91 protein-coding genes and 4 tRNA genes (2 of these 95 cut by a window edge) are annotated in these 115,343 nt (G+C 71.5%); 27 read left to right on the forward strand and 68 right to left on the reverse strand.

The annotated features are described in order from the left end of the window. The 5 genes from BX283_RS15805 to hrcA all read right to left on the reverse strand — a co-directional run. On the reverse strand, positions 1–53 hold the 5' portion of the coding sequence (locus BX283_RS15805) for a hypothetical protein (RefSeq protein WP_257582877.1). Its footprint begins 457 nt before the window's first position; only the first 53 of its 510 coding nucleotides appear in the window; its start codon is at positions 51–53; its stop codon lies off the left edge, out of view. A gap of 116 nt (positions 54–169) precedes the next feature. After that, positions 170–922 (reverse strand): 16S rRNA (uracil(1498)-N(3))-methyltransferase, encoded by a 753-nt coding sequence (locus BX283_RS15810; protein WP_101388256.1) that lies wholly within the window; start codon positions 920–922, stop codon positions 170–172. 10 nt (positions 923–932) lie between these two features. After that, positions 933–2,009: a nitronate monooxygenase gene (locus tag BX283_RS15815; RefSeq protein ID WP_101388257.1), complete on the reverse strand. Its 1,077-nt coding sequence runs from the start codon at positions 2,007–2,009 to the stop codon at positions 933–935. Positions 2,010–2,087: 78 nt separating this feature from the next. Then, a complete protein-coding gene (gene dnaJ / locus BX283_RS15820) occupies positions 2,088–3,224 on the reverse strand; it encodes a molecular chaperone DnaJ (RefSeq protein WP_067158864.1) in 1,137 nt (378 codons plus the stop codon). Beyond that, positions 3,225–4,241, reverse strand: coding sequence for a heat-inducible transcriptional repressor HrcA (gene hrcA, locus BX283_RS15825; protein WP_101388258.1), 1,017 nt, complete (start codon positions 4,239–4,241; stop codon positions 3,225–3,227). Between the two features lie 190 nt (positions 4,242–4,431). Between hrcA and BX283_RS15830 the strand changes: the two genes are divergently transcribed. Both BX283_RS15830 and BX283_RS15835 read left to right on the forward strand, forming a co-directional pair. Continuing rightward, positions 4,432–5,154, forward strand: a complete 723-nt coding sequence (locus BX283_RS15830; RefSeq protein ID WP_101388259.1) for an MBL fold metallo-hydrolase — start codon at positions 4,432–4,434, stop codon at positions 5,152–5,154. Between the two features lie 47 nt (positions 5,155–5,201). After that, entirely contained in the window at positions 5,202–6,020 is an 819-nt protein-coding gene (locus BX283_RS15835; RefSeq protein WP_101388260.1) for a DUF3097 domain-containing protein, read from the forward strand. 335 nt (positions 6,021–6,355) lie between these two features. Here the strand turns inward: BX283_RS15835 and hemW are convergent, their stop codons facing one another. Both hemW and BX283_RS15845 read right to left on the reverse strand, forming a co-directional pair. Beyond that, the gene (gene hemW / locus BX283_RS15840) at positions 6,356–7,588 is read right to left on the reverse strand and encodes a radical SAM family heme chaperone HemW (RefSeq protein ID WP_101388261.1); all 1,233 of its coding nucleotides are present in this window, start codon (positions 7,586–7,588) and stop codon (positions 6,356–6,358) included. Positions 7,589–7,620: 32 nt separating this feature from the next. After that, the gene (locus tag BX283_RS15845) at positions 7,621–9,540 is read right to left on the reverse strand and encodes an ATP-binding SpoIIE family protein phosphatase (protein ID WP_101388262.1); all 1,920 of its coding nucleotides are present in this window, start codon (positions 9,538–9,540) and stop codon (positions 7,621–7,623) included. Between the two features lie 179 nt (positions 9,541–9,719). Between BX283_RS15845 and BX283_RS15850 the strand changes: the two genes are divergently transcribed. Both BX283_RS15850 and BX283_RS15855 read left to right on the forward strand, forming a co-directional pair. After that, the gene (locus BX283_RS15850) at positions 9,720–13,787 is read left to right on the forward strand and encodes a HAMP domain-containing protein (RefSeq protein WP_257584305.1); all 4,068 of its coding nucleotides are present in this window, start codon (positions 9,720–9,722) and stop codon (positions 13,785–13,787) included. Positions 13,788–13,796: 9 nt separating this feature from the next. Beyond that, complete coding sequence (locus BX283_RS15855) at positions 13,797–14,378, forward strand: two-component system response regulator (RefSeq protein WP_101388264.1); 582 nt, start codon at positions 13,797–13,799, stop codon at positions 14,376–14,378. A gap of 150 nt (positions 14,379–14,528) precedes the next feature. Here BX283_RS15855 and BX283_RS15860 read toward each other — a convergent pair whose 3' ends face one another. After that, entirely contained in the window at positions 14,529–16,415 is a 1,887-nt protein-coding gene (locus tag BX283_RS15860) for a long-chain fatty acid--CoA ligase (protein ID WP_101388265.1), read from the reverse strand. A gap of 191 nt (positions 16,416–16,606) precedes the next feature. After that, positions 16,607–18,472 carry a translation elongation factor 4 gene (gene lepA / locus BX283_RS15865; protein ID WP_101388266.1) on the reverse strand — a complete coding sequence of 622 codons (1,866 nt, stop codon included), beginning with the start codon at positions 18,470–18,472 and terminating at the stop codon, positions 16,607–16,609. Between the two features lie 207 nt (positions 18,473–18,679). Between lepA and rpsT the strand changes: the two genes are divergently transcribed. Further along, on the forward strand, positions 18,680–18,949 hold the full coding sequence (gene rpsT / locus BX283_RS15870; RefSeq protein WP_101388267.1) for a 30S ribosomal protein S20: 270 nt from the start codon (positions 18,680–18,682) through the stop codon (positions 18,947–18,949). A gap of 595 nt (positions 18,950–19,544) precedes the next feature. Here the strand turns inward: rpsT and holA are convergent. Next, positions 19,545–20,531, reverse strand: coding sequence for a DNA polymerase III subunit delta (holA, locus tag BX283_RS15875; protein WP_101388268.1), 987 nt, complete (start codon positions 20,529–20,531; stop codon positions 19,545–19,547). A gap of 187 nt (positions 20,532–20,718) precedes the next feature. Here holA and BX283_RS15880 point away from each other — a divergent pair, with 187 nt between their 5' ends. After that, on the forward strand, positions 20,719–20,967 hold the full coding sequence (locus BX283_RS15880; protein ID WP_101388269.1) for a hypothetical protein: 249 nt from the start codon (positions 20,719–20,721) through the stop codon (positions 20,965–20,967). Positions 20,968–20,997: 30 nt separating this feature from the next. Here the strand turns inward: BX283_RS15880 and BX283_RS15885 are convergent, their stop codons facing one another. From BX283_RS15885 to leuS, 6 genes are all read right to left on the reverse strand, one after another. After that, a complete protein-coding gene (locus BX283_RS15885; protein ID WP_101388270.1) occupies positions 20,998–21,891 on the reverse strand; it encodes a YceI family protein in 894 nt (297 codons plus the stop codon). A gap of 391 nt (positions 21,892–22,282) precedes the next feature. Further along, a complete protein-coding gene (locus BX283_RS15890) occupies positions 22,283–24,862 on the reverse strand; it encodes a ComEC/Rec2 family competence protein (protein ID WP_101388271.1) in 2,580 nt (859 codons plus the stop codon). Further along, entirely contained in the window at positions 24,859–25,563 is a 705-nt protein-coding gene (locus BX283_RS42170) for a ComEA family DNA-binding protein (protein ID WP_306822804.1), read from the reverse strand. Before BX283_RS42170 ends, BX283_RS15890 begins: the two co-directional genes overlap by 4 nt. 578 nt (positions 25,564–26,141) lie before the next feature. Then, complete coding sequence (locus BX283_RS15900; protein ID WP_101388273.1) at positions 26,142–26,987, reverse strand: DegV family protein; 846 nt, start codon at positions 26,985–26,987, stop codon at positions 26,142–26,144. A gap of 162 nt (positions 26,988–27,149) precedes the next feature. Then, positions 27,150–27,872 carry a hypothetical protein gene (locus BX283_RS15905; RefSeq protein WP_101392369.1) on the reverse strand — a complete coding sequence of 241 codons (723 nt, stop codon included), beginning with the start codon at positions 27,870–27,872 and terminating at the stop codon, positions 27,150–27,152. 172 nt (positions 27,873–28,044) lie between these two features. Continuing rightward, the gene (gene leuS, locus BX283_RS15910; RefSeq protein ID WP_101388274.1) at positions 28,045–30,918 is read right to left on the reverse strand and encodes a leucine--tRNA ligase; all 2,874 of its coding nucleotides are present in this window, start codon (positions 30,916–30,918) and stop codon (positions 28,045–28,047) included. Between the two features lie 411 nt (positions 30,919–31,329). On the opposite strand from leuS, the gene BX283_RS15920 reads away from it, so the two are divergent. Then, positions 31,330–32,700: a hypothetical protein gene (locus BX283_RS15920; protein WP_257582888.1), complete on the forward strand. Its 1,371-nt coding sequence runs from the start codon at positions 31,330–31,332 to the stop codon at positions 32,698–32,700. Then, on the forward strand, positions 32,697–34,265 hold the full coding sequence (locus BX283_RS15925; RefSeq protein WP_101388275.1) for an NADH-quinone oxidoreductase subunit NuoF family protein: 1,569 nt from the start codon (positions 32,697–32,699) through the stop codon (positions 34,263–34,265). Before BX283_RS15920 ends, BX283_RS15925 begins: the two co-directional genes overlap by 4 nt. Positions 34,266–34,326: 61 nt before the next feature. On the opposite strand, the gene BX283_RS15930 is transcribed toward BX283_RS15925, so the two are convergent. Then, positions 34,327–34,399: transfer RNA gene (locus BX283_RS15930), tRNA-Ala, on the reverse strand. Between the two features lie 117 nt (positions 34,400–34,516). Between BX283_RS15930 and BX283_RS15935 the strand changes: the two genes are divergently transcribed. Next, positions 34,517–35,740 (forward strand): glycosyltransferase 87 family protein, encoded by a 1,224-nt coding sequence (locus BX283_RS15935; RefSeq protein ID WP_257582890.1) that lies wholly within the window; start codon positions 34,517–34,519, stop codon positions 35,738–35,740. On the opposite strand, the gene BX283_RS15940 is transcribed toward BX283_RS15935, so the two are convergent. The 3 genes from BX283_RS15940 to BX283_RS15945 form a co-directional block, all read right to left on the reverse strand. Continuing rightward, the gene (locus BX283_RS15940) at positions 35,709–35,942 is read right to left on the reverse strand and encodes a hypothetical protein (protein ID WP_067158879.1); all 234 of its coding nucleotides are present in this window, start codon (positions 35,940–35,942) and stop codon (positions 35,709–35,711) included. The two genes, BX283_RS15935 and BX283_RS15940, sit on opposite strands and share 32 nt — an antisense overlap. Position 35,943: 1 nt before the next feature. Beyond that, positions 35,944–36,105, reverse strand: coding sequence for a hypothetical protein (locus BX283_RS40630; RefSeq protein WP_180357167.1), 162 nt, complete (start codon positions 36,103–36,105; stop codon positions 35,944–35,946). Positions 36,106–36,177: 72 nt separating this feature from the next. Next, positions 36,178–37,539, reverse strand: coding sequence for an MFS transporter (locus tag BX283_RS15945; RefSeq protein ID WP_257584307.1), 1,362 nt, complete (start codon positions 37,537–37,539; stop codon positions 36,178–36,180). Between the two features lie 181 nt (positions 37,540–37,720). Between BX283_RS15945 and BX283_RS15950 the strand changes: the two genes are divergently transcribed. Then, positions 37,721–38,590 carry a helix-turn-helix transcriptional regulator gene (locus BX283_RS15950; RefSeq protein ID WP_101388277.1) on the forward strand — a complete coding sequence of 290 codons (870 nt, stop codon included), beginning with the start codon at positions 37,721–37,723 and terminating at the stop codon, positions 38,588–38,590. A 159-nt stretch (positions 38,591–38,749) separates the two neighbouring features. Here BX283_RS15950 and BX283_RS15955 read toward each other — a convergent pair. The 7 genes from BX283_RS15955 to BX283_RS15980 form a co-directional block, all read right to left on the reverse strand. Beyond that, positions 38,750–38,822 (reverse strand) — tRNA-Ala (locus tag BX283_RS15955). A 149-nt stretch (positions 38,823–38,971) separates the two neighbouring features. Continuing rightward, positions 38,972–39,631, reverse strand: coding sequence for a histidine phosphatase family protein (locus tag BX283_RS15960; protein WP_101388278.1), 660 nt, complete (start codon positions 39,629–39,631; stop codon positions 38,972–38,974). Then, a complete protein-coding gene (gene rsfS / locus BX283_RS15965) occupies positions 39,628–40,062 on the reverse strand; it encodes a ribosome silencing factor (protein ID WP_067158886.1) in 435 nt (144 codons plus the stop codon). The genes BX283_RS15960 and rsfS overlap by 4 nt, the downstream gene beginning before the upstream one ends. 78 nt (positions 40,063–40,140) lie before the next feature. Next, positions 40,141–41,859, reverse strand: a complete 1,719-nt coding sequence (locus BX283_RS15970) for an LCP family protein (protein WP_101388279.1) — start codon at positions 41,857–41,859, stop codon at positions 40,141–40,143. 14 nt (positions 41,860–41,873) lie between these two features. Next, the gene (gene nadD / locus BX283_RS15975) at positions 41,874–42,494 is read right to left on the reverse strand and encodes a nicotinate-nucleotide adenylyltransferase (RefSeq protein WP_101388280.1); all 621 of its coding nucleotides are present in this window, start codon (positions 42,492–42,494) and stop codon (positions 41,874–41,876) included. A 38-nt stretch (positions 42,495–42,532) separates the two neighbouring features. Further along, positions 42,533–42,697: a hypothetical protein gene (locus tag BX283_RS40635; RefSeq protein WP_180357169.1), complete on the reverse strand. Its 165-nt coding sequence runs from the start codon at positions 42,695–42,697 to the stop codon at positions 42,533–42,535. 89 nt (positions 42,698–42,786) lie between these two features. Beyond that, positions 42,787–43,011: a hypothetical protein gene (locus BX283_RS15980; protein ID WP_101388281.1), complete on the reverse strand. Its 225-nt coding sequence runs from the start codon at positions 43,009–43,011 to the stop codon at positions 42,787–42,789. Positions 43,012–43,120: 109 nt separating this feature from the next. Here BX283_RS15980 and BX283_RS15985 point away from each other — a divergent pair, with 109 nt between their 5' ends. Then, a complete protein-coding gene (locus BX283_RS15985) occupies positions 43,121–44,278 on the forward strand; it encodes a M48 family metallopeptidase (protein ID WP_101388282.1) in 1,158 nt (385 codons plus the stop codon). A gap of 149 nt (positions 44,279–44,427) precedes the next feature. Here BX283_RS15985 and BX283_RS15990 read toward each other — a convergent pair whose 3' ends face one another. The 7 genes from BX283_RS15990 to BX283_RS16020 form a co-directional block, all read right to left on the reverse strand. Then, positions 44,428–45,501, reverse strand: coding sequence for a hypothetical protein (locus BX283_RS15990; RefSeq protein ID WP_101388283.1), 1,074 nt, complete (start codon positions 45,499–45,501; stop codon positions 44,428–44,430). Positions 45,502–45,750: 249 nt separating this feature from the next. Further along, positions 45,751–46,332 (reverse strand): hypothetical protein, encoded by a 582-nt coding sequence (locus BX283_RS15995; RefSeq protein WP_101388284.1) that lies wholly within the window; start codon positions 46,330–46,332, stop codon positions 45,751–45,753. 86 nt (positions 46,333–46,418) lie between these two features. Further along, complete coding sequence (locus BX283_RS16000) at positions 46,419–47,702, reverse strand: glutamate-5-semialdehyde dehydrogenase (RefSeq protein ID WP_101388285.1); 1,284 nt, start codon at positions 47,700–47,702, stop codon at positions 46,419–46,421. A 103-nt stretch (positions 47,703–47,805) separates the two neighbouring features. Next, positions 47,806–48,291, reverse strand: a complete 486-nt coding sequence (locus BX283_RS16005) for a hypothetical protein (protein ID WP_101388286.1) — start codon at positions 48,289–48,291, stop codon at positions 47,806–47,808. A 152-nt stretch (positions 48,292–48,443) separates the two neighbouring features. After that, the gene (proB, locus tag BX283_RS16010; RefSeq protein WP_101388287.1) at positions 48,444–49,625 is read right to left on the reverse strand and encodes a glutamate 5-kinase; all 1,182 of its coding nucleotides are present in this window, start codon (positions 49,623–49,625) and stop codon (positions 48,444–48,446) included. 113 nt (positions 49,626–49,738) lie between these two features. Beyond that, on the reverse strand, positions 49,739–50,713 hold the full coding sequence (galE, locus tag BX283_RS16015; protein ID WP_101388288.1) for a UDP-glucose 4-epimerase GalE: 975 nt from the start codon (positions 50,711–50,713) through the stop codon (positions 49,739–49,741). A 259-nt stretch (positions 50,714–50,972) separates the two neighbouring features. Continuing rightward, complete coding sequence (locus BX283_RS16020; protein ID WP_101388289.1) at positions 50,973–53,132, reverse strand: PIG-L family deacetylase; 2,160 nt, start codon at positions 53,130–53,132, stop codon at positions 50,973–50,975. Between the two features lie 200 nt (positions 53,133–53,332). Here BX283_RS16020 and BX283_RS16025 point away from each other — a divergent pair, with 200 nt between their 5' ends. Both BX283_RS16025 and BX283_RS16030 read left to right on the forward strand, forming a co-directional pair. Beyond that, positions 53,333–54,334 carry a hypothetical protein gene (locus BX283_RS16025; protein ID WP_257582900.1) on the forward strand — a complete coding sequence of 334 codons (1,002 nt, stop codon included), beginning with the start codon at positions 53,333–53,335 and terminating at the stop codon, positions 54,332–54,334. After that, complete coding sequence (locus BX283_RS16030) at positions 54,331–57,153, forward strand: stealth conserved region 3 domain-containing protein (RefSeq protein ID WP_101388290.1); 2,823 nt, start codon at positions 54,331–54,333, stop codon at positions 57,151–57,153. Before BX283_RS16025 ends, BX283_RS16030 begins: the two co-directional genes overlap by 4 nt. Positions 57,154–57,243: 90 nt before the next feature. Here the strand turns inward: BX283_RS16030 and BX283_RS16035 are convergent, their stop codons facing one another. From BX283_RS16035 to rplU, 4 genes are all read right to left on the reverse strand, one after another. Beyond that, entirely contained in the window at positions 57,244–58,980 is a 1,737-nt protein-coding gene (locus tag BX283_RS16035; protein ID WP_101388291.1) for a stealth family protein, read from the reverse strand. A gap of 245 nt (positions 58,981–59,225) precedes the next feature. Next, positions 59,226–60,665 carry a GTPase ObgE gene (gene obgE, locus BX283_RS16040; protein WP_101388292.1) on the reverse strand — a complete coding sequence of 480 codons (1,440 nt, stop codon included), beginning with the start codon at positions 60,663–60,665 and terminating at the stop codon, positions 59,226–59,228. A gap of 127 nt (positions 60,666–60,792) precedes the next feature. After that, positions 60,793–61,047: a 50S ribosomal protein L27 gene (gene rpmA, locus BX283_RS16045; protein ID WP_049715810.1), complete on the reverse strand. Its 255-nt coding sequence runs from the start codon at positions 61,045–61,047 to the stop codon at positions 60,793–60,795. A 14-nt stretch (positions 61,048–61,061) separates the two neighbouring features. Next, entirely contained in the window at positions 61,062–61,382 is a 321-nt protein-coding gene (gene rplU / locus BX283_RS16050; protein ID WP_015033583.1) for a 50S ribosomal protein L21, read from the reverse strand. A 291-nt stretch (positions 61,383–61,673) separates the two neighbouring features. Between rplU and BX283_RS16055 the strand changes: the two genes are divergently transcribed. Further along, positions 61,674–63,533, forward strand: coding sequence for a hypothetical protein (locus BX283_RS16055; protein ID WP_257582914.1), 1,860 nt, complete (start codon positions 61,674–61,676; stop codon positions 63,531–63,533). Positions 63,534–63,970: 437 nt separating this feature from the next. Here BX283_RS16055 and BX283_RS16060 read toward each other — a convergent pair whose 3' ends face one another. The 13 genes from BX283_RS16060 to BX283_RS16120 all read right to left on the reverse strand — a co-directional run bounded on the left by BX283_RS16060 (position 63,971) and on the right by BX283_RS16120 (position 83,030). Next, positions 63,971–67,987: an Rne/Rng family ribonuclease gene (locus tag BX283_RS16060; protein ID WP_101388294.1), complete on the reverse strand. Its 4,017-nt coding sequence runs from the start codon at positions 67,985–67,987 to the stop codon at positions 63,971–63,973. A gap of 236 nt (positions 67,988–68,223) precedes the next feature. Continuing rightward, positions 68,224–69,003 carry a TIGR03936 family radical SAM-associated protein gene (locus BX283_RS16065; protein ID WP_101388295.1) on the reverse strand — a complete coding sequence of 260 codons (780 nt, stop codon included), beginning with the start codon at positions 69,001–69,003 and terminating at the stop codon, positions 68,224–68,226. 400 nt (positions 69,004–69,403) lie between these two features. Then, positions 69,404–70,192, reverse strand: a complete 789-nt coding sequence (locus BX283_RS16070; RefSeq protein ID WP_101388296.1) for a hypothetical protein — start codon at positions 70,190–70,192, stop codon at positions 69,404–69,406. 74 nt (positions 70,193–70,266) lie between these two features. Continuing rightward, the gene (locus BX283_RS16075) at positions 70,267–72,195 is read right to left on the reverse strand and encodes a TIGR03960 family B12-binding radical SAM protein (RefSeq protein ID WP_101388297.1); all 1,929 of its coding nucleotides are present in this window, start codon (positions 72,193–72,195) and stop codon (positions 70,267–70,269) included. 88 nt (positions 72,196–72,283) lie between these two features. Beyond that, on the reverse strand, positions 72,284–73,813 hold the full coding sequence (locus BX283_RS16080; RefSeq protein WP_101388298.1) for a CYTH and CHAD domain-containing protein: 1,530 nt from the start codon (positions 73,811–73,813) through the stop codon (positions 72,284–72,286). Between the two features lie 103 nt (positions 73,814–73,916). Then, a complete protein-coding gene (gene rodA / locus BX283_RS16085; RefSeq protein ID WP_101388299.1) occupies positions 73,917–75,107 on the reverse strand; it encodes a rod shape-determining protein RodA in 1,191 nt (396 codons plus the stop codon). Further along, on the reverse strand, positions 75,107–77,308 hold the full coding sequence (gene mrdA, locus BX283_RS16090; protein WP_101388300.1) for a penicillin-binding protein 2: 2,202 nt from the start codon (positions 77,306–77,308) through the stop codon (positions 75,107–75,109). The genes rodA and mrdA overlap by 1 nt, the downstream gene beginning before the upstream one ends. A 16-nt stretch (positions 77,309–77,324) precedes the next feature. After that, positions 77,325–78,008, reverse strand: a complete 684-nt coding sequence (gene mreD / locus BX283_RS16095) for a rod shape-determining protein MreD (protein ID WP_101388301.1) — start codon at positions 78,006–78,008, stop codon at positions 77,325–77,327. 12 nt (positions 78,009–78,020) lie between these two features. Beyond that, positions 78,021–79,127, reverse strand: coding sequence for a rod shape-determining protein MreC (gene mreC, locus BX283_RS16100; RefSeq protein ID WP_101388302.1), 1,107 nt, complete (start codon positions 79,125–79,127; stop codon positions 78,021–78,023). A gap of 136 nt (positions 79,128–79,263) precedes the next feature. Next, the gene (locus BX283_RS16105; protein WP_053727412.1) at positions 79,264–80,283 is read right to left on the reverse strand and encodes a rod shape-determining protein; all 1,020 of its coding nucleotides are present in this window, start codon (positions 80,281–80,283) and stop codon (positions 79,264–79,266) included. 328 nt (positions 80,284–80,611) lie between these two features. Beyond that, the gene (gene ndk / locus BX283_RS16110) at positions 80,612–81,025 is read right to left on the reverse strand and encodes a nucleoside-diphosphate kinase (protein ID WP_101388303.1); all 414 of its coding nucleotides are present in this window, start codon (positions 81,023–81,025) and stop codon (positions 80,612–80,614) included. A gap of 136 nt (positions 81,026–81,161) precedes the next feature. After that, a complete protein-coding gene (locus tag BX283_RS16115; protein ID WP_101388304.1) occupies positions 81,162–81,512 on the reverse strand; it encodes a DUF4233 domain-containing protein in 351 nt (116 codons plus the stop codon). A 6-nt stretch (positions 81,513–81,518) separates the two neighbouring features. Further along, the gene (locus BX283_RS16120) at positions 81,519–83,030 is read right to left on the reverse strand and encodes a folylpolyglutamate synthase/dihydrofolate synthase family protein (protein ID WP_101388305.1); all 1,512 of its coding nucleotides are present in this window, start codon (positions 83,028–83,030) and stop codon (positions 81,519–81,521) included. 101 nt (positions 83,031–83,131) lie between these two features. On the opposite strand from BX283_RS16120, the gene BX283_RS16125 reads away from it, so the two are divergent. Continuing rightward, the gene (locus BX283_RS16125; RefSeq protein ID WP_101392373.1) at positions 83,132–84,139 is read left to right on the forward strand and encodes a rod shape-determining protein; all 1,008 of its coding nucleotides are present in this window, start codon (positions 83,132–83,134) and stop codon (positions 84,137–84,139) included. 177 nt (positions 84,140–84,316) lie between these two features. Here the strand turns inward: BX283_RS16125 and BX283_RS16130 are convergent, their stop codons facing one another. Beyond that, the gene (locus tag BX283_RS16130) at positions 84,317–85,420 is read right to left on the reverse strand and encodes a sensor histidine kinase (RefSeq protein ID WP_101392374.1); all 1,104 of its coding nucleotides are present in this window, start codon (positions 85,418–85,420) and stop codon (positions 84,317–84,319) included. A gap of 149 nt (positions 85,421–85,569) precedes the next feature. Beyond that, complete coding sequence (locus BX283_RS16135; protein ID WP_101388306.1) at positions 85,570–88,194, reverse strand: valine--tRNA ligase; 2,625 nt, start codon at positions 88,192–88,194, stop codon at positions 85,570–85,572. A 139-nt stretch (positions 88,195–88,333) separates the two neighbouring features. Between BX283_RS16135 and BX283_RS16140 the strand changes: the two genes are divergently transcribed. After that, a complete protein-coding gene (locus BX283_RS16140) occupies positions 88,334–89,251 on the forward strand; it encodes a hypothetical protein (protein ID WP_101388307.1) in 918 nt (305 codons plus the stop codon). A gap of 77 nt (positions 89,252–89,328) precedes the next feature. Here the strand turns inward: BX283_RS16140 and clpX are convergent, their stop codons facing one another. The 5 genes from clpX to BX283_RS16165 all read right to left on the reverse strand — a co-directional run bounded on the left by clpX (position 89,329) and on the right by BX283_RS16165 (position 94,278). Then, positions 89,329–90,621 (reverse strand): ATP-dependent Clp protease ATP-binding subunit ClpX, encoded by a 1,293-nt coding sequence (clpX, locus tag BX283_RS16145; RefSeq protein WP_067158960.1) that lies wholly within the window; start codon positions 90,619–90,621, stop codon positions 89,329–89,331. A 166-nt stretch (positions 90,622–90,787) separates the two neighbouring features. Then, positions 90,788–91,465: an ATP-dependent Clp protease proteolytic subunit gene (locus tag BX283_RS16150; protein ID WP_306822805.1), complete on the reverse strand. Its 678-nt coding sequence runs from the start codon at positions 91,463–91,465 to the stop codon at positions 90,788–90,790. Positions 91,466–91,584: 119 nt separating this feature from the next. After that, positions 91,585–92,202, reverse strand: a complete 618-nt coding sequence (locus BX283_RS16155) for an ATP-dependent Clp protease proteolytic subunit (protein ID WP_101388308.1) — start codon at positions 92,200–92,202, stop codon at positions 91,585–91,587. A gap of 332 nt (positions 92,203–92,534) precedes the next feature. After that, positions 92,535–93,923 carry a trigger factor gene (gene tig, locus BX283_RS16160; protein ID WP_101388309.1) on the reverse strand — a complete coding sequence of 463 codons (1,389 nt, stop codon included), beginning with the start codon at positions 93,921–93,923 and terminating at the stop codon, positions 92,535–92,537. Between the two features lie 278 nt (positions 93,924–94,201). Next, positions 94,202–94,278: transfer RNA gene (locus tag BX283_RS16165), tRNA-Pro, on the reverse strand. 153 nt (positions 94,279–94,431) lie between these two features. Between BX283_RS16165 and BX283_RS16170 the strand changes: the two genes are divergently transcribed. Next, positions 94,432–94,505: transfer RNA gene (locus BX283_RS16170), tRNA-Gly, on the forward strand. 64 nt (positions 94,506–94,569) lie between these two features. Here BX283_RS16170 and BX283_RS16175 read toward each other — a convergent pair. The 4 genes from BX283_RS16175 to BX283_RS16190 form a co-directional block, all read right to left on the reverse strand. Further along, on the reverse strand, positions 94,570–94,764 hold the full coding sequence (locus BX283_RS16175) for a hypothetical protein (RefSeq protein ID WP_101388310.1): 195 nt from the start codon (positions 94,762–94,764) through the stop codon (positions 94,570–94,572). Between the two features lie 128 nt (positions 94,765–94,892). Further along, positions 94,893–95,330 (reverse strand): HD domain-containing protein, encoded by a 438-nt coding sequence (locus BX283_RS16180; RefSeq protein WP_101388311.1) that lies wholly within the window; start codon positions 95,328–95,330, stop codon positions 94,893–94,895. A gap of 5 nt (positions 95,331–95,335) precedes the next feature. Continuing rightward, positions 95,336–97,795, reverse strand: coding sequence for an FtsX-like permease family protein (locus tag BX283_RS16185; RefSeq protein WP_101388312.1), 2,460 nt, complete (start codon positions 97,793–97,795; stop codon positions 95,336–95,338). Between the two features lie 298 nt (positions 97,796–98,093). Next, on the reverse strand, positions 98,094–98,906 hold the full coding sequence (locus BX283_RS16190; RefSeq protein ID WP_101388313.1) for an ABC transporter ATP-binding protein: 813 nt from the start codon (positions 98,904–98,906) through the stop codon (positions 98,094–98,096). A 211-nt stretch (positions 98,907–99,117) separates the two neighbouring features. Between BX283_RS16190 and BX283_RS16195 the strand changes: the two genes are divergently transcribed. Next, positions 99,118–99,954, forward strand: a complete 837-nt coding sequence (locus BX283_RS16195; protein ID WP_101392376.1) for a helix-turn-helix transcriptional regulator — start codon at positions 99,118–99,120, stop codon at positions 99,952–99,954. Continuing rightward, positions 99,926–100,186, forward strand: a complete 261-nt coding sequence (locus tag BX283_RS16200; RefSeq protein WP_101392377.1) for a DUF397 domain-containing protein — start codon at positions 99,926–99,928, stop codon at positions 100,184–100,186. Before BX283_RS16195 ends, BX283_RS16200 begins: the two co-directional genes overlap by 29 nt. Here BX283_RS16200 and BX283_RS16205 read toward each other — a convergent pair. Next, entirely contained in the window at positions 100,170–101,315 is a 1,146-nt protein-coding gene (locus BX283_RS16205) for a PP2C family protein-serine/threonine phosphatase (RefSeq protein ID WP_101388314.1), read from the reverse strand. The genes BX283_RS16200 and BX283_RS16205 overlap by 17 nt on opposite strands. Positions 101,316–101,422: 107 nt before the next feature. On the opposite strand from BX283_RS16205, the gene BX283_RS16210 reads away from it, so the two are divergent. Continuing rightward, positions 101,423–102,649, forward strand: coding sequence for a GNAT family N-acetyltransferase (locus BX283_RS16210; RefSeq protein ID WP_101388315.1), 1,227 nt, complete (start codon positions 101,423–101,425; stop codon positions 102,647–102,649). Between the two features lie 330 nt (positions 102,650–102,979). Here BX283_RS16210 and BX283_RS16215 read toward each other — a convergent pair whose 3' ends face one another. Continuing rightward, entirely contained in the window at positions 102,980–103,795 is an 816-nt protein-coding gene (locus BX283_RS16215; RefSeq protein WP_101388316.1) for an Fpg/Nei family DNA glycosylase, read from the reverse strand. 9 nt (positions 103,796–103,804) lie between these two features. Continuing rightward, positions 103,805–104,290: a ribose-5-phosphate isomerase gene (locus tag BX283_RS16220; protein ID WP_101392378.1), complete on the reverse strand. Its 486-nt coding sequence runs from the start codon at positions 104,288–104,290 to the stop codon at positions 103,805–103,807. A gap of 193 nt (positions 104,291–104,483) precedes the next feature. On the opposite strand from BX283_RS16220, the gene BX283_RS16225 reads away from it, so the two are divergent. Continuing rightward, the gene (locus BX283_RS16225; RefSeq protein WP_101388317.1) at positions 104,484–105,986 is read left to right on the forward strand and encodes an amino acid permease; all 1,503 of its coding nucleotides are present in this window, start codon (positions 104,484–104,486) and stop codon (positions 105,984–105,986) included. On the opposite strand, the gene BX283_RS16230 is transcribed toward BX283_RS16225, so the two are convergent. Further along, positions 105,950–107,776 carry a serine/threonine-protein kinase gene (locus BX283_RS16230; protein ID WP_101388318.1) on the reverse strand — a complete coding sequence of 609 codons (1,827 nt, stop codon included), beginning with the start codon at positions 107,774–107,776 and terminating at the stop codon, positions 105,950–105,952. The two genes, BX283_RS16225 and BX283_RS16230, sit on opposite strands and share 37 nt — an antisense overlap. Before the next feature lie 148 nt (positions 107,777–107,924). Between BX283_RS16230 and BX283_RS16235 the strand changes: the two genes are divergently transcribed. Beyond that, positions 107,925–108,713, forward strand: coding sequence for a hypothetical protein (locus tag BX283_RS16235; RefSeq protein WP_101388319.1), 789 nt, complete (start codon positions 107,925–107,927; stop codon positions 108,711–108,713). A 74-nt stretch (positions 108,714–108,787) separates the two neighbouring features. Here the strand turns inward: BX283_RS16235 and BX283_RS16240 are convergent, their stop codons facing one another. Further along, positions 108,788–109,381 carry a biotin transporter BioY gene (locus BX283_RS16240; protein ID WP_101388320.1) on the reverse strand — a complete coding sequence of 198 codons (594 nt, stop codon included), beginning with the start codon at positions 109,379–109,381 and terminating at the stop codon, positions 108,788–108,790. Positions 109,382–109,658: 277 nt separating this feature from the next. On the opposite strand from BX283_RS16240, the gene BX283_RS16245 reads away from it, so the two are divergent. The 4 genes from BX283_RS16245 (at position 109,659) to BX283_RS16260 (ending at position 114,208) form a co-directional block, all read left to right on the forward strand. Beyond that, positions 109,659–111,092: an amino acid permease gene (locus BX283_RS16245; protein ID WP_101388321.1), complete on the forward strand. Its 1,434-nt coding sequence runs from the start codon at positions 109,659–109,661 to the stop codon at positions 111,090–111,092. A gap of 182 nt (positions 111,093–111,274) precedes the next feature. Continuing rightward, entirely contained in the window at positions 111,275–112,678 is a 1,404-nt protein-coding gene (locus BX283_RS16250) for an amino acid permease (RefSeq protein ID WP_101388322.1), read from the forward strand. Between the two features lie 158 nt (positions 112,679–112,836). After that, positions 112,837–113,478, forward strand: coding sequence for a superoxide dismutase (locus BX283_RS16255; RefSeq protein WP_101388323.1), 642 nt, complete (start codon positions 112,837–112,839; stop codon positions 113,476–113,478). A gap of 193 nt (positions 113,479–113,671) precedes the next feature. Next, complete coding sequence (locus BX283_RS16260) at positions 113,672–114,208, forward strand: DUF4240 domain-containing protein (RefSeq protein WP_101388324.1); 537 nt, start codon at positions 113,672–113,674, stop codon at positions 114,206–114,208. Positions 114,209–114,273: 65 nt separating this feature from the next. On the opposite strand, the gene BX283_RS16265 is transcribed toward BX283_RS16260, so the two are convergent. Next, positions 114,274–114,936 carry a DsbA family protein gene (locus BX283_RS16265; RefSeq protein ID WP_101388325.1) on the reverse strand — a complete coding sequence of 221 codons (663 nt, stop codon included), beginning with the start codon at positions 114,934–114,936 and terminating at the stop codon, positions 114,274–114,276. Between the two features lie 134 nt (positions 114,937–115,070). Between BX283_RS16265 and pepN the strand changes: the two genes are divergently transcribed. Next, positions 115,071–115,343: the 5' end (the start) of an aminopeptidase N gene (gene pepN / locus BX283_RS16270; RefSeq protein WP_101388326.1), read on the forward strand. It continues 2,307 nt past the right edge of the window; only the first 273 of its 2,580 coding nucleotides appear in the window; the start codon lies at positions 115,071–115,073; its stop codon lies off the right edge, out of view.

Here is a 115,343-nt window from a genome sequence, read left to right on the forward strand (position 1 = left end):
GCCGCCCCGGCCAGACCGAGCGCGGCGAGCGCGCGCCGGTGGCGCAGCGGCAACGTTACGTATCTCCTTGCCCCCATACGCGCCAGCGTCCCACCGACGCGCCCGGCGCGGTAGACGGCTTTACGACGTCACGGCCTGCCTCCACCACGTCACGAGCGGATCTACGGCGTCACGACCAGCGGCCGGTGCGCCCCATCAGCAGCGCGGCCGCCGCCGTGCCCGCCGTGGAGGTGCGCAGCACGCTCGGGCCGAGCCGGTACGGCCGGGCGCCCGCCTGTGCGAAGGCCGCCAACTCCTCGGGGGAGACGCCCCCTTCGGGGCCCACCACCAGGACGATCTCCCCGTGCGCGGGAAGCTCGGCCGTGGCCAGCGGCTCGCTCGGGGCGTCCCGGTCCTCGTGCAGCACCGCGGCGAAATCAGCCGTGGCCAAAAACGCGACAACCTGCTTGGTCGTCATCGCGTCCCGTACCTCCGGGAACCGCACCCGGCGCGACTGCTTGCCCGCCTCGCGGGCCGTGGCGCGCCACTTGGCGAGGGACTTGGCGCCCCGGTCGCCCTTCCACTGCGTGATGCAGCGCGAGGCCTGCCACGGCACCACGGCGTCGACGCCGGTCTCGGTCATCGTCTCGACCGCGACCTCGCCCCGGTCGCCCTTGGGCAGCGCCTGGACGACGGTGATGCGCGGCTCGGGTCCGGGCTCGTGACTCACCGAGTCGAGCCGGACGATCAGGCGGTCCTTGCCCTCGGTCTCCAGGACCACGCAGTCCGCCCAGTTCCCGAGCCCGTCGGTGAGCACCACGTCCTCACCGGGGTTGAGCCGCTTCACGGAGACGGCGTGCCGCCCCTCGGGCCCGTCCAGGACGTACCGGCCGCCCGGCCCGGACTCGTGGAAACGGTCGACGACGAAGACCGGGGCGGTCATGACGTACTCCTCATGTGGTTCGGTTTCTCGATGCGGCGGCCAACGCGGCCAGCGCCGCGTCCAGTTCGGCCGCCAGGACCTCCACCAGCTGCCCGGCCGGCAGCTCCCGCGCCAGCCGGTGCCCCTGCCCCGCCCACAGCGCCATGCCCTGGGCGTCGCCCGCCGCCGCGGCGGCCCGCCGCAGCCCGGCGGTGAGCTGGTGCACCTCCGGATAGGCGGCGGGGGCGTACGGCCCGTGCTCGCGCATGAAACGGTTCACCAGGCCGCGGGCCGGGCGTCCGGAGAACGCCCGGGTCAACTCCGTACGGACGAACAGGGGGTTGGTCAGCGCCTGCTTGTGCAGCGCGTGCGCGCCGGACTCGGGGCAGGCCAGGAACGCCGTGCCGAGCTGGGCCGCGTCCGCGCCCGCCGCGAGCACCGCCGCGATCTGCGCGCCGCGCATCAGCCCGCCGGCCGCGATGACCGGCAGCCGTACGCTCTCGCGGACCTGGGTGATCAGGGAGAGCAGCCCGATGCCGGAGCCGTCGGCCTGCGGGTCGTCGCGGTGGGTCGACTGGTGCCCGCCGGCCTCTATCCCCTGGACGCACACGGCGTCGGCCCCGGCGCTCTGCGCGGCCAGCGCCTCGTCGGGGGTGGTCGCGGTGACGACGGTGTACGTGCCGAGCGCGGCGAACGCGGCGAGCACCTCGCGCTCGGGGCAGCCGAAGGTGAAGGAGACGGCCGCGACCGGGTCCTCGCGCAGGATCGCCAGCTTGGCCTCGTAGCCGTCGTCGCCGCCCAAGGCGGCCTCGCCCAGCGGCGTCTCGTACCAGGTGGCCTCGCCCGCCAGCTGGTTGCGGTAGACCTCGATGACGGCCGGGTCGGTGTGCGGCGGCTGCGGCATGAACAGATTGACCCCGAACGGCCGCCCGGTGAGCCCGCGCAGCTGCTTGATCTCCTGGTACATGCCGTCGGCGGTCTTGTAGCCGGCGGCCAGGAACCCGAGTCCGCCGGCCTCGCCGACCGCGGCGGCCAGGCCGGGGGCGGAGACGCCACCGGCCATGGGAGCCTGCACGATCGGATACCGGCAGAGATCGGTCAAAGCCATGCCCGCATCGTGCCATGGGTGTCGCTCCGCACCCGAATCCCCGCCCGCGGTGGGGGCCCGGGGGCGGAGCACCCGGACTCAGCGCCCGTTGAACGCGTCCTTCAGGCGGGAGAACAGCCCCTGCTGCCCCGGCTGGAACTGCCCGAGCGGCCGCTCCTCGCCGCGCAGCTTGGCCAGCTGGCGGAGCAGGTCCTCCTGCTGGGGGTCCAGCTTCGTCGGCGTGGTGACCTCGACGTGGACGATCAGGTCGCCCCGGCCGCCGCCGCGCAGATGCGTCACACCGCGCCCGTGCAGCGGGATGGACTGGCCCGACTGGGTACCCGGGCGGATGTCCACCTCCTCCATGCCGTCCAGCGTCTGCAGCGGCACCTTGGTGCCCAGCGACGCCGCCGTCATCGGGATCGTCACCGTGCAGTGCAGATCGTCGCCGCGGCGCTGGAAGACGTCGTGGTTGAGCTCGTGGATCTCCACGTACAGGTCACCGGCGGGGCCGCCGCCGGGGCCGACCTCGCCCTCGCCCGCGAGCTGGATCCGGGTGCCGTTGTCGACACCGGCCGGGATCTTGACCGTGAGCGTGCGGCGCGAGCGGATGCGGCCGTCGCCGGCGCACTCCGGGCACGGCGTGGGCACGACGGTCCCGAAGCCCTGGCACTGGGGGCAGGGGCGGGAGGTCATGACCTGGCCCAGGAAGGACCGGGTGACCTGCGACACCTCACCGCGGCCGCGGCACATGTCACACGTCTGCGCCGAGGTGCCGGGGGCGGCGCCCTCGCCGGAGCAGGTCGTGCACACCACCGCGGTGTCGACCTGGATCTCCTTGGTCGTACCGAAGGCCGCCTCGTTGAGGTCGATCTCCAGGCGGATCATGGCGTCCTGGCCCCGGCGGGTGCGCGAGCGCGGGCCGCGCTGCGCCGCGTTGCCGAAGAACGCGTCCATGATGTCCGAGAAGTTCCCGAAGCCGCCCGCGCCGAAGCCGCCCGCGCCACCGCCGCCGGAGGACGACAGGGGGTCGCCGCCGAGGTCGTAGACCTGCTTCTTCTGCGGGTCCGAGAGGACCTCGTAGGCGGCGTTGATCTCCTTGAAGCGCTCCTGCGTCTTCGGGTCCGGATTCACATCCGGGTGGAGTTCACGTGCCAGGCGCCGGAACGCCTTCTTGATCTCGTCCTGCGATGCGTCGCGGCGTACGCCCAGTACGGCGTAGTAGTCCGTGGCCACTTACGACTCCGCCAGGATCTGTCCGACGTAACGTGCCACTGCGCGTACCGCTCCCATCGTTCCGGGGTAATCCATGCGGGTCGGTCCGACCACGCCGAGTTTTGCGACGGCCTCGCCGCCCGAACCGTAGCCGACCGAGACGACGGACGTGGAGTTCAGCCCCTCATGGGCGTTCTCATGCCCGATTCGTACGGTCATGCCCGATTCCTTGGCCTCGCCGAGCAGCTTGAGGAGCACCACTTGCTCCTCCAGCGCCTCCAGCACCGGCCGGATGGTCAGGGGAAAGTCGTGCCCGAAGCGGGTGAGATTGGCGGTTCCGCCGATCATCAGCCGCTCCTCGGTCTCCTCGACCAGGGTTTCGAGCAAAGTGGCGAGCACCGTCGAAACGGTTCCTCGGTCCTCCGGTTCGAAGGACTCCGGCAGGTCCTGCACCAGCTGCGGGACGTCCGCGAAGCGGCGCCCCACCACCCGGCTGTTGAGCCGGGCCCGCAGGTCCGCCAGCGAGGTCTCGCCGAACGGCGCCGGGCAGTCGACCAGCCGCTGCTCGACCCGCCCGGTGTCCGTGATGAGCACCAGCATCAGCCTGGCCGGGGCCAGCGACAGCAGTTCCACGTGCCGCACGGTGGACCGCGTCAGCGACGGGTACTGCACGACGGCGACCTGCCGGGTCAGCTGCGCGAGCAGCCGCACGGTCCGCGCCACCACGTCGTCCAGGTCGACGGCCCCGTCCAGGAAGTTCTGGATGGCCCGCCGCTCCGGCGACGACAGCGGCTTGACGCCCGCGAGCCGGTCGACGAACAGCCGGTAGCCCTTGTCGGTCGGAATGCGTCCGGCACTGGTGTGGGGCTGGGCGATGAAGCCCTCCTCCTCCAGGACCGCCATGTCGTTGCGCACGGTCGCCGGCGAGACGCCCAGCGCGTGCCGCTCCGTCAGGGCCTTCGAACCCACCGGCTCCTCGGTCCCGACGTAGTCCTGGACGATGGCGCGCAGGACCTCAAGTCTGCGTTCACTGAGCACCGCGCACACCTCCAGCTGTCGTCCCTAGGCGCTCTGCCTGGCACTCTGTGCGTTCGAGTGCCAGCAATCCCCCGGCCAGTGTACGGCCGACCGGTACACCCCTAGCAAGGGCGGCCGCCCGTGACGCTCGCGGCGCGGTGGAGCGGCGCGGCCGGGCGCCGCCCCCGACCGCCCGGGATAGCGTCACGTCATGGACGTCAGATGGGAAGAGTTCGGCTGGGAGCGGCTCGGCGACGGCGTGGGCCGCCGCCGCCTTCCCGGGTGGGACGCGACGGCGGGGCTGGTCGTGGGCGACGACGCGGTCCTGCTGTACGACACGGGGTCGACCCTGCGCGAGGGCGCCGAGCTGCGGGCCCAGGCGCAGGCGCTGCTCGGGCGCCGGGTGACGCACATCGCACTCAGCCATCCGCACTTCGACCATGTGCTCGGCACGGCCGCGTTCTCCGGGGCGGAGGTGTACGGAGCGGTGGGCATCGACCGGGTGCTCGACGGCGACGCCCTGCGCGTCGACGCCATCACCCACGGGGTACCGGCCGCGCAGGCCGCCGAGGCCGCGGACCTGCTGGTGCGCCCGCACCACTTCGTGACGGGCGAATGGACACTGGAGCTCGGCGGGCGGCAGGTGCTGCTCGCGAACGTGGGCCCCGGCCACTCGGGCCACGACCTGGCGGTCCTGGTCCCGGGCTCCGCCGGCTCCCCCGAGATCGTCTTCTGCGGCGACCTGGTCGAGGAGTCCGGCGAGCCGCAGGCGGGCCCGGACGCGGTCCGCACCCGCTGGCCCGCCGCGCTCGACCGGCTGCTCGACCTGGGCGGCGAGGACGCGGTGTACGTGCCGGGGCACGGGGCGGTGGTGGACGCGGCCTTCGTACGGGCGCAGCGGGCCCAACTCGCGGCGGAATTCGGCGTGTCGTAGCGCCGTACACCCATATGGCCACATGAACCGCCCGTATTCTCATCCGAATGCGCAGCTACAGCCCGGATCTGACCCCGCCCTGGAAGAAGGGGACCCCGGCCCCCGAGGTGCCCGCCGAGCTCGACCTCGTCGTCGAGGAGGTGACGACCGGGTTCTGCGGGGCGGTGCTCCGCTGTGAGGCGGGGACGGTGACGCTGGAGGACCGCTTCGGCAAACAGCGGGTGTTCCCGCTGGCGGCCCGGGGGTTCCTCCTTGAGGGGAAGGTCGTCACGCTGGTACGCCCGCCGGCACCCGCGCCCTCGCGCCCGGCGCGTACGGCGTCCGGCTCCGTGGCGGTGCCGGGGGCGCGGGCGCGGGTGGCGCGCGCGGGGCGCATCTATGTGGAGGGGCGCCACGACGCGGAGCTGGTGGAGAAGGTGTGGGGCGACGACCTGCGGATCGAGGGGGTCGTCGTCGAATACCTCTCCGGCATCGACGACCTCCCCGCGATCGTCGCGGACTTCGCGCCCGGTCCCGACGCGCGCCTCGGCGTCCTGGTCGACCACCTGGTGCCCGGCTCCAAGGAGTCCCGGATCGCGGCGGCGGTCACGGGCGCGGATGTGCTGGTGGCGGGGCATCCGTACATCGATGTGTGGGAGGCGGTGAAGCCGGCGTCCGTGGGGATCGGGGGGTGGCCGGTGGTGCCGCGGGGGGAGGACTGGAAGACGGGGGTGTGCCGGGCGCTGGGCTGGCCCCCCAACACGGGGGCGGCGTGGCAGCGGATTCTGTCGGGTGTGCGGTCGTATCGGGACCTGGAGCCGGAGCTGCTGGGCCGGGTGGAGGAGCTGATCGACTTCGTGACGTCCCCCACCCCGCCCCTTCCCTGAACCCTCCGGGGGTGGGTGGTGGGCTGGGCTGGCTCCCCCGGGGGCTACGCCCCCGGACCCTGCGGTGTTCGTCTGCGGACCGTAGATGGCTGGTCGCGCAGTTCCCCGCGCCCCTGAAATGCTCGGCTTCGCCCTCGCACTCACCATCGCCCGCACCCGCACCCCCTAGGGGCGCGGGGAACTGCGCGAGCAACCGGCCACCGGCCCGAAAAGGGGCGCGAGGAACTGCGCGACCAGTTGGGGACGGCCCGCAGACGAACACGGGGCCCGGGGGCAAAGCCCCCCGGCCGCCCGCCAGAGGGCTTTAGGGAAGGGGTGGGGAGGGGGCCGAAAAGTCAGTCCACCAAGTCCCGTACCACCCCGTCCGCCAGCAACCTCCCCCGCAACGTCAGCACCGCCCGCCCCTCCCCGTACGGGCCGGGCTCGAGCAGCCCGTCCGACAGCGCGCGGCGCGACGCCGCGAGCCCCGCCGGGCGCAGGAGCGACAGCGCGCAGCCGTCGCGCAGGCGCAGCTCCAGGAGGATGCGCTCGACGCGGCGGTCCTCGGCGGACAGGACCTCGCGGCCCGCGCCCGGCGTCCGGCCGGCCGCCAGCGCCGCCGCGTACGCCCCCGGATGCTTCACGTTCCACCAGCGGACCCCGCCCACGTGGGAGTGCGCCCCCGGCCCGGCCCCCCACCAGTCCGCCCCCCGCCAGTACAGCTCGTTGTGCAGACAGCGGCCCGCCTCCGTGGTGGCCCAGTTGGACACCTCGTACCAGTGGAAGCCCGCGGCCGCCAGCACCGAGTCGGCGATCAGATAGCGGTCCGCGTGGACGTCGTCGTCCGTCATCGGGACCTCGCCCCGGCGGATCCGGCGCGCCAGCTGGGTGCCCTCCTCGACGATCAGGGCGTAGGCGGAGATGTGGTCGGGGCCCGCCCCGACGGCCGCCGCCAGCGACTCCCGCCAGTCCTCGTCCGTCTCGCCCGGCGTACCGTAGATCAGGTCGAGGTTGACGTGGTCGAAGCCCGCCGCCCGCGCCTCGGCGACGCACGCCTCGGGGCGGCCCGGCGTGTGCGTACGGTCCAGGATCTTCAGGACGTGCTGCTTCGCGCTCTGCATGCCGAAGGAGACACGGTTGAAGCCGCCCGCCCGCAGCTCCTCCAGATACGCCCGGTCCACCGACTCCGGATTCGCCTCCGTCGTCACCTCGGCGTCGTCCGCCAGGCCGAATTCCTCGCGTACGGCGGACAGCATGCGCACCAGGTCGGCCGCCGGCAGCAGCGTCGGCGTGCCGCCGCCCACGAAGACCGTACGGACCGGGCGCGGGTCGTCCCCGAGCACCTTCCGGGCCAGCCGGACCTCGTCGATCAGCGTGGCCGCGTAGTTGTCCCGGGACGCCAGGACGCCGCCGGAGCCGCGCAGCTCGGTGGCGGTGTACGTGTTGAAGTCGCAGTACCCGCAGCGCGTGGCGCAGTAGGGAACGTGCAGGTAGAAGCCGAGGGGCCGCTCCCCCGCGCCCTCCAGGGCGGAACCGGGCAGCGCCCCGTCCTCGGGCATGGGCTCACCATCGGGCAGTACGGAAGGCATGCCCCCATTGTCCGCCACCCGGCGGCAACCCCTCACCGCGCCTGGAGCACCAGCAGCGCCAGGTCGTCCTCGGGCGGCGTCGTGCCGAACGCGTACACCGCCCGCTTGACGCTCTCCGCCACCCCCGTCGCCGTCATCCCCACGCACCCCGCGAGCACCGCCGCGAGCCCGTCGCCGTCGTCGAACATCTGCCTCCCGGAGCGGCGCTCGGTCACCCCGTCCGTGACGCACAGCAGGGTGTCCCCGGGCATCAGCCGGAAGCTCTCGCTCTCGTACGCCGCCCCCTCCACCACGCCGATCAGCACCTGCGGCACCGCCGCCGCCCGCACCGACCCCTCGGGCCGCAGCAGCAGCGGCAGCGGGTGCCCGGCGCTGGCCAGGGTGCACACGACGCCGCCGCCCTGCTCCGGCGGCACCGGCACCAGCTCCCCGTACAGCAGGGAGAGGAAGCGCGACTGCGGGCCCTCGGCCACCTCGCGGCCACCGGCCGCCGCGACCATCCGGGCGGCCGCCTCCGCCGCCTCGACCCCGTCGTCGACGAGCAGCTTGTTGAGGCGGTCGAGCACGTCGTGCACCGCGTACCCCTCGCGGGCGAGCAGCCGCAGCCAGGGCCGCACCAGGCCGGTGACGACCGCCGCCTCGGGGCCGCTGCCCTGGACGTCGCCGAGCGCGAAGCACCAGCGGCCGTCGGCGCCGGGGAACAGGTCGTAGAAGTCGCCGCCCGCGACGCCCTCGCCGCTGGGCTGGTAGACCAGCGCGCTGTCGACGCCCGGGATCTCCGCCACGCTCGCGGGCAGCAGCCCGCGCTGGAGGACCCGGCTGATGGTGACCTGGCGGGTGTACTGGCGCGCGGCGCCGATCGCCAGCGCCACCCGGCGCACGAAGTCCTCGACAAGGCCGGTGACCTCGTCGGGGATGCGGGCCATCCCGCCGCGCCCCAGCATGAGCACGCCGACGGCCCGGCCGCCCGCCACCATCCGGTACGCGAGCGCCGCCCCGTCGTCGCCGTCCCGCGAGCCGGGCCAGGGCATCGGGACCGGGCCGCCGCGCGCCGACTCCGGCAGCCGGGGCGGCTCCTTCTCCAGGATCGCCCGCAGCTCCTCGATCCCGGACTCGCGGGCGTGCCACACCCGGGCGAGCCGGGGCGCGCCGACCGGGCCGCCCGCCTCCGGGTCGAGCCAGATCGCGCACCAGTCGCAGAGCCGGGGCACCAGGAGCTGTCCGGCGAGCGCCGCGATCATGTCCTCGTCGAACTGGCCCGCCAGCAGGTCGGACGCCTCCGCCAGGAAGGAGAGGGCGCCCCGGTTGACCCAGTCGCGGTCCTGCCCGCAGGGGGCGCCGCGCGGCGCGGTGGCCAGTATCTCGGCGGCACGCAGGCCGCGTTGGAGCCGCTCGTCGGAGCCGGGGTCCCCGTCGCGGCAGGCGGCGTCGTCCACGTCGAGCAGCAGCCGTGCCCACACCGTCTTCAGTCCGGTGCGGTAGGTGATCCCCCAGCACTCCGCGAGCGCCGCCACCAGGTGCAGGCCCCGCCCGTACTCCGGTGCGCCCGGCTCGCGCGCCCCGCGCGGCTCGTTGCGTACGACCCTGGAGGGGTGGTGGTCGGAGACCTCGACCACCACGGCGGCCGGCTCGTCCCCGGCGGGCGGCTCCAGGCGGCAGACCAGCTCGACGGTGGTGCCGGCGTGCACCACGGCGTTGGTGACCAGCTCGTTGACGAGTATCGCCGCGTCGTCGGCGGCCCGGTCGTCGAGGCGGGCCGCGCCGGGCGCCCCCTGGGCCGTCCAGTCCGCGAGCGCGGCCCGCACGAAGCGGCGGGCGGCGGACGGGGCGAGCGGGTTGCCGGGCAGACTGGTGCGGGCGGCGGACCCGCTTCCGCGCTCCGCCGCATCGGGGGCGGGTGCCGGGAGGAGTGGGCGGTTCACGCTCTCCCGCTGCGTTGGAATGGACCCCACGGTGCGGCTCCTGATCGATTCTCACATTGCGCACCTCATGACACCGACAGAGTGACAGACTGAGCGTGCCCATAAGCGCCGAGTCACCGAAGTGGGCCGAGATGAACAGAGACAGTGCCGTGCCGCCAGGGAACGGAGACTGGGTCCGCGCACTGGAGTTACGCCCGCTGCTCGCCGCGATGACGGCGCTGCGCGACGGCGACTTCGGGGTCCGGCTCCCGGAGACCTACGAGGGCATACCCGCCGAACTGGCGGCGATCTTCAACCAGGTCGCCGTGCGCAACCAGCACCTCACCGACGAACTGCTGCGGGTGCGCCGCGAGGTGGTCCGGCACGGGCGCCTGGACGAGCGGCTGGCCGCCAGCCCCGGGCAGGGCGCCTGGCAGGCCGGGGTGACCAGCGCGAACACGCTGATCGACGCCCTGGTCGTACCGGCGGCGAACGCGACGCGCGTCCTGGACGCGGTGGCGGGCGGCGATCTGACCCAGCGGGTCGATCTGCACGACGGGAACCGCCAGTTGCGCGGCGATCTGCGCCGGCTCGGCCGGGCCGTCAACCGGATGGTGGACCAGCTCTCCCTGTTCACCGGCGAGGTGACCCGGGTCGCCCGCGAGGTCGGCACCGAAGGGCGCCTCGGCGGGCGCGCCAAGGTGCAGGGCCTGAGCGGCAGTTGGCGGGACGTGACCGAGGCCGTCAACACCATGGCGTCCCGGCTGACCGCCCAGGTCCGCGACATCGCCGCGGTGACCACGGCGGTGGCGCGGGGCGATCTGACCCGTACGGTGACGGTCGAGGCGACCGGCGAGCTGCTCGAACTGAAGCTCACCGTGAACACGATGGTCGACCAGCTCTCCGCGTTCGCGGACGAGGTCACCCGGGTCGCCCGCGAGGTCGGCACCGAGGGCAGGCTCGGCGGGCGCGCCCAGGTCCGGGGCGTCTCCGGGGTCTGGAAGGACCTCACGGACAACGTCAACTTCATGGCGTCGAACCTCACCTCCCAGGTCCGCAACATCGCCCAGGTGACCACCGCCGTCGCCAACGGCGACCTCTCCCAGAAGATCACCGTGGACGCCCAGGGCGAGATCCTGGAGCTCAAGTCGACGATCAACACCATGGTCGACCAGCTCTCCGCCTTCGCCGACGAGGTCACCCGGGTCGCCCGCGAGGTCGGCACCGAGGGCAATCTCGGCGGGCGCGCCCAGGTCCGGGGCGTCTCCGGGGTCTGGAAGGACCTCACCGAGAACGTCAACTTCATGGCGGACAACCTCACCTCCCAGGTCCGCAACATCGCGCTCGTCTCGACGGCGGTGGCCCAGGGCGACCTCGGCAAGAAGATCACCGTGGAGGCGAAGGGCGAGATCCTGGAGCTGAAGACCACCATCAACACCATGGTCGACCAGCTCTCCGCCTTCGCCGACGAGGTCACCCGCGTCGCCCGCGAGGTCGGCACGGAAGGCAACCTCGGCGGCCAGGCGCAGGTCCGCGGGGTGTCCGGGGTGTGGAAGGACCTCACCGACAACGTCAACTTCATGGCGTCCAACCTCACCTCGCAGGTCCGCAACATCGCCCAGGTGACCACCGCCGTCGCCAACGGCGACCTCTCCAAGAAGATCACCGTCGACGCGCGCGGCGAGATCATGGAGCTCAAGGACACCGTCAACACGATGGTGGAGCAGCTGCGCGCGTTCGCGGACGAGGTCACCCGCGTCGCCCGCGAGGTCGGCACGGACGGGCGGCTCGGCGGGCGCGCCCAGGTCCTCGGCGTCTCCGGCGTCTGGAAGGACCTGACCGATAACGTCAACTACATGGCGGACAACCTGACTTCGCAGGTCCGCAACATCGCCCAGGTGGCGACCGCGGTGGCCCAGGGCGACCTGTCCAAGAAGATCGACGTGGACGCGCGCGGCGAGATCCTGGAGCTGAAGACCACCATCAACACCATGGTCGACACGCTCTCCTCGTTCTCCTCCGAGGTCACCCGGGTCGCCCGCGAGGTCGGCTCGGAGGGCCAGCTGGGCGGCCAGGCCCGCGTCGAGGGCGTGTACGGCACGTGGAAGCGGCTGACCACCAACGTCAACGAGCTCGCGCTCAACCTCACCACCCAGGTCCGCGCGATCGCCGAGGTGGCCTCGGCGGTGGCCCAGGGCGACATGTCCCGCTCGATCACCGTGGAGACCCGGGGCGAGGTCTCGGAGCTCAAGGACAACATCAACCTGATGGTGTCCAACCTGCGCGAGACGACCCGCGCCAAGGACTGGCTGGAGTCGAACCTGGCCCGCCTAGCGGGTCTGATGCAGGGCCACCGCGATCTGATGGAGGTCGCCGACCTGATCCTGCGCGAGCTGACCCCGCTGGTGAACGCCCAGTACGGCGCGTTCTTCCTGGCCGACCCCGACAACGAGGGCACCCCGTCCCGTACGACGTCGACGACCAAGGGCCTGGCCTTCATCGCGGGGTACGGCTCGGCGCAGGGCGCGACCGTCGACACCACCGGTATGCCCGGCCACGGACTGGTCCGCCAGGCGGCCCTGGAGAAGAAACGGATCCTCTTCGAGGAGGCGCCGCCCGACTACATCAAGATCAGCTCGGGTCTGGGCGAGGCGTCCCCGGCCAGTGTCGTGATCATCCCGATCCTCTTCGAGGACAAGCTCCTCGGTGTGATCGAACTGGCCTCCTTCTCCCGCTTCTCCGACGTCCACCTGGCCTTCTTCGACCAGTTCGTGAACACCATCGGCGTCGCCATCAACACCATCATCGCCAACTCCCGTACCGAATCGCTGCTCAGCGAGTCCCAGCGGCTCGCCATCCAGCTCCAGGAGCGCTCCGACGAACTCCAGCGCCAGCAGGCCGAGTTGCAGCGCTCCAACGCCGAGCTGGAGGAGAAGGCGGCGCTGCTCGCGACCAGCTCCCAGTACAAGTCGGAGTTCCTGGCGAACATGTCGCACGAGCTGCGCACCCCGCTCAACTCGCTGCTCATCCTGGCCCGGCTGCTCTCCGACAACCCGGACGACCACCTCTCCGACCAGGAGGTCCAGTTCGCCACCACGATCCACCGCTCCGGCTCCGACCTGCTCCAGCTGATCAACGACATCCTGGACCTGTCGAAGATCGAGGCCGGCCGGATGGACGTACGGCCCAAGAAGCTGCCGCTCATCAAGGTGCTCGACTACGTCCACGCCACCTTCCGCCCGATCACCCTCGACCGGGGCCTCGCCTTCGAGGTGGCGGTGGGCGAGGACGTGCCGCGCGAGATGTACTCGGACGAGCAGCGGCTCCAGCAGATCCTGCGCAACCTCCTCTCCAACGCGATCAAGTTCACCTCCTCCGGCCGCGTCGAACTCCGCGTCGACCGGCTCAAGGACCCGGACGACGGGATACTGGGCGGCGCGGACGACCTGATCGCCTTCGCGGTCACCGACACGGGCATCGGCATCGCGCCGGAGAAACTCCCGGTGATCTTCGAGGCGTTCCAGCAGGCCGACGGCACGACCAACCGCAAGTACGGCGGCACCGGCCTCGGCCTCTCCATCAGCCGCGAGATCGCGGGCCTGCTCGGCGGCCGGATCACCGCCGAGAGCGAGCCGGGCATCGGCTCCACCTTCACGCTGTACGTGCCGGTGCACTACCCCGGCCACGCGACGGGCGACTTCGACCAGCCACCGGAGCTCGCCACCGACCCGGCCGAGCCGGTCTCCTCCGAGCAGGTGCTGCTGCCCGACCAGGACGACGACTGGCCGACCAGCAACAAACTGGAGGAGTGGAAGGAGGGCCGGGCGGGCCAGGTCCTGCCGGGACGGCGGGTGCTGATCGTCGACGACGACATCCGCAACGTCTTCGCCCTCACCCATGTGCTCGGCCGCGTCGGCATGCCCGTGCTGTACGCGGAGAACGGCCGCGAGGGCATCGAGACCCTGGAGAGCAACCCGGACGTCGAGCTGATCCTGATGGACATCATGATGCCCGAGATGGACGGGTACGAGACGATCGAGGCGATCCGGCGCAGCCCCCTGTGGACGGATCTGCCCATCGTCGCCCTCACCGCGAAGGCGATGCCCGGCGACCGCGAGAAGTCGATCGCCCAGGGCGCCAACGAATACGTGCCCAAGCCCGTCGACGTGGACCGGCTGCTCACCGTGGTCTGTGCCCTGCTCGACCCGGAGGGCGACGGGGGCAGCCAGGCGAGCACGTCCGTACCGGAGCAGTCGAGCGGCTCCGGGGAGCCCGCCGCCGCTCCGCCGACCACGTAAGGCGACACGATGAGCACAGCGGCACCGCCCGACGACCGTGCGAGCATCCTCCTGGTCGACGACATGGAGGACAACCTGGTAGCGCTGGAAGCCGTCCTGGGCTCACTCAACGAACCGCTGGTACGGGCGCGTTCGGGCGAGGAGGCGATGAAGGCCCTGCTGCGGCGGACGTTCGCGGTGGTGCTGCTCGACGTACGGATGCCGGGCATGGACGGCTTCGAGACCGCGACCAACATCAAACGGCTCGACCAGACGAAGGACGTGCCGATCATCTTCCTGACCGGCACGGACGGCGACAGCGGCTATGCGTTCCGGGGGTACGCCACGGGCGCGGCCGACTTCCTCACCAAGCCGTTCGACCCCTGGGTGCTGCGCGCCAAGGTGAACGTTTTTCTGGAGCTGCACCGCAAGAACCGCCAGCTGGAACGCTTGCTGGCGCGCGAGCAGAAGCAGCTCGGCGAGATCGCGGAACGGCTGGCGGAGATCGACGCGGAGCTGGCGCGCGGCTGCCTGGCCGGGGCGAGCGACCTGCACCACCAGCTCATGACACTGGAGGAGATCATCCGGGACATGAGAAGGGGGCACGGCTGAGCGCGGCTGGGAGCGCGATGATCTCGGGGGCGCGGGCAACCTCGCCCACGCCCCGGACCGTACCGGCTACGCCTCCTTGGACCCCGCGGCTGCATCCTCCCGGGGGATAACCCCCGTACCCCCAGCCGAACCCCGGCGCGCCCGGGACCGCTACGCCTCCTTGGACCCCGCATACATCTCGTCGATGAGCTCCTTGTACTGGCGCTCCACGACCGGCCGCTTCAGCTTGAGGCTGGGGGTCAGTTCGCCGTGCTCCACATCGAGGTCGCGCGGCAGCAGCCGGAACTGCTTGATGGTCTGCCAGCGCTGAAGGCCCTCGTTGAGGCGCTTCACATAGCCCTCGATCAGCGCCACCGTCTCCTGGTGGGCGACCACCTCGGCGTACGAGCCGCTGACCCCGTGGTCCTTGGCCCAGCCCAGGATCGCGGGCTCGTCCAGGGCGATCAGCGCGGTGCAGAAGTTCCGGTCCGCGCCGAGCACCAGGATGTTGGAGACGAACGGGCAGACCGCCTTGAACTGGCCCTCCACCTCGGCAGGCGCGATGTACTTGCCGCCGGACGTCTTGATCAGGTCCTTCTTGCGGTCGGTGATCCGCAGATACCCGTCCGGCGAGAGCTCGCCGATGTCGCCCGTGTGGAACCAGCCGTCCGACTCCAGCACCTCGGCGGTCTTCTCGGGGAGCTTGTGGTAGCCCTCCATGATGCCGGGGCCGCGCAGCAGGATCTCGCCGTCGTCGGCGATGCGGACCTCGAGGCCGGGCAGCGGCTTGCCGACCGTGCCCGTGCGGTAGGCCTCGCCCGGGTTCACGAAGGAGGCGGCGCTGGTCTCGGTGAGCCCGTACCCCTCCAGGATGTGGATCCCGGCGCCGGAGAAGAAGAAGCCGATCTCGGGGGCGAGCGCGGCCGAGCCCGAGACGGCGGCGCGCAGCCGCCCGCCGAACGCCTCGCGGATCTTCGAGTACACCAGCGCGTCCGCGACCTTGTGCTTGGCGCCGAGGCCGAACGGCACCGAGGCCTTGCCGGTGCGCCGGAAGTTGTCCTGGCTGACCTTGGCGTACTCGCGGGCCACCTCGGCCGCCCACTGGAAGATCTTGTACTTGGCGCCGCCGGCCTCCCGGGCCTTGGCGGCGACCCCGTTGTAGACCTTCTCGAAGATCCGGGGCACCGACGCCATGTACGTCGGCTGGACGACCGGCAGATTCTCGATGATCTTGTCGACCCGGCCGTCGACGGCCGTCACATGGCCGACCTCGATCTGCCCGGAGGTCAGCACCTTGCCGAAGACGTGCGCCAGCGGCAGCCACAGGTACTGCACGTCCTCGCCGCTGATCAGCCCGGTCGCCGCGATGGCCTTCGCCATGTACGACCAGTTGTCCTGCGGCAGCCGCACGCCCTTGGGGCGGCCGGTGGTGCCGGAGGTGTAGATCAGCGTGGCGAGCTGGGTGGAGGTGATCGCCGCGATCCGCTCCTTGATCGCGTCCGGGTTCTTCTCCAGGTACGCGGCGCCGCGCGCCTCCAGCTCGGCGAGGGTGAGCACCCAGCCCTCGGGGTCGCCCTCGACCGGCTCGGCGCCCGCCGCGTCGAAGACCACGACGTGCTTCAGCTCCGGCAGCTCGGCCCGGCGCTCGCGCGCCTTGGCCAGCTGGGCCGCGTTCTCCGCGAAGAGCACCCGGCTCTCGGAGTCGCCCAGGATGTACGCCGACTCCTCGGCGTTGGTCTGCGGATAGATCGTGGTGGTCGCGCCGCCCGCGCACATCACGCCGAGGTCCGCGAGGATCCACTCGATGCGGGTGGAGGAGGAGAGCGCGACGCGCTGCTCGGAGGTCACGCCCAGGTCGGCGAGCCCGGCCGCGATCGCGTAGACCCGCTCGGCGGCCTGCCCCCAGCTCAGCGACTTCCACTCGTCGGGACCCTGGCCGTCGGCGGCCGGGACCGGATGGCGGTAGGCCTCCAGGTCCGGGGTGGCTTCCACCCGCTGGACGAAGAGGGCCGCCACGGACGGTGGCCGGTTCTCGATCAAGGTCTGTGTGTCGCTCACGACGTCCTCCGGGCTGGCCTGCGGCAGGGCTGCGGCTGCTTCTTGTTTAACTGGCGAGTAACCATCGGGCCGTGATCAGAGTAAAGCGCTCCCGCCCCCCGCGTAAGGGGCAGTGGAATCGGGTTTCATAACGAACGGACCCCCACTCCGAAGAGCGGGGGTCCGCCGTGACACAGGGGGCTACTCGCCGGTCACTTCTTCTTGCTCGCAGACTCGTCGCTGGACAGCACCGCGATGAAGGCCTCCTGCGGAACCTCCACGGAACCGACCATCTTCATCCGCTTCTTGCCTTCCTTCTGCTTCTCAAGGAGCTTCCGCTTACGGGAGATGTCACCGCCGTAGCACTTGGCGAGGACGTCCTTGCGGATGGCGCGGATGGTCTCGCGGGCGATCACCCGGGAGCCGATCGCGGCCTGGACCGGCACCTCGAAGGCCTGCCGGGGGATGAGCTCGCGCAGCTTGGCGACGAGCCGCACGCCGTACGCGTACGCCGCGTCCTTGTGGCAGACGGCGGAGAAGGCATCGACCTTGTCGCCGTGCAGCAGGATGTCGACCTTGACGAGGCTGGCGGACTGCTCGCCGGTGGGCTCGTAGTCCAGCGAGGCGTAGCCCCGGGTCTTGGACTTCAGCTGGTCGAAGAAGTCGAAGACGATCTCGGCGAGCGGCAGCGTGTAGCGGATCTCGACGCGGTCCTCGGAGAGGTAGTCCATGCCGAGCAGTGTGCCGCGCCGGGTCTGGCAGAGCTCCATGATCGAGCCGATGAACTCGCTGGGCGCGAGGATCGTGGCGCGCACGACCGGCTCGTACACCTCCGAGATCTTCCCCTCGGGGAACTCACTCGGATTGGTGACGGTGACTTCCTTGCCGTCCTCGAGGACGACCCGGTAGACCACGTTCGGCGCGGTGGCGATCAGGTCGAGCCCGAACTCGCGCTCAAGACGCTCGCGGATCACGTCGAGGTGCAGCAGCCCGAGGAAGCCGACACGGAAGCCGAAGCCGAGCGCGGCGGAGGTCTCCGGCTCGTAGACCAGCGCGGCATCGTTGAGCTGGAGCTTGTCGAGGGCCTCGCGCAGGTCCGGGTAGTCCGATCCGTCCAGCGGATACAGACCCGAGAAGACCATCGGCTTCGGGTCCTTGTACCCGCCGAGCGCCTCGGTGGCGCCCTGGTGCAGGGAGGTGATGGTGTCACCGACCTTGGACTGGCGGACGTCCTTCACACCGGTGATCAGGTACCCGACCTCGCCGACGCCCAGCCCGTCGGCGGGCAGCATCTCGGGCGAGTTGGTGCCGATCTCCAGGAGCTCGTGGGTGGCGCCGGTGGACATCATCCGGATCCGCTCACGCTTGTTGAGCTGGCCGTCGACCACACGGACGTACGTGACGACGCCCCGGTACGAGTCGTAGACCGAGTCGAAGATCATCGCGCGGGCGGGGGCGTCGGCCACACCGACCGGCGCGGGCACGTCGCGCACCACGCGGTCGAGCAGCGCGTCCACGCCGATACCGGTCTTGGCGGAGACCTTCAGCACGTCCTCGGGCTGGCAGCCGATGAGGTTCGCCAGCTCCTCGGCGAACTTCTCGGGCTGCGCCGCCGGAAGGTCGATCTTGTTGAGCACGGGAACGATGGTGAGGTCGTTCTCCATGGCGAGGTACAGGTTCGCCAGGGTCTGGGCCTCGATCCCCTGGGCGGCGTCGACGAGGAGGACGGTCCCCTCGCAGGCGGCGAGCGACCGCGACACCTCGTACGTGAAGTCCACGTGCCCGGGGGTGTCGATCATGTTCAGGATGTGCGTCCGGCCCTGGTCCGGCCCCTCGCTGGGAGCCCACGGCAGACGGACGGCCTGAGACTTGATCGTGATGCCACGCTCACGCTCGATGTCCATACGGTCGAGGTACTGGGCGCGCATCTGCCGCTGATCGACCACACCGGTCAGCTGGAGCATCCGGTCGGCAAGGGTCGACTTGCCGTGGTCGATGTGCGCGATGATGCAGAAATTGCGGATCAGAGCCGGGTCGGTACGGCTCGGCTCGGGCACGTTGTGAGGCGTCGCGGGCACGCAGGGTCCTGATTCTTGAGACGCGGGGCGTCTCGTCTCGGGCGATGTCGGATCGATACGTAGCCCCTATCGTCCCATGGGAACGGGACTGCGCTCGGTTTGGGCCGCCAGGTGGACGGCTGGTAACCTGGGCAGCTGTGCCTCGTCTGCCCTCTCAGCGGCGAGTGCCACAACCATCTGATACATCGAACCTGCAAAGGCTCTTTCGTGGCGAACATCAAGTCCCAGATCAAGCGGAACAAGACCAACGAGAAGGCGCGCCTGCGTAACAAGGCCGTCAAGTCCGAGGTCAAGACCGCGATCCGCAAGGCCCGCGAGGCTGTCCTGGCCGGCGACGTCGAGGCGGCCGACACGGCTGTCCGCACCGCCTCCAAGAAGCTGGACAAGGCCGTCAGCAAGGGTGTCATCCACAAGAACGCCGCCGCCAACAAGAAGTCGGCGCTGGCCACCAAGGTTGCCGCCCTCAAGGCTGCCTAATTCTGTCCGGCCGGCCTCTCAGTGGGCTGACCACTTGATAGACCACCGGTAGGGACCCAGCGGGCCCTCTCATCCGCTCCCACCCGGTACCAGCACCACCGCCGCACGCGGCCTGCGTTCGCCACGCGGGTGCGGCGACATCTTGACCAGAACCCCGTTTCCGCCCGGCTGGGCGGAGGCGGGGTTTTGTGTTTCAGAGGGCCGTACCGGGGGGGGCGTGTGTGGGGCGGGGGCGTGTGTGGGGCGTGGCCGCGTGTGGGGCGTGGCCGCGTGTGGGGCGTGGCCGCGTGTGGGGCGTGGCCGCGTGTGGGGCGTGGCCGCAGGCCCCGCCTTTCAGGGGCGCGGGGAACTGCGCGACCAGTTGGGGACGGCCCGCAGACGAACGACAGGGGCGCGGGGAACTGCGCGACCAGCCACAGCGGACCCGCAGACAAACGGGGGCCCGGGGCGAAGCCCCGAGGGGGCGCAGGGGCGCAGCCCCGCAAAGGGGTCCGGGGGCGAAGCCCCTGCAAAGGGGTCCGGGGGCGAAGCCCCCGGGAAACGAGCCCCACCCCCACCCACCCCCGGAGGGTTTAGGGAAGGGGCGGGGAGGGGCTCACCGCCGCGCCCGAGCAGCCCGCGCCACCGCCACAACCGCCTTCTCCAAGGCGTACTCCGGATCGTCCCCCCCGCCCTTCACCCCCGCATCCGCCTCAGCCACCGCCCGCAGGGCGAAAGCGACCCCATCCGGCGTCCACCCCCGCATCTGCTGCCGCACCCGGTCGATCTTCCACGGCGGCATCCCCAGCTCCCGGGCGAGATCGGCGGGCCGCCCGCCCCGGGCGGACGACAGCTTCCCGATCGCCCGCACCCCCTGAGCCAGCGCACTGGTGATCAGCACCGGCGCCACCCCGGTCGACAGCGACCACCGCAGCGCCTCCAGCGCCTCCGCCGCCCGGCCCTCCACCGCCCGGTCCGCGACCGTGAAGCTGGACGCCTCCGCCCGCCCGGTGTAATAGCGCGCGACGACCGCCTCGTCGATCGTCCCCGCCACGTCCGCGCACAGCTGCGACACCGCCGAGGCGAGCTCCCGCAGATCGCTGCCGATCGAGTCGACCAGCGCCTGGCACGCCTCGGGCGTGGCCGAACGCCCCAGCGCCCGGAACTCCGACCGCACGAACGTCAGCCGCTCCGCCGGCTTCGTCGTCTTGGGGCACGCCACCTCCCGCGCCCCCGCCTTGCGCGCCGCGTCCAGCAGCCCCTTGCCCTTGGCGCCGCCCGCGTGCAGCAGCACGAGCGTGATCTCCTCGGCGGGCGCGTCGAGATACGCCTTCACGTCCTTGATCGTGTCCGCCGACAGATCCTGCGCGTTCCGTACGACCACGACCTTGCGCTCGGCGAACAGCGAAGGGCTGGTCAGCTCGGCCAGCGTGCCGGGCTGAAGCTGGTCGGAGGCGAGGTCGCGCACATCGGTGTCGGCGTCGGCGGCCCGTGCGGCCGCCACCACCTGCTGCACTGCGCGGTCGAGCAGCAGGTCCTCCTGCCCCACGGCGAGCGTGAGCGGGGCGAGCGGATCGTCGGTGGAATTCTTCCTGGTGGCCATCGCCGTCCAGCATCCCACGCGCCACTGACAGGACCCCACTGCCGGCACATCACCGCCGACACCTCCCGGCTAACGACAGCACCTCCCGGCTCCCGGCTACCGGCTACCGACAGCGGCCTCCGGCAGTCGACGACAGCCGCCCGGGGCCCGTTCCCCCACACCCCTCCCCGTACCGGAGAATGTCCAGGTGAGCGATGTGACCCGACACGTACTGGTGCTGCCCGACCGCGACGCCGCCGACGAGGTGGCCGAGGAACTCCCCGCCCGCTTCGGCCTGGCCGAAGAGCCCCAGCTCGTACGCGACGCCCTGGCCGGCGAGGACGACGCCGAGGACGCCCAGTGGCTGGTCGTCGTCGAGGACCCGGACCACCGCCTCGACCCGGCGGCCCTCAACGAACTCGCGGAGGAGTACGAGGGCTGGCTGGAGGCCCCGTAACCGGGTGGCCCGCGAGCGAGCGCCCGAGCCTCACCCGGCCTTCGGCAGCACCTGGATGTCCATCTCGATGGAGATCGACGACCCGATCGCCGCGATCCCCCGCGCCAGCATGGTCTGCCACGTCAGCGTGAAGTCCTCCCGGTGCAGCTCCGTCGTCGCCCGGCAGGCCGCCCGCGTCTCGCCCTCCAGCCCCGTACCGAGGCCGAGGTACTGCGTGTCCAGCGTGACCGTACGGCTCACCCCGTGCAGCGTCAGCCCGCCGATGACCGCCCAGCGGCTGCCGCCCCGGTGCACGAACCGGTCACTGTAGAACTCCAGCGTCGGGCAGCGCTCCACGTCCAGGAAGTCCCCGGACCGCAGATGGTCGTCGCGCATCCGGACACCGGTGTCGATGGACGCCGCGTCGATGACGACGTGCATCGCGGACTCCTCCATCCGCTCCCCGATCCGGATGACCCCGGCGAACGTGTTGAACCGCCCGTGGATCCGCGCCAGCCCGATGTGCCGTGCGGTGAAGCCGATCTGGGAGTGCATCGGGTCGAGCTCCCACTCCCCCGGCTCGGGCAGCGCGGGCGGCTCCGCGAGCTGGAGCGTCACGTCACCGAGCCCGGCGAGCGTGCTCTCCGCCACCACGGCGTTGGTGTGGAACGGCGTGTACCCCTCCGCCGTCACCGCCAGCCGGTACTCCCCCGCCGGCACCGTCGCCATGACACTGCCGTACGGATCGGTCTCCCCCGCGAGGACCTTGCGGCCCGCGCTGTCGCTGACCACGAACTCGGCCTGCCGGACCGGCTCGCTGACCGGGTCCAGGACCCGGCAGTTGAGCACCCCGGCCGTCGGCGGAACGGCGACCGCCGCGAGAGGTCCGCTCCGGACCGTACGAGCCGCACGGCCGACCAGGGCTGCGCGGGCCGTACGGTCCATATGGGTCGGACGGTCTGTACGACCCGCACGGTCTGTACGACCCCCACGGTCCGCACGGTCCATACGAGAAGAGTCGGTCGAACGCCTGCCGGGCCAGCGGCTGAACACGGTGCACACACTCCCGTGCGAGAAGGAACTTCCGGACCGCGCACGGCCAGGACACCCTCGTCACGGCAGGACTTGCGGCCCTTGACGAAGATGCATTCGATCACTCTTGGCCCGTTCGAGGCAAACGGGGTCCATGTGACGTGTTGAGCAACACTGTCCGAAGAGGACCGAATTGCTACCCCCGGTTACACCGCACGGCCAACCACGCGCCCCCCTCCGGCAGATACCCCTCCATTCCGGGGCACGCCCGAACTCCCACCACGAGGCCCGCCCCTGCCCGCCCTCATGGCCCACGCCCCAGCGGCACCGCCATCAGCCCGCTCCCCGCCCCGCTCCCCCTCCCCGTCACCGCGATCGCGCCGTCCGTGTCGGTACGCAGCACCCGCGCCCCGGACGCCGCGAGCAGGGACACCGTGGCGGGCGCCGGGTGGCCGTACGGATTGCCCCTCCCCGCCGAGATCAGTGCCAGCCGGGGCCGGATCGCCCGCAGCAGGGCCGGGTCCTGGTGGGCCGAGCCGTGGTGGGCGACCTTGAGGACGTCCACCGGCGGCAGCTCGGGATGGGCCCGCAACAGGGCCTGCTGGGCGGGCGGTTCGAGGTCGCCGGGAAGCAGCAGGGTCAGCCCTCCGGCCCGGACGAGCAGCGTGACGCTGGCGTCGTTCGGCCCGTCCGGTGTGACGGTCGGCGGAGGCAGCGGCCACAGCGCCTCCCAGGTGAGGCCCCCCACCGCACGCCGCTCCCCCGGCTCCACCGGGACGACCGGCACCCCCGCCCCGGCAGCGGCCCGCCGCACGAACCGGGCCTGCTCCAACGGCTCTTCGTACGTCGCCGTCTCGATCACCCCGACGGCCCGCCCCCGCAACACCCCCGCCAGCCCGGCCACATGGTCCGCGTGGAAGTGGGTGAGAAGGAGCAACGGAATCCGGGTGACGCCCAGGGCTCTGAGGCACCGGTCCGCCGGAACGGGGTCGGGCCCCGCGTCGACCACCACCGCCGTCCCCTCCCCCGCCGCCAGCACTGTGGCGTCGCCCTGCCCGACGTCGCACATCGCGAACGCCCAGCCCGGCGGCGGCCAGCCGGTGACGATCCGGGTCAGCGGCGCGGGCCGCACCACGGCGAGCAACAGGAGCACCGCACACCCGGCGGCCGCCCACGGATGGCGGGGCAGCCGTCTGGCCAGGAACACCGCGCCGACGGTGACCCCGGCGAGCAGGGCCCCACCACCCCAGCCGCCGGGCCATCCCGTCTGCGCCCCCGGAAGCGCTGCCCCGGTTCGGGCGATGTCGGCGAGCCACCCCGTCGGCCAGCCCGCACACCATGCCAGCAGCTCGGCGACCGGCATCGCGACGGGCGCCACGGCCAGGGCCGCGAACCCCAGCACCGTGGCCGGGGCCACCGCCAGCTCGGCCAGCAGATTGCACGGAACAGCCACCAGGCTCACCCTCGCCGCGAACACCGCCACCACCGGCGCGCACACCGCCTGCGCCGCACCCGCCGCCGCCAGCACCTCCGCGAGCCGACCCGGCACCCCGCGCCGCCGCAACGCCTCGCTCCACCCCGGGGCGATCGTGAGCAGCGCCCCCGTGGCCAGCACGGAGAGGAGGAACCCGTAACTCCCCGCCAGCTCCGGGGCGTACAGCACCAGGACCAGTACGGCGGCGGCCAGCGCCGGGACCAGCGATCTGCGGCGGCCCGTGGCGATGGCGAGCAGCGTGACAAGTCCGCAGGCCGCCGCGCGCAGCACGCTCGGCTCCGGTCGGCACACCACCACGAACGCCACGGTGATCAACCCGCCGAGCAGCGCCGTCGCCCGCAGCGAGATGCCGAGGCGTGGGGCCAGACCGCCCCGCTCGGCCAGCGAGGCCCGGCCGGGCGGTCCGATCAGCAGCACCAGGACGATCACCAGGTTGCTGCCCGAGACCGCCATCAGGTGCGTGAGGTCGGTCGCCTCGAAGGCGTCCCGCAGCTCGGGCGTGACCCGCGAGGTGTCCCCGACGACGAGCCCCGGCAGCAGCGCCCGGGCGTCCGGACTCAGCCCGTCGGCCGCCTTCCGCAACCCGGCCCGCAGCCCACCCGCCGTACTCTGCAAGGCAGTTGGCTCCCCCACGACCTGCGGCGCCACCCGCTCGGGCACCCGCACCACGGCGGCCGCCCATTTGTCATCCGGTCGCGGTGGCGCGAGCCGGGTGGACACGCGTACCCGCGTCGAGGGCAGCAGTCGCTGCCACGACTCCGGTGCGGTCACCAGGACCGGCGTCCGCACCCGGCTGGCACCGCCGTCCGGTCCGACGACCCGGGTGACCACCGCCTGGATCACCACCGACCGCCCACCCCACGCGGCCCGCGCCCGGATCGGCTTCGGGTCGGAGGTCAGGGTCAACTCGACGGTGGTGTGCACGTATTGCCGCGCCAGCCCGGGAACCGGCCCCCGCCGCGCCTCGGCCACGTGCAGCGCGCTCGCGGCGGCCCCGGCAGCGGCGCACAGCAGCACGGCGGCGACGGCAACCCGGTTCAGCCGCCAGGCCCCGGCCGCGCGATGGGCCGTGGACACGGGCGGCGCAGGTCCGGCCCGATGCTCCGACGCCATAGGGGGCGCGGGTCCGGCCCCTCCCCAAGCGCCAGTTCTGCCACCCCCTCCACTCCCCCAGCGTCGAATCGTCGGCCCCAGCAACACCCCCGCCACCACCAGGAACGCCACGATCCCCCAAGTCACCCACCGCACCGGTGCATTGAGCGCCACGGCCGCAGCAGCCCAGGCGCCGATCGCGGGCGGGACCAGGCGGAGGTCCGACGGGCCCTTCTGACGGGGGTTGGCGGCGCCGAGCGGACTGCCGGACTCGACGTGGACCCCGGGGCGGTTCATGGCCGCACCAGGGGGCGGAGGTCCTCGAACCGGCGGTCACCGATCCCATTGACCTCCCGCAGCTCGTCGACGGACCGGAATCCGCCGTGCTGGGCGCGGTAGTCGACGATGTGCTGGGCGAGTACGGGACCCACCCCCGGCAGGGCGTCCAGCTGATCCACCGTGGCGGAGCCCAGGCTGACCGGCGCCCCGCCCGCCCCGGCGCTCCCTCCACGACCGGCGACCGGAGCGGCGGCGCCCGGCACCGCGCCGGGCACGCCCACGACCACCTGCTCGCCGTCCATGAGCACCCTCGCCCGGTTGAGTCCGGTGACATCCACCCCGTCCCGTACTCCACCCGCCGCAGCCAGCGCGTCCGCGACCCGGGACCCCGGCGGCAGCCGGTGGATCCCCGGTCGCCGCACCTTGCCGCTGACGTCGACCACGATGCCCCCGCTCGGAGACGGCCCGGGTGCCCCACTCACCCCGGCCACCGGCACCGGGCTCGGCGTCGGCCCCGGGCCGGGGCTCACCGTGTGAACGGGAGGCGCCGGTCCCGTCACCCTTTCCGGGGCGCGCACAGGCTCGGGCCGCCCCGCCCAGAAGTGCTGCACGGCGAACCCCACGGCCACGATCAGCACCACGCTCAGCGCGGCCAGGCTCCTCGGCGTGAGCCCGCACCGCACCTGCACCCACACCGGCAGCCGCTCCCACAGCGCCATCCAGACGTGGTCCCGCGCGCCCGGAAAGCCGGTTCCATCGGCCGGAGTCGACGGCGTCGACGACTTCGGGGCGGGCGCGGGCGGACTTGGCGGATCTGACGGGTAGGCCGGACCAGGCGGACCGGGTGGGTCTGGCGGATCAGGTCGCGGAGGCGCGGGTGAAGGCGCAGACAGGGGCGCGGGCGGACCAGTCGGCGCGGGCCCTGGGACCAGTGCGTGTGGATCAGTCGGCGCGGGCGCCGGGACCGGTGCGCGTGGATCAGTCGGCGCGGGCCCCGGGAGCAGTGCCTCCGCCCGCCGCCGCGCGGCCGTTCCCGCGGAGGCACGGACCTGGGCGCCGCGTGCGCGACGGCCGTGACCATGGCGGGCACGGCCGTCCGAACCCGGTGCGCGGCCCGGCCCGCTCGTTGCGATGCGTGGTGATCGGATAGCCATGCCACGACGGTAGGCAGCTCCGGCCGACCCCGCTGAGCAGGCTCAATTCCCGTGGATATCCCAGCGGTTGTGGATAACTCCGTCACTCGTACGGGTAACTCGCACGGAGGGTGACTCGCACCGACTACACGTCCCCACCGCCCTCAGCGCGGCGAGACCACCGCGCCCAGCAACCCGGGCCCCGTGTGCGCCCCGATCACCGCGCCGACCTCGCTGACATGCAGGTCCGCGAGGCCCGGTACCCGCTCCCGCAGTCGTTCCGCGAGCGTCGCCGCGCGCTCGGGCGCGGCGAGGTGGTGCACGGCGATGTCCACCCGGCTCGTCCCGGCCCGCTCGACGACGATCTCCTCCAGCCGCGCGATGGCCTTGGAGGCGGTGCGCACCTTCTCCAGCATCTCGATGCGGCCGCCGTCCAGCTGGAGCAGCGGCTTGACCGCGAGCGCCGAACCGAGGAGTGCCTGGGCCGCCCCTATCCGGCCGCCCCGGCGCAGATAGTCGAGCGTGTCCACGTAGAAGAAGGCGGAAGTGCCCGCCGCGCGCTTCTCGGCCGCGGCCACCGCCTCGTCGAGCGTGCCGTCCGCCTCGGCCACCTCCGCCGCCGCCAGCGCGCAGAAGCCGAGGGCCATCGCGACCATCCCGGTGTCCACCACCCGTACCGGCACCGGTGCGCCCTTCGCCGCCAGCACGGCGGCGTCGTAGGTCCCGGAGAACTCGGCCGACAGGTGCAGTGAGACGATCCCGGTGGCCCCGGCTTCGGCCGCGGCCCGATAGGCGGCGGCGAACACGTCGGGGCTGGGCCGCGAAGTGGTCACGGAGCGGCGTTTCTGCAGGGCCAGGGCGAGGGAACGGGCCGAGATCTCGGTGCCCTCCTCCAGCGCCTGGTCGCCGAGGACGACGGTCAGCGGCACCGCGGTGATGCCGTGCCGCTCCATCGTCTGCGGCGGCAGGTAGGCCGTTGAATCGGTGACGATCGCGACATGGCGGGACATGAGCGGGAGGTTACCCGCCGGGGGCGCCGCACGGCAGCCCGGCCCCGGTCCAATGATCAGTTTGGACCCCCCTTGACCGGTTCGGACGCGCGCCCGTGCCCGGGCGACGGCTGGCCGTCACGAACCCCTGGGCCCAGTTCCCACAGGCCCTGGTCTTATGCCTCAGTTCGTCGTCTCCGGCTTGGCGGTCTTCTGCCACGGGTACGCGGGCGCGGGCCGCGCCGCCCTGATCGCCTGTGGGGCGTCCGCCGCCGTCCCGGCCGCCGGGTCGAAGGCCGAGCCGGTTATCCCGCCCGGCACGTCCGTGGGCGCATCCGCGGGCACCCCCGTGGTCGGCCCCTTCGTCGCCCAGTCCCGCAGCGCCCCCGACTCGACCTCGATCTCCGCGCTCAGCGCGGCCAGGTCGTCGTCGGCGAACTGCCGGGCCCGGTCGCGGGCCGCCCAGCGCAGCGAGTCCGCCGCGTGCGTGATCCGCTCCGTGCGCTCGCGCAGCTCCGGCATCCGCCGGCCCACGCGCAGCTTGTCGGGCTCGCGCTCCAGGCGCTTGAGCTCGTCGTCCAGCTCGTGTCCATGGCCGCTCAGCCGCTCGAAGAGGCTCAGCGACTCCTTCAGGGACTCGTCCTGCTCCACGCGCGCGTGGAGCGCGTCCTGGGTGGCCCGCATCGAGGTGCGCAGCGAGAGCCGCAGCTGTGCGAGCTCACCGGCCACACCGACCTGGCCCATGCTCTTGGCCCGGAGCGTGGTGTCCTCGACGGCCTTGCGGGCCTGCGTGACCGTGCGCTCCACTCCTCGCCTGGCGGCGCCGACCGCCTTCACCGCCAGGTACACGCCCAGCACGACGAAGGCGACGAACATCAGCGCCAGGATCGCGATCGCGGCTTCCATGAACGTCCCCTCGATGTCGGTCGGCTTCCCTCCCACCGTAAACGGAACGGGCAGGCTGGTGGTTCCCTGGGAACCCCCAACCTGCCCGTAGGGGAAACCCCCCACTACCGCTCGCCCGTCGCGCGGGAGCCGTCACACCGGGACGGTCACGCGCGAACTGTCACGGGAATCGTCACGCGGGAACGATGTTCACCAGCTTCGGCGCCCGCACGATGACCTTGCGGATCCCGGCGCCGCCCAGCGCCGCGACGACCGCCTCGTCGGCCAGGGCCAGCTTCTCCAGCTCCTCGTCGGAGATGGTGGGCGGGATCTCCAGGCGCGCCTTGACCTTGCCCTTGATCTGCACGACGCAGGTCACGGTCTCGTCCACGACGTACGCGGGGTCGGCGACCGGGAAGTCCTGGTGGACGACCGAGTCCTGGTGGCCCAGCTTGCGCCACAGCTCCTCGGCGATGTGCGGGGCCAGCGGCGCCACCAGCAGCACCAGCGGCTCCGCGACCGAACGCGGCAGCGCGCCGCCCGCCTTGGTCAGGTGGTTGTTCAGCTCGGTGATCTTGGCGATGGCGGTGTTGAAGCGCATCTCCGCCAGGTCGCCGCCGGCACCGTCGATCGCCTTGTGCAGGGCGCGCAGGGTCGCCTCGTCCGGCTCGGCGTCGGTGACGGTGACCTCGCCGGTCGTCTCGTCGACGATGTTGCGCCACAGGCGCTGCAGCAGGCGGTACTGACCGACCACCGCGCGCGTGTCCCAGGGCCGCGACACGTCCAGCGGGCCCATCGCCATCTCGTACAGGCGCAGGGTGTCCGCGCCGTACTCGGCGCAGATCTCGTCCGGAGTGACCGCGTTCTTCAGGGACTTGCCCATCTTGCCCAGCTCGCGCTTGACGGGCTCGCCCTCGAAGAAGAACTTGCCGTCGCGCTCCTCGACCTCGGCGGCCGCCACCGGGAAGCCGCGGCTGTCCCGGTAGACGTACGCCTGGATCATGCCCTGGTTGTACAGCTTGTGGAACGGCTCGGCCGACGAGACGTGCCCCAGGTCGAACAGGACCTTGGACCAGAAGCGCGCGTACAGCAGGTGCAGCACGGCGTGCTCGGCGCCGCCGACGTACAGGTCGACGCCGCCGTGCGGCTGGCCCTCGCGCGGGCCCATCCAGTACTGCTCGATGGCCGGGTCGACCAGCTTCTCGCTGTTGTGCGGGTCCAGGTAGCGCAGCTCGTACCAGCAGGAACCGGCCCAGTTGGGCATGGTGTTGGTCTCGCGGCGGTACGTCTTGGGGCCGTCGCCCAGGTCCAGGGTGACGTTGACCCAGTCCTCGTTGCGCGACAGCGGCGTCTCGGGCGAGGTGTCCGCGTCGTCCGGGTCGAACGTGCGCGGCGAGTAGTCCTCGACCTCGGGCAGCTCCAGCGGCAGCATCGACTCGGGCAGCGCGTGGGCGACGCCGTCCTCGTCGTAGACGATCGGGAAGGGCTCGCCCCAGTAGCGCTGGCGGCTGAACAGCCAGTCGCGCAGCCGGAAGTTGACGGTGCCCTCGCCGATGCCGCGCTCGGCCAGCCAGTCGGTGATCTTCTCCTTGGCCTCGGCGACGCCCAGGCCGTCCAGGGAGATGTCGGCGCTCGCCGAGTTGACCAGCTTGGCGTCGTACGAGCCGAACGCGTCGTCCCAGGTCGAGGTGTCGGTGCCGCGGTCGTCCGAGGGCTCGACGACACAGCGCATCGGCAGCTCGAAGGCGCGCGCGAAGGCGAAGTCCCGGGAGTCGTGCGCCGGGACGGCCATGATCGCGCCGGTGCCGTAGCCCATCAGGACGTAGTCCGCGATGAAGACGGGGACCTGGTCGCCGCTGATCGGGTTGACCGCGTACGCGCCGGTGAAGACGCCGGTCTTCTCCTTGGCGTCGGCCTGGCGCTCCACGTCGGACTTGGACGCGGCGAAGGCGCGGTACTTGGCGACGGCCTCGGCGGGGGTGGCGTGTCCGCCGGTCCACACCTCGTGGGTGCCCTCGGGCCAGGCGGCGGGGACGATCGAGTCGACCAGCTCGTGCTCGGGCGCCAGCACCATGTAGGTGGCGCCGAACAGGGTGTCCTGGCGGGTGGTGAAGACGGTGATCGCGTCGCCCTCGGTGCCCACCGGGAAGTCCACGCGGGCGCCCTCGGAGCGGCCGATCCAGTTGCGCTGCTGCAGCTTGATGGCCTCCGGCCAGTCCAGCGCGTCCAGGTCGTTCAGCAGGCGGTCCGCGTAGGCGGTGATGCGCATGTTCCACTGGCGCAGCTTCGCCTTGAAGACGGGGAAGTTGCCGCGCTCGGAGCGGCCGTCGGCGGTGACCTCCTCGTTGGCCAGCACGGTGCCCAGGCCCGGGCACCAGTTGACCGGCGCGTCCGAGGCGTACGCCAGGCGGTAGCCGCCCAGGACCTCGGCGCGCTCGGCGGCGCTCAGCTCGCTCCACGCGCGCGTGGTGGGAGCCTGGCGCTCACCGCTCTCGAACTGGGCGACCAGCTCGGAGATCGGGCGGGCCTTCTTCGCCTCGGCGTCGTACCAGGAGTTGAAGATCTGGACGAAGATCCACTGGGTCCACTTGTAGTAGTCCGGGTCGATCGTCGCGAAGGAGCGGCGCTTGTCGTGGCCCAGGCCCAGTCGGCGCAGCTGCGCCTTCATGTTCTCCATGTTGGCCTCGGTGGAGGTCCGAGGGTGCGTGCCGGTCTGCACCGCGTACTGCTCGGCCGGCAGGCCGAAGGCGTCGAAGCCCAGCGTGTGCAGCACGTTGTGGCCGGTCATGCGCTGGTGACGGGCGAAGACGTCCGTGGCGATGTAGCCCAGCGGGTGGCCGACGTGCAGTCCCGCACCCGAGGGGTACGGGAACATGTCCATGATGAACTTTTTGGGCCGGGCGACGACCGCCGGGTCCCCGGCCAGGTCACCACTGGGGTTCGGCGCCGCGTAAGTGCCGTCGGCGTCCCAGAAGTCCTGCCAGCGTGCCTCGATGTCGGCGGCCATGGCGGCCGTGTAGCGGTGCGGCGCTACCGGCTCTGCGGCAGCGGGGTTCGTCTCGCTCATGATTCCTGAAGCTCCATCGATCGTCTCTGCCAGCGGCTGCGACATTCACCAAACGAAAAAGCCCCTCGCACAGGAGGGGACGCCGCGCCGATTCCGACCGGCTCTCTTCATCGGTCGGGACTGATCAGCGCGGCTCGCTAAGCAGAAGGCGTACGGCACGCATGGCGTCAGGGTACCGCAGGCCCCACACGGCCCGCACTGAGCGTTCACGAGGGCACACGCGGAGGGTTCACAGAGCCCCTACGGAGAGTGCGCGAGGCGCTCCAACGAGCTCAGCCGACAGAGGTTACTCCGCGTACCGACCTCTTCTGACCTCTTCTGGGGCAACCAATCAAACGCCGTACTGCTTGGTATGAGGCGACCTAGCATGCGGCCACGGGACCACTTTGCTGAACGTTTCGGAGTTGCCCCATGAACCCTCACAGTCCCCGCTCCACCCCGACACTGAAAATCCCGTCCCTGAAGGGACGGGCGAAAGGAGGAGCGTCCGGCGCGCTCCTGGTCGCCTCGGCGGTGCTCATACCGGTGCTGGCCGCCACGACCGGCGGCGGTTTCCGTGCCGCGCTGGACTTCACCACCGGCGTCCTGTCGCTGGTCTGCCTGACCTCGTCGGTCGTCTGGGGCCTGCTCGCCACCGACCGGCTGCTGATGACGACGCGCCACCGGCTCGTCGCCCAGGCCGTGCACCGCGCGACCGCCGTGTCCTCGATCGGCTTCCTGCTGGTGCACATCACCGTCAAGATCGCGGTCGGTCATGTGGGCCTGCTCGGCGCCCTGGTGCCCTTCGGACTCGGCGTCACCGGCTCGGACGGCCTGATCGGCCTCGGCTCGCTCGCCGCCGTCCTGATGGTCGTCACGGCCGCCACCGGCGCGCTGCGCAGCGCCTTCGCCAACCCGGACCGCGTCGCGGGCCACTGGCGCTCGGTGCACATGCTGGCCTACCCGGCCTGGTGCTTCGCTCTCGTCCACGGCCTGTACGCGGGCCGTCAGGCGGCCGGCTGGGTCGTCACGCTGTACAGCCTCTCGCTGGCCGGTGTGGCCGGCGCCCTCGTCGTCCGCTCGCTGCCGCGCCCGGTGCGCCGCCGCATCACCCGGTGGCTCGCGCCGCTCCTCGCGCGCGTGGAGACGGCCCAGGCGATCGCCCCGGACGCCTCCACCCCCCAGGCGCACCCGGCCGACCCCGCCTCCCCCCGCTACGAGGCGCCCGCACCGCATCCGTACCCGACGGACGCGTTCGCGACCGACCGCTTCACCGCCGAGCGCGAGACGACCCACCCGCTCCCGGCCGACCCGTACGAGACCCAGGCGCTCTACGGGACGGAGCCGCCGCGTGCCGTGCCCGGGCCGACCCCCGCCCCCGGCATCTCGGCCGCCTACCGCGCGGTCTCCCTGGCCCCCGCCCCGCCCCAGTACGCCCCGAGCTGGCCGACGCCCACCCCGCGTCCGCCGGAGAACATGCCGCTCCAGGAGAGCGGCTTCGCGGACCTCGGCGCCAACGACCTCGGCGGCACGCCCTACAGCGGCACGGACTACAGCGGCGCCGACTACGACAGTGCCGGCTTCGCGGGGACGGACCTCAACGGGGCGGACCCCGGCCGCGCGGCCTACGGGGGCTTCGACGAGACCGCACCGCTGCCCACCGTCCCCTACGGGGACAGCGGGGCCGCCTTCGAGGCCCCCGGGCCCGGCGCGCCGCAGCCCGAACCCTTCACCCAGCCCAGCCCGTTCCACCAGCCCGTCGCCGGTGAGCCCTGGAACAGCACCGCAGGAGACCGCCCGTGAACGCGCCACTGCCCGACGTCCCCGAGGTGCGGGTCGTCGGACTCCCGCAACTGACCGCGGGGTTCGACCTCGTCGAGCGCCTCGGCCTCGACATGCACCTGAAGGTGCACGGCCCGCTGGAGCCGGTGCCCGGCGAGCAGCTGGCCCAGCTCGCCGAGGACATCTCGCTCAACGGGCGCGGCGGCGCCGGGTTCCCGTTCGCCCGCAAGCTGCGGGCGGTCGCCAAGTCCGCGATACGCCGGGGGGTGCGCCCGGTCGTGGTGGTCAACGCGAGCGAGGGAGAGCCCGCCTGCCGCAAGGACACGGTCCTGGTGAACCGGGCGCCCCATCTGGTCCTGGACGGCGCTCTGCTGGCCGCTGAGGCCCTGGGCGCCCGCACCCTGGTGGTCGCCGTCACCCGGGACTCCACGGAGGCCTCGATCCGCGCGGCCTTCGCCGAGCGGGGTCTGGCCGACCGGCGCGGGCCCGCGCTGCGCGCGCGCGTGGTGCGCACTCCGGAGCGGATGGTCTCCGGCGAGGCCTCGTCCGTGATCCGGGCGGCGGGCGGCGGGCCCGCGATGCCGCCGGGCCGCAAGGTGCGTGCCTCGGACACCGGCATCGGGGGCGCGCCGACGCTGCTGTCCAACGCGGAGACGTACGCGCAGCTCGCGGTGGCCGCCCGGGTCGGCCCGCGCAGATACAGCCACTCCGGGCTGCCCACCGAGCCCGGCACGGTCCTGCTGACGCTCTCCGGGGCGGTGGCCCGCCCGATGGTGGTGGAGGTGCCGACGGGCGTGCCGCTGCGGTACGTGCTCCAGCTGGCCGGGGCGCCGCCGGTGCCCCAGGGCGTGCTGACCGGCGGCTACCACGGGAGCTGGCTGGACGCGGCGGCCGCGCACGACGCCGTGATCTCGCGGGAGTCCCTCGCCGCGCTCGGCGGCGCGCTCGGCGCGGGCGCGATCCTGCCGATCGGGCCGGAGACGTGTCCGCTGGGCGAGGCGCTGCGGATCGCCAACTGGCTGGCGGCCGAGACCTCCGGCCAGTGCGGCCCGTGCCGGCTCGGGCTGCCGGCCGCGGCGGGCGGCCTCGCGGACGTCATGAACGGCGGCGGCCCGGCCGCCCTGGAGGCCCTGCGCGAGGTGACGGGCGCCGTCAAGGGGCGCGGCGCCTGCAAGCACCCGGACGGCTCGGCCCGCTTCCTGACGTCCACCGTCAACGCGTTCACCGACGATCTGGCGGCGCACGTCCTGGGCGGCGGCTGCGGCCGCCCCACGCTGGGCCTGCTGCCGCTGCCGGGCGACGGCTACCAGGAGGAGGGCATCCCCAGCGGCGAGAAGGTGCTGGTCGACTGGACGCTGTGCGAGGGGCACGGGCTGTGCGCGGACCTCATCCCGGAGCTGATCCGGCTGGGCGCCGACGGCTACCCGGCGGTGGCGGACGCGACCGTCCCGATGCATCTGCGGGGGCGCGCGCAGCGGGCGGTGCGCCGGTGCCCCGCGCTGGCGCTGCGGATCGAGGGGGCGCCCGCCGAGATGCCCGCGCTGACCGCGCCGGCCCGCAAGGCCCTGGGCAGCGGCCGCGGTTGACCCGCTGAGCCGTGACGGCAAGAAGGCGGCCACCCGGATCGGGTGGCCGCCTTCTTTACTGTGGAGCTAAGGAGAATTGAACTCCTGACCTCCTGCATGCCATGCAGGCGCTCTACCAACTGAGCTATAGCCCCTTGCTTTGTTCGCCGCCCGGTTTCCCCCGGCGACATCGAGAACATTACACGGTCCCCCCGGCACTCCACCAAATCGATTGCCGTTCTGTACGGACAGGGCCGGTAACGTCCCCTTTCGTGACCGTGAACGTGCTCGCGCAGACCGCCGCCCGTCTCACCCCCGTCCGCCGCCCCGTGGCGCTCGCCGCCGCGGCCTGCCTGCTCTCGTTCGCCGTCTTCTGGGTCGCCCAGCGGGCCGCCGGGGTGTCGATGATCGACCTGATGGTCTACCGGGCGGAGGGAGGAACCGTACGGGCCGGGGCGGATCTGTACGAGATGCGCGCCACGCGCGCGAGGCTGCCCACCACCTACCCGCCGTTCGCCGCGCTGCTGTTCACCCCGCTGACGCTGCTGGGCGTGCCCGAGATGCGCACGCTCGCCACGATGGCGAACCTCGCCCTCCTTGTCGCGCTCGCCCACCTCTCGCTGCGGCTGGCGGGGCGGGAGCGGCCGGGGGCCGCGCTGTGGGTGGCGGCGCTCGCGGTGTGGTGCGAGCCGGTGTGGACGACCCTGCGCTACGGCCAGATCAATCTGCTGCTCGCGGTCGCCGTCCTGTGGGATCTGACCCGGCGGGCGGGCCACCGGGGGGCGGGCGCGGGCATCGGCCTCGCGGCCGCGGTGAAGCTCACACCGGCGCTGTTCGCGCTGTTCCTGCTGCTCACCGGTCTCGTACGCGCGCGTGGAGCGGGTGCGAACCCGTGGCTGCGGCAGGCGGCGACGGCGCTGGCGGTGTTCGCCGGGGCGACGCTGGCGACCGCCGTCGCGCTGCCCGCCGACTCGCGCCGGTTCTGGACGTCGACGGTCTTCGAGACGAGCCGGGTCGGCCACGCCGAGGACACCGCGAACCAGTCGCTGCGCGGAGTGCTGGCCCGGCTGCTGCACACCGGCGCCCCGGGTGCCTGGTGGACGGCGGCCGCGGCCCTCACGGCGGTGCTCGGCCTGTATGCGGCGGTCCGGGCCGAGCTGCGCGGCGAGCGGGCCCGGGCGGTGCTGTGCTGCGCGGCCACGGCGCTCCTGGTGAGCCCGGTCTCCTGGTCGCACCACTGGGTGTGGTGCGTGCCCGGGCTCGTGCTGCTCGGGGCCCACCGGGTCCGCGGGGCACTCGCCGCCCTGGTCTTCGGCTCGTACGCCCTGTGGTGGGTGCCCCACGGGGCGGACCGCCCCGAACTAGCCCAGAACGGGCTGCAGATGGCGCTCTCGGCGCTCTATCCGCTGGCCGGGGCCGCCTTCGTGGCGGCGGTGGCGCTCGGGCCGCGGCGGGCGGCGCCGCTCAGGCCGTGGCGAAGGAGTAGAACCTCTTGAGGGTGCAGTGCGCCTCCAGGAGACGGCCGTAGATCGGCTCCCCCTCCAGCTCCCGGTAGGTCTCGATGGGGTCGCCTTTTATGATCAGCGCCCGCGCGCATTCCTCGCACCAGTACTGGTAGTCGGCGTTGACCGGTTCCATGTCCCGGACGATCGGCGTACCGCTGCCGCACCAGTCGCACTTCCGCCTGTGTGCACCCATCTCAGCTCCAGCTGTGGCCGCAGGCCGTGCACACGTAGGAGACGCCGCCGCTGTCGCCGAGCATCTGCGCCACACGGGAGGAACCGCAGGAAGGACAGCTGATCCGGGTCGCTGTCCGCGGCGCACCGGACAGGTCCGGGATGTCGTCGCGGCTCGTAGGCATCGCGGTCTCCCTCCCGTTCGGTCCGTCGTCCCCCTCCGGCCGTCACGATTCTGCCATGGTCGCGCAAGAGGGTCAGCGACGTCGTGATACGAGACCCGTCAGCGCCCCCGCGAGGGCCGCTCCGGCCAGCGCGAGAGAGCACGCCCACAGCGCGCCGCCGGAGGTGTGCGCCCCCGTCGTGAGCCGGTTCAGGAAGAGCGTGCCGAAGGCGGCGACGCCGATCAGCTGGCCCAGCTGGTTCACGGTGGCGAGCAGTCCGCTGGCGTCCGCCGCGTCCTCGGGCCGTACGCCCGCGAGCGCCCCCGCGAAGGTGGGGCTGAAGGCCAGCGCCAGGCCGGCGCCGACACCGGCGTACGTCACGTAGACGACCAGCCCGCCCGTACCGCCGCCGCGCTGGAGCAGACCGGTCGCCAGGGTCGACACCGCGGTCAGCGCGAATCCGCCCGGCACCAGCGCCCGTTGCCAGCGGGCGGGCCAGCGCCGCCAGGTGAGCCCGACCGTGCCGAAGACCACGGCGGTCGGCGCGAAGGTCAGTCCCGCGCGCAGCGCGCTGTAGCCGAGGCCGCCCTGGATGTGCAGGGTGAGGGTGAACAGGAAGCCCGCGTTGATGGCCATCACGATGGCGATCCGGACGACCGCGAGGCCCATGCCGGGCAGCCGCAGCACCCTGGGTGCGATCAGCGGGGCGCCGCCGCGCCGGGCCAGGCGCGACTCGTACGCCCAGAACGCGGCGAACAGCAGCGCGCTGGACGCCAGCGACAGCCAGGCCCACAGCGGCCAGTCCTCCTCCTGGCCGAGCACCAGGGGCACCGTGAGCAGCGTGACGGAGGCGCCGAGCAGCACCAGGCCGGGCAGGTCCAGGTCGCGTGCCCAGCGGGCCGCGCCGCGGTGCTCGCGGCGTTCCCGGGGCAGGTGGCGCACGCCGAGCGCCAGCAGCACGATCCCGATGGGCACGTTGACCAGGAACACCGGCCGCCAGCTGGTGCCGAAGAGGTCGGCGCTGACCAGGATGCCGCCCAGGACCTGCCCGGCGGCCGCTCCGGTGGCGAGCACGGCGGAGTAGACCCCGAGGGCACGCACGCGTGCCTCGCCGGTGAAGTTGCGCTGGATGAGGCTGAGCACCTGCGGGATCATCAGCGCCGATCCGGCGCCCTGCACCAGCCGGAATGCGATCAGCTGGCCGGCCGTCCCGGCCAGGCCGCAGGCGAGCGAGGCGGCCGTGAAGACGGCCAGCCCGGCCAGGTAGAGGCGGCGGTGCCCGAGCAGGTCGCCCAGGCGCGCCCCGGTGATGAGCAGCACCGCGTACGCGATGGTGTATCCGGCGACGACCAGCTGCAACGCGGCGCCGGAGGCGTGCAGTTCGGCGCGGATGGTGGGGGCGGCGACGTTGACGATGAAGACGTCGAGGAGCGCCATGAACTGCGCCGCGAGCACGATCGCGAGCAGCAGCGGGGGCCGGTTGTCAGTGGCACGGTCTTTACTGAGTAAGGGACTTGGGCCCGTGGGAAGCGCGGTGGTCATGGCAGCCAGCCTGACCCCGGGCGGATACGGGTAACGAGAGCCCGCTGATGCTGGTACTGACAGCACCTGGCAGGAGCGGGCGACGGGATCGACGATGGGGGACGTGACGACTGTGGCCGCACCGAACGGACGCCGGAGACCGGAACTCGCCGCGTTCCTGCGCAGCAGACGCGCGCGGGTCACGCCGGCCGACGTGGGCATGCCGCCGGGCCTGCGGCGGCGCACGCCCGGGCTGCGCCGGGAGGAGGTCGCCCAGCTCTCCGGAGTCGGCGTGACCTGGTACACCTGGCTGGAGCAGGGCCGCCCGATCAACGCCTCGCCGCAGGTCCTGGACGCGGTGGCGCGCACCCTGCGCCTGGACGAGCCCGAGCGCGAGCACCTGTACCACCTGGCGGACGTGCCCTGCGAGCCGGACCGGGAGGCTCCGGTGGTGGAGGTGGGCCCGGAGATCCAGGGCATCATCGACGCACTGGATCCGCATCCGGCCGTGGTCTACAACGGGCGCTACGACATCCTGGCGACCAACCCCGCCTACCGGGACCTGTTCGACATCCCGGAGATCCGGTCGACGGGCGTGCGCAACGTGCTGTGGACGCTGTTCACCGTGCCGGAGGCGGCCTCTCCGGTCATGTTCCGGGAGAAGGAGCTGCCGGTGATGGTGGCGACCCTGCGCTCGGAGTACGGCCGCCACGCCGGGGAGCCCGCCTGGGAGTCGTTCATCGCCGCGCTCTCCGAGGCGAGCCCGTACTTCGCGCGGCTGTGGAGGAACGGCGACGTGGTGCCGCCGGGACCGCGCGTGAAGACCTTCCGGCACCCGGCGGTGGGCGAGATACGGATGACGTCGGTGTCGCTGTCCATCAACGGGATGCCGGAGTGCCGGATCGTCACGTACACGCCGAACGACACCGAGAGCGGCGCGCGTACGGCGACGCTGAGGGAGATGCGGGAGAAGATCTGGGCGTGAGGCGGCCGCGCGGGCACGGGGCTGGGCGGCCGCCTCACACCCGCGGCCTCGGCCGGGCCGCGGGACGTGCGAGGGGCGGGCGTGCGGGCAGCGGGCGTGCGGCGCCCCGGAAACGCGAAATCCCGCCCGGTCTGACGACCGGACGGGATCCCGTTCCTGTGGAGCTAAGGAGAATTGAACTCCTGACCTCCTGCATGCCATGCAGGCGCTCTACCAACTGAGCTATAGCCCCGCTGTTCGCTTTGTTTCCCGCGCTCCCGCGCTGCGAACAAGAAGAACTTTAGCCTGTGACCTGCCGGAAAGTGAAATCCGGTGGTCGCACCGCCCGGGCGGGCGCCGGGCGCGCCCCGGCGGCCGCGCCGGAGGCGGCTGATAGCCGCCTCAGTCGTCGTCGCCGAGCACCGGCTCGGGGAGCGTCCCGGCGTTGTGCTCCAGCAGGCGCCACCCGCGCGCGCCCTCGCCGAGGACGGACCAGCAGCAGTTGGAGAGCCCGCCCAGGCCCTCCCAGTGGTGCGCCTCCAGCCCCAGGAGACGGCCGATGGTCGTACGGATCGTCCCGCCGTGGCTGACCACGACCAGGGTGCCGTCGTCGGGCAGCTTGTCGGCGTGGGCGAGGACCACGGGGGCGGCCCGGTCGGCCACCTCGGTCTCCAGCTCGCCGCCGCCCCGGCGCACCGGCTCGCCGCGCTTCCACGCCGCGTACTGCTCGCCGTAGCGCTCCACGATCTCCTCGTGGGTCAGGCCCTGCCAGGCGCCCGCGTACGTCTCCCGCAGAGCCGAGTCGTGGGTCACCGGCAGCCCGGAGACCGCGGCCAGCTCGTCGGCGGTCGCCGCGGCCCGCTTGAGGTCGGAGGCGACGATGGCGTCCGGCTTCAGGGCCGCCAGCAGGCGCGCCGCGCGGCGCGCCTGGCCGAGACCGGCCTCGGTCAGCTCGATGTCCGTGGAGCCCTGGAAGCGGCGCTCCAGGTTCCACGCGGTCTGGCCGTGCCGCCACAGGACGACCCGGCGGCCCCGGCCCGGCTTGGCGTCGCTGCTGTTCAGCTCAGCTCACCGTCCTCCGTCCCACCGTGCAGCTGGGCGTGCTCGGCGGCCTTGCCGCGGGTCTTCACCGCGTCCTCGGGGAGCGGCAGCTCGGGGCAGTCCTTCCAGAGCCGCTCCAGGGCGTAGAAGACGCGCTCCTCGCTGTGCTGGACGTGCACGACGATGTCGACGTAGTCGAGCAGGATCCAGCGGGCGTCGCGGTCGCCCTCGCGGCGCACCGGCTTGGCGCCGAGCTCCTTGTTCAGACGCTCCTCGACCTCCTCCGCGATCGACTTGACCTGGCGGTCGTTGGGGGCGGAGGCGAGCAGGAAGGCGTCGGTGATCGACAGCACGTCGCTGACGTCGTACGCGATGATGTCGTGCGCGAGCCGGTCGGCGGCCGCCTGAGCGGCGGCGGTGATGAGCTCGATGGAACGGTCCGTGGCGGTCACAAGCTGGCTTTCGTCGGCGGTCAGATCGATTCAGATCGTTCTCCAGGATCTCACGGACCGCCGACAGCCCCGAAAGGATTACTTGATCTTGTAGTCCTTGCCGAGCACCACGGTGACGTCCGCGTTGGCCGCGGCCTTGCCCTGCTTGACCGCACCGGCCGGCAGCCCCAGCGTCTTGGCGACCTCTTCGGCCTTCGCCTTCTGCCCTGTGTCACCGTAGGTGACGGAGGACGACGCCGCCGTGCTCGCGCCGCCCGCGTCGATGACGGCGTAGCCGCCGTTGACCAGGTCGACCCGGGCCTTGTCGGCCGCCTTCGGGTTGCCGCTGGCGTTGCTGACGCCGACCCGGACCGCCGCGCCCTTGTCGGGGGCCGTGACCGAGCCGCCCAGGATGTCCTTGACCACGCTGTCACCGGCCTGCGCGCTGAGCGTGCCGTCCGGCTGGACGGGCAGCAGCGCCGTCTTGTAGGCACCGACCTTGGCGTGCTCGGCGAGCTTGGCCAGCGAGGCGCCGAGGTCCGACTCGGGCAGCGAGGGGTCGAGGATCTGCGCCAGCGTCTGCACGGTGATCGTCGCGGCCTTGGGGTCGTCCGAGATCTTGCGCAGCACCCCGTACATGACCTGCCCGAACCGCTGCAGCTGCTTGGCGTCGGCCTCGCCGGGCGCCTTGTACGTGGCGTACGCCACGGCCATCTGACCGGTCAGTGTCTGGTCGTCGCCCTTCTTGACCACGGGGGCCGCGTCCGCCTTGGCGCCCGGCACATCGGCATCCGTACTGATGTCGATGTTGCCGACCAGGTCGACCAGGTTCTGCAGGAAGGGCGTGTCCAGCCGCCAGGTTCCGGTGATCTTGGTTCCGAGCAGGGCGCCGAGCGCCTCACGGGTGCCCTGCGAGCCGTCGCTGTCGACGGACTTGCCGAGCGTGGTGCGGGTGCCGTCGTCGTTGGAGACGGCGAGGGTGTTGGGCAGCAGGACGGTGGTGCCCTGCTTGGTGGTCGCGTTGTTGACGAGCAGCGCCGTGGAGGTGCCGCCCTTCGCCGTGTTGTGCAGATGGACGACGATCACGTCCCGCTTCTGCGCCCCGACCGCGACCCCCGGCTTCTTGGAGTCCGAGGACGACGACAGGCCGGGCAGCTTGCCCGCGGCCCACAGGTAGCCGACGCCGCCGACCGCCGCGAGGGCGAGGACGACGACCAGCGCGACCACGCGGTTGCGGCCGCGCCGCCGCGCCTCCTCGCGCCGCTCGCTGCGGCTCTCGGTGAACTTCAGCCAGTCGATGACGTCTTCGGAGTCCTCGTCGGGCTCCTCGATGAACGAGAACTGCTCGGTGCGGTAGTCGCGTTCGTCCTTGCGCTGCTGCGGCAGCACCGGGATCTGCTCGGCCACCGGCTCGGGCTCGGGCTCCCGCACGGGGGCCTGCGCCGGGGAGGCCTGGGCCGGGGGCTGTTCGCGGCCCCACTGCTGCGCGGTGTCGTAGCCGTACCCCTGGTTCTGCTGGGGCACGGACGGCTGCGCGGACTGGCCGTAGGTGTCGTAAGTGTAGTCGTACGAGGGCTGCTGCTGGGCGTACGGGTCGTACCCGTAACCGCCCTGCTGCTGGCCCTGCTGCCCCTGGTGATCCTGCTGGGAGGGCTGGGTCTGCTGAGACTGGTGGGGCTGCTGCGGCTGGGCCTGGGCGTACGGGTCGTACGAAGCCTGCTGGGGCACCTGTTGGTACACCGGCTGCCCGTACTCGTCATAACCGACAAGCTGCACCTGCGGCGCATAGGGGTCGTACGGGTCCTGTCGGTCGTTCACCGGGTGCCCTTCTCTCACTCGCCGCGGTAGAGCTGGCGCTTGTCGATGTAGCGCACCACGCCGTCCGGAACCAGATACCAGACCGGGTCGCCCTGCGCGACCCGCGCCCGGCAGTCCGTCGACGAGATCGCCAGAGCGGGCACCTCCACCAGCGACACCCCGCCCTCGGGCAGACCGTCGTCCGTCAGTATGTGGCCGGGCCGGGTCACCCCGATGAAGTGGGCGAGCGAGAACAGCTCGTCCACGTCACGCCAGGTGGTGAGGATCTGCGAGAGCGCGTCGGCGCCGGTGATGAAGAACAGGTCCGCGTCGCTGTTGAGGGCGCGCAGATCCCGCAGCGTGTCCACGGTGTACGTCGCACCGCCGCGGTCGATGTCGATCCGGCTCACCGAGAACTGCGGGTTGGACGCGGTCGCGATGACCGTCATCAGATACCGGTCCTCGGGCGCGGAGACGTTTTTGTGGCTCTTCTGCCACGGCTGCCCCGTCGGCACGAACACGACCTCGTCCAGATGGAACTGAGAGGCCACCTCGCTGGCGGCCACCAGGTGTCCGTGGTGGATCGGGTCGAACGTCCCGCCCATCACGCCGATGCGCCGCTTGACCGGACCGGTAGGCACTTCCTGCTCTCCCATGCGTGCAGAGCCTACTGGCCCGGTGGAAACGCCCCGACTCAGCGGTCGCGGTTGAAGCGCGTGGTGATCCACAGCAGGAGCAGCAGCGCGAACAGGGCGCCGCCACCGGTGACGTACGGGCTGAGGCTTTCGTGGTTGCCGCCGTGCTCGGTGCCCTCGGCGAGGGTGACCAGGTGCGTGGCGGCGGTGCTGGTGAGGCTCATCGTCAGCAGGACCTATCCGGGAGTCGGAGCGGAGACTTCGGGCTCATCGTATGCGGGCCGCCCGGGCACTCTCACGCCGACTCAGCCGTTCAGTCCTTGACGGCGCCCTCCGCGTCGGGGCTCGCACCCCGGCTCGCCACGCCGTCCGGCTCGGCCGCGGCCGCGTCGCCACCCTCGTCGGAGCGGTAGCCGCGCAGCAGCAGCCAGGCGAGGCCGCCCGCACCGAGGATCGACACGACCAGCAGGATCCGCAGCACATTGCCGGGTCCCTGCTGGTCCGAGGCGGCGGCGAGAAGCGTGACGGCATCCGTCATGGCAGGTGTCTCCTTGGTTATCCACAGGCCCCCGCCCCACGGTAGCCCCACCGCCTAGGGTGGATGTCGTCAGGGGGACGAGCCGAGACTCTCAGACAGGGGGACACCTATGACCGACGACATCCAGGACAGCGTGCCGAGCAGGCAGCGCCGACGCTTCCCCGGGATCTCCTCCCGGGCCTACGAACACCCCGCGGACCGGTCGGCGCTGGTGGCGCTGCGCAAGCTCAGCGGCTTCGACACGGTCTTCAAGGCGCTCAGCGGGCTGCTGCCGGAGCGCAGCCTGCGCCTGCTGTTCCTCTCCGACTCCGTGCGCGTGAGCGACGCCCAGTTCGCCCACCTCAACGCCATGCTGCGGGACGCCTGTTACATCCTGGACCTGGAGAAGGTCCCCCCGATGTACGTGACACAGGACCCCCGGCCGAACGCGATGTGCATCGGCCTCGACGAGCCGATCATCGTCGTCACCACGGGCCTGGTGGAGCTGCTCGACGAGGAGGAGATGCGCGCGGTCGTCGGCCACGAGGTGGGCCACGCCCTGTCCGGCCACTCCGTCTACCGCACGATCCTGCTCTTCCTCACCAACCTGGCGCTGAAGATCGCCTGGATCCCGCTGGGCAACGTGGCGGTGATGGCGATCGTGACGGCGCTGCGCGAGTGGTTCCGCAAGTCCGAGCTGTCCGCCGACCGGGCCGGGCTGCTCGTCGGCCAGGACTTGCAGGCCTCGATGCGGGGCCTGATGAAGATAGCGGGCGGCAACCACCTCCACGAGATGAACGTGGACGCGTTCCTGGAGCAGGCCGAGGAGTACGAGGCGGGCGGCGACCTGCGCGACTCGGTCCTGAAGATCCTGAACGTGCTGCCCCGCTCGCACCCGTTCACCACGGTGCGCGCGGCCGAGCTGAAGAAGTGGGCCGCGAGCCGCGACTACCAGCGCCTGATGGACGGCCACTACCCCCGTCGTGAGGAGGACAAGGACACCTCGGTCTCCGACTCGTTCCGCGAGTCCGCCGCCTCGTACGCCGAGACGGTCCGCACGAGCAAGGACCCGCTGATGAAGCTGGTCGGCGACATAGCCGGCGGCACGGCGGACCTGGGCGGCAAGCTGTACGGCAAGTTCACGGGCGCGGGCTCCGCCTCGCGCACCTCAGACCGGCCGGCCGACGGCGGCCCTTCGAACGGGGCGAAGGGCGGACCGCAGGACCGCCCCTCCGGCCCGGCGGCGGACGGCGACGGGCCGCAGGACGAGCCGGGCCGGGATGCGTAGCTTCCGGACGCCCTGACTTCCGAACGCCCTGACTTCCGAACGCCCTGCCTTCCGAACGCCTGGCTTCCTGGCATCTGGCGTCCTGGCAGGACCTTCCCGGCCGGGCAGGGTGGCGCAGGGGCGCCTGGGGCTGTGGCCAGGACGGGTGCCTACGGCGTCGGCTGGGCGCTGGTGGCGAGGGTGCCGCAGAGGGCCGCGGTGGCGGGGCCGGTCGCGTACGGATCGGTGCCCGCCGGGCCGGTCGCGCTGGTCCGCTCGCCCGCGAGCAGCGGCCGCAGCTGTGCGGAGACATCGGCCGAGCAGGCCTGCGGTCCGGCCTCCACATAGCTGAACTGCAGCTCGACCCGGTGCAGTCGCAGGTCGTCGCGGTCGAAGCGGAAGTGCAGCTCACGGCGGACGGTGAAGAGGGACGCCACCTTGTCCGGGCCGGACGCCGCCGGGCGCAGGGCGTACGTGAAGGTGTGGTCGGACGTCACATCGAGGGTGTCCCGGCCGGACTCGGCGTAGTGGAAGGTGCCCTGCACCCGCACCTGGGTGTCGGCCAGGGCCACTTTGGCCGGATCGAAGCGCACCAGCCAGCCGGTGGCGGCGTGGCGGCCGTCGTCGGCCGGATTGTCGATGCTCTGGTCGAACTGGGTCAGCAGCTCCGGATCGAGCAGCGCCCGCACCTGGTGCACGGACTTGCCGGTGAGGACCTGCGGGTCGAGGGACGACTGGACCAGATACTCCTTGGCGGTGGTCACACCGGCGATGATCTGGCTCTCCGAGAAGTGGGCGGTCCTGCGGACGGCGGGGAGGTTGATGCCGTCGGCGCCGGTGCGGAACTGGGCGGCCGGGCTGTGGTCGAACAGGCGGGCGACGTCGATGCCGGGGACGACGCTCTGCGGGGCCAGGGGTATCACGGTCATCCGCAGGGGCTCGGCGGCGACGCTGCCGCCACCGGGCTGGTAGGGATGGCGCAGGCCCATGTAGACGGCAGTACCGAAGGCGACGAAGAGGAGGACGACCAGCGCGACTATCTGCTTGGTGAAGGGCCGGAAGGACCAGCTGGGACGGCTGCGCACCGCACGCGCGTGCTCACGCATCCGTTCCTGGGCGGAGAACTCCTGCAGGCGGGCAGCACGAACGAACGACTCGTCGAAGACGACGGATCGGTACTCGTCCTCACCTCCGCCGGGGAGGCCCTCCGGGGTCCCCTCGGGTGGCTCTCCACGCCCTGCCATACCTTCAGGGTAGGTCGCGGGAGGGGCCGATAAACGCGCTGGTACGCGACAAGTTCTGACGAGTTCGCACGCGGTTGTTCAAGGCGTGGTCAGAGGGCGGTCAGAGGACTGCCGGCCCGTTGTCAGGAGGTCGTCGAGAGGCCGTCGGGACGCGCAAAAGCTGTGGTCAGGGGTGGGGCGGGGGCGGGGCGTGGGGTGGGTGGGGAGGGGGCGGGGGGGGAGGCCCCCCTCCCCCGCCGATCGCCCCCCTCACCCCCTCCGAGGCACAGCCGCGACCGCAGGCGCCGAGTAGTCCGCCGATGCGGTCGGGGTGGTGGGGCCGACGGTGGCCGGAATGGGTAGCCCGGACTTGTCCACGTTGCTGGTGGTGGGGTGCGGGGCGGGGTCGTCGCGGCTGCTGGAGGCGCCCCGGTAGACGGCCGCGAAGGCCAGGGCGACCATGCCGATGCCCATGATCAGGGCGAGCAGCCAGGCGACGGGGCGGTGCCAGCGGGCCCGGCCGCGGTAGGGGCGCAGTGCGCCGCCGTGTGGGCCGTAGGGGCCGGATTCGGCGCTGCCGGGGAAGGCGGAGCCGTAGGCGTCGGGGTCGCGGGCGGGGTAGGCGAAGTCGTCGTCGATGCCCGCGCCGGCGCGGGCTCTGGCCGCTTCGGCTTCGGCGCGGGCCTGGGCGGCGGCCAACAGCCGTTCCACGGCGCTTGGTTCGTGGATCTCGGCGGCTCGTACGAAGTCCTCGTCGAATACCACGGAGGCGAATGCGTCGTTCGCGCCCCCGCGGTCGTCGTCGGGCTCCCAGCCGTCCGGGAACGGCTTGCCCCCCACGTCGTCCGGCACGGGTTCAGCGTAGCCCCGGCGCGGTCGTTTTGGGCAGGGAGTGTCCGAACTCTCCCCCTCGGAGGCGCCAAGGGGGAGGTTCCCTCCTATCGCACGTGTCCGTCTCCCGTGACGATGTACTTGGTGGAGGTGAGCTCGGGCAGGCCCATGGGGCCGCGGGCGTGGAGCTTCTGGGTGGAGATGCCGATCTCGGCGCCGAAGCCGAACTGGCCGCCGTCGGTGAAGCGGGTGGAGGCGTTCACGGCGACGGTGGTGGAGTCGACCAACTGGGTGAAGCGGCGTGCGGCGGCCTGGGAGGTGGTGACGATCGCCTCGGTGTGGCCGGAGGTCCACTGCCGGATGTGGGTGACGGCAGCGTCGAGGGAGTCGACGACGGCGGCGGCGATGTCGTACGAGAGGTACTCGGTTTCCCAGTCCTCGGGGGTGGCCGCGACGACGGTCGCCTTGGTGGTGTCGGCGTAGGACTGGACGCGTGCGTCGCCGTGGACGGTGACGCCGGCTTCGGCGAGGGCGTCGAGGGCGCGGGGCAGGAAGGCGTCGGCGATGTCCTGGTGGACGAGGAGCGTTTCGGCCGCGTTGCAGACGGAGGGGCGGGAGGCCTTGGAGTTGATGAGGATGTCGACGGCCATGTCGAGGTCGGCCTGGGCGTCCACGTAGACGTGGCAGTTGCCGGTGCCGGTCTCGATGACGGGGACGGTGGATTCCTCGACGACGGTGCGGATGAGGGAGGCGCCGCCGCGGGGGATGAGGACGTCGACGAGGCCGCGGGCGCGCATCAGTTCGCGTACGGAGTCGCGGGATTCGCCGGGGACGAGCTGGATGGCGTCGGCGGGCAGTCCGGCGCCGCTGACGGCGTCGCGCAGCACCTGGACGAGTGCGGTGTTGGACTCGTAGGCGGAGGAGGAGCCGCGCAGCAGGACGGCGTTGCCGGATTTGAGGCAGAGGGCGGCGGCGTCGACGGTGACGTTGGGCCGGGCTTCGTAGATGATGCCGACGACGCCGAGGGGGACTCTGATCTGGCGCAGGTCGATGCCGTTGGGGAGGGTGGAGCCGCGGACGACTTCGCCGATGGGGTCGGGCAGGGCTGCGACGTCGCGGACGTCGGAGGCGATGGCGCGGACCCGTTCGGGGGTGAGGGTGAGGCGGTCGATGACGGTCTCGCTGGTGCCGGTTTCGCGGGCCTTGGCGATGTCGAGGGCGTTGGCCTCGACGATCTCCTTGGTGCGTGCTTCGAGCGCGTCGGCGATGGCCAGGAGCGCGTCGTCCTTGGCCGAGCGCGGCAATGGCGCGATTTCGGCGGCGGCCGTGCGGGCCCGGTGGGCGGCCTGGGTGACCGGGGACATGTTCTCGTGCGGGGTAGACGCGCTCATGTCCGCAGGGTAGTGCGCCGGGCGGGGGTGTTCCGCACGGATTCCACTCTCCGAGACGGCGTTCTCACGGTCCGGTCGTGGTCGTTTCCGGCTGGCCGGAGTGTCAAAAGGGGTGCACGCCGACGGGTGCGGCCGGTGGCGGTCCGTAGCCTTCGGCGAGGCGCTGGTGGTAGGTCTCGCGGTCGATGACTTCCAGGCCGACGATCTCCCAGGGCGGGAGTTTGGCGGTGGAGCGGTGTTCGCCCCAGAGCCGGAGGGCGACGGCGGCGGCGTCGTGCAGGTCGCGGGCCTCTTCCCAGTAGCGGATTTCGGCGTGGTCGCCCGCGTATCTGCTGGTCAGTAAGAAGGGGTGGTCGTGGGCGAGCTGTTCGAGGCCGCGCCGGACCTCTTTGAGCGGGGCCTCGGCGCCGGAGACGCTGAGGGTGATGTGCCAGAGCCTGGGGGTGTCCCCGGGCTGTTCCCGCTCTTCGGTCTGCGCTATGTCGGCCCCTGTGCCCACGCTGGTCAGGGTCGGCCCGTCCTCCCCCACGGCCCTGCGGGCGTGGGTTCCCCCGACTCGGGGCGCCGCCCCCGGGCGCGCTCGTCTCACCGGCGGCCTCCTGTGATGCTGTGATGCGTTGCCGTACCCCTCGCGGGTCACTCACCCCCGCGAGTACCCCGCAACAAAGTTGACCAGTCCGGGCCGGGTCGCGGGGCGGTTTTCGTGAAGGTGTCGGCTCGAAGGCCGGACTTTCAGCCGTTTCAGGGGTGGAGAACGACCAGATCGTCCCTGTGTACGACTTCGCGCTCGTAGGCGGGGCCGAGTTCGCGGGCGAGTTCGCGGGTGGAGCGGCCGAGGAGCTGGGGGATCTCCTTGGCGTCGAAGTTGACGAGTCCGCGGGCGACGGCGCGGCCGGTGGTGTCGCGCAGTTCGACGGGGTCGCCGGCGCTGAACTCGCCTTCGACGGCGGCGATTCCGGCGGGCAGCAGGGAGGAGTGGCGTTCGACGACGGCGCGTACGGCTCCGTCGTCGAGGACGAGGTGGCCTTGGGGGGTGGAGGCGTGGGCGAGCCACAGGAGGCGGTCGGCGCTGCGGCGGCCGGTGGTGTGGAAGTAGGTGCCGGTGTCGCGTCCGGCGAGGGCGTCGGCGGCGTGGGTGGCGGAGGTGAGGACGACGGGGACGCCTGCGGCGGCGGCGATGCGGGCGGCTTCGACCTTGGTGACCATGCCGCCGGTGCCGACGCCTGCTTTGCCGGCGCTGCCGATCTGTACGTGGGCGATGTCGTCGGGGCCGTGGACTTCGCCGATGCGGGTGGTGCCGGGTTTGCTGGGGTCGCCGTCGTAGAGGCCGTCGACGTCGGAGAGCAGGACGAGGAGGTCGGCGCGGACGAGGTGGGCGACGAGGGCGGCGAGGCGGTCGTTGTCGCCGAAGCGGATCTCGTCGGTGGCGACGGTGTCGTTCTCGTTGACGACGGGGAGGGCGCCCATGGCCAGGAGCTGGTCGAGGGTGCGGTAGGCGTTGCGGTAGTGGGCGCGGCGGCTGGTGTCGTCGCTGGTGAGGAGGACCTGTCCGACGCGTACGCCGTAGCGGGCGAAGGAGGCGGTGTAGCGGGCGACGAGGAGGCCTTGGCCGACGCTGGCGGCGGCCTGCTGGCGGGCGAGGTCGGTGGGGCGGCGGCGCAGGCCGAGGGGGGCGAGTCCGGCGGCGATGGCGCCGGAGGAGACCAGCACTATTTCCTTCTCGCCCGCCCGTCGCCCACCACCGCCCTCAACGGAGGGCCTCCGGCCCGCAGTGAAGTTTCCGCTGCGGGCTTTGGCGAGGACGTCGACGAGGGCGTCGACGCGGTCGGCGTCGAGGCCGCCGGAGGCGGTGGTGAGGGAGGACGAGCCCACCTTGACGACGATCCTGCGGGCCTGGGTCACGTACTGCCTTGCCACTGTCACACCGGGAAATCTATGCCAGGCCGGGGGCTGGGCGCACGGCCGTTTCGAGCGTTGGACGGGGCGTGGGATGGCCCCCGCCGGGGTGGGCGGGGGCCGTCACAGGTTCCGGGGGCTCAGTCGCGCGGGTGGCGCAGCAGCCAGCCTTCCCAGGCGGAGGTGATCATGGAGCGGATGTCGTGGCGGGCGCTCCAGTCGAGTTCCTTGGTGATGAGCTCGGCGGAGGCGACGACGCGGGCGGGGTCGCCGGCGCGGCGGGGGGCGACCTCGGGGGCGGGCTCGGTGATGCCGGTGACGTCGCGGATGATGTCGACCATTTCGGCGACGGAGGCGCCTTCGCCGCGGCCGATGTTGAGGATGAGGGCGGCCTCGGGGTCGGCGGCGAGCCGGCGGGCGGCGGCGACGTGGGCGGTGGCGATGTCCTCGACGTGGATGTAGTCGCGCACGCAGGTGCCGTCGGGGGTGGCGTAGTCGTTGCCGAAGATGAGCGGTGCCTTGCCGTCGGTGAGGCGCTCGAAGACCATCGGGACGAGGTTGAAGATCCCGGGGTCGCCGAGTTCGGGGGTGGCGGCGCCGGCCACGTTGAAGTAGCGCAGGGAGGCGGTGGCCATGCCGTGGGCCTTGCCGACGGCGCTGACGAGCCATTCGCCCGCGAGCTTGGTCTCGCCGTAGGGGCTCATGGGCAGGCATTCGGTCTGCTCGGTGACGAGGTCGACGTCGGGCATGCCGTAGACGGCGGCGGAGGAGGAGAACAGGAAGCGGCGGACGCCGGCTTCGGCTGCGGCTTCCAGGACGGTGCGCAGGCCTTCGACGTTCTCGCGGTAGTAGTGCAGGGGGCGTTCGACGGATTCGCCGACCTGCTTCTTGGCGGCGATGTGGATGACGCCGTCGACGTCGTTCTCGCGCAGTACGCGGTCGAGGACGTCGCGGTCGAGGACGGTGCCGCGCTCCAGGCGGACGCCTTCGGGCAGCCGGGCGGGGTCTCCGGTGCTGAGGTCGTCGAGGACGACGACCTGCTCGCCGCCGTCGACGAGGGCCTTCACCACGTGAGATCCGATGTAGCCGGCACCGCCTGTGATCATCCAAGTCATACGGACAGTCTAGGAGGCCGGGCCCGCCGACCAGGCCTGCTGTGACTTTTCGTACGAACGTGAAGGCGGTGTAAGTGCGGGCGGGCGGCGCGCCCGCACGGAAGCCCGCGTGGGCCTGCGGATGAGGCGTACGGAGAGGCGTGCGGATCAGGCGTACGGATCAGGCGTGCGGCCGTGCGGAAGAGGCGTACGGGATGGTCCCGTACGCCCCTGTTCGCTCCCGGTCCGCCCGGTGTCGCGCGCCGGTGCGGTGTGTCGGTCAGACGGTGCCCGCGCGCGGCGGGACCCTGGTGACGGCGGGGGTGGTGTTCAGGCCGAGCGTGACGAGGGCGACGCCCTCGCCGGCGCTCTGGACGACGGCGGGGGCGCCGACCATGAAGCCGGAGGACGCGTCGCCGTGGAGGGTGACTTGCTTGCCGCTGTCGACCATCTCGATGGAGCCGGTGCCGCTGCGCGAGCTGAGCATGACGCCGCCGGTGGCGAGGTCCTGGCCGTCGACGAGGGCGACGGGGCCGTAGCCGGTGACCTTCTGGTCGGGCAGTTCGGTCCAGCGCCCGGCCTGGCCGCCGCGCAGCTGGGCGACGTTGACCTGTTCGCTGGAGGGCTTGTGGTAGGCGAGCAGCACGGAGCCGTCCTTGGCGGTGACCGCGTCGGGTGCGTCGCCGGGCCGGGTCTTGAGGCCGCGGGCGGCGCGCACCATGGCGCCGCCGGCGTCCTTCTGGGCCCAGTGCTCGACCCAGCCGAAGGCGGAGCCGAAGACGTGGACGCGGCCGTCGCCGTCGAGGGCGACGGCGAGGCCTTCCTGGATCTGTCCGCCGCCGGCCAGCTTCTGCCACGGCGACCAGGTGCCCTGCTTGTCGCGCACGCGGGTGCTGACGCCCTTGGCGGCGTTGCGCACGAAGACGTGGACGGTGCCGTCGGGGGCGGCGATGGCGGTGGGCGGGCCGGTGAGGCGGCTGCGGCGGGGGTCGGTCTCGGGGTTGCCGAGGCTGGTCCACTGCTGCTCGAAGTCGCCGCCCGCGCTCTTCTGCTGCAGGACGACTATCTCGCGGGTGTCGTCCTTGTCGGTGGGGCCGAGGTCGGTGAAGCGCAGGCCGAAGACGAGGTGGCGGCCGTCGGCGGCGGCGACCGCGCTGAGGGCGGGGGCGAGCGGGCCGCCGCCGAGGTCCTCGGCCGTGCCCCAGCCGCCGCTGAAGGGGCCGGACTCGCGCCAGCGGGCGGCGCGGGTGCCGAGCACGGCGTACGCGGTCATCCGGCCGTCCTTGTCGACGACGACCTTGGGGCCGGCGGTCGGGTAGCGGCGGTGGGTGGAGCGGACCCAGCCCTTCTTGGACTTGAGGACGCCGTTGAGGCCGACGGAGTAGTCGCCGCAGCCGGAGCCGTTGCCGCACTGCCAGGTGGAGGCGCCGCCGTAGGCGTTGAGGTACTCGGTCTTCTGGTGGACGGTGTCGCTGGGCAGGTTGTAGGGCCAGCGCTGGTTGTAGTAGCCGCGGAAGGCCTCGGTGAGGAAGCCGGGGGTGCGCGAGCCCTGGGTGCTGCCCTGGCCCCACTGGGCCAGCGCCCGCCAGGTGAACAGGGCGACGGCGGTGTGGTCGGGGTGGTCGGAGTAGCCGACCTGGTCGCTGCCGCGCGGGTGGAGCTTGTCGTGGACCTGGGCGTCGGGGTCCGGGTCGAGGGTGCGCACCAGCGTGGGCCGGTACTTGCGCATCAGGAACAGCAGCGCGTCGGTGAGCTCGTCGCGGCTGTAGGTGTACTTCTCGCGGACCGGGGACTCGGGGGTGGGCTGGGTGCGCAGCACCACGCCGGGGGTGTTCCACAGCTGGGTCATGCCGACCCAGCCGCGGCCGGTCTTCTCGTGCATCCGCACGCCGAGGAAGATCAGTTCGGCGCGGCGGCCGTTGTACTCCAGGACGTTGAGCTCGGCCTCGCGCCCGCCGGGCAGCTTGAGGGCGGTGCGCGTCCACGGGGTGAACAGGGTCGCGCCCAGCATCCGGGCGTACGCCTGGCGCAGGCCCTGCTGGCGGGCGGAGACGTAGGCGGGCACGTCGGGGCGGGCCTTGGGCTCGCCGGGTGCCTGGTTGACGCCGAAGGAGCCGCCGCCGGTGACGTACACGGAGACGACCGGGACGCCTCGCTCGATCGTGTGGAGCGTGTCCGGGTTCATGAAGAACAGGTCGTCGTCCGGGTGCGCGACGATCGCCATGGCGAGCGGGCGGCCCGGGGTGTCGAAGCTGCTGCGGTGGTCGACCGGGAGCAGCGAGACGGGCTTCGGTGGTTCACTTGTGACGGCGGCGCCTCTGGCCGACGGGTGCTTGCTGTCGCATCCGGCGATCGCACCGGCTGCCACGACCCCCGCCAGCGAAGCCAGCACGGTACGCCGGGAGGCCACTTGGCGTCCCATCATCGGCCAGCGTCCCATGTCCTTCTCCCACTCCCCGCTACACGTTCATCTGCGATCAAGCAGACCGCCACCCGAGGAGAGGGCTGAAAGTTCATTTGGGTTCCACTCGATGAAGCAATCGTGATGCATCGATAGAATTACGAAGCAACTTGCCGATCTTACGCATTATTGGCAGCATGCAACGCTGACCATTAGCCCAGACGAGAGCTAGGTTCACCGTGAGTGACTCACTGCTGCCCTATGCGGTGGGCGCCGCCAAGCGGGCGCGCCGCGCGGCAGTACGTATGCGCCGACGTGTCGAGCAGATGCATACCGTACCGGCCATCGACGGAGTCAAGCCGCGGCCGCTGCTGCGGCCCGTGCACTTCTCGGTCTCCGGTGGGCGCACCCTCAACTTCGCGGTGACCTTCCCGCGCCGCCCCGAGGCGGTCGGCGCGGCCCATCTGGAGATGTCGCGCGGGCGCAAGGTCGTCCATGTGGAGCTGGAGCAGGAGCCGCAGAGTGACGGAAGTCTCCTTCTGACGGCCACCGCGCCGCTGCGCCATGACGATCCGTCGGAGACCGGCACCCGTGGCCCGGTGCTCTCGTCCGGTATGTGGCGCATGGAGGTCGTGGTCACCGAGAGTGACGGCCGTGAGCTGCGGGCGAAGATCGCCTCGGCCCCCGCGGAGTCGTCCGACGGCCCGACCCTGGCCACCTCGCCGTCACCCACCAGCGGCGCCGTGTTCCGTCCGGTGCGCTCGGTCGACGGCCGCTCGATGCTGAACGTGCGCGGCCCGCGCCATCAGGCCGAGCTCACCTCGTTCGAGCTGCGCTGGGACCGGATCACGGTGCACGGCCGGCTCATCGCGCCCCGGGCCCCCTTCGAGGAGTACGTCGCGGAGGCGGTGCTGCGGCGCAGCAGCAAGGCGGCCGCGGCCCCCGTGACCTGGGACGGCGACCGCTTCACCTTCGACGTACCGCTCGCCGAGATGGCGGTCGGCCGCACCACCCGCACCTGGGACATGCATCTGAAGGCCGGTGGGAACCGGATCAAGATCGCCCGGCGGCTGACCGATGTGCGTCACCCCAAGCAGGTCTACCGGACGCCGTTCCGTATCGTCGCTCTCGACAACGGTTCGCTCGCGAGGGTGCACGCCTATGTCACCCCGGCCGGCGTGCTCGCCGTGTCCTGTACCGGATTCGGAACCGCCCCCCGTGGCGCAGAGGAAGTTGCATGAAGATCACGTTTCTGCTCACCTGGGGCGACGAGATGGGCGGCACCGAGATGGCCGCCTACACCCAGGCGATCCATCTCGCTCCCCGGCACGACGTCGAGGTGCTGAGCGTCTTCAAGACCCGCCCCGAGCCGTTCTTCTCGGCGGCCCAGCAGGTCAAGCGGCGCTACCTGGTGGACAGGACCGGATCGTACGGACGCCCGGTGCGTACCAGCGCCCTGGACGAGAACGCCTGCCGGACGCTGGAGTCGCTGCCGAGCGAGCTCATCAAGCCGTCCTGGGAGTCCACCTTCGACCGGCTGTCCGACATCGAGATGACGGCCGCGCTCGGCTCCCTCGACTCCGACGTGCTGGTCACCACCACCCCGGCGCTGCTCGCCGCGGCCGCCGAGCTCGCCCCCTCCCGGGTCGTCACCGTGCACCAGGAGCACCGCGCCTCCCAGCTGCGCGGCGTCTCCGGTGAGCCGCTGCTGGTCTACGGCCCGCGCGTCGACGCGCTGGTGTCGCTGACCGAGCGCACCAACGACTGGTTCTCCGACTCGCTGCGCGAGGCCGCCCCGGAGCTCGCCGCGATCCCCAACGCGGTGCCCGACGGCTACCGTCCGCGCGCCGACCTGGAGTCCAAGACGATCGTCCTGGCTGCCCGGATGACCCCGGAGAAGCAGCTGGACCACGCCATCCACGCCTTCCAGCGGATCTGCGCGGACTTCCCCGACTGGCAGCTGCGGATCTTCGGCGACGGCCCGCAGGAGGTGCGGCTGCGCCGCCTCGTCGAGGGCCTGGGCATGCACTCGCGCATCGAACTGGTCGGCCGCTCCTCGCAGATGGAGCAGGAGTGGGCCAAGGCCAGCGTCTGCCTGCTGCCCTCGCGCAATGAGGCCTTCCCGCTGGTGCTCCTGGAGATGTTCGCTGCCGGTGTGCCGGTCATCGCGTACGACATCGTCACCGGGCCTGCCGAGATCATCCGCCACGATGTGGACGGGCTGCTCGTGCCGCCCGGCGACATCGACTCGCTGGCCGCCGCGATGGCCCGGCTGATGGGCGAGGACGACACCCGGCACGCGTTCGGCAAGGCCGCCCGCAAGGGCGTGTACGAGCGGTTCGGCGGCGAGGACATCACCGCCCGCTGGGAGCAGCTCTTCGCCAAGCTGGTCGCCCGCCGCGACACCCCCGAGCGCCTGGCGCAGCGCGCCGACCGCACCGCGATGCGCATCGCGGCCGGCGGCACCCGCAGCTTCAGCGTCGCCGCCCCCGTCTCGGCCCTGTCGAACTCGGCGGACGAGCAGAAGGCCCGCGAGGTGATGATCCAGGCGCAGGACCGCACCGGGACGCTGATCCGCTCGGCCGGCCGGCTCGCCGAGCAGCGCGACGACATCAACGGTCCGCGCATGGCGCAGATCAACCTGGAGATCACCGCCAAGGTCCTGGAGGACGCGGGGATCCCGTACATCCTGCTGCGCCACGACGCCGGCGTCGCCCACCGCGTCGCCGTCCCCGTCGAGATGCGCCGCCGGGTGATCGAGGCCATGTCGACGGCCCTGCACGGCAAGCCGGTCTACGCCGAGCTGGTCACCCCGCGCGGCGCCGCGCCCGGCGCGGTCCTGGCCGAGCGGCTGGGCGAGGTGGGCGAGGTCGCGGGTCTGCGCGTGTTCAAGCCGATCACCTCCGAGAGCCGCACCCTGCGGTACGGACCGGCGTACGGCTGCAGCCTGGAGTTCTGGGCCGAGTCGGAGGAGGACGGCTGGCGCGAGACGCCCCGGCTGACCACCCTGCTCGGACGGCGCCTGCCGAACCTGGAGGCCACCGCCAAGTGGCGGGTCGGCGAGCGCGACTACCCGACGCTGGCGCAGTTCACCAAGCAGCTGATGTGGGACGTCGACTACCCGATCGACGTCGTCTACACCTGGGTCGACGACACCGACCCGGCCTGGCAGCAGCGCCGCGACTCGGTGCGCCGCAGCCGCAACATGCCGACCAACGACGCCGACAGCGGCGACGTGCGCTTCCGCAACCGCGACGAGCTGCGCTACTCGCTGCGCTCCCTGGAGATGTTCGCGCCCTGGGTGCGCACCATCTACCTCGTGACCGACGACCAGACGCCGGAGTGGCTGGACACCACCCAGCCCGGCATCAAGGTGGTCAGCCACCGCGAGATCTTCAAGGACCAGGCCTGGCTGCCGACGTTCAACTCGCACGCCATCGAGAGCCAGCTGTACCGCATCGAGGGTCTGGCCGAGCACTTCCTGTACCTCAACGACGATGTGTTCATCGGCCGTCCGCTCAACCCGTCGTCGTTCTTCCTGAGCAACGGCGTCGCCAAGTTCTTCCGCTCGCCCACGGCCGTCCCGCCGACCGAGCCGTCCCCGGACGACGAGGGCTACTTCGCGGCCGCGAAGAACAACCGGGCCCTGCTGGAGAAGGCGTTCGGGCGGACCACGACGACCAGCTTCCTGCACGCGCCGCACCCGCTGCGCCGCAGTGTGCTGACCGAGATCGCCGACAAGTTCCCGGACGAGGTGGGCCGCACCGCCGCCAACCCGTTCCGCGCCAACTCGGACCTGTCGATCACGTCGTCGCTGCACCACCACTACGGCTACCTGATCGGCAGCTCGGTGCCGAGCGCGATCTCGTGCAGCTACATCAACGTGGGCAACTACGACCACCACACGGTGCTGACCCGGCTGCTGGCCGAGCGCGCCCACGACACGTTCTGCATCGGCGAGTCCGCCGACGCGGAGGTGTCGGTGGAGGAGCAGGACCGCGTACTGCGGGCGTTCCTGAGCGCGTACTTCCCGGTGAAGTCGCGGTTCGAGCGGGACTGACGCGCCTGTCGCGTCGGATACGGGAAAAGGGGCTCGCCCGGACCTTCTGGTCCGGGCGAGCCCCTTTCGTCGTCTTCGCGTCCGCTACCGCTACCGCTTCTCGAACGGGCTCGGCACCGGGAAGTACGCGTCGAGGAAGGGCGTGATCAGGTCCTTCTGCTCGTGCACGTCCTGCTCGGTGGAGACCGTGTCGTTGACGCAGAACACCGTCTTGTCCCGGTTGGCGAGAAGGCGGCCCAGCCGCGTCTCGGTCCACGGGTGCGTCAGGTCGAGGTAGGTGTACGGGAGTTCGGAGGGCACCGCGCGCTGCGTGTGGTACGCGTAGTAGTGGTGCAGGGACGACGAGATGGAGATGTCGTCCTCCGAGCGGAACCGGCTCGCCTCGGTGTAGCGGTACTCCGGCTCGAACTCCGTCTCGATCTCGGTGAGCAGGCTGCGGCGCAGCGGGTGCGGCATGTGCTTCATCTTCTGCACGACCACCGCCCCGTACCGCTCCTCGATCAGACGGCGGTTGTTCTTGCCCGCGGCGGCCACCGGCGGGTCCTCGGGGGTGCGCGCGCCCAGCGGGACCAGGGCGGGCGACGGGAAGAACTTGGTGAGGCCGCTGGAGAGGAAGAAGTCCTGCGGGGTGACCTCGTTGCCGAGCATCACGTCGTCGTTGAAGTACAGGAAGTGCTCGGCGAGGCCCTCGATGTGGTGGAGCTGGCTCTCGATGGCGTGCGAGTTGAAGGTGGGCAGCAGGCCCGGGTCGCGGAAGATCTCCTTGTGGCTGACGACCTTGATGCCGGGCTGGGTGGTGTCCAGCCACTCCGGGGTCTGGTCGTCGGTCACCAGGTAGACGTTGCGCACCCACGGCGCGTACATGTGCAGCGAGCGCAGCGAGTAGCGCAGCTCGTCGCGGCTGAGGTAGCGCGCGGCGTTGGCGGCCTCGGCGTGGTAGGTCTCGCCCGCGAACTGGGCACGGCGGCGCAGCCAGGCCGGGTCCGCGCCGTTCACCCAGGTGTAGACGACGTCGATCGGGAAGGTGATCTCGTCGGTGGGGTGGATGGCGAACTCGGCGCGGGTGCGCACCTGGGCCGCGTCCGGGGCCTCGCGGGGCGCGAGGTGGGTGAAGTACGCCTCGGAGACCTGCGTGACAGGGCCTTCGACGGGGAGCGTCTCGGCGAGCTTGCCGACGCGCGGCGGCACCAGCTGGCCGTCCTCCTCGTGCCAGAACTCGACGTCGCAGCCGTAGCGGTTGCCGAGGGTGAGGCGGTGCGTGGGGTCCGTGCGGTACCAGGTGACGCGGACGGTCCCGGCGGTCCTGAACCGGCGCCAGGTGCCGTCCTCGTACCCCGGCAGGGAGGTCTCGGGGACCGGGTTGTTGCCCTTGACGTGGGTGACGTAGCCCGGCTGGTCGCCGCAGAGCGCCTCCAGGACCTTCAGCACGGCCGTACGGTCGTCCTCGCGGACGGCGACGGCGGCGGAGGTCTCCGAGCGGCCGCGCACGCAGAAGTGGTCGAGACCGGCGGCGTGCAAGGCGCGCAGCACGGTGTCGAGGTTGGCGCGGCGGGCCTGGAGCGGGGTCACCCCGGGGGTGACGAGGGCGACCTTGGGGTCCTTGCCGACGTGCACGACCGTGCGGTCGGCGCCGGAGGCGAGGGTCTGGTAGCGCTTGGTGACGCGGGCGGCGCGCATCTTCTCGGCGACGGCCGCGCCGCCCGCGATGCGCATCTTGACGCGGCGCCGCATGTCGGCGTCGACCTGCGAGACGATCGCCTTGCGGACGCTCTCGGGCACGGCCCGCCGGTAGACCCCCAGCAGTCTCGGTGCCTCGGGATTACGCACGGGGGGCTACTCCTTGACGTTCGGTGGACATCGTACGTTTGCTGAACGTGTCCAGTATGCCGCCGCGGCCGTGGGGGCCGGACGCGGGGTTTTCCCCCGCCCCGCCCCTTCCCGAAAGCCTCCGGCGGTTGTCGGTCGGCTGCGGACCGTGCTGGGTTGCTCGCGCAGTTCCCCGCGCCCCTAAATACCTAGGGGCGCGGGGAACTGCGCGATCAGCCACCGACGGCCCGCGGACGACAGCGAACCTAGAACGGCTTGAACTCGTCGAACTCCTGCTGCGCCTCGTCCCGCTCCGCCTCGCGGTCCCGGCGCCGCTGGGCGGCGGGACGCGGGGCCTCCAGGCGGTGGTCCTCGCCACGGCGGCCCAGCATCTCCGCGCCCGCCATCATCGTCGGCTCCCAGTCGAAGACGACCGCGTTGTCCTCGGGGCCGATGGCCACGGCGTCGCCCGCGCGGGCGCCCGCCTTCATCAGCTGGTCCTCGACACCGAGGCGGCTGAGGCGGTCCGCGAGGTAGCCGACGGCCTCGTCGTTGTTGAAGTCGGTCTGGCGGATCCAGCGCTCCGGCTTCTCGCCGCGCACCCGGTACACCTCGGCCGCCTCGTCGTAGGTGACCGTGAAGCCCGCGTCGTCGACCGCCTTGGGGCGGATCACGATCCGGGTGGCCTCCTCGACGGGCTTGGCGGCACGCGCCTCGGCCACGATCTTCGCGAGCGCGAAGGAGAGCTCCTTGAGGCCGGTGCGGGCGACCGCGGAGACCTCGAAGACCTGGTAGCCGCGCTGCTCCAGGTCGCCGCGGATCATGTCCGCGAGGTCCTGGCCGTCCGGGATGTCGATCTTGTTGAGGACGACGATGCGGGGCCGGTCGTCGAGGCCGCCGTACTGCTTCAGCTCGGCCTCGATGACATCGAGGTCGGAGACCGGGTCGCGGTCGGACTCCAGGGTCGCGGTGTCCAGCACGTGCACGAGCACCGAGCAGCGCTCGACGTGCCGCAGGAACTCCAGGCCCAGGCCCTTGCCCTGGCTGGCGCCGGGGATCAGGCCCGGCACGTCCGCGATGGTGTAGACGGTCGAGCCCGCGGTGACCACGCCGAGGTTGGGGACCAGCGTGGTGAACGGGTAGTCCGCGATCTTCGGCTTGGCGGCGGAGAGGACGGAGATCAGGGAGGACTTGCCCGCGCTGGGGTAGCCCACCAGGGCCACGTCGGCGACGGTCTTGAGCTCCATGATCACGTCACGGGCCTCGCCGGGCTCGCCGAGCAGCGCGAAGCCGGGGGCCTTGCGCCGGGCGGAGGCCAGCGCCGCGTTGCCGAGGCCGCCGCGGCCGCCCTGGCCGGCGATGAAGGTGGTGCCCTGGCCGACGAGGTCGGCGAGCACGTTGCCGTCCTTGTCGAGGACGACCGTGCCGTCCGGGACCGGCAGGATCAGGTCCTGCCCCTCCTTGCCGGTGCGGTTGTCGCCGGCGCCGGGCTGGCCGTTGGTGGCCTTGCGGTGCGGGCTGTGGTGGTAGTCGAGGAGCGTGGTCACCGACTGGTCGACGACCAGGATGACGTCGCCGCCACGGCCGCCGTTGCCGCCGTCGGGGCCGCCGAGCGGCTTGAACTTCTCCCGGTGTACGGAGGCGCAGCCGTGGCCTCCGTTACCCGCGGCGACATGCAGCTCGACGCGGTCCACGAAGGTGGTCATGGGCTTGCCTCCAGTACGTACGGAATGTCGTTGTAATGCCGTGTTTCATTAGAAACACGCGAAAGGCGGACCTGCTTCCCGTACGGGGTCCGTACGGGAAGTGAGGTCCGCCTCACGAAAGAACCGGTCAGGCGACCGGAACGATGTTCACGACCTTGCGGCCACGGTGGGTGCCGAACTGCACCGCGCCGGCCTGCAGGGCGAACAGCGTGTCGTCGCCACCGCGGCCGACACCGGCGCCCGGGTGGAAGTGGGTGCCACGCTGGCGGACCAGGATCTCACCGGCGTTGACGGTCTGACCGCCGAAGCGCTTCACACCGAGCCGCTGAGCGTTGGAGTCGCGACCGTTCCGGGTGGACGATGCGCCCTTCTTGTGTGCCATGTCTCCTCAGTCCCTTACTTCGCAGCCGCGGGGATGCCGGTGACCTTGATCGCCGTGTACTGCTGGCGGTGGCCCTGGCGACGGCGGTAACCGGTCTTGTTCTTGTACCGAAGGATGTCGATCTTGGCACCCTTGTGGTGGTCCACGACCTCGGCCGTGACCTTGATGCCGGCCAGCACCCACGGGTCGCTGGTGACAGCGTCGCCGTCGACAACGAGCAGGGTCGAGAGCTCGACCGTGTCGCCAACCTTGGCAGTGGAAATCTTGTCAACCTCAACGATGTCGCCGACAGCAACCTTGTGCTGGCGACCACCGCTGCGCACGATGGCGTACACGCGGATCTCTCTCTCGCTCGGAACGGAACCCCTGAAGCCAGCCGCGTCACACGGGCGAGCCCGTGATGATCCGGAATGGACGAGCGGCCTCTCCCCGCTACCGCGAACGGTCGCCGGGAGGGAGGTGCTCAGGGGCGGGCGCGCATGGAAACACGCCGAGGGTCAAGGTTACGGGCCGCTTTCCCAGGGGTCAAACCAGCCGATGACCGACCGGTAGGGCCGGGCCCGGGGCCGAGGTGTCGGTGGTCACTGATTCAATAATCACTCGTGCACCTGCGTTCGCTGCTCTCCATGCCCCGCATGCTCCGCCACGGCTCGTCCGTGGGCGCGGATCTGCCGCCCGACGAGGCCGTCACCGTCGACGCCCCGGACGGCCCGATGGGCGAGGCGCTGGCCGCCGTGCACGCGGGCGACCGCGGCCCGGCCGCCGCCCTGCTCGCCGGGACCCGTGAGCGCGCCGAGTGGGAGCGCCGCAGCACCTACGTCACCCAGCTCGCCGCGGCCGCCCTGCACAGCCCCGGCTGGCTGGACGGCTGGCTCGCCGAGTCGCCCGAGGACCCCGACGCGGTCCTGGTCAAGGCCGAGCTCTGCGTCCACCAGGCGTGGGAGATACGCAGCGCGGCACGGGCCAGGGACGTGGCGCCGGAGCAGTTCCAGGCGTTCTTCGCGCTGCTCGGGGACGCCGTCCCGGTGGCGTCCGCGGCCGCCCGGCTCAACCCCACCGACCCGGTGCCCTGGCAGATCGCGCTCACCCACGCCCGGGGCAGCCAGGCCCCGCGCGAGGTGTTCGACGCGTACTGGGCGGAGGCCGTGGCCCGCTCCCCGCACCACTACGGCTGCCACGCGGCGGCCCTGCAGTACCTCTCCGAGAAGTGGTACGGCTCGCACGGCGAGATGTTCGCCTTCGCCGAGCGGGCCGCCGAGAGCGCGCTGCCGGGCTCCAAGCTGCACGCGCTGCCGCTGCTCGCGGCCGTCGAGTACGTGGTGGTCTCCGACGACCCGCGCCAGAGCCCCGTCGAGCGGGCCAGGATCGACGCGGCCGTCGAGCGCGGCCTCGAACTCTCCGCCTGGTACGAGCCGGGCGACCCGGACGCGGCGGACTTCCGCAACCACCTCGTCCTGATGCTGATCCTGCACGAGCGGTGGGCCGAGGCGCTGGACGTGTTCCGGGCGATCGGGGTGCGGGCGCGCACCTATCCCTGGGCGTATCTGGGCGAGCCGCGCACCGAGTTCGTGGAGCTGCGGTCGGGGGTGCGGATGCAGCTGGCTTCGCGGACGCCGCTGTTCTCGCGGGCGGGGCGGGTGGGCGGCCCGGCCTCGGTCCGGGGACCGGGTTCCGCCGGTTCCGCCGCCGCGTCCGGGGACGCGCGCACCCCCTCGCTCCGCTCGCTCGCGATAGCCGCGGCGCCGCCGCACGAGGTCGCCGAGGCCGCGCTGATGTGCGGGGTCTCGCTGCGGATCGCGCCCGCGCCGCCCGGGATGAGTTACGTGGAGCTCGTCCCGGACCCCTCGCCCGGGCGGCGCGCGGCGCTGGCCCGCGACGACCGGCTGACGGCGGCGGCCGACAGCTTCACCACGGGCGAGAAGTGGGCGGCGCTCGTCCTGCGCCGCACCGGGCCCCGGTACGGGTTCACGCTCCTCCAGAAGGGCAAGGAGACCGCCGCCCACCAGTGGGACCCGGCGGCCCCGGTCACCGACCACGCGGTGGCGGCCTCGACCGCGCAGGCCCTGGCGGCGGCGTTCTCCGTCCGCGACGCCCGGCCGCTGGTGACGCTGCTGCGGGGCGCGGACTCCCCCGCCCGCCGCCAGGCCGACCTGGTGGCGGCGCTCGGCCTGCCGCCGCTGCCGGCGGGGTTCGGCGAGCGGGACGAGGTGCTGCGGACCGTGCCCGGCGCCCAACTCCTGGCCCGCCGGGGTGTGTTGCGCGGCATCCGCGACTCCCTGTCCACGGACCTGGGCACTCCGGCGATCCCGGTGCCGCGTCCGCGCCGCTGGTGGCGCCTGCGGGTCGCGGCGCTCGCGGTGCTGGTCCCGGCGTCCGTGTACGCCTGGACGACGCCGGACTGCTACCGCGCGACGATCCCCACCCTGGCGTCCCTGTTCCTGGCGAGCCAGCTGCGCACGGCGTGGCGGGGCCGGGGCGGGGGCTGAGCGCCGCTGTGCCCGGGCTTTGTCTGCGGGCGGGTGGGTGGCTGGCCGCGCCCCCTATTTGCCCGACCTTCACCTGCGGGCCGGTGGTGGGTTGCTCGCGCAGTTCCCCGCGCCCCTCAATTCGGCCCGGCCTTCACCTGCGGGTCGTGGGTGGTTGCTCGCGCAGTTCCCCGCGCCCCTAGGGGGTTTCCCGCTGCCGGAGAATCCAGCTCAGCCACAGGCTTTTAGGGGCGCGGGGAACTGCGCGACCAGCCCACCACGGTCCGCAGATGAACGAGGGTTTCTAGGGGCGCGGGGAACTGCGCGAGCAACCACCCACCGGCCCGCAGGTGAACCCCCGGCCCGAAGCCGCCCACCCGCCCGCGGGCGAACGCGAAGGCCCGGCCCCGGGTAACCCGGGGCCGGGCCTTCGGTGGTGCGGCTCGCCGCGACCGGCGTCAGCTCTCCGTCGGCACCGGCTCGGCCGCCGCCTTCTTCGCGGGCTTCTTCGCCGTCGTCTTCTTCGCCGCGGTCTTCTTGGCCGCCGTCTTCTTGGCGACAGCCTTCTTCGCGGTGGCCTTCTTGGCCGTCTTGCGGGCCGTCTTCTTGGCCGGGGCCGCCTCGTCCGCGACGGGCTCGGCCTCGGGCGCCGGGGCGCTCTCGACCACGAGCACCGCCGCCTCCTGCGCACCCGACGGCGAACCGGCGGGAGCGGTGGCCTTGCGGGTCACCCGGCGACGGGCCCGCGGCGGGGCGGCGACGGGCGCCTCCTCGACGACGGGCTCGGCCACCGGCTCGGCCACCGGCTCCGCCGCGACCGGCTCGGCCACGACGACCGGCTCCGCCACGACGGCCTCCACCACGACCGGCTCGGCCGCGGCGGGCGGGCCCGCGGGGGCGGTCGCCTTGCGGGTGGCCCGGCGACGGGTACGGCCGCGCGGCGCCTCGTCCTCGATGAACGACGCGACCGTGACCGGCTTCGGCTCGGGCTCGGCCACCGGCTCCGCCGCGACCGGCTCGGCCTCGGCGACCGGCTCGGCGCCCCGCTTGGGCGCACCGGCCGGAGCCGACGCCTTACGGGTCGCCCGGCGACGGGAACGGCTGCCACGCGCCGCGGCCTCCGCCTCGGCGGCGCTGCTGTAGAGCTCCTCGTCCGGCACGAACTCCGGCTCGGCGAGCGCGACGGGGGCCGCGACCTCGGCCGCCACCTCCGCCTCGGTCTCCACGGCCTCGGCCTCGACGGCCTCGTGCTCGTGCGCCTCGTGGTCGTGCTCGGCGCCGCCCCGGCCGCGCTTCTTGGAGCGCTTGCCGTTGCCGCCGCCACCGACGCCGGTCGGCTGCTCCATGTGCACGATCACACCGCGCCCGTTGCAGTGGACACAGGTCTCGGAGAACGACTCCAGCAGGCCCTGGCCGACCCGCTTACGGGTCATCTGGACCAGGCCCAGCGAGGTGACCTCCGCGACCTGGTGCTTCGTACGGTCGCGGCCCAGGCATTCGAGCAGGCGCCGCAGCACCAGGTCCCGGTTGGACTCCAGGACCATGTCGATGAAGTCGATGACGACGATGCCGCCCAGGTCGCGCAGCCGCAGCTGGCGCACGATCTCCTCGGCCGCTTCGAGGTTGTTCCTCGTCACGGTCTCTTCGAGGTTGCCGCCCTGGCCGGTGAACTTGCCGGTGTTGACGTCGACGACGATCATCGCCTCGGTCTTGTCGATCACCAGCGAGCCGCCGGACGGCAGCCAGACCTTGCGGTCCAGCGCCTTCGCCAGCTGCTCGTCGATCCGGTACGTCGCGAAGACGTCGACCTCGGAGGTCCACCGGGAGAGGCGGTCCACCAGGTCGGGCGCCACGTGCGAGACATAGCCGTGGATGGTGTCCCAGGCCTCGTCGCCGCTGACGATGACCTTGGTGAAGTCCTCGTTGAAGATGTCGCGCACGACGCGGACGGTCATGTCCGGCTCGCCGTACAGCAGGCTCGGCGAGCTCGTCGAGATCTGCTTGGCCTTCTGGGAGATCTCCTCCCACTGGGCCTGCAGGCGCTCGACGTCACGGCGCAGCTCGTCCTCGCTCGCGCCCTCGGCGGCGGTGCGCACGATGACGCCCGCGTCCTCGGGGACGATCTTCTTGAGGATGGTCTTCAGCCGGGCCCGCTCGGTGTCCGGCAGCTTGCGGCTGATGCCGGTCATCGAGCCCTCGGGCACGTACACGAGGTAGCGGCCGGGCAGCGAGACCTGGCTGGTCAGACGGGCGCCCTTGTGGCCGATCGGGTCCTTCGTCACCTGGACGAGGACCGACTGGCCCGACTTGAGGGCGGCCTCGATGCGGCGCGGCCCGTTGGCCATGCCCAGCGCCTCGAAGTTGACCTCACCGGCGTACAGGACGGCGTTGCGGCCCTTGCCGATGTCGACGAAGGCGGCCTCCATCGACGGCAGCACGTTCTGGACCTTGCCCAGGTAGACGTTGCCGACGTACGAGGTGGCCTGCTCCTTGTTGACGTAGTGCTCGACCAGCACGTTGTCTTCCAGGACGCCGATCTGGGTGCGCTCGCCGCTCTGGCGGACGACCATCACGCGCTCGACGGCCTCGCGGCGCGCCAGGAACTCCGCCTCGGTGATGATCGGCACCCGGCGGCGGCCCTGCTCGCGGCCCTCGCGGCGGCGCTGCTTCTTCGCCTCCAGACGGGTCGAGCCCTTGATGGACTGCACCTCGTCGGACGGCTCGGCCTTCTCGCGCGCCGGACGCGGCTCGCGGACCTTGACGACGGTGCGCTCCGGGTCGTCCTGACCCGACTCGTGGTCGCCCCCGTCACCACTGCGGCGACGGCGCCGACGACGGCGACGGCTGCTGCTGGTACCGGCGGCGGACGGGGTGTCGTCGGACTCCTCGTCCTCGTCCTCGAACGCCTCGGCCTCGCCCTCGGCGGACTCCTCCGACTCCGACTCCTCCGAGTCGGCGGACTCGCCCCGGCGACGGCGGCGGCCACCGCGGCGGCGACGGCGCGAGGGACGGTCGTCCTCGTGCTCCTCGGCCTCGGCGCCCTCCGGCTCCTCCTCGGCGGATTCGGCCTCGTCGGCCTCCTCGGCCACGGGGGCCTGCGGCTCGGGCGCGGCCTCGGCGCTCTCGCCACGACGGCGGCGGCGACGGCGCGAACCGCCCTGCGGCTCGGCCTGCTCGACGACCGGCTCGGCCTGGACCTCGGTCTCCTCGAGCTCCTCCTCGTCCGGCACCTCGGCGGCGGCCTGGGCGGCGGCCGCGGCGGCGGTCTCCGGGGTCTGGAACATCGGCTCGTGGAAGACCGGCGCCTGGAAGACGGCGACGGCGGGGCGGGTGGCGCGGCGGCGCGAGCGGCCACCGGTCTCCGGCTTCTCCTCGGCCTGCGGCGCCTGTGCCTTGACGGGCTCCTTCACCGGCTCCTTCGCGGTCTCCTCGGCGGCGGCCGGGGTGAACTGCGGCGCGGTGGCCTTACGGGTGGCACGGCGACGGGTACGCCCACGGGGCGCCTCGTCCTCGGTGGCCTCGGCGGCGATCTCCTCGGCGACCGGGGCCTCGGCCACGACGGGCTCGGCGACCACGACGGCCTCGGCCTCCTCGGCGGCCTTGGGCGCACCGGCCGGAGCCGTCGCCTTACGGGTCGCACGACGACGGGTCCGGGCGGGAGCGGCGGGCTCCTCGGCGGCGGCCACGACAGCGGCCTCCTCGGCCGGGGAGGCGACCGGGTCCTCGGCGGCGACGGCCGGCGGCGCGCCGATGGCGGCCGGGGCCTCCTCGACGGCCGGGGCACCGGCGGGCGCGGTGGCCTTGCGGGTGGCACGGCGACGGGTGCGCGCCGGGGCGGTGGGCTCCTCGACGGCCTCGGGCTCGACGGCGGCCTCGGGCTCGACGGCGGCCTCGGCCACGGCAGGCTCGGCGGCCACGACGGCCTCGGCCTCCTCGGCGGCCTTCGGCGCACCGGCCGGAGCCGTGGCCTTACGGGTGGCACGGCGGCGGGTGCGCGCCGGAGCGGCGCTCTCCTCGACGGCCTCGGGCTCGACGGCGGCCGGGGTCTCGACAACCTCGGGCGCCTCTTCGGCGGCAGCGGCGGGCGCACCGGCCGGAGCGGTCACCTTGCGGGTGGCGCGGCGGCGCGGACGCGCCGGGGCGGCCTCCTCGGCGGCGGGCGTCTCGGCCGCGGCCTCGGCGGCGGCCGGAGTCTCCTCGGCAGCGGCGGCAGCGGCGGTCCCACCCGCCGGAGCGGTCGCCTTACGGGTCGCACGGCGGCGGGGGCGCGCCGGAGCGGCTTCCTCGGCGGCCGGCGACTCGGCCGGGGCCTCGGTGGCCGCGGCGGCGGTCTCGGGCGCGTCGGCGCCCGCGGCTCCCGGCGGACCGGCGGGCCGCGACGCGGCGCGGCGCCGGCGGCGCGGCGGCAGCGTGTCGCTGGGGCTGTTGTTGTCGTCCCCGGTCACACCGGGTTCGTTCTTCTCGTTCTCAAGCATGCGGGCGTAGCTCCCGTCACGCTCCCGGGCGCCGCGCCTTGTTCCGGTCCGGCGGCACGTCCGCGTGATGTGCGCGGGTGCCGCCGTCCGGGGCGCGGGCGCCGCACGGGAGCTGATATGTCCGGCTCGCCGGTTCCGTACGCGATATACGTACGGCCTGGCGAAAGTCTCCTGGTCAGTGCGCGGCCCGACCCAGGTGGCTCCCGAGTACCAGGGCTGCGCTACAACGACTGCCCTTACGCGGCGGGACCTTCCGGCGCCGTCGCAGAAGCGGTCCCGGCGGCCTTGGGTGGAGCGGCCGGGGCTGCCTCGCGGTCGGGCGCGAGCGGGTCGGTCACCGTGCCGGACTCCTCGTCGAAGAGCCCCTGCGCCAGCCTGGTCACCGCTGCGGGGACCGGCGGCGCCAGGTCGGCCACAGCTCGGAGACCGGACAGGACGTCGTCGGGTCGCACGGCAGGTGTCAGGTGCCGTACCACCAGGCGCAGTATCGCACAGGGCTTGTCCACGGGCCTATCAGCCTGTGGAGGAAGCGCCTGGAGTCCGGCGACCGCGGCGCGCGTGTCGAAGGTGCGCATGCCGTTCTTGGTGCGGCGCTGGACCTCTACGGTCTCGGCGGCGAGGAAGGCCTCGACGGCCTTCTCGGCGTCCTCGACGGCGACGCCGTCGAGCCGCATCTCCCAGATGGAGGCGGTCAGCCGGTCGGCGAGGCCCGAGGTGCGGGCCTCCACGGCGTCGGTGATGTCGAGCCCGGTGGGCAGCGACTCGTCGAGCAGCGTGAGCAGCGTCGCCGGGTCGCGGTGCTCGGTGAGCGCGATCTCCAGGTACTCGGCTTCGGAGCCGGTGCCGGTGGGGGCGGCGTTCGCGTACGAGACCTTGGGGTGCGGGGTGAAGCCGGCCGAGTACGCCATGGGCACCTCGGCGCGGCGCAGCGCGCGTTCGAAGGCGCGCTGGAAGTCGCGGTGGCTGGTGAACCGGAGGCGGCCGCGCTTGGTGTAGCGCAGTCGGATGCGCTGCACCGCAGGTGCGGGCGGCGGGCCTTCGGGCTGTCGCTTGCCCAGTGGTTCTTCTCCTCGTGCGGGGCGGGCGCGGTGGGCGCCGCCCACCTGTCCTGTGGGGGCCCTCCGGCCGCGGCCCGCGCGCCGCCCGGCTCATCCCTCCGTCTTGTGGAGGGAGATCTCGGGGGCGGGCACCGCTCCGGAGGCAGTAGTTGTACTACCCAGAGTACGCGTCGGATGCGGTGCGGGGTTCCGCGCGGGCGGGTCCGGTGGTTCGGCTGCGGACCGTCTGTGGCTGGTCGCGCAGTTCCCCGCGCCCCTGGAAGCGCCCCCTCGGGGCGCCCAGGGGAATTGCCGCGGAGCGGCATTTTCAGGGGCGCGGGGAACTGCGCGACCAGCCCACCACCGGCCCGCAGCCGAACTACCGAACCTGCTTGGCAGCACCGAGCGCCCGACGCACCGTCTCGCGGGCCGAGGTGAGCGCCTCGCGGGCGGCCCGAGCCGCCGGGGCCCACACGGCATCCCGCACCCAGTGCACAACAGGCGCGCACACCGTCCGCCACACCCACCGCACCGGCCGCCCCACCAACTGCCAGCCGAGCCACTTCAGCCCGCGCCCGAACGCCCGCGAAATCTGCCCGGCGATCCGCCAGGCGTGCCCGAACGCGTCGGCGACCTCGCGCGCGACGACCGCGATGACATGCCCGACGGGCGTCAGCACACGCCGGTAGAACCACCCGAGAGGTACCACAAACAAGATCAAACCCACTCGAACGAGGGCAGTTCCGATCACGGAGACGACCGCGCCGACACCCCGGGCCACCCACGCGATGGCGTGGCCCAGCGGAGTGAACAGGTGCCGGTACAGCCACAGCACCGGGACGACCACCGCGTACCGCCACACCGGTACCACCACCCACTGCCACAGCCATGCCAGCGGCACCACCACCAGCGTGCGCACCAGCCAGGCCAGGCAGTGGCCCAGGAAGGTGAGGGGGACGACGAACAGCGTGTGGCCCAGCCACTTCAGCGCCCGGCCCGTGGGGCGCAGGAGCGTGCGGTGGATCGCGCGGACCGTCGCCGCCAGCACGTCCCAGATCATGCGGACCGGGACGACCACCACCAGGACCACGATCCGTACCGGGATCCGGATCGCGACGGTGAGGCAGCCCTCGGGCTGCCTCGGTGGCGGCTGCTGCTGGAGTTCCATGCACGTCAAGACGCGGCAAAGGCCCCGCATCGTTGCGATGCGGGGCCTGCCGTGATCAACCGGTGATCGAGTGGTTACTTGACGACCGTCAGCGGGAGCAGCTTCTTGCCGGTCGGGCCGATCTGGATCTCGGTCTGCATCTGCGGGCACACGCCGCAGTCGAAGCACGGCGTCCAGCGGCAGTCCTCGACCTCGGTCTCGTCCAGGGCGTCCTGCCAGTCCTCCCAGAGCCAGTCCTTGTCGAGACCGGAGTCCAGGTGGTCCCAGGGCAGGACCTCCTCGTACGTGCGCTCGCGGGTGGTGTACCAGTCGACGTCCACGCCGTACGACGGCAGCGTCTTCTCGGCGCAGGCCATCCAGCGGTCGTAGCTGAAGTGCTCGCGCCAGCCGTCGAAGCGGCCGCCGTCCTCGTAGACGGCGCGGATGACCGCGCCCACGCGGCGGTCGCCGCGCGAGAGGAGGCCCTCGACGATGCCCGGCTTGCCGTCGTGGTAGCGGAAGCCGATGGAGCGGCCGTACTTCTTGTCGCCGCGGATCTTGTCGCGGAGCTTCTCCAGACGGGCGTCCGTCTGCTCGGCGGAGAGCTGCGGCGCCCACTGGAACGGGGTGTGGGGCTTGGGGACGAAGCCGCCGATCGACACCGTGCAGCGGATGTCGTTCTGGCCCGACACCTCGCGGCCCTTGGCGATCACGTTGACCGCCATGTCGCCGATCTGGAGGACGTCCTCGTCGGTCTCGGTGGGCAGGCCGCACATGAAGTACAGCTTCACCTGGCGCCAGCCGTTGCCGTACGCGGTCGCCACCGTACGGATCAGGTCCTCTTCGGAGACCATCTTGTTGATGACCTTGCGCATGCGCTCGCTGCCGCCCTCGGGGGCGAAGGTCAGACCGGAGCGACGGCCGTTCCTGGTCAGCTCGTTGGCGAGGTCGACGTTGAAGGCGTCCACGCGGGTGGAGGGGAGGGACAGACCGATCTTGTCCTCCGTGTACCGGTCCGCGAGGCCCTTGGCGATGTCACCGATCTCGGTGTGGTCGGCCGAGGAGAGGGAGAGCAGGCCGACCTCTTCGAAGCCGGTCGCCTTCAGGCCCTTCTCCACCATCTCGCCGATGCCGGTGATGCTTCGCTCCCGCACGGGGCGCGTGATCATGCCGGCCTGGCAGAAACGGCAGCCGCGGGTGCAGCCGCGGAAGATCTCGACGGACATGCGCTCGTGGACGGTCTCCGCGAGCGGCACGAGCGGCTGCTTGGGGTACGGCCACTCGTCGAGGTCCATGACGGTGTGCTTGCTGACCCGCCACGGCACGCCCGACTTGTTCGGGACGACCCGGCCGATGCGGCCGTCGGGCAGGTACTCGACGTCGTAGAACGCCGGGACGTAGACGTTGCCGGTCCTGGCGAGGCGGAAGAGGACCTCTTCGCGCCCGCCGGGGCGGCCCTCGGCCTTCCACGCGCGGATGATCTCGGTCATGTCGAGCACGGCCTGCTCGCCGTCGCCGATGACCGCGCAGTCGATGAACTCCGCGATCGGCTCGGGGTTGAAGGCCGCGTGGCCGCCCGCGAGGACGATCGGGTCGTCGATGCCGCGGTCCTTGGACTCCAGCGGGATGCCCGCGAGGTCCAGGGCCGTGAGCATGTTGGTGTAGCCCAGCTCGGTGGAGAAGCTGAGGCCGAAGACGTCGAAGGCGCCGACGGGGCGGTGGCTGTCCACGGTGAACTGGGGCACCTTGTGCTCGCGCATCAGCTCTTCCATGTCCGGCCACACGCTGTACGTGCGCTCGGCGAGGACGCCCTCGCGCTCGTTCAGCACCTCGTAGAGGATCATGACGCCCTGGTTGGGCAGCCCGACCTCGTAGGCGTCCGGGTACATGAGCGCCCAGCGGACGTCGCAGCTTTCCCACGGCTTGACCGTGGAGTTCAGCTCACCGCCGACGTACTGGATCGGCTTCTGCACATGCGGGAGCAGGGCTTCGAGCTGTGGGAAGACGGACTCGGCGGCAGTCATCTCGACGAACTTTCGTGAGCTGGCAGGGGGCGACTCTCTAGCGTAACCCGCCCGGGAGGTGCCCCCCGCCCGCCGGAATCCCCCCGGCTCAGGCCGACAGCCGCTTCCGCAGCTGCGGCCGGGAGGCCTTCCGCCAGACTTCCGGCAGCTCGCGCTCGCGGTCGGCGGCCGTCGCCTCCTCCTGGCCATGGAGAAGTCCCCAGGTGAACGCGGACTCGCCGGCCAGATGGGCCTGGATCGCCAGGCCGCGCAGGGCCTCGCGGGCCACCACGCTGTCCTGGTGGTCGCCCAGGACCGTCTGCACCGCCTTCATCCTCTTGGCGAACTTCTTCGCCGGGGCGCCCAGCGCGGGCTTGGCGGCCTCGGCCGCGTACCGGGCGCGCTTGGCCGCCTTGCGGGCCTCGTGCATGGCCAGGTCGCGCGGCCCGCCGGGGTCGAGCTCCAGGGCGTGCGCTATCCGGCCCGCCAGCCGCTCGTAGTCCTTGAGCACGGCCTTGGGCACCACCTCGGCAACCGGTCGGCGGGCCGCCGGGCGCAGCGGCGGGCCGTCAAGCAGGGCGTCCAGGGTGTCGAGCAGCGCGAGGTAGCGCCTGCTGTCCAGGACGGCGATGGTCTTGCGGCGCGAGCCGGAGCGGCGGGCGACGCTCCAGATGCGCAGGCGTCCGCGGACCGGGCCGAGCAGGAGGGGGCGGGGCAGGGCGGCGATGCGGCTCTGGAGGCGTTCGGTGAGGACCTCCTGGTCGCGGTCGACGCCGAGTTCGCCCGCGAGCCATTTGAGTTCTTCGCCGACGGGGTCGGTGACGGTCCGGTCGAGGACCTTTCCGTACGACTTGAAGGCGCTGCGCAGCCGACGCGTGGCGACGCGCATCTGGTGGACGGAGTCGGGCAGGTCGCGCCGGACGGCGGGGTCGAGGCCGACCAGGGCGTCGCGCTGGGCGCGGAGGTAGCCGAGGACGTGGTCGCCCGCGGTGGCCCTGTCCGTGGCCGGGGTCTGCTCGGCGGCCGGTGCCGCCTGGCCGGTCTCCGCCAGCGCCCGCGCCAGCTTGGACGCGCTGTGCGAGGGGCGCAGGCCCGCCTTGCGCAGGCGCTTCTCGACGCGGTCGAGCAGGGCGGGGTCCACGTCGTCGGCGAGCTCCACCTCGACCTCGGTCCAGGCGGCCGTGGCGCCCGGCGCCGGGCCCAGCCGCTCGGCCCGCACCGCGTCGACGCTCACCTCGGCGAGCAGCGTCCCCTCCCCGTCGAGCAGATGGCGTACGTGGCGGGAGGAGAGCAGCCGTACGACGGGGGTCACCGGGGTGTCGCGGACGCGGGAGCGCAGGAGGGCGGCCAGGGTGCGCGGGAGGTCCGGGGACAGGGGTGCGCGGATCTCGTCGCGGATGCCGGTGGCCACGGGGAACTTCAGGTGCCAGCCCGCGTCGTCGCCTCCTGTTCTGCGGCGCAGGGTGAGGGAGTCCGCGGCCAGGCGCAGGTCCTGGGTGTCGTAGTAGACCGCGTCCAGCTCGGCCACGCCCTTGTCCACGACGCCGGCGACGTCCGCGACCTTGGTGAGGTCGGGGAGCCGGACGTCGTCGCCGGTGGCTTCGTACTTCCGCTCGATCTCGCGCTTCGTCTCCGCCATGAATTGAATCTAGACGCGAAACGGGACCCTAAACAGAGCGCCGGACCGGCCATCGCGGCCGGTCCGGCACCCTTCACCCATCCTTCGCGGCCCTCGGCGGGCCCTATGCCGTTATCGGGCGCTGCACTCTGATCGACTGGAGCAGCCCGATCGCCACCCAGACCGCGAACATCGACGAGCCTCCGTACGACACGAACGGCAGCGGCAGGCCCGCCACCGGCATGATGCCGAGCGTCATCCCGATGTTCTCGAAGGACTGGAAGCCGAACCAGGCGATGATCCCGGCCGCCACGACCGTCCCGTACAGCTCGGTCGTCTCGCGGGCGATGCGGCAGGCGCGCCACAGGACCACGCCGAGCAGGACGAGGATCAGGCCCGCGCCGACGAAGCCGAGCTCCTCCCCCGCGACCGTGAAGACGAAGTCCGTCTGCTGTTCGGGGACGAACTGGCCGGTGGTCTGGCTGCCCTTGAACAGTCCGGTGCCGGTCAAGCCGCCGGAGCCGATGGCGATACGGGCCTGGTTGGTGTTGTAGCCGACGCCCGCCGGGTCCAGGTTGGGGTTGGCGAAGGCCGCGAAGCGGTTGATCTGGTACTCGTCGAGCAGCCCGAGCGCCGCCACCGCGACCGCGCCCGCCACGCCCGTCCCTATCAGGCCGAGCACCCACCGGTTGGAGGCTCCGGAGGCGAGCAGCACGCCCAGAATTATGATCACGATGACCATGACCGAGCCGAGGTCCGGCATCATCATGATGATCAGGATCGGCAGGGCGGCGAGGCCCAGCGACTTCATCACCGTGCGGTGGTCGGGATGGAGCTGGTCCCCGGCGTCGACGCGCGACGCCAGTATCATCGCCATCCCCAGAATGATGGTGATCTTGGTGAACTCGGACGGCTGGAGCGAGAAGCCGCCGCCGATGATGATCCAGGCGTGCGCGCCGTTGACGGTCGCGCCCAGCGGGGTCAGCACCGCGAGGATCAGCACCACCGAGAGCCCGTAGAGCACCGGCACCGCGCCGCGCAGGGTGCGGTGGCCCAGCCAGATCGTGCCGATCATCAGGCCGAGCCCGATGCCGGTGTTCATGGCGTGCCGGATCAGGAAGTAGTACGGGTCGCCGTTGTTGAGCTGGGTGCGGTTGCGGGTCGCGGACCACACGAGCAGCGAGCCGATGAAGGACAGCGCGAGCGCGGACAGCAGCAGCCACCAGTCGAGCCGGCGCAGCACCGAGTCGCGTGCGGTCAGCTTGGCGAAGGTGGAGCGCTCCGGCGCGTAGCGCTGGACGGAGAAACCGGCCATCAGTCCCTGCGCCCCCGTCCGCCGCCCCGGTTGTCGGTGTTGGCCGCGGCGAGCTGCTGCTCCCCGGTCTTCTTCTCGGGGACCTTCTGCGAGTCCGGGTCGTACGGCTCGATCTTCGGCGCGTCGATGGAGCCGTCGGCCTGGATCCGGGGCAGGGCCTGCTGCGGCTCGGGCAGCAGCGCGCGCTTGAGGTCCTGGTTGCCGGCGTCGTCGAGCCCGTAGAGCGCGTCGTAGATGTTGCGCACGGCGGGGCCGGAGGCGCCGGATCCCGTACCACCCTGGGAGATCGTCATGACGATCGAGTAGTCCTTGGTGTACGTGGCGAACCACGAGGTCGTCTGCTTGCCGTAGACCTCGGCGGTGCCGGTCTTGGCGTGCATCGGGATCTGCTTCTGCGGCCAGCCGCCGAACCGCCAGGCGGCCGTACCGCGGGTGGCGACTCCCGCGAGGGCTTCGTCTATGTCGTCGCGGGTGGCCTGGCTCATCGGCAGCCTGCCGTGCGACTTGGGCTTGATCTCCTTGACCGACTTTCCGTCGGCGCTGATCACGGCCTTGCCGACGGTCGGGTTGTAGAGGGTGCCACCGTTGGAGATCGCCGAGTAGATCGTCGCCATCTGGACGGGGGTGACGAGGGTGTCGCCCTGGCCGATGGAGTAGTTGACCGAGTCACCCGCGCGCATGAGGTTTCCCTCCAGGCAGTTCTCGTACTCGATCTTCTCGACGTAGTCGCCGTCCTTCTTGCCGTGCTTGCACCAGGCGTCCTTGTTGGCCTCCCAGAACCGCTGCTTCCACTGGCGGTCGGGGACCCGGCCGGGGACCTCGCTGGGCAGGTCGATGCCGGTCTTGGAACCCAGCCCGAAGTCGTGGGCGGTCTTGTAGAACCAGTCGGCGGCGTCCTTCTTCGGCTTCATACCGCCGTCCTTGAGCCACTGGTCGTGCGCGAGCCCGTAGTACACGGTGTCGCAGGAGACCTCCAGGGCCTGGCCGATGGTGATGTTGCCGTGGCCCTGCGACTCGAAGTTCTTGAAGACCTGGCCGCCGACCGAGTACGAACTCGGGCAGGGGTAGCTGCCGTTGAAGGAGTACCCGGCCCGCACGGCGGCCGCCGAGGAGACCACCTTGAAGATCGAGCCGGGGGCCGCCTGGCCCTGGATGGCGCGGTTCAGCAGCGGGTAGTTGGAGTCCTTGCCGGTGAGGGCCTGGTAGTCCTTGCCGGAGATGCCGCCGACCCAGGCGTTCGGGTCGTAGTTGGGCAGCGACGCCATCGCCACCACCCGGCCGGTCTTGGCCTCCATCACCACGACGGCGCCCGCGTCCGCCTTGTAGTTCTCGTTGGTGTTCTTGTCGAACTCCTTGCGTGCTTCCTCCATCGCGTGGTTCAGCTCGTACTCGGCGACGGCCTGCACCCGTGCGTCTATCGACGTGACGATGTTCGATCCCGGCTCGGCCTTGTCGCTCTGCGCCTGTCCGATGACCCGGCCGAGGTTGTCCACTTCGTAGCGGGTCACGCCCGCCTTGCCGCGCAGCTGCTTGTCGTACGTGCGCTCAAGGCCCGAGCGGCCCACCATGTCGGAGCGCAGATACGGCGAGTCGGTGTCCTTCGCCTTGGTGATCTCGTCGTCGGTGACCGGCGAGAGATAGCCAAGGACCTGCGCGGTGTTGGCCTTGCCCGGCGAGGTGTAGCGGCGCACCGCGGTGGGGTCGGCGGTGATGCCGGGGAAGTCCTCGGAGCGCTCGCGGATCTGGAGGGCCTGCTGGGTGGTGGCCTTGTCGGTGACCGGGATCGGCTGGTACGGCGAGCCGTTCCAGCACGGCTTGGGCGTCTTGGCATCGCACAGGCGGACCTTGTCCATGACGTCCTGCGGCTTCATGCCGAGCACGCCCGCGAGCCGGGTCAGCACCGCCTTGCCCTTGTCGGGCATCTTCGTCAGATCGGTGCGCGAGGCGGAGACCACGAGGCGGGTCTCGTTGTCGGCCAGCGGCACACCGCGGGCGTCCAGGATCGCGCCGCGCACGGCGGGCTGGACCACCTGCTGCACATGGTTGTTCTTCGCCTCGTCCTCGTACTCCTGCCCGTTGCGGATCTGGAGGTACCAGAGGCGCCCGCCGAGGGTGAGGAGCAGGGAGAAGACGAGGACCTGGATGATGATGAGGCGGATCTGCACCCGGGGGGTGCGTCCGGTCTCGGGGATGTTGCTCACGCCGTGGCCCCCTCGTTCACAGTCGCTTGACGCCCTTGATGCGGCCGGCCCGGGCCGCGCGGTTGCGGGCGGCCTTCACGCGCAGGCCGCCCTTCTGGTTGCCGATGCGCAGCCCGGTGCCGCCGGAGAGCCAGCCGGAGGCGATGCTCGTGCCGTTCTTGGCCGAGCCGCCGCCCCCGGACGTCTCGGCGAGCGGATCGTTCTCGGCCCGTCTGGCCACCGCCATGATCAGCGGCACCGTGAACGGGGCCAGGAGCAGGTCGTAGACGGCGGCCGTGAACAGCAGGTTCGTCAGGCCGACATGGCGGGCCGCGGTGTCGCCGACGAGGGCGCCCACGCCCGCGTAGAGCAGGGTGGAGCCGATGGCCGCGCAGACCACCACGACCATGGGCCCGGTGGCCGAGCGCAGTCGGCCGTGGTCGGGCTTGGCGAGCCCCGCCGCGTAACCGATCACGCAGAGGACCAGGGCGTACCGCCCGGCGGCGTGGTCGGCGGGCGGGGCCAGGTCGGAGAGCAGGCCCGCGCCGAAGCCGACGAAGGCGCCGCCGAGGTGGCCGTAGACGAGGGCCAGGCCCAGGACCGTGAGCAGCACCAGGTCCGGGACGGCGCCCGGGAGCTGGAGCCGGGCGAGGACGCTCACCTGGACGACGAGGGCGACGACGACCAGGGCGGAGGAGAGGATGACCCTGTTGATGCGCATCTGGATCAGCTCCTACTGGTCGCCGTCGGCGGCGGCGTTGTTCGCGTTCGGATCACCGTTCGGTACGGCGTTGGGCTTCCGGTTGGGATCTGCGTTGGGGTCCGCGTTCGGGTTGCCGTTGGGGTCGCCGTTCGGGATCGGCACGTTGGGGTCGCCGTTCGGGATCGGCACGTTGGGGTCCGCCGCGTTCGGGTTCGCCTGGTTCGGGTTGGGCGAGGGGGTGACCGTCACCGTCACGGTGGGCGTCGGGGTCGGCTTGGGCTTGGCGGGCAGCACCTGGTCACGCGGGTCGGTGCGCGGGGCCTGGACGACGACGCCGACGATGTCGAGCTTGGTGAACCCGACGTACGGACGGACGTAGATGGTGCGGGTCAGATCGCCGCCGGAGGGGTCGACCTTGACGACCTCGCCGACCGGGACGCCCGGTACGAACGGCTTGTCGGACTGCGAGCCGAAGGTCACCAGCCGGTCGCCCGCCTTGACCTTGGCCTTGCCGTTGAGCAGCTGCACCGAAAGCGGCCGGTCGCCCTGGCCGGTGGCGAAGCCCAGCTCGTCGCTGTTCTCCATCCGGGTGCCGACCGTGAAGTCCGGGTCGTTGGCGAGCAGGACGGTGGCGGTGGACGGGCCGACGGTGGTGACCCGGCCGACCAGACCCTCCCCGTTCAGCACGGTCATGTCGCGCTTGATGCCGTCGCGCGAGCCGGCGTCGATGGTGACGGTCCAGGAGAAGCCCTGGGCCGCTCCTATTCCGATGACCTGCGCGGCCTTGATGCCGTACTGGCCCTCGCCGGCGGTCTTGAGCATCGCGTCGAGCTGGTTCAGGCGCGAGCGGTTGCGGGCGTCGCTGCCGAGCTTCTGCTTCAGCGCCTCGTTCTCCCGCTGGAGGTCGGCGATCTTGTTGTGGCGCTCCCCCGAGTCGCGCACCGCCCCGATGGCGTTGCCGACCGGGTCGACGGCGGCCGCCATGCCGTTCTCCACCGGCCCGAACACCGTGGCGGCGGCCTGCCGGGCCCCGTCCACCGGTGAATTCTCCCCACCCCGGATGTCGACCGTGATCAGCGCGAACGCTACGGCGATCAGCAGCACCAGGAGCAGCCGGCTCTCTCGTGTGTCCCTCACGTGCGGCGGCCGTGCCTTCCTCGTCGGAATCTGTTCGATCTGTATATCAACGATCCGCCGTACGGGTTGGCAGTGGCCCGTACGGGCGGTCCCCCCAGGTCATCTGATGACTCGGGGGGACGGCTGCCGGTGGCGCTTATCGGCGCGGCTGGGCGTCGAGGACCTGCTGCAGCGCCTCGAACTCCTCGACGCACTTGCCGGAACCCAGAGCGACCGAATCCAGCGGGTCCTCGGCGATGTGGATCGGCATGCCGGTCTCGCGGCGCAGCCGCTCGTCGAGGCCGCGCAGGAGCGCGCCGCCGCCGGTGAGGACGATGCCGCGGTCCATGATGTCGCCGGAGAGCTCCGGCGGGCACTTGTCGAGCGTCGTCTTCACGGCGTCGACGATCGCGTTGACCGGCTCCTCGATGGCCTTGCGGACCTCGGCGGCCGAGATGACCACGGTCTTGGGCAGCCCGGAGACCAGGTCGCGGCCGCGGATCTCGGTGTGCTCGTCCTTGTCCAGGTCGTACGCCGAGCCGATGGTGATCTTGATCTGCTCGGCGGTGCGCTCACCGAGGAGGAGGCTGTACTCCTTCTTGATGTGCTGGATGATCGCGTTGTCCAGCTCGTCGCCGGCGACACGGATGGACTGCGCCGTGACGATTCCGCCGAGCGAGATCACCGCGACCTCGGTGGTGCCGCCGCCGATGTCGACGACCATGTTGCCGGTCGCCTCGTGGACGGGCAGGCCCGAGCCGATGGCCGCGGCCATGGGCTCCTCGATGATGTGCACCTGGCGGGCGCCGGCCTGCGTGGAGGCCTCGATGACGGCGCGGCGCTCGACTCCGGTGATGCCGGAGGGCACGCAGACGACGACGCGCGGGCGGGCCAGGTAACGCCGCTTGTGGATCTTCAGGATGAAGTAGCGGAGCATCCGCTCCGTGATCTCGAAGTCGGCGATGACGCCGTCCTTCAGCGGTCGTACGGCCACGATGTTGCCCGGCGTACGGCCGATCATCTTCTTCGCCTCGGCGCCGACCGCCAGGATGCCGCCGGTGTTGGTGTTGATGGCGACGACGGACGGCTCGTTCAGGACGATTCCGCGGCCCCTGACGTACACCAGCGTGTTGGCGGTCCCGAGGTCGACAGCCATGTCACGGCCGATGAACGACATGTTGTTGCTCCCCATGAGGATGCGTCCGGCCTTCCCTAATCGAGCGTTGACGGCTTTTTAGGTCGGCGAGGTGGGTGCTGTGGGCGTGAGGCTCCATCGTAGTGCCGCCTGCACGGACACGGCGCGTTGGTCCACCTCTGGTAATGGTGACGACGTGTCGGTGCGATGCGTTCCCGACTTCGCCCCGCATATGCCGAAGGGCGACCGAAATTCCTTCGGTCGCCCCAGGTCATGAGCGCTATATGGCTGATGCCCGGTCAGGCGGAGGACCGGAGCGGACCGGGGCCGGACCTCGGACGGAGCCGTGGACCGGACTCCGGACCGGACCTCAGACCAGACCCGGGAAGAAGATCTTCAGCTCGCGCTCGGCGGACTCCTCGGAGTCCGAGGCGTGGATGAGGTTCTCCCGGACGATGGTGCCGAAGTCGCCCCGGATGGAGCCGGGCGCGGCCGCGATCGGGTCGGTGGGGCCCGCCAGCTGGCGTACGCCCTCGATGACGCGCTCGCCCTCGGCGACGAGGACGACGACCGGGCCGGAGGCCATGAAGCCCATCAGCGGCTCGTAGAAGGGCTTGCCCTTGTGCTCGCCGTAGTGGGTCTCCAGGGTCTCCTGGTCCAGCGTGCGCAGCTCCATCGCCGGGATGGTCCAGCCGGCCTTGCGCTCGATCCGGCCGATGATCTCGCCGATCAGGCCGCGACGGACGGCGTCGGGCTTGAGGATGACGAGAGTGCGCTGGCTCATGGTGTACGGCTCCTTGCGGCATACGTGTGCGGTGGGGCCGAGGCTACAGGGGGCGCCGGAGGCGCCGACACCCGGATCAGCCTGTAGGGGCGCGGGGAACCGCGCGCTCGGTCACACACGGCCCGCAGCCGAAGGCCTACACCTGCGGCTCTGCCTCAGCCTGGGCCGCAAACCTCGCCTTCGCCGCGTCCACCTGGCGGCCGTAGTGGATCGAGGCCCACCACAGCCCGGCGAAGACCGCGCCCAGGAAGAACATGTGCGGGACGACGAAGCCGCTCGCGATCAGCGCGATCTGGAGCGCCCAGCCCAGCTGGAGGCCGCCGGGACGGGTCAGCACACCGCACAGGAGCAGCGAGAACAGCATGGCGATGCCGCTGACCGTCCACACCGTGGACACGGTGAGGCTGTCGTCCTTCATGGCGACCAGACCGGCGAACCCGATGACGAAGAATTCACCGATGAGGGTGGAAGCGCAGAGCGTGCGCATCGGGCGTCAGCCCCTTCCCAGGAGCAGCCGGGCCTCGCCGACCGTGATCACGGAACCGGTGACGAGGACCCCCGCACCGGCGTACTCGTCCTCTTCCTCCGCCAGGGTGATCGCCGCCTCCAGGGCGTCGTCCAGGCGCGGCTCGACCACCACCCGCTCGTCGCCGAAGACCTCGACGGCGACCGCGGCCAGCTCGTCGACGTCCATCGAGCGGTGGCTGGTGTTGGCGGTGACGACGACCTCGGCGAAGACCGGCTCGAAGGCCTCCAGGAGGCCCTTCACGTCCTTGTCGGCGCTGGCCGCGACCACGCCGATCAGCCGCGAGAAGCCGAACGCCTCGGTCAGGCCCTCGGCCGTGGCCTGCGCGCCCGCCGGGTTGTGGGCGGCGTCCAGGACGACGGTGGGGCTGCGGCGCACGACCTCCAGGCGGCCGGGCGAGAGGACCGAGGCGAACGCCTTGCGGACGGTGTCCACGTCCAGCGGGCGGGCGTGCTCGGAGCCGATGCCGAAGAACGCCTCGACGGCGGCGAGCGCGACGGCCGCGTTGTGCGCCTGGTGCGCGCCGTACAGCGGCAGGAAGACGTCCTCGTACTCCCCGCCGAGGCCGCGCAGCGTCAGGAGCTGGCCGCCGACGGCGACCTCGCGCGCGACGATGCCGAACTCCATGCCCTCGCGCGCAACCGTCGCGTCCGCCTCGACGGCCTTCTTCAGCATCACCTGGGCCGCGTCGACCGGCTGCTGGGCCAGGATCACGGTCGCGTCCTGCTTGATGATCCCGGACTTCTCGACGGCGATCTCGGCGGGCGTGGAGCCGAGCCGGTCGGTGTGGTCGAGGGAGATGGGGGTGACGACGGCCACCGACGCGTCGATCACGTTCGTCGCGTCCCAGCTGCCGCCCATGCCGACCTCGACGACCGCCACGTCCACGGGGGTGTCCGCGAACGCCGCGTACGCCATACCGGTGAGGACCTCGAAGAAGGAAAGGCGGTACTCCTCCTTGGTGTCGACCATCTCCACGTACGGCTTGATGTCCTCGTACGTCTCGATGAAGCGCTCGGCCGTGATCGGCGCGCCGTCCAGGCTGATGCGCTCGGTGATCGACTGGACGTGGGGGGACGTGTACCGCCCGGTGCGCAGGTCGAAGGCGGAGAGCAGCGCCTCGACCATGCGGGCCGTGGACGTCTTGCCGTTGGTGCCGGTGATGTGGATCGAGGGGTACGCCCGCTGGGGCTCGCCCAGGACGTCCATCAGCGCCGAGATGCGGGTGACGGACGGCTCCAGCTTGGTCTCGCCCCAGCGCGTCGCCAGCTCCGTCTCGACCGCGCGCAGCGCCTTGTCGACCTCGGGGTCGGCAGGCCGTGCGGGGACGGGGTCGGCCTGCGGGGCGCCGCCTTGGGTGCGCAAGGTGCGGCTGCCGGCCTCGATCACCGCCAGGTCGGGGTCGCGCTGTGTCTCCGCCTCGACGATGTCGTCGAAGTGGTCGTCGGGGCTGCTGCTGCGGTCGGGCTGCTCGGTCACGCCCCCAGTCTACGGAGGGGCACCGACAGGACATTGGACCCGCCCCTTTCGGGACGTTCGGCCCGCCGCGCCCACAGGGGGCGGGGGCAAACTTGGCGATCATGGACATAGGGATCGACCTCGGCACGGCCAACACGCTTCTGTACGCGCGCGGTCAGGGCATCGTGCTCAACGAACCGTCCGTGGTGGCGATGAAGGACGGCGGGCGCACGGCGCTGGCCGTCGGGACGGAGGCCAAGGAGACCATCGGCCGTACGCCGGGCTCGATCACCGCGATCCGTCCACTGCGGGACGGGGTGATCAGCGACTACGAGGCGGCGGAGGAGATGATCCGCCACTTCGTGAGGAAGGCGGTGCCGGGGCGGCGGCCACGCACCCGGATGGTGGTGTGCGTGCCCAGCGGGGTGACGCCCGTGGAGCGCCGGGCGATCGTGCAGGCCTCGCAGCGGGCGGGGGCGCGGGCCGTCCACCTCATCGAGGAGCCGATGGCGGCGGCGATCGGGGCGGGGCTGCCGGTGGCGGAGCCGCGGGGGTCGATGGTGGTGGACATCGGCGGCGGCACGACGGAGGTGGCGGTGATCTCGCTCGGCGGGATCGTCACGTCCCAGTCCCTGCGGGTCGGCGGCGACCGGCTTGACGCGGCGATCACGGACTACGTGCGCAAGGAGCACGGGCTGCTGATCGGGGAGCGTACGGCGGAGGACGTGAAGGTCGCGATCGGGTCGGCGTGGCCGGTCCCCGAGGACACGGAACTGGAGTCCCGTACGTTCCCGGTGCGCGGCCGGGAGAAGGTGGGCGGCCTCCCCCGGACCCTCGCCCTGCCGGCGCGGGAGGTGCGGGCGGCCCTGGACGAGCCGGTGGCGCAGATCGTGGCCGCGGTGCGGGCGACGCTGGAGGAGTGCCCGCCGGAGCTGTCCGGGGACGTGATGGAGCACGGGATCGTGCTGACGGGCGGCGGCGCGCTCCTCCCCGGCCTGGACCTCCGGCTCGCGTCCGCGACGGGGATCGCGGTGTTCGTGGCGGAGGCGGCACTGGAGTGCGTGGCGGTGGGGACGGGCCGGTGCGTGGAGGACTTCGACGGGTTGCAGCGGGTGCTGACGGCGAAGTAGGGCCCCTCCCCGCCCCTTCCCTAAACCCTCCGGGGGATCCCGTTCGTCTGCGGACCGTGCTGGGTTGCTCGCGCAGTTCCCCGCGCCCCTACAGGGCGCCCCGCAGGGGCGCTTTTAGGGGCGCGGGGAACTGCGCGACCAGCCACCCACCGACCCGCAGACGAACACCTGGCCGCATCACGCCGTCCCCGACGGCAGCGTCGCCTCGACCTCGTACGTCGTCGACGTGCGCCGCGTCGTCAGCGCACCCCCCATGCTCTCCACCCGCTCCCGCATCGAGAACGTCCCCGTCCCCGACGACACCGGCGCCGTGGGCGGCACCGTGGACGGCAGGCGGTTGCGGACGTGGACGTGGAGTTCGCCGCCCCGGACGCCGATCGTCACCGCGACCCCCTCCCCCCGCGCGTGCTTCACCGCGTTCGTCAGGCACTCCTGCACCACCCGGTACACCGCCGCCTGGCGCAGCGGGGAGAGGCCGTACGCCCGGTCGGAGACCGACAGCGTCACCGGCGTCCCGGCCCGGCGCGTCTCCGCCGCCAGGGACGCCAGGCCGTCCAGGCCCGGGGTCGCCGTGCGCTCGTCCGCCCGCGCCACGATGATCTCGTTGAGCATGTGGTGGGCCCGGCGCGCCGTCTCGGCCAGGGAGTCGAAGTCCTGCTCGTGGGGGCCGCCCAGGGCCCGCCGCGCCCGTACCTCCGCCGTCACCGCCAGCATCGTCAGCTCGCGCCCCACCATGTCGTGGACGTCCCGCGCCACCGACGCCCGCTCGGCCTGCACGGCTTGGAGCGCCTGGACCTCGCGTACGAGATCGAGGCGGTACGTGGCCACGCCCACCGCCGACGACAGCACCCCCACCGGCACCACGATGCTCAGATACGAGCTGAGCGAGTCGGCCCGGTGCTCGGGCCAGCCCGGGACGTAGAACAGCGAGCAGGCCACCGCCACGTACAGCACCGTCGCCACCACCGCCGTGCGCCGGCCCCGGAAGCGGCCGAGCGAGTACAGCGCGAACTGGATCAGCGTGAGCTGGTGCAGCCAGCCGAGGAAGACCAGGGCGGCCAGGTAGGGGATCCACGGCCATGTGCGGCGCAGCAGCAGCGTGGCCGAGCCCGCCGCGAGCACCGGCGGCACGGTGGCCCCGGTCAGGGAGTTGTCCGCCGCCGCCAGACCCGGCACATCGATGATCATCAGCGCGAAGGCGGTCAGCGCGATCACCACGTCCAGCGCCCGGTCGTCACCCAGCGCGCGCCGCAGCGCGGAGGCGGGGGACGGAGCGTGCATGCCTTCCATCATGCAAGGTCTTTGGGCCTTTCATGGCTGACTTTCGACCCTTTTCGGGGCCGATCGCGTGATGTGTCCCACGTCGGACCGGGGCGCGAAAACGAAGAACCCCGGACCGTTCAACGGTCCGGGGCCCTTCTTCGGCTCGGTTACGCCTGCGGCAGGTTCGCCAGCTGCGTCGTGATCCGGTCGATGTCCGCCTCGGCCTTGGCCAGGCGCGTACGGATCTTGTCGACCACGTTGTCCGGCGCCTTGGCGAGGAACGCCTCGTTGCCGAGCTTCGCCGTGGCCTGCTGCTTCTCCTTCTCGGCCGCGCCGAGGTCCTTCGCCAGGCGCTTGCGCTCGGCCTCCACGTCGATCGTGCCCGACAGGTCGAGCGCGACCGTGGCGCCCGCGACCGGCAGCGACGCGGTGGCGTGGAAGCCCTCGCCGGCCGGCTGGAGGCGCAGCAGCTGGCGGATGGCCGCCTCGTGCGGGGCCAGCGCCGTACCGGTCAGGGTCAGCTCGGCCGGGACCTTCTGGCCGGGCTGGAGGCCCTGGTCGGAGCGGAACCGGCGGACCTCGGTGACGACCTGCTGGACCAGCTCGATCTCGCGCTCGGCGGCCTCGTCGCGGAAGCCGGAGTCCTTCGGCCAGTCGGCGACGACGAGGGACTCGCCACCGGTGAGGGTCGTCCACAGGGTGTCCGTGACGAACGGGACGATCGGGTGCAGGACCCGCAGCATCACGTCCAGGACCTCGCCCAGGACCCGGCCGGAGACCTTCGCCTGCTCGCCGCCCTCGAAGAACGTCGTCTTCGACAGCTCGACGTACCAGTCGAAGACCTCGTCCCACGCGAAGTGGTAGAGCGACTCGCTGAGCTTGGCGAACTGGTAGTCGTCGTAGTACGCGTCGACCTCGGCCACGGTCTTGTTGAGCCGGGACAGGATCCAGCGGTCGACCGCCGACAGCTGCTCCACGGGCGGGAGTTCGCCCTCGACGGTGGCGCCGTTCATCAGCGCGAAGCGCGTCGCGTTCCAGATCTTGTTGGCGAAGTTGCGGGACGCCTGGACCCAGTCCTCGCCGATCGGCACGTCCGCACCGGGGTTGGCGCCCTTGGCCAGGGTGAAGCGGACGGCGTCCGAGCCGTACGCGTCCATCCAGTCCAGCGGGTCCACCGCGTTCGGGTTGGACTTCGACATCTTCTTGCCGAACTCGTCGCGGACGAGGCCGGTCAGGGCGACGGTGTGGAAGGGCGCCTCGCCCTCCATCGCGTACAGACCGAACATCATCATCCGGGCGACCCAGAAGAAGATGATGTCGTGGCCGGTGACCAGGACGTCGGTCGCGTAGAACTTGTCCAGGTCCGGGGTCTTCTCCGGCCAGCCGAGCGTGGAGAACGGCCACAGGCCGGAGGAGAACCAGGTGTCCAGGACGTCGGGGTCCTGGTGCCAGCCCTCGCCGGTGGGAACCTCGTCGTCGGGGCCGACGCAGACGACCTGGCCCTCCGGGCCGTACCAGATCGGGATGCGGTGGCCCCACCACAGCTGGCGCGAGATGCACCAGTCGTGCATGTTGTCGACCCAGTCGAAGTAGCGCTTCGACATGTCCTCGGGGTGGATCTTGACCCGGCCGTCGCGGACCGCGTCACCGGCGGCCTGCGCCAGCGGGCCGACCTTGACCCACCACTGCATGGACAGCCGCGGCTCGACGGTCGTCTTGCAGCGCGAGCAGTGGCCCACCGAGTGGACGTACGGCCGCTTCTCCGCGACGATCCGGCCCTGCTCGCGCAGCGCGCCGACGATGGTCGAGCGGGCCTCGAAGCGGTCCAGGCCGAGGAAGGGGCCGTGGACGGTGATGATGCCGTGCTCGTCCATGACGGTCATCGACGGCAGGTTGTGCCGCTGGCCGATGGCGAAGTCGTTCGGGTCGTGGGCGGGCGTCACCTTGACGGCGCCGGTGCCGAACTCGGGGTCGACATGCGTGTCCGCGACGACCGGGATCGTCCGGTCGGTCAGCGGCAGCTTGATCTGCTTGCCGATGAGGTGGGCGTAGCGCTCGTCGTCGGGGTGGACGGCGACGGCGGTGTCGCCGAGCATCGTCTCCGCGCGCGTGGTGGCGACGACCAGGGTGTCCTCGCCCTCGCCGTACGTGATCGAGACGAGCTCGCCCGCGTCCTCCTGGTACTCCACCTCAATGTCCGAGATGGCCGTCAGACAGCGCGGGCACCAGTTGATGATGCGCTCGGCGCGGTAGATCAGCTCGTCGTCGTACAGGTTCTTGAAGATCGTCTGGACGGCCTTGGACAGCCCCTCGTCCATGGTGAACCGCTCACGCGACCAGTCCAGACCGGCCCCGAGCCGCTTGAGCTGGCCGAGGATCCGGCCGCCGTACTCGTCCTTCCACTGCCACACGCGCTCGGTGAACGCCTCGCGCCCCAGGTCGTGGCGGGACTTGCCCTCTTCGGCGAGCTGCTGCTCGACCTTGTTCTGGGTGGCGATGCCGGCGTGGTCCATACCGGGCAGCCACAGGGTCTCGAAGCCCTGCATGCGCTTGCGGCGGGTCAGCGCGTCCATCAGCGTGACCTGGAAGGCGTGGCCCAGGTGCAGGGCGCCCGTGACGTTCGGCGGCGGGATGACGATGGTGTACGGGTCCTTGTCGCTGCCCGCGTCCGCCGTGAAGTAACCGCGCTCTACCCAGCGCTCGTACAGCTCCCCCTCTACCTGGGCCGGCGCGTACTGGGTCGGCAGTTCGGTGGTGGGCGCTGGGTTCTGCTGCTGAGTGTTCTCGGTCACGGGGCTCAGTTTAGAGGTGTCACGGGCCGGTACTGAAACGGGAATCTTTGGTAACGGTCGGGCCCCCGATGCGCCGTACCGCCGGGCCGTCCGCCAGGATGTCGGGATCGGATAAGCATTCCTAGGGGGATTCCCAGCAATGAGCTACAACCAGCCGGGCCCGTACGGCGGCCAGCCCCAGCAGCCCGGCCCGTACGGTCAGCAGCCGCCCCAGCAGCCGTACGGGCAGCCGCAGCCCGGCTACGGCTACCCGCAGCAGCCCCCGCAGGGCGTCCCGCCCCAGCAGGGCTACGGCTACCCGGCCCAGCAGCCCCAGTACGGCCAGCAGCCGCCCTACGGCGCACCGATGCCGCCGCCGCCCGCCCCCAAGAAGAAGACGGGCCTGATCGTGACGGCCGTCGTGGTCGCGGTCGCCGTGATCGGCGGCGGGGTGTGGTTCGCGACGAAGGGCGGGGGCGCCGGCAACGGGGACGTCTCGGCGAGCACCAAGGGCTACAAGCTGGTCGCGCCGGAGTCGGTCGGCGAGTACAAGAGCTCCGGCTCCTCCTCCGACAGGACGATGTCGGACAAGGAGAAGACGAAAGCCGAGGCGGCCGGGATCAAGGGCCCCTCGGAGGTGGGCACGTCCTACAAGACGGCCGGTGACGCCAGCAACCCGCTGGCGTCCAAGAGGTTGATATTCGACGGTTACTACGGCGACATCAGCGACCCGTCGAAGACGCTCGACAACATGTTCGCGAAGCTCCAGGAGAGCAGCGAGGACAAGAAGAGCGGCAAGGACGACACCAAGGTCGAGCCGGTCGGCAGCCCGAAGGCGGTCAAGCCCGCCGGGTTCTCGGGCGCGCTGATGAAGTGCCAGAACGTCAAGGTCACCGATACCAAGAAGTCGAAGTCATTCGAGGTCCCGGTCTGCATCTGGTCGGACTACAGCACGGTCGGCATCGTCGAGGCGATCGACGCGGCGGCCGTGCTGGGCACGGGCGGCACGGCCATGCCGACCGACCAGGTCGCCGACCTCGCCGCGAAGCTGTACAACACCGCGCGCGTGAAGAAGTAACCCAGGAGCAAGCACGAAGGGCGCCCGGCCGGTTGGATCTCCAACTGGCCGGGCGCCCTTGCGCGTTACGGGGTCGGCTACGCCGACTTCTCGTGGCGGCCGTCGTTCTTCACGATGCGGGGCTCGCGCGGGACCAGCGTCGGGTTGACGTTGTTGTGGACGACGTCCGAGGTGATGACGACGCGGGCCACGTCCTTGCGGGACGGGACCTCGTACATCACCGACATCAGGACTTCCTCCATGATCGCGCGCAGACCGCGCGCCCCCGTGCCGCGCAGGATCGCCTGGTCGGCGATGGCCTCCAGGGCCGGGCGGTCGAAGTCCAGCTCCACGCCGTCGAGTTCGAAGAGGCGCTGGTACTGCTTGACCAGGGCGTTGCGCGGCTCGACCAGGATCTGCAGGAGCGCCTCGCGGTCGAGGTTGTGGACCGAGGTCAGCACGGGCAGGCGGCCGATGAACTCGGGGATCATCCCGAACTTCACCAGGTCCTCCGGCATGACCTCCTGGAACTGGTCGCTCGCCTCGATCTCCCGCTTGGAGCGGATCGTCGCGCCGAAGCCGATGCCCTTGGCGCCGGCCCGGGACTCGATGATCTTCTCCAGGCCCGCGAAGGCACCGCCCACGATGAACAGCACGTTCGTCGTGTCGATCTGGATGAACTCCTGGTGCGGGTGCTTGCGGCCGCCCTGGGGCGGGACCGACGCCGTCGTGCCCTCCAGGATCTTGAGCAGGGCCTGCTGGACGCCCTCGCCGGAGACATCACGCGTGATCGACGGGTTTTCGCTCTTACGGGCCACCTTGTCGATCTCGTCGATGTAGATGATCCCCGTTTCGGCCTTCTTGACGTCGTAGTCGGCGGCCTGGATGAGCTTGAGGAGGATGTTCTCGACGTCCTCGCCCACGTACCCCGCCTCCGTCAGCGCCGTCGCGTCGGCGATGGCGAACGGGACGTTGAGCATCCGGGCGAGGGTCTGGGCGAGCAGCGTCTTGCCGGAGCCCGTGGGGCCCAGCAGCAGGATGTTGGACTTCGCCAGCTCGATGGCGTCGTCGCGGCCCTGCGCGCCGCCGTTCTCACCGGCCTGGACGCGCTTGTAGTGGTTGTAGACCGCCACGGAGAGCGCCTTCTTGGCGGGCTCCTGGCCCACCACGTAGCTCTCCAGGAACTCGTAGATCTCGCGCGGCTTGGGCAGTTCCTCCCACCGCACCTCGGAGGACTCGGCGAGCTCCTCCTCGATGATCTCGTTGCAGAGATCGATGCACTCGTCGCAGATGTACACACCGGGGCCTGCGATGAGCTTCTTCACCTGCTTCTGGCTCTTCCCGCAGAACGAGCACTTGAGCAGGTCGCCGCCATCACCGATGCGTGCCACGAGGTGCTTCCCCTTCGCCTGGGAGACGCCACGTTCAGCGGCTCCTGGTGCCTCATATCCGACGGTACCTTGCCTGGCCCCCCGTTCGGGCCCCCTTGGCGCGGTTCACTTCGACGTGGACCGCCTCGTGCACGCCTCGTGCACCGCGCCAGGGGCTCCGGCTGCGTCAGGCGGCCGCGGCCGACGTCGTCTTGCGGGTCGACACGATCTGGTCGACCAGGCCGTACGCCAGGGCGTCCTCGGCGGTGAGGATCTTGTCCCGCTCGATGTCGTCCCGGATCTTCTCGATGGGCGTGGTGGAGTGCTTGGCCAGCATCTCCTCCAGCTGGCTGCGCATGCGCAGGATCTCGTTGGCCGCGATCTCCAGGTCGGAGAGCTGCTCGCGGCCGGTCTGCGAGGACGGCTGGTGGATCAGCACGCGCGCGTTGGGCAGCGCCATGCGCTTGCCGGGGGTGCCCGCGGCGAGCAGCACGGCGGCGGCGGAGGCCGCCTGGCCCATGCAGACCGTCTGGATGTCGGGCTTGACGAACTGCATCGTGTCGTAGATCGCCGTCAGCGCGGTGAACGAGCCGCCGGGGCTGTTGATGTAGATCGAGATGTCGCGGTCCGGGTCCATCGACTCCAGGCACAGCAGCTGCGCCATGACGTCGTTGGCGGAGGCGTCGTCGATCTGCACGCCGAGGAAGATCACGCGCTCCTCGAACAGCTTCGCGTACGGGTCGTACTCGCGCACGCCCTGCGAGGTGCGCTCGACGAAGCGCGGCACGATGTAGCGGTTGTCCACCTGCGGGCCGGTGTAGAGGCCGCTTGCGGAGAGGTTGTTCTGCATGTCGGGGTTCACCATCCTGGTGGCGTTCGGTGGGCTCGGGGGCTTCGGGGGCCGGGGCTGGGGTTCCCCGGCCCGGGGAGGTCCCGCGGGCCCGTGAGGGCCGGGGAGTCTCTTCCGGAGCCGGGGAGAGGGGCTCAGGCCCCGGTGCCGCCGCCGCCCGGAACACCGGCCGCGTGGGCCATGATGTCGTCGATGAGGCCGTACTCCTTGGCCTCCTCCGCCGTGTACCAGCGGTCGCGGTCGCCGTCGCGGATGATCGTCTCGACCGTCTGGCCCGAGTGGTGGGCGGTGATCTCCGCCATGCGCGTCTTCGTACGCAGCAGGTACTCGGCCTGGATCTTGATGTCCGAGGCGGTGCCGCCGATGCCGGCGGAACCCTGGTGCATCAGGATGTCGGTGTTCGGCAGCGCGAAGCGCTTGCCGGCGGTGCCGCCGGTGAGCAGGAACTGGCCCATCGAGGCCGCCATGCCCATTCCGATCGTGACCACGTCGTTCGGGATGTACTGCATGGTGTCGTAGATCGCCATGCCGGCCGTCACCGAGCCGCCGGGGCTGTTGATGTAGAGGTAGATGTCCTTCTCCGGCTCGGCGGCCAGGAGGAGGAGCTGCGCGGTGATCTTGTTGGCGATGTCATCGTCGACCTGCTGGCCGAGGAAGATGATGCGCTCGTTGAGCAGCCGGTTGTAGACATGGTCGCCGAGGCCACCACCGAGGGACGGCTCGCCGGCGGCGTAAGGCATCAGATTCGTCACGTATCCACCTGCTCGTCTCTGACGGCTTCGGCCGTCTCAGCGTCTTACGTTCAGAGGGCGGGGCTTGCGGCCGACTCGTACCGGCTGACTCCACGCCCCCGTATTCATGGACCCTAACGCGCAGGTAGGACAACGCCATCCCGGTTCCCGAACTGTTCGCTCGGAGCGCAAGGTGGTTGAAGCGCGGGCCCGTACGGAACCGGCCACGGGGCGCGTGGCGCGGGCCGGGTGGGGGTACGCGGAAGGGCCCGGACGCGGCTGCGTCGCGGGCCCCTCCGTACGTACTTCGTACGTGGTCAGACAGTGCCTGCCGTACGAGGTCGGGCCGAGGCTCAGGCCTCGGTCTTCTCCTCGGCGTCACCGTCGACGACGGCCTCGACGGTCTCGGCGGCGGCCTCGACCTCGTCCTCGTCGTCCTCCAGGTCGACCGGCTCACCGTTGGTGTCGACGACCTTGGCGGCCTCGACGACCACGGCCAGCGCCTTGCCGCGGGCGACCTCGCCGACGAGCATCGGGACCTGGCCGCCCTCGACGACGGCCTGGGCGAACTGGTCGGGGGACATGCCGGAGGAGGCGGCACGGCGCACCAGGTGCTCGGTGAGCTCCTCCTGGTTGACGTTCAGCTTCTCCTTGTTGACGAGCTCGTCGAGGATGAACTGCGTCTTGATGCCCTTGACGGCCGCTTCCTTGGTCTCGGCGTCGAACTCTTCCCGCGTCTTGCCCTGGATCTCCAGGTACTTGTCGAGGTCGAGGCCCATCTGGCCGAGCTGGTGGTGCTCGAGGTTGTGCGTACGGGTCTGGATCTCGTCCGCGAGGAGCTTCTCGGGGATCGGGACCTCAGTGATCTTGAGCAGCTCGTCGAGCACGCGCTCCTGGGCCTGGGTGGCCTGGTCGAACTGCTTCATGTTCTCGAGGCGCTTGCGGCTGTCGGCCTTGAGCTCGTCGAGGGTGTCGAACTCGGAGGCGAGCTGCGCGAAGTCGTCGTCCAGCTCCGGCAGTTCGCGCGCGGCGACCTGGGTGACCTTGACGGTGACCTCGGAGTCCTTGCCCTCGGCGGAGCCGCCCTTGAGCTGCGAGGTGAAGGTGGCCTCGCCACCGGCCTCCAGGCCCTTGACGGCCTCGTCGATGCCGTCGAGGAGCTCGCCGGAGCCGATGGTGTACGAGACACCCTCGGCGACGCCGTCCTCCAGGACCTCGCCGTCGACCTTGGCCTCAAGGTCGATCGTCACGACGTCGCCGTCCTGGGCGGCGCGCTCGACCGGGGAGGTCGAGGCGAAGCGCTCGCGCAGGTCCGAGACGGCCTTCTCGACGTCCTCGTCGGAGACCTCGACGGCGTCGACGGTGACCTCGATGCCCGAGTAGTCCGGGATCTCGATGGTCGGGCGGATGTCGACCTCGGCGGTGAAGTTCAGCGTCTCGCCGTCCTTCAGCTCCGTGATGTCGACCTCGGGCTGACCCAGCGGGTTCAGCTCGGCCTCGTTGACAGCCTCGGTGTAGAACTTGGGGAGCGCGTCGTTGACGGCCTCCTCCAGCACAGCACCACGGCCGAACCGCTGGTCGATGACTCGGGCCGGGATCTTGCCCTTGCGGAAGCCCTTCACCGTGACCTGCTGGTTGATCTTCTTGTACGCCGCGTCGAGGCTGTCCTTGAGCTCCTCGAAGGGCACCTCGACAGTGAGCCGAACCCGGGTCGGGTTCAGGGTCTCCACGGCGCTCTTCACGGTTCGGTCTCCTTGTGGCTGACTTCTGGGGGTTCTACCCGGTGGCCGACGGCCGCGGGCGGATGGGGCCCGGTTCATCGGATTCATCAGACACACGGGCACGCAGCTTGCATAGTAACCGCAAGCGGGATGCCACCCACAATGTGATCTTGTGCGCGGAGATCGTGCGAGGGATGCCGGAGGCCTCGTACGAGACATATGGGCGGGCCGTCGGGCGAGGCGCGCCGGGGACCTCGGGACCGGTGCGAAGGGCCGCCGGTCGGGTCGCGAAGGGCTGCTGGTCGGGGTGGCGGGATTTGAACCCACGGCCTTCCGCTCCCAAAGCGGACGCGCTACCAAGCTGCGCCACACCCCGTCGGTGCGACACGTAGGGTACATGCCTGCGGGGAATCCGTCGGCCGCTTTCACGGCCGGTGCCGCGCGGCCGGATGCGGTGTGCGCGCGCGGGGGGTGACCCGCTACGATGCTCTTCGTGCCGCGGTCATTTCTGACCTGCGACGCGACGCACGCGGGCGTAGCTCAATGGTAGAGCCCTAGTCTTCCAAACTAGCTACGCGGGTTCGATTCCCGTCGCCCGCTCCACTGCCTCGGGCCCGGTGACCAGCTCACCGGGCCCGAGGTGTTTTCCGGGACCCGGCGGACGCGCTCAGAACTTGATCTGGTCGATCGTTTCCGCGAGGGAGTTCAGGAAGCGGTTTATGGACGGTGCCATCCCCGTCGACGCCATGAAGAAACCGAAGAGCGCGGCGACTATGGCCGGGCCGGTCTTGATGGAGCCGCCGCGGATCATCACCACGAGGACGATCGCCAACAGCAGCACCACAGACAGTGAAATGGCCACAACTGATCACACCCTTGGTCGGTCCGCCTTGCCGGCCCGGAATGTGCCGCCGAGCACACCCCGCAGGGTCCATCGTGCCACCAACACCCCTGTGGGTGCTGCCGCCTGACACATAGCCAAGGTATGGATCACGCCAAGCCGAGGAGGGCGCGGACGGTCGCGTATTTGTGGGTGAGGCGGGTGCGGGTGGGCTCGTCGAGGGCGGCCAGGCGGGCCGGGTCCGCGTTGTGGGCCAGGTCCGCCTCCTTGACCAGCAGTGCGCCCGGGGTGGCCAGGATGCGCGCGGTGTAGGAGGGGAGGTCCTCGCCCTGCTTTTTGGTCACCGCGAGCACCATCTCCCGTACCCCTGGCCCCAGTTCCGCCTCCTCCAGCCACTCCCGCGACAGCACGCCGTCCTCCACCGCGTCGTGCAGCCACGCCGCCGCGATCTGCTCCTGGGTGCCGCCACGCGCGCGTACGCCTTCGGCCACCGCCGCCAGGTGCTCGGTGTACGGGCGGCCCGCCTTGTCCGTCTGGGTGGCGTGGGCCGCCCTCGCCAGGGCTTCGATCTCGGGGAGTGTGAGCATGCGGGTCAGCGTAGGGCCGCCCGGGCGGGGAGGGCCGTGGAGGCGAGGCCCAGGCCCAGGATGCCCGCGGCGAACGAGGCGTACAGGTGGGGCGGGATGTAGGGGTTCTCGCCCGTCAGGCCGTTCGTCATGGGGATCAGCGTGGCCAGGGCGATCGCCGTGCCCAGGATCAGGCCCGCCGACGTCACCAGGAGCGCCTCCCAGCGCACCATGCCCCTCACCTGGCGGCGGGTCGTGCCGATCAGGCGCAGCGTGCCGAGCTCGCGGCGGCGGTCCAGGACCGTCATGACCAGCGTGTTCGCCGCCGCGACCGCCGCGAAGCCGCCGAGGACGGCCGCCATGGTCGTGTTGGCCCAGGCGTTCAGGTCGCGGTCGATGTTCTTGGCGGTGGCGTAGCCCGCCGCGTCCGTGACCGTGTCGCCGAGCCCCGCCAGGACTGTCGACGAAGCCTTGCCCTTCAGCAGGAGTTCCGTCGGCTGGCCCACCGTCGTCGTGTGCGGCGCCAAGTCCCGCTGCGGCAGCGTCACTTGGGACAGGCCCAGGCCCCTGTCGTACGTGGCCACCACCCTCGGGGACGCCTTCGTGCCGTCGGGGAGGATGACGTCGAAGCGGTCGCCCACGTGCTTGTTCGTGTCGTTCGCCAAGGTCTTGTCCAGGGCTGCCGTGCCGGGCTTCAGGGCGTCCAGGGAGCCTTTGCGTACACCCAGGTCCATGACGCGTGCCAGGTCCGCGCCCGTGCCCGTGAAGCCCTGGGTGGAGAAGGACTGGAGGGCGCCGCCGGCGTGGGCCAGGACGGACGTACGGGTCAGGGCCACCGCCGTGTCGACGCCCGGTGTCGCCTTCGCCCGGGTCAGCGCTTCCGAGGTCAGGCCCGAGGGCCCGGTGACCACCCGGTCGGCGATCAGGCCCGCCCGCTGCTGCTTCTCGATGGCGCGGTCCTCGCTGGTGTGCAGGAAGACGAGGACGGACGAGAACGCCATCGCCAGGACGATCGGGGTGATCGCGGAGGCCAGGCGGCGGGCGTTCGTACGGGAGTTGGCCGCCGCCAGCGACGCCGGGGCACCCGCCGCGCGCAGCGGCAGGCCGAACAGACCGGCGCAGGCGCGCGCGATCAGCGGGCCGAGCAGAGCGACGGCGAGCATGAAGAGCATGACGACGCCGAGGGCCGCGTTCGCCGCGTCCTCGCCCTTCTCGGACGCGGCCACGCCCGAGAGCGCGATGCCGCCGCCGAGGGCCGCCAGGCCCAGGGGCGTACGGATCCAGCCGATGCGCAGCCGCTCCACCGACGCGTCCCGCAGCGCCTCGCCCGGCTTGGTGCGGGACGGGCGGCGGGCCGCCATGTACCCGGCGAACAGCGAGGTCAGCACGGCCGCGCCGACAGCCGCGAGCAGCGGGATCCACGACACCGACAGGTCCACGGCCCGCGGGATCGCGCCCTTGTCGCGGAGCTGGCCGAACCACCAGGTCGCGAGCGCCACGCCCGGCAGGCAGCCGAGCGCGCCCGCGAGCGGGGCGACCAGCAGGGTCTCGGTGGCGATGGTGCGCCGGATCTGGCGCGGGGTCGCGCCGATCGCGCGCAGCAGGGCGTACTCGCGGCGGCGCTGTCCGACGGAGAGCGTGACGGTCCCGGCGGCGGTGAAGACGGCGACCATGGTGGCCACGCCGCCGAAGGAGCCGCCGAGCGCGGTCAGCATCTCCTTGGCGAAGGCGAGGCCGCGGGTCTCGACGGCGCCGCGCCCGTCGCCGGTGTGCACCTCGGCCGCGTCCCCGAGCCGCTGTTCGACCTGGTCGGCGAGGGTGGCGGCGGTGACGCCGGGCTTGGCGAGCACGGCGATGGCGTCGGCCTTGCCCGGGTGCCCGGACAGGGCCAGGGCCTGGGTGTTGGCGAACCACATGGTGCCGGGGGCGTCGGTGGTGCCGGACACCGTGAACTGCCGGGTGCCGGAGGGGGTGTCGACGGTGAGCCGGTCGCCGACGCGGGCACGGTCGCCGGTGACCAGCTCGCCCGTGCGGGGCGGGGTTCCGGCGGTGAGCTTCGTGCCGGTGAAGGCGGTCGAGTCCCAGCCGTGGGCGGTAGCGGGCGTATTTCCCGTACGTACGTCGCGTACATCGCTTACGACGCGTACGGGGAAGGAGACGTCCGCGATAGCGGCGGCCGCGCCGGGGGCCGTCGCCGCGCGGGCCGCCAGGGCGGCGTCGAGCCGCGCCTTGTCCGGCAGCGCGACGGATTCGGTGTCGCGGTCCTCGCCGCTGCCGGTCGTGTAGTGGGCCTGCTGGTCGGCGGCGGCGACCACGGGGGCGGCGGCGTAGCGCTCGGCCGGGACGGATGCGCGTACGCCGGTTTCCAGGAGGATTCCGCAGGCGGAGACGATCATCGCGGCCATGAAGAGGGCGATGAAGGTGCCGGTGAAGGCGGAGGGTTTGAAGCGGAGCGCTGCGCGGGCGAGGCCGTTGGGGCGGGTCATGGTGGGGTCACTCCTGTGTGTTGCGTGTCGCGTGCTGCGTGCTGTGTGTGCGCCTGCGGCGGGCATTCCCCACCCCGCCCCTTCCCGAAAGCCCTCTGGCGGGCCGCCGGGTTCTTCGTCTGCGGGCCGTCCCCAACTGGTCGCGCAGTTCCCCGCGCCCCTAGGGGGTACGGGCGATGGCGATGGCGAAGCCGAGCCCTTCAGGGGCGCGGGGAACTGCGCGACCAGCCGCCCACGGCCCGCAGACGTACGACAGCCGCCCGGCCAGGGCTTTCGGGAAGGGGCGGGGTGGGGGAATTCACGCCGCCATCCCCGCGTACGTAGGCGCCGGAGCCGTCAGCGACGTCATCCGGGCCGCGATCTGCCCCGCCGACGCACCCCGCAGCGCATCCGCCAACGCCCCGTCCGCAAGGAACAGGACCTGGTCGGCATAGGCCGCCGCCGACGGATCGTGCGTGACCATGACGACCGTCGCCCCCATCCCGTCCACCGCGTTCCGCAGCAGCAACAGCACCTCCCCCGCCGTCCGCGTGTCCAGCGCCCCCGTCGGCTCGTCCGCGAAGACGACATCCGGCCGCGTCACCAGGGCCCGCGCGATCGCCACCCGCTGCTGCTGCCCGCCGGACAGCTCGCCCGGACGCCGCTTCCCCTTCCCCGCCAGCCCCACCTGCCCGAGCAGTTCCTCCGCCCGGCGCCGGTCCGGCCGCCGGCCCGCGAGCCGCATCGGCAGCAGCACGTTCTGCTCGACCGTGAGCGACGGCAGGAGGTTGAACGCCTGGAACACGAACCCCAGGCGGGAGCGCCGCAGCTCCGTCAGTTTGTTCTCGCCCATGCCCGTGATCTCGGTCCCGCCGAGCCGTACCGACCCGGCCGTGGGCCGGTCGAGCCCCGCCGCGCACTGCAAGAACGTCGACTTGCCCGACCCCGACGGCCCCATCACCGCCGTGAAGCTCCCGCGCGGCAGCGTGAGGTCGATCCCCCGCAGGGCGTGCACGGCCGAGCCGCCGCGCCCGTACTGACGCCGCACCCCGCGCAGCTCGACGGCCCAGCCGGGGTCGCCCTCGACGGCCTCGACCTTTGCCGCCCGCCGCCTGCCGCGTCCCAGTGCCATCGTCCTCGACCTCTCCTCGTACGTACGTTGACCGATGCCTCGAACGTACGGATTCGGGCAGGCCCCGGACCATGGCGGTTCCCGGCGGATCCGGGGTGGGGACACCCCCACCCCCGTACGGGAGTTGTCCCGTTTCCCCTCGCGGGGTGCGTTCGGTTGGTTACGCTCCGCTATGTGACCTGAGCAACTCCGCGAGCCGATGGAGGCCGCCGTGGCGAACATCCGCACACTGGACCCGAGCGCGTCACCGCTCGACTATTACGGTTCCGAGCTGCGCCGAGAACGCGAACGCGCCGGGATGACGCAAGGGCAGCTGGGCGGCTGTCTATTCTGCGCCGCGTCGCTGATCGGCCAGATCGAGACGGCGATGAAGGTGCCCACGAGGGACTTCTCCGAGCGGCTGGATGCCGCGCTGGGGACGGAGGGACGGTTTTCCCGGCTGGTGGGGTTGGTGCTGCGCAGCCAGCTGCCGTGCTGGTTCCAGCAGTACGCGGAGATGGAAGCGCGGGCTACATACATCAGCACCTACCAGGCCCAGGTGGTGTACGGCCTGTTGCAGACGAAGGAGTACGCGGAGGCCCTTGTGGCCGCTCACAGCCCGGACGAGCTCGAAACTCTGGTCGCCGCTCGACTGGAACGCCAGCGGATCCTGGAGCGGGACACCCCGCCCGCGCTGTGGGTAGTGCTCGACGAGGCCGTGCTGTACCGACAGGTCGGCGGCAAGAACGTCATGCGGCAGCAGCTGGCCCACTTGCTGAGCGTCTGCGAACGCCCGTGGACGTACCTCCAAGTGCTCCCCTTCTCGGTCGGCGAACACCCGGCGACTCTCGGGTCGTTCAACCTCCTGCGCTTCGAGGACGACCCGGATCTCTTCTACTCGGAGAGCTACGACATCGGCCACATGTCCGCCAACGCCCCACTGATCAGGGAGCGTTCAGTCAGTTACGCTCGCTTGCAGGCCACAGCCCTCTCACCGGAGGACTCGGCTGCATTGATCGCTCGCGTAATGGAGGAACGTTATGGACCTGACGGACGCGCAGTGGCGTAAGTCGAGCTACAGCGGCGGCGGCGGGGGCGAATGCGTCGAGTGTGCAGCACTCGGGGGCGCGGCATGGCGTAAGTCCAGTTACAGCGGCGGCAGCGGCGGCGACTGCGTCGAGGTCGCCGACCTCCCCCACGCCGTCGCCATCCGCGACTCCAAGCGGCCCGAGGGCGCGGCGCTCACCGTCAGCCCGGCCGCCTTCACCGCCTTCGTACACGACCTCACGCGTCGCGCCTGATCAGCAGCAGCGCACGGTCGTCGTTGACGTCCTTCGCCACCGCCTCGATCAGGTGCCACGCCGCGCCCTCGAAGCCCGTCGTGACGTAACGGTCGGCCTCGCCCGTGAGACGGTCGATGCCTTCCGCGATGTCGCGTTCGGCCGTCTCGACGAGGCCGTCCGTGAAGAGCATCAGGACGTCGCCGGGGCCGAGTGAGCCCTTGACCGGGTGGAACTCGGCCCCGTCGTACACCCCGAGCAGCGGGCCGTCCCCCGACACCTCGCGCCAGCGGCCGGAGCCCGCCTGGAGGTGCAGCGCGGGGAGGTGACCGGCGGACAGCAGCTCGTAGTCGCCGGACTCCAGGTCGAGGACCAGGTGGATCGACGTGGCGAAGCCCTCGTCCCAGTCCTGGCGGAGCAGATAGCCGTTCGCCGCCGGGAGGAAGCCGTGCGGCGGCAGCGAGCCGAGCAGCCCGCCGAACGCCCCCGACAGCAGCAGCGCACGCGACCCCGCGTCCATGCCCTTGCCGGAGACGTCCGTGAGGACGACTTCGAGGGTGCGGTGTCCGTTCGTACGGGCCGCCACCACGAAGTCGCCGGAGAAGGACTGGCCGCCCGCCGGACGCAGGGCCATCTCGCGGTGCCAGCCGCGGGGCAGACGGGGCAGGGCCGACTGGACGCGGATGCGTTCGCGCAGGTCGAAGAGCATGGTGCCGCCGCGCCGCCAGGGCACGCCGACGCGGGCCCGGAACTGGGCGATGAGCAGCCCGAAGAGGCCGCACGCGGCCACGACCAGGACCGTGCCGGGGGTGACCCTGGCGGGGCCCTCCGTGTACGGGCCCAGTTGTACGGACTCGACGATCAGGGCGAGGGCGGCGGCCGCGTACAGACCCAGCAGGCTCGCGGGGCGGAGCAGGACGCCGCCCGCGACGATCGGCAGCGCGAGCGCGGCGGGCGCGCACCAGACCGGCGAGACGAGGGTCGCGGCGGCGATCGCCGGGACGGTCAGGAGCAGGCCCGCGAGCGCGATCCAGTCCGAGCCGTCGCCCCGGAAGTAGTCGACCCCGGACTTGCGCAGCGCGATGCGTGCCCGGTGCGCCGACTTGCGCCACCGGGCACTGTACGAATCCGCTCCCACGCGACGTGCCATTGCCGGTGACCCTATCCAGCCGACGCCGCCGTGCGCAGGGGGACCCCTCTGGCCGTGCGTTCGAAATCAGGTCGACCGGATCACATAACCGCTGGTAGTCATGGCGTATGACTGTGGACGTACGTGCTCTGGACCCCGCTGACTTCGACCAGTGGTACGGGGTGGTGGACCGGGTGTTCGGGGCGGTGCCCGAGGATCCGGAGCTGGAGGAGTTCTGGCGCACGGTGATCGATCCCGCGCGCTGCCTGGCGGCGTACGAGGGGCCGGCCGTCGTCGGCACCACCCAGACCTTCGCGCTGCCGATGTCGGTGCCGGGCGGCGGGTTCGTGGCGACCGGGGCGGTCAGCGCGGTCGGCGTCGCGGCGACGCACCGCCGGCGCGGGATCCTCACGTCGATGATGCGGAGCCAGCTGGAGGCCCTGCGCGAGGAGGGCGTCCCGCTCGCCGTCCTCACGGCGTCCGAGCCGGGGATCTACGGGCGGTACGGGTTCGGCCTCGCCACCCAGCAGCTGAGCCTGGAGATCGACTCGTCGCGGGTGCGGGTGGAGGTGCCGGAGGGCGCGGAGGACGTGACCCTGCGGTACGCGTCCCCCGCCGAGGCCGCTTCGGTGTGCGAGGCCGTCTACGGGCGTGCGGTGGGGACGCGCGCGGGGATGTTCCTGCGCACGCCGGGCTGGGAGCGGCATCCGCTGCTCGACCCGGTGGGGATGCGGGACGGGGGGTCGCCCGCGCAGTGCGTGCTGGCCTCGCGGGGCGGCGAGGTCGTGGGATACGTCCGCTTCCACACGAAGCCGATGTGGGACGCGGCGGGTCCCAAGGGCGTCGTGACGCTGCGGGACATCAACGCGGATTCCCCCGCCGTGTACGGGGCGCTGTGGCGGTTCCTGTGCGACATCGACCTGATGTCGACGGTACAGGCGGGGAACCGGCCGGTGGACGACCCGCTGCTGCACCTGGTGTCCGATGTGCGGCGGTGCGGGGTGCGGGTGCGGGACGGGCTGTACGTGCGGCTGGTGGATGTGGGGGCGCTGGCGTCCCGTACCTATGCGGCCCCGGTGGACGTGGTCTTCGACGTCTCGGACGCGTTCTGTGGGTGGAATGCGGGGCGGTGGCGGTTGAGTGGGGACGGGAAGGGGGCGGTGTGCTCGCGCACGGCGGATCCGGCGGATGTGGCGCTGTCGGTTCGTGACTTGGGGGCGGCGTTCCTGGGGGGCGTGTCCCTGTCTTCCCTGGCTGCGGCGGGCCGGGTCCGGGAGCTTCGGGTGGGCGCCCTGACGGAGGCGGCGACGGCGTTCGCGACGCCGCTGGCCCCGTGGCTACCGCACGGCTTCTAGGGGTTGGAGCCCCCACCCCACCCCTTCCCTAAACCCTCCGGGGGTGGGTGGGTGAAGGTGGCGCTCCCGGGGCTGCGCCCCGGACCCCGGACGTCTTTCGTCTGCGGACCGTAGATGGCTGGTCGCGCAGTTCCCCGCGCCCCTTAAATGCGCCCCTTCGGGGCGCCCCTTTAGGGGCGCGGGGAACTGCGCGAGCAACCGGCCACGGTCCGCAGACGAACTCAGGGGGGTCCGGGGGGGGGCGAAGCCCCCGGCAGCCCGGCCCGACCCACCACCCGGCCGCCCGCCGGAGGGCCTTAGGGAAGGGGCGGGGTGGGGGCTCATCCCCCCTTACGCGCGCCCCTGGCACCTCGGGCACCAGAACAGGTTGCGGGCCGACAGGTCCGCCGTGCGGATCTCCGTGCCGCAGACGTGGCACGGGAGCGTCGCGCGGCGGTACACGTACACCTCTCCCCCGTGGTCATCCACCCGCGGCGGACGCCCCATCGCCTCCGGCATGTGCTCCGGCCGCACGGTGTCGATGCGGTTCAGACGTACACCCTCCCGCATCAGCACCACCAGGTCCGCCCACACCGCGTCCCACTCGGCACGGGAGAGCGAGCGGCCCTCCCGGTACGGGTCCACGCCGTGGCGGAACAGGACCTCCGCCCGGTACACGTTGCCGACGCCCGCGATGACCTTCTGGTCCAGCAGCAGCGCCGCGATCGTCGTGCGGCTGCGCGAGATCCGGGCCCACGCCTTCTCGCCGGTGTCGGCGGGACGCAGCGGATCCGGGCCCAGACGGGCGTGTATGGACGCCTTCTCCGCGTCCGTGATGAGCGCGCAGGTCGTGGGGCCGCGCAGGTCCGCGTACCCGCCGGGACCGGTCAGCCGCAGCCGTACCGTCTCGGTCGGCGGCGGCACCGCGCCCGTACCCAGCGCGTACTTGCCGAACAGGCCCAGGTGGATGTGGATCCAGCCGACCGGGCCGCCGAAGCCCAGGAACAGGTGCTTGCCGTGGGCCTCCGCCACCTCCAGCACCTGGCCGTCCACCAGCGCCGCCCCGTCCGAGAACTTCCCCTGCGGGCTGGACGCGCGTACGCGGCGGCCGCCGAACCACTGCTCGTGGTCGGCGGCCAGCCGGTGGATCGTGTGGCCCTCGGGCATGAGGCGAGGTCAGCCCTGCGGGTGGTGCGCGGGGATCTCGGGGAGCTCGCCCGTCGTCTCGTACCGCGACAGCATCTCGATGCGACGGGTGTGGCGCTCCTCACCCGAGTACGGCGTGCTGAGGAAGATCTCGACGAACTTGGTCGCCTCCGCCTCGGTGTGCATCCGGCCACCGATGGAGATCACGTTCGCGTCGTTGTGCTCACGGCCCAGCGCCGCCGTCTGCTCGCTCCAGGCCAGGGCCGCCCGTACGCCCTTCACCTTGTTCGCGGCGATCTGCTCACCGTTGCCGGAACCGCCGATCACGATGCCCAGCGAGTCCGGGTCCGCGGCCGTCTTCTCGGCGGCGCGCAGGCAGAACGGCGGGTAGTCGTCCTGGGCGTCGTAGATGTGGGGACCGCAGTCGACGGGCTCGTGGCCGTGGGCCTTGAGCCACTCGACCAAGTGGTTCTTGAGTTCGTATCCGGCATGGTCTGAACCGAGGTACACGCGCATGCCCACGAGTGTGGCATGCGATCCGGCGGGCAGGGTTCATCGGGGTGAGACCCGGTAAGGACCTTCGTCCCGGAGAACTGATGACCTTGTTCCCCTCATCACGATTCGGAGTCAGGCCTTCCGTACCTGGGAGTACCGGGCTTCAATGCGTTGGTTCGTAACCCGAGCGACCCTTAGACCTAAGGATTCGTCCATGACCTCGCAACCCTCCCTTGCGAAGGAAGAAGGCCGACCGGGCGATCCCGGAACGCCCGACTCCCCCGTCGTCGGCGCCCCGCACGGCTCCAACGGCCTCCAGGCCGGTCTCAAGAACCGTCACCTCTCCATGATCGCCATCGGCGGTGTCATCGGAGCGGGGCTCTTCGTCGGCTCCAGCTCCGGCATCGCCGCGGCCGGTCCCGCCATCCTGCTCTCGTACGCGCTCGTCGGCCTCATGGTCGTCTTTGTGATGCGGATGCTCGGCGAGATGGCCGCCGCCCGGCCGACCTCCGGCTCCTTCTCGGCCTACGCCGACCAGGCGCTCGGCCGCTGGGCCGGGTTCTCCATCGGCTGGCTGTACTGGTTCTTCTGGGTCGTGGTGCTCGCCGTCGAGGCCACCGCCGGAGCGAAGATCCTGCACGGCTGGGTCGGGGCGGTCCCGCAGTGGGGCTGGGCGCTGATCGTGATGATCGTGCTGACCGCCACGAACCTGGTGTCGGTCTCCTCTTACGGAGAGTTCGAGTTCTGGTTCGCCGGGATCAAGGTCGTGGCCATCGGCGCGTTCGTCGCCATCGGCCTGCTGGCCGTCTTCGGGATCCTGCCCGGGTCCGACAACCCCGGTGACGGGTTCGCGCATCTCACCGATGCCGGTGGATTCATGCCGAAGGGCGCCGGGGCCATTCTCACCGGTGTCCTGATGGTCGTCTTCTCCTTCATGGGCAGCGAGATCGTCACCCTGGCCGCCGGCGAGTCCGAGGACCCGCAGCGCGCCGTCACCAAGGCCACCAACAGCGTGATCTGGCGCATCGGCGTCTTCTACCTGGGCTCGATCCTCGTCGTCCTGACGCTGCTGAAGTGGAACGACCCGGCGATCGTCAAGGACGGCTCGTACGTCGCGGCGCTCAACTCGATCGGCATCCCGCACGCGGGCCAGATCATGAACGTGATCGTGCTCACCGCGGTGCTGTCCTGCCTGAACTCCGGTCTGTACACCGCCTCCCGTATGGCGTTCTCGCTCGGCCAGCGCGGTGACGCGCCGCGCGCCTTCGCCCGTACCAACGCGCGGGGCGTGCCGCAGGCGGCCATCCTCTGCTCGGTCCTCTTCGGGTTCGTGGCCGTCTTCTTCAACTACAAGTGGCCGGACACCGTCTTCGACTTCCTGCTGAACTCGTCCGGCGCGGTCGCGCTGTTCGTGTGGCTGGTCATCTGCTTCACGCAGCTGCGGATGCGCGGGATCATCCTGCGCGAGACGCCGGAGAAGCTGACCGTGAAGATGTGGCTCTTCCCGTATCTGACGTGGGCGACGATCGCGATGATCTCCTTCGTGCTCGTCTACATGCTCACCGACGACGCCGGGCGCAAGCAGGTGCTCCTCTCGCTGCTGGTCGCGGCGGTCGTCGTGGCCATCGCGCTGGTGCGGGACTTCATGCAGCGCGGTGCGGTCGTCGAGGCCGCCGTCGCTCAGAGCGGTGTGAACGACGAGGTCACCGCGGAGTAGGCACGCAGGGCGTCGCCCTCGGTGGCGGCGAGGTACCAGATGTTGACCTGGTACGACTTGCCGCCCTCGTCGAAGCCCGTCTGGCGGGCCTTCCAGGGGTCGCCGTCCTGGGTGAAGTAGTAGTCCCAGACGACGGCCGGGCGGCCGTTGAAGGTGGTCCGCTCCAGTCGGATGTTCCGGTAGCCCGGGACGTCGTGGGAGCCCTGTTCGGCCTCTTGCCACTGGGCCATGAGATCGCCGCCGCGTACGAGTGCGTACGAGGCGGCGATCTCCTGTTTTCCGCCCGGGGCGTGGTAGTGGATGTTGGACGGGCTCTTGGCGGTCCGGGTCCAGCCCTCGGGGGGTGCCCAGGCGAAACCGGTCTCGCCCAGGGTGCCGGGGGGCGGGCTGCTGGGGGGCCGGGAGGTGCCGGCGACGGTGGGGGTGCTGGTGGTCGCGCTGCCGGCGCTGCCGTTGCCGCCGGTGCCGTGGGTCGTGGCCAGGACGACGGCTATGGCCGTGGCCGCGGTGACGGCCGCGGCGGTGAGGGCCAGACGGCGGCGATTCCCCCACCCCGCCCCTTCCCGCTGTGACATGTGCGGCCCCGCCGCGTGGCCTCCGGGGGTGGGGGTGGGTCGAGGTGGGAGGGGAGGGAGGGGCGTTTCTGGGGGCTGCGCCCCCAGACCCCCAGCGGGGGCTTCGCCCCCTGCACCCCCTTCGGGGCTCCGCCCCGGGGCCCGCTGGGGGTGGGGGGTGGGCGGGGGCGGCGTCGAGGCTCCCGGCCCTCCGGCGGGTGCTTCTGTTCCCGCGGCCCAGGCCGGGCGCTGGCTCGGGCCCGGCTGGGGGGTCTCGGGCTCGGGGGCCCGGGTGGGTGGCGGTGCGGGGGCGGGGGCTGCCTGCTTTGCCCGCGGCTCGGGTAGCGGCTCGTCCCGTACCGGCTCGGGCGCCGTGCGGGCCCGGACCGCCAGCGTCGGGGTGCGGGCCAGGACCGTCGGCGGGGCCGCTATCGGCATCAGGAGCGTCGTCAGGGCGTCCAGGGTGGGGCGCTCGGCCGGGTCCTTCACCAGGAGCGAGGCGAGCGCCGGGGCCAACGGGCCCGCCGAGCGCGGGAGTTCGGGCTCCTCGTACAGCACCGCGTGCAGCGTCGCCAGGGTCGTCTCGCGGGCGAACGGCGACTGGCCGCCCACCGCCGCGCACAGCGTCGCACCCAGCGACCACAGGTCGGAGGCCGGGCCCTGGGGCCTGCCGCCCACCCGTTCCGGCGCCATGTAGTCCGGCGAGCCGACCAGCATCCCCACCACCGTCAGCGCCACCGCGTCCTGGATCGCCGCGATGCCGAAGTCCGTCAGGACCACCCTGCCGGTGCGGCTCAGGAGCACGTTCCCGGGCTTGATGTCCCGGTGCAGGACCCCTACCGCGTGCACCTCCCGCAGCGCCTCCACCAGGCCCAGCCCGATCCGCGCCGCCTCGCGCGGAGGCACCGGGCCGTCCTCGACCAGGAGTTGCTCCAGGGAGCGCGAATCCACCAGCTCCATCACGATCCAGAGGCGGTCGGACTCCTCCACCACGTCGTAGACGCGCACCACATTGGGATGGTCGATACGGGCCGTCGCCCGCGCCTCGCGCAGGGTGCGTTCGCGGCGGATGCGGCTGTCCTCGGCGTCCAGGTCGTTCATCCGCATCTCTTTCACGGCGACCTGGCGGTCCAGGATCTCATCGAACGCCCGCCACACCCGCCCCATTCCACCCTGGCCGATCGTGGCGTCGAGTCGGTATCGCCCCGCGACCAACAGCCCCCGAATTCCCGGCATTACCGCCCGCCCCCTCAGCACCTGGTGCGACCAGGACAGAAATCACGAACTTGCCACCATCACAGCATAATTCCGCGAAATCTTGTGGGACCCTTCTCAGCACTGCTCTCGGTACGCCAGCCGCCAACTCGGCTGAGGGGGATGGGAAATGCGTTCGAAGAAACACTGGGGATCTCTGGCCGCCGGTCTTTTCGCCGGGCTGCTCGTTCTGCCTTTGGGGGCGTCGGCTTTTGCCGCGGATCCCACACCCGGCAGTGATCAGGGCGGGTCGCCCGGGCCCAGCGCCCCGGCCGAGCTCAAGATCTCCACCGAGCTGCCGAAGGAAATCAAGGTCGCCAATTCCTCCGGGAAAACCACTCTCACCGCGAAAATCATCAACAAGGGCACCAAGGACACCGGCCAGATCACCCTTACCGTCCTCGGTCTCGACGGTATGCGGATCACCGGTGTGGACGGGTGCGCGACCGTTCCCGAGAACAAACTGCCGAAGGGCACCAACACCGGATTCGCCTGTGTCATCGACAACTTGGGCGCCGGGGCCGACAAGTCGTACACGGTGTCGGCGACATACGACCTGACGAAGACCGGGAAGATCTGCCTGCCGGTCACCGAGGGCACCGGTGAGAAGCTGCTGTGGCAGCAGGGGCCCGTTCCGTTCGGGACCACCAAGCCCACACCCAACGCCCCCGACACCCCGCTCCTGCTCGGCACCGACAACGTGCCCGCGGCCCCACCCGGCGGCTCCGCGAGCCCGACCCCGACCCCGTCGCCGTCCGCGCCCGGCACCCCCGCCCCGACCCCGCCGTCCCAGCTCCCCAAGACCGGTGTCAACGACGGCGTACTGCCGCTGCTCGCGGCCGCCGGCCTGCTCCTCTTCGTCGGCTCCACCGGCATCTGGTGGGCCAACACCCGCCATCACCGCAGGCGTACGCACTGAGCATGCGCACGCGAGAGGGGCCCGGACGCGCTGAGCGTCCGGGCCCCTCTTCGGCTCTTCGTTACTTGTCTTCGTTACTTGCGGCCCACGAACTTCCACGCCGTCGGCAGCGCCCCCATCGCCAGCGTCGCCTTCAGCGCGTCGCCGAGCAGGAACGGGGTCAGGCCCGCCGCGACCGCCTGGTTCAGGGACATGCCGGTCGAGGCGGCCAGATACGGGACACCGACCGCGTAGATGATCGCCGAGCCGAGGGCCATCGTGCCCGCCGTGCGCAGCACCGAGCGGTCGCCGCCGCGGCGGGCGAGGGCGCCCGCGACGGTGGCGGCGAGCAGCATGCCGAGCACATAGCCGAAGGACGCGCCGCCCGCGCCCGAGGTGCCGTTGGCGAACCACGGCATCCCGGCCATGCCGATCAGCGCGTAGAGACCGAGCGAGAGGAAGCCGCGGCGGGCGCCCAGCGAGGTGCCGACCAGCAGGGCCGCGAAGGTCTGGCCGGTGACCGGGACCGGGGAGCCCGGGACGGGCACGGCGATCTGGGCGGCCACGCCGGTGAGCGCCGCGCCGCCGAGCACCAGGGCGACGTCCCGGGTACGGGCGCCGGGCAGCAGGTCGGCGAGGACCTTGCCGGTACGGGGTGCGGCAGGGGCGGTGACAGTGGTCGTGGCCATCAAGGGCTCCGCGAGGTCGGGGACGGGCAGATACGTGCTGGGGACAACGGTGACGTTAGCCGAGGGATTCTCACTCGATCACCATCAGCGGCCCACAAAGCGGTGGTTGGGGCCTTGGTGGAGACCGCACAAAGGCCGGACTGCTTCCGTCCGTTGGCGTGACCCTCGTCACTGCGCCGATGAGGAGTACGGGTGGTTTTGCGGATCCGGCACGGGCTCGGGGAGACTGTAGGTTCCCCATAAACGATCAGTTGCTGATCCGAGAGTGACGAGCGCCATGCACGACGGCAAGACCACGGCCGGGGCCACCGCCGCCGACACCGCCTCGGTGGACCCCGAGCCGCTGTCCCACGGGCTGAAGCAGCGCCATCTGACCATGCTGGGCCTGGGCGGGGTGATCGGCGCCGGTCTCTTCGTGGGGTCGGGCGCCGGGATCGCGGTGGCCGGACCGGGGATCGTCGTCTCGTACCTCATCGCGGGCGCGATCGCGATGCTGGTGATGCGGATGCTCGGCGAGATGTCGTCGGCGATGCCCGCCTCGGGGTCGTTCTCGGTCCACGCCGAGCGGGCGCTCGGCCGGTGGGCCGGGTTCAGCGTCGGCTGGCTGTACTGGTTCCTGCTGGTGGTCGTCCTCGCCGTGGAGGCGACGGGCGCGGCCCAGATCGCGCACGGGTGGGTGCCGGGGATGCCGCAGTGGGCCTGGGTGCTCGTCTTCATGGTGGTGTTCACCGTCGCCAACCTGGCGGCGGTGAAGAACTTCGGCGAGTTCGAGTTCTGGTTCGCCACGCTCAAGGTCGGCGCGATCGTCCTGTTCCTCGCGCTGGGGCTGCTCGCCGTCTTCGGGGTGCTGCCGGACACCGAGCCCGTCGGGTTCACCAACCTCACCGGGCAGGGCGGCTTCCTGCCCAACGGCTGGGACGGCGTGGTCTCCGGCGTCCTCGCGGTGATCTTCGCGTTCGGCGGTCTTGAGGTCGTCACCATCGCGGCCGCCGAGTCGGACGACCCGGTGCGCGCGGTCGGCCGCGCGGTGCGCAGCGCGGTCTGGCGCATCCTCTTCTTCTATGTGGGCTCGATGCTGGTCATCGTGACCCTGCTGCCGTGGACGTCGATGCAGCCCGGCCACAGCCCGTACGTCGCCGTGCTCGACTCCATCGGGGTCTCCGGCGCCGGGCAGATCATGAACGTGGTCGTCTTCGTGGCCCTGCTCTCCGCGCTCAACGCCAATCTCTACGGCTCCTCGCGGATGGTCTTCTCGCTGGCCGAGCGCGGCGAGGCGCCGAAGGGGCTGCTGAAGGTGTCAGGGGGCGGGGTGCCCCGGCGCGCGGTGCTCGCGTCGGTGGCCTTCGGGTTCGTCTCGGTGCTGCTCAATCTGAAGTGGCCCGACTCGGTCTTCCTCTACATGCTCAACGCGGTCGGCGCGGTGCTCCTGTTCGTGTGGGGTCTGATCGCCGTCTCGCAGCTGCGGCTGCGCCGCCGGATCGAGCGCGAGGCCCCGGAGCGGCTGACCCTGCGGATGTGGGCCTTCCCGTATCTGACGTGGGCGGCGCTCGCGGCGATGGCGGCCGTGCTCGTCCTGATGCTCCTCGACGACGACGCCCGGCCCCAGGTGCTGTGGTCGGCGGGTGCGACGGCCGCCGTGCTCGTGGTCGCGTTCGTACGGGAGTGGCACACGCGGACCACCGAAGTGGCCGACCGACCGTCAGGTCGGTAGTTACGGGCGGGTTTGGCGGGACCCACGAGGACGGAAGTGTTCATTCCGTGGACAAGATGTGCGCAGAGCTTCACGCTGTGTGAGTCGAGTGTCCGGATAGCGGTCTGGTGTTCCCTCTGAGCGGTGCCGCACCCAGACTGTGGCTCCCGCTCCCCGTCTCAGCTACTGAACAGGGCCTGCCCATGTCCCGGACACCCGCGCCCGCGACGACCGACGCGCAGCCGAAGGTCGACTCCCCTCTCACCCACGGCCTCAAGCAGCGCCATCTCTCGATGATCGCCCTCGGCGGCGTCATCGGCGCCGGGCTCTTCGTCGGCTCCGGCGCCGGAATCGCCGCCGCCGGGCCCTCGATCATCCTCGCCTACGGCATATCCGGCGCGCTCGTCATGCTCGTGATGCGCATGCTGGGCGAGATGTCGGCGGCCAACCCCGCATCGGGCTCCTTCTCCGTGCACGCCGAGCGGGCCATCGGGCCCTGGGCCGGCTTCACCGCCGGCTGGGCGTTCTGGGTGCTGCTGTGCGTGGCGGTCGGCCTGGAGGGCATCGGCGCCGCCAAGATCGTCACCGGTTGGCTGCCCGGTACGCCGGAGTGGGCCTGGGTGGCGCTGTTCATGCTCGTCTTCACCGCCACCAACCTCGCGGCCGTGAAGAACTTCGGCGAGTTCGAGTTCTGGTTCGCCGCGCTCAAGGTCGCCGCGATCACCCTCTTCCTCGTCCTCGGCCTGCTCGCCATCCTCGGCGTCCTGCCGGACACCCCCGCCCCGGGCACCTCGAACCTCACCGGCGAGGGCGGGTTCATGCCCAACGGCTCCGAGGGCCTGGTGCTCGGACTGCTCGCCTCCGTCTTCGCGTACGGCGGTCTGGAGACGGTCACCATCGCGGCCGCCGAGTCCGAGAAGCCGGTGCAGGGCGTCGCCCGCGCGGTGCGCACGGCCATGTGGCGCATCGCCGTCTTCTACATCGGCTCGATGGCGGTCATCGTCACGCTGGTGCCCTGGAACGACAAGACCGTGGTGGCGAAGGGCCCGTACGTGGCCGCGCTCGACCACCTCGGCATCGACGGCGCCGGGCAGATCATGAACGTGGTCGTCCTGGTCGCCCTGCTCTCCGCGATGAACGCCAACATCTACGGCGCGTCCCGCATGGCGTACTCGCTGGTCGACCGGGGCCAGGGCCCCAAGGCGCTCGGCCGGATCTCCGGCGGCGTGCCGCGCGTCGGGGTGCTGTGCTCCTCGGTCTTCGGCTTCGGGTGCGTGCTGCTGAGCTACTGGCGGCCGGACGACGTCTTCCCGTGGCTGCTGAACATGATCGGCGCGGTGATCCTGGTCGTCTGGATCTTCATCGCCGTCTCCCAGCTGCTGCTGCGCCGGCGCACCGAGCGCGAGACGCCGGAGAAGCTGGTCGTGCGGATGTGGCTGTACCCGGGGCTGACCTGGGTGGCGCTGGCGGCGATGGCCGGGATCTTCGTCCTGATGGCCCGTCAGTCCGACACCCGCGACCAGCTGATGGCGACGGGGGTGCTGACGGTGGTCCTCGCCGTCATCGGTTACGTCCGCCAGCGCACGGGAGCCCGCCAGGAGGCCTGAGTCGCCCCGCCCCGAAACCGCAAAAGCCCTGCGTCCGGAGGTCCTAGACCTCCGGACGCAGGGCTTTTTGCTGGTCACCCTTAGCTGCGACAGCGCATACCTGCTGGTAGCATGCACTTGCACATTAGTTGCAACAAGCAGTCGGAGGGGCTTCGGACATGGCCATTTACACGCTTCCTGAACTTCCGTACGACTACGCCGCGCTCGAACCCGTCATCAGCCCGGAGATCATCGAGCTGCACCACGACAAGCACCACGCGGCGTATGTGAAGGGCGCGAACGACACCCTGGAGCAGCTCGCGGAGGCCCGCGACAAGGACGCCTGGGGCTCGATCAACGGGCTGGAGAAGAACCTCGCGTTCCACCTCTCCGGCCACATCCTGCACTCGATCTACTGGCACAACATGACCGGCGACGGCGGCGGCGAGCCGCTGGAGGCGGACGGCGTCGGCGAGCTGGCGGACGCCATCGCCGAATCCTTCGGCTCCTTCGCCAAGTTCAAGGCCCAGCTGACCAAGGCGTCCGCGACGACGCAGGGTTCGGGCTGGGGCGTTCTCGCGTACGAGCCGGTCAGCGGCCGTCTCGTCGTCGAGCAGATCTACGACCACCAGGGCAACGTGGGCCAGGGCTCCACCCCGATCCTGGTCTTCGACGCCTGGGAGCACGCCTTCTACCTGCAGTACAAGAACCAGAAGGTGGACTTCATCGAGGCGATGTGGCGCGTCGTCAACTGGCAGGACGTGGCGAAGCGTTACGCCGCCGCCAAGGCCGCCGGGAACAACCTGCTGCTGGTCCCGTAGAGCCGCACCCGGCTCTGCCCCCTGATCGTCCTGCTCGTGATCGTCTTCTCAACCTTCACTTGCGGGCGGAAATACGGACGGCCCCCGCGAGGACGTGACTCGCGGGGGCCGTTCGCGTGCGCGCATCCGTGTGCCGGTGCTTCATCCCTTCGCTCCGGTCCCGTTGTCAGTGGCGGGTGCCATGCTCGGAGCCATGGACACACAGGAGTTCTGGACGCTCATCGACGACGCCCGCGCGCAGGTGGCACACGCGGCGGACGCCGAGGCGGTCGCGGCGCGGGCCGCGGACCTGCTGTCGGCCCGGCCGGTCGACGAGATAGTGGCATTCCAGCAGGTCTTCTGGGACCTGATGGCCGCCTCCTACCGCCAGCCGCTCTGGGCCGCGGCGTACACGATCAACGGCGGGTGCTCGGACGACGGATTCGACTACTTCCGGGGCTGGCTGATCGCGCAGGGGCGTGAGGTGTTCGACCGCGCGGTGGCCGACCCGGACGCGCTCGCGGGCCTGTCGGCGGTGCGGGACGCGGCGGTGGAGGGCTGGGAGATGGAGTGCGAGGAGGCGCTCGGCATCGCCTGGGACGCACATCTGGCCGCGACCGGCAAGGAGCTGCCCGGCGACAGCTTCACGATCCGCTACCCGGAGCTGGACCCGGGCTGGGACTTCGACTTCGACGACACGGGGGAGATAGCGAGGCGCCTGCCGCGGCTGGCCGCGCTGTACGGGGAGTAGACCGGGGGTGCGGCACGGCCCCCGCGCGTGTGTGCGCGGGGGCCGTGACACCGGGGGGCGCCGGATCAGTCGAAGACCGGGCCGGACGTGCGCGTCCGCTTGATCTCGTAGAAGCCCGGCGTCGAGGCGACCAGGAGCGTGCCGTCCCACAGGCGCGCGGCGGCCTCGCCCTTGGGGGCCGGGGTGACGACCGGGCCGAAGAAGGCGATCTGCTCGCCGTCCGAGCCGGGCACGGCGATGACCGGGGTGCCGACGTCATGGCCGACCTTGTCTATGCCCTCCTTGTGGGAGGCGCGCAGCTCCGCGTCGAACTCGTAGGCGCTGTTGTCGACGTCCGCGTACTCGGCGAGCTCGGCGGGCAGGCCGACCTCCTCCAGGGCGGCGGCGATGACCTCGCGGCCGGAGCCGAGGTCCTGGTTGTGGAAGCGGGTCCCCAGCGCGGTGTACAGCTTGCCGACGACCTCCTCGCCGTACTTCTGCTGCGCGGCCATGACGACCTGGACCGGGCCCCAGGCCCGGGTCGTCAGGAACTCACGGTAGGAGTCGGGCAGCTCGTCGAGCCTGTCCTCGTTGAGGACGCCCAGGCTCATCACATGCCAGCGGACCTCCACGTCACGGACCTTCTCGACCTCCAGCATCCAGCGGGACGTCATCCAGGCCCAGGGACAGAGCGGGTCGAACCAGAAGTCGACAGGGGTCTTCCCGGTCTGGGGCACGGTCTCGGACATGTCTCTCCTCATCGGGCACGCTGGGCTGATCGACGAAGGGAACACCCCCGGCCACCCGCCGCATTCCCGCGTGTCCGGGGCCCGGCGGGCATGGCAGGATCGGTGCTGTTCGAACGAGACACGAAGGAGTGCCCGTGCCCGGTGAGAATCTGTCCCGCGACGAGGCCCGTGAGCGGGCGGATCTGCTGTCCGTCGACGGGTACGACGTCACCCTCGACCTGCGGTCCGCGGTCGGGGACGCCCCGGAAGGGCCGCGTACGTTCCGGTCGGTCACCACGATCCGGTTCCGCTGCGCGCGGCCGGGCGCGGAGTCCTTCGCGGACCTGGTGGCGCCGTCGGTGAACGCGGTGACCCTGAACGGCAAGCCGCTGGACCCGGCCGCGGTCTTCGACGGCACCCGGGTGGCG

Source organism: Streptomyces sp. TLI_146, assembly GCF_002846415.1.
Lineage (GTDB): Bacteria > Actinomycetota > Actinomycetes > Streptomycetales > Streptomycetaceae > Streptomyces.

Excerpts from the sequence above, each read along its gene's own strand:
- BX283_RS15830 (WP_101388259.1), top strand. The coding sequence starts at position 4,432 with ATGGACGTCAGATGGGAAGAGTTCGGCTGGGAGCGGCTCGGCGACGGC.
- BX283_RS16210 (WP_101388315.1), top strand. The coding sequence starts at position 101,423 with ATGACTGTGGACGTACGTGCTCTGGACCCCGCTGACTTCGACCAGTGG.
- ndk (WP_101388303.1), bottom strand. The coding sequence starts at position 81,025 with ATGAGCCAGCGCACTCTCGTCATCCTCAAGCCCGACGCCGTCCGTCGC.
- BX283_RS16125 (WP_101392373.1), top strand. The coding sequence starts at position 83,132 with ATGGACATAGGGATCGACCTCGGCACGGCCAACACGCTTCTGTACGCG.
- BX283_RS15980 (WP_101388281.1), bottom strand. The coding sequence starts at position 43,011 with ATGACGGATGCCGTCACGCTTCTCGCCGCCGCCTCGGACCAGCAGGGA.
- mreD (WP_101388301.1), bottom strand. The coding sequence starts at position 78,008 with ATGCGCATCAACAGGGTCATCCTCTCCTCCGCCCTGGTCGTCGTCGCC.
- rpmA (WP_049715810.1), bottom strand. The coding sequence starts at position 61,047 with ATGGCACACAAGAAGGGCGCATCGTCCACCCGGAACGGTCGCGACTCC.
- BX283_RS15885 (WP_101388270.1), bottom strand. The coding sequence starts at position 21,891 with ATGGACCGTACGGCCCGCGCAGCCCTGGTCGGCCGTGCGGCTCGTACG.
- BX283_RS15850 (WP_257584305.1), top strand. The coding sequence starts at position 9,720 with ATGACGGCGCTGCGCGACGGCGACTTCGGGGTCCGGCTCCCGGAGACC.
- BX283_RS16000 (WP_101388285.1), bottom strand. The coding sequence starts at position 47,702 with ATGAGCGCGTCTACCCCGCACGAGAACATGTCCCCGGTCACCCAGGCC.
- galE (WP_101388288.1), bottom strand. The coding sequence starts at position 50,713 with ATGACTTGGATGATCACAGGCGGTGCCGGCTACATCGGATCTCACGTG.
- BX283_RS16235 (WP_101388319.1), top strand. The coding sequence starts at position 107,925 with ATGCGTTCGAAGAAACACTGGGGATCTCTGGCCGCCGGTCTTTTCGCC.
- BX283_RS16075 (WP_101388297.1), bottom strand. The coding sequence starts at position 72,195 with ATGACTGCCGCCGAGTCCGTCTTCCCACAGCTCGAAGCCCTGCTCCCG.
- BX283_RS40630 (WP_180357167.1), bottom strand. The coding sequence starts at position 36,105 with ATGCCTACGAGCCGCGACGACATCCCGGACCTGTCCGGTGCGCCGCGG.
- BX283_RS16245 (WP_101388321.1), top strand. The coding sequence starts at position 109,659 with ATGCACGACGGCAAGACCACGGCCGGGGCCACCGCCGCCGACACCGCC.
- BX283_RS15940 (WP_067158879.1), bottom strand. The coding sequence starts at position 35,942 with ATGGGTGCACACAGGCGGAAGTGCGACTGGTGCGGCAGCGGTACGCCG.
- BX283_RS16030 (WP_101388290.1), top strand. The coding sequence starts at position 54,331 with ATGAAGATCACGTTTCTGCTCACCTGGGGCGACGAGATGGGCGGCACC.
- hemW (WP_101388261.1), bottom strand. The coding sequence starts at position 7,588 with ATGCCTTCCGTACTGCCCGATGGTGAGCCCATGCCCGAGGACGGGGCG.
- BX283_RS16185 (WP_101388312.1), bottom strand. The coding sequence starts at position 97,795 with ATGACCCGCCCCAACGGCCTCGCCCGCGCAGCGCTCCGCTTCAAACCC.
- leuS (WP_101388274.1), bottom strand. The coding sequence starts at position 30,918 with ATGAGCGAGACGAACCCCGCTGCCGCAGAGCCGGTAGCGCCGCACCGC.
- holA (WP_101388268.1), bottom strand. The coding sequence starts at position 20,531 with ATGGCCACCAGGAAGAATTCCACCGACGATCCGCTCGCCCCGCTCACG.
- BX283_RS16190 (WP_101388313.1), bottom strand. The coding sequence starts at position 98,906 with ATGGCACTGGGACGCGGCAGGCGGCGGGCGGCAAAGGTCGAGGCCGTC.
- BX283_RS16070 (WP_101388296.1), bottom strand. The coding sequence starts at position 70,192 with ATGGAACTCCAGCAGCAGCCGCCACCGAGGCAGCCCGAGGGCTGCCTC.
- BX283_RS16115 (WP_101388304.1), bottom strand. The coding sequence starts at position 81,512 with ATGCGCACGCTCTGCGCTTCCACCCTCATCGGTGAATTCTTCGTCATC.
- BX283_RS16180 (WP_101388311.1), bottom strand. The coding sequence starts at position 95,330 with ATGCTCACACTCCCCGAGATCGAAGCCCTGGCGAGGGCGGCCCACGCC.
- BX283_RS16150 (WP_306822805.1), bottom strand. The coding sequence starts at position 91,465 with ATGGTGAACCCCGACATGCAGAACAACCTCTCCGCAAGCGGCCTCTAC.
- BX283_RS15990 (WP_101388283.1), bottom strand. The coding sequence starts at position 45,501 with ATGGCAGGGCGTGGAGAGCCACCCGAGGGGACCCCGGAGGGCCTCCCC.
- BX283_RS16250 (WP_101388322.1), top strand. The coding sequence starts at position 111,275 with ATGTCCCGGACACCCGCGCCCGCGACGACCGACGCGCAGCCGAAGGTC.
- BX283_RS15810 (WP_101388256.1), bottom strand. The coding sequence starts at position 922 with ATGACCGCCCCGGTCTTCGTCGTCGACCGTTTCCACGAGTCCGGGCCG.
- obgE (WP_101388292.1), bottom strand. The coding sequence starts at position 60,665 with ATGACCACCTTCGTGGACCGCGTCGAGCTGCATGTCGCCGCGGGTAAC.
- BX283_RS16020 (WP_101388289.1), bottom strand. The coding sequence starts at position 53,132 with ATGGGACGCTGGCCGATGATGGGACGCCAAGTGGCCTCCCGGCGTACC.
- BX283_RS16140 (WP_101388307.1), top strand. The coding sequence starts at position 88,334 with ATGAGCTACAACCAGCCGGGCCCGTACGGCGGCCAGCCCCAGCAGCCC.
- BX283_RS16080 (WP_101388298.1), bottom strand. The coding sequence starts at position 73,813 with ATGGCGGAGACGAAGCGCGAGATCGAGCGGAAGTACGAAGCCACCGGC.
- BX283_RS15815 (WP_101388257.1), bottom strand. The coding sequence starts at position 2,009 with ATGGCTTTGACCGATCTCTGCCGGTATCCGATCGTGCAGGCTCCCATG.
- BX283_RS16265 (WP_101388325.1), bottom strand. The coding sequence starts at position 114,936 with ATGTCCGAGACCGTGCCCCAGACCGGGAAGACCCCTGTCGACTTCTGG.
- BX283_RS16130 (WP_101392374.1), bottom strand. The coding sequence starts at position 85,420 with ATGCACGCTCCGTCCCCCGCCTCCGCGCTGCGGCGCGCGCTGGGTGAC.
- BX283_RS15890 (WP_101388271.1), bottom strand. The coding sequence starts at position 24,862 with ATGAACCGCCCCGGGGTCCACGTCGAGTCCGGCAGTCCGCTCGGCGCC.
- BX283_RS15835 (WP_101388260.1), top strand. The coding sequence starts at position 5,202 with ATGCGCAGCTACAGCCCGGATCTGACCCCGCCCTGGAAGAAGGGGACC.
- BX283_RS15920 (WP_257582888.1), top strand. The coding sequence starts at position 31,330 with ATGAACCCTCACAGTCCCCGCTCCACCCCGACACTGAAAATCCCGTCC.
- BX283_RS16230 (WP_101388318.1), bottom strand. The coding sequence starts at position 107,776 with ATGCCGGGAATTCGGGGGCTGTTGGTCGCGGGGCGATACCGACTCGAC.
- BX283_RS16255 (WP_101388323.1), top strand. The coding sequence starts at position 112,837 with ATGGCCATTTACACGCTTCCTGAACTTCCGTACGACTACGCCGCGCTC.
- BX283_RS16220 (WP_101392378.1), bottom strand. The coding sequence starts at position 104,290 with ATGCGCGTGTACCTCGGTTCAGACCATGCCGGATACGAACTCAAGAAC.
- BX283_RS16060 (WP_101388294.1), bottom strand. The coding sequence starts at position 67,987 with ATGCTTGAGAACGAGAAGAACGAACCCGGTGTGACCGGGGACGACAAC.
- BX283_RS15950 (WP_101388277.1), top strand. The coding sequence starts at position 37,721 with ATGGGGGACGTGACGACTGTGGCCGCACCGAACGGACGCCGGAGACCG.
- BX283_RS15855 (WP_101388264.1), top strand. The coding sequence starts at position 13,797 with ATGAGCACAGCGGCACCGCCCGACGACCGTGCGAGCATCCTCCTGGTC.
- BX283_RS16260 (WP_101388324.1), top strand. The coding sequence starts at position 113,672 with ATGGACACACAGGAGTTCTGGACGCTCATCGACGACGCCCGCGCGCAG.
- BX283_RS16105 (WP_053727412.1), bottom strand. The coding sequence starts at position 80,283 with ATGTCGTTCATCGGCCGTGACATGGCTGTCGACCTCGGGACCGCCAAC.
- BX283_RS42170 (WP_306822804.1), bottom strand. The coding sequence starts at position 25,563 with ATGGCGCTGTGGGAGCGGCTGCCGGTGTGGGTGCAGGTGCGGTGCGGG.
- BX283_RS15905 (WP_101392369.1), bottom strand. The coding sequence starts at position 27,872 with ATGGAAGCCGCGATCGCGATCCTGGCGCTGATGTTCGTCGCCTTCGTC.
- BX283_RS15985 (WP_101388282.1), top strand. The coding sequence starts at position 43,121 with ATGACCGACGACATCCAGGACAGCGTGCCGAGCAGGCAGCGCCGACGC.
- BX283_RS16205 (WP_101388314.1), bottom strand. The coding sequence starts at position 101,315 with ATGGCACGTCGCGTGGGAGCGGATTCGTACAGTGCCCGGTGGCGCAAG.
- BX283_RS16055 (WP_257582914.1), top strand. The coding sequence starts at position 61,674 with ATGCCCCGCATGCTCCGCCACGGCTCGTCCGTGGGCGCGGATCTGCCG.
- rodA (WP_101388299.1), bottom strand. The coding sequence starts at position 75,107 with ATGGCCGGTTTCTCCGTCCAGCGCTACGCGCCGGAGCGCTCCACCTTC.
- BX283_RS15900 (WP_101388273.1), bottom strand. The coding sequence starts at position 26,987 with ATGTCCCGCCATGTCGCGATCGTCACCGATTCAACGGCCTACCTGCCG.
- BX283_RS16225 (WP_101388317.1), top strand. The coding sequence starts at position 104,484 with ATGACCTCGCAACCCTCCCTTGCGAAGGAAGAAGGCCGACCGGGCGAT.
- nadD (WP_101388280.1), bottom strand. The coding sequence starts at position 42,494 with ATGGGAGAGCAGGAAGTGCCTACCGGTCCGGTCAAGCGGCGCATCGGC.
- BX283_RS40635 (WP_180357169.1), bottom strand. The coding sequence starts at position 42,697 with ATGAGCCTCACCAGCACCGCCGCCACGCACCTGGTCACCCTCGCCGAG.
- BX283_RS16215 (WP_101388316.1), bottom strand. The coding sequence starts at position 103,795 with ATGCCCGAGGGCCACACGATCCACCGGCTGGCCGCCGACCACGAGCAG.
- BX283_RS16200 (WP_101392377.1), top strand. The coding sequence starts at position 99,926 with ATGGACCTGACGGACGCGCAGTGGCGTAAGTCGAGCTACAGCGGCGGC.
- BX283_RS16240 (WP_101388320.1), bottom strand. The coding sequence starts at position 109,381 with ATGGCCACGACCACTGTCACCGCCCCTGCCGCACCCCGTACCGGCAAG.